This window comes from Nocardioides islandensis (assembly GCF_015352455.1).
In the GTDB taxonomy this organism is placed as follows: domain Bacteria; phylum Actinomycetota; class Actinomycetes; order Propionibacteriales; family Nocardioidaceae; genus Nocardioides; species Nocardioides islandensis.
In genome coordinates this window covers 903,571-1,013,860 of the sequence record NZ_JADKPN010000001.1, presented here as the reverse complement: position 1 = coordinate 1,013,860, position 110,290 = coordinate 903,571, and the positions used below count along the sequence as shown (strand labels likewise).

At 72.4% G+C, this 110,290-nt stretch carries 116 protein-coding genes and 1 tRNA gene (2 of these 117 running past the window's edge); 46 read left to right on the top strand and 71 right to left on the bottom strand.

Features of this window, described 5'->3' with window-relative positions:
* The 6 genes from nadC to ISU07_RS04950 form a co-directional block, all read right to left on the bottom strand.
* Window positions 1-439 carry the start of a carboxylating nicotinate-nucleotide diphosphorylase gene (nadC, locus tag ISU07_RS04975; protein ID WP_194705578.1) on the bottom strand. It extends 470 nt beyond the left edge of the window, so the window shows 439 of its 909 coding nt (coding positions 1-439); its start codon is at window positions 437-439; its stop codon lies off the left edge, out of view.
* Window positions 436-2,154: an L-aspartate oxidase gene (locus ISU07_RS04970; RefSeq protein ID WP_194705577.1), complete on the bottom strand. Its 1,719-nt coding sequence runs from the start codon at window positions 2,152-2,154 to the stop codon at window positions 436-438. The genes nadC and ISU07_RS04970 overlap by 4 nt, the downstream gene beginning before the upstream one ends.
* Window positions 2,155-2,163: 9 nt before the next feature.
* Window positions 2,164-3,036, bottom strand: coding sequence for a pantoate--beta-alanine ligase (panC, locus tag ISU07_RS04965; protein WP_194705576.1), 873 nt, complete (start codon window positions 3,034-3,036; stop codon window positions 2,164-2,166).
* Window positions 3,037-3,040: 4 nt separating this feature from the next.
* Entirely contained in the window at window positions 3,041-3,988 is a 948-nt protein-coding gene (locus ISU07_RS04960; RefSeq protein ID WP_407671367.1) for a Rossmann-like and DUF2520 domain-containing protein, read from the bottom strand.
* Window positions 3,989-4,239: 251 nt separating this feature from the next.
* On the bottom strand, window positions 4,240-5,154 hold the full coding sequence (locus ISU07_RS04955) for a glycosyltransferase family 2 protein (protein ID WP_194705574.1): 915 nt from the start codon (window positions 5,152-5,154) through the stop codon (window positions 4,240-4,242).
* Window positions 5,151-6,260 carry a sulfotransferase family protein gene (locus ISU07_RS04950; protein ID WP_323742435.1) on the bottom strand — a complete coding sequence of 370 codons (1,110 nt, stop codon included), beginning with the start codon at window positions 6,258-6,260 and terminating at the stop codon, window positions 5,151-5,153. Before ISU07_RS04950 ends, ISU07_RS04955 begins: the two co-directional genes overlap by 4 nt.
* A 41-nt stretch (window positions 6,261-6,301) precedes the next feature.
* On the opposite strand from ISU07_RS04950, the gene ISU07_RS04945 reads away from it, so the two are divergent.
* From ISU07_RS04945 to ISU07_RS04925, 5 genes are all read left to right on the top strand, one after another.
* Window positions 6,302-7,426, top strand: a complete 1,125-nt coding sequence (locus tag ISU07_RS04945; RefSeq protein WP_323742434.1) for a glycosyltransferase family 2 protein — start codon at window positions 6,302-6,304, stop codon at window positions 7,424-7,426.
* A 130-nt stretch (window positions 7,427-7,556) separates the two neighbouring features.
* The gene (locus tag ISU07_RS04940; RefSeq protein ID WP_323742433.1) at window positions 7,557-8,243 is read left to right on the top strand and encodes an ABC transporter permease; all 687 of its coding nucleotides are present in this window, start codon (window positions 7,557-7,559) and stop codon (window positions 8,241-8,243) included.
* On the top strand, window positions 8,233-8,979 hold the full coding sequence (locus tag ISU07_RS04935) for an ABC transporter permease (RefSeq protein WP_194705573.1): 747 nt from the start codon (window positions 8,233-8,235) through the stop codon (window positions 8,977-8,979). Before ISU07_RS04940 ends, ISU07_RS04935 begins: the two co-directional genes overlap by 11 nt.
* A gap of 129 nt (window positions 8,980-9,108) precedes the next feature.
* Window positions 9,109-10,071, top strand: coding sequence for an ABC transporter substrate-binding protein (locus tag ISU07_RS04930; RefSeq protein WP_194705572.1), 963 nt, complete (start codon window positions 9,109-9,111; stop codon window positions 10,069-10,071).
* Between the two features lie 53 nt (window positions 10,072-10,124).
* Window positions 10,125-11,084, top strand: coding sequence for an ABC transporter ATP-binding protein (locus tag ISU07_RS04925; RefSeq protein ID WP_194705571.1), 960 nt, complete (start codon window positions 10,125-10,127; stop codon window positions 11,082-11,084).
* 6 nt (window positions 11,085-11,090) lie between these two features.
* On the opposite strand, the gene ISU07_RS04920 is transcribed toward ISU07_RS04925, so the two are convergent.
* Window positions 11,091-11,687, bottom strand: coding sequence for a TetR/AcrR family transcriptional regulator (locus ISU07_RS04920; protein WP_194705570.1), 597 nt, complete (start codon window positions 11,685-11,687; stop codon window positions 11,091-11,093).
* A 56-nt stretch (window positions 11,688-11,743) separates the two neighbouring features.
* Here ISU07_RS04920 and ISU07_RS04915 point away from each other — a divergent pair, with 56 nt between their 5' ends.
* Genes ISU07_RS04915 through ISU07_RS04905 form a run of 3 tightly spaced genes read left to right on the top strand, consistent with a single transcriptional unit; the run spans window position 11,744 to window position 12,935 of the window.
* On the top strand, window positions 11,744-12,295 hold the full coding sequence (locus ISU07_RS04915; protein ID WP_194705569.1) for a DUF2867 domain-containing protein: 552 nt from the start codon (window positions 11,744-11,746) through the stop codon (window positions 12,293-12,295).
* The gene (locus ISU07_RS04910) at window positions 12,292-12,429 is read left to right on the top strand and encodes a hypothetical protein (RefSeq protein WP_194705568.1); all 138 of its coding nucleotides are present in this window, start codon (window positions 12,292-12,294) and stop codon (window positions 12,427-12,429) included. Before ISU07_RS04915 ends, ISU07_RS04910 begins: the two co-directional genes overlap by 4 nt.
* Window positions 12,426-12,935 carry a PaaI family thioesterase gene (locus ISU07_RS04905; protein ID WP_194705567.1) on the top strand — a complete coding sequence of 170 codons (510 nt, stop codon included), beginning with the start codon at window positions 12,426-12,428 and terminating at the stop codon, window positions 12,933-12,935. The genes ISU07_RS04910 and ISU07_RS04905 overlap by 4 nt, the downstream gene beginning before the upstream one ends.
* A 131-nt stretch (window positions 12,936-13,066) precedes the next feature.
* Here the strand turns inward: ISU07_RS04905 and ISU07_RS04900 are convergent, their stop codons facing one another.
* The 11 genes from ISU07_RS04900 to dacB all read right to left on the bottom strand — a co-directional run bounded on the left by ISU07_RS04900 (window position 13,067) and on the right by dacB (window position 23,037).
* Window positions 13,067-13,660: a hypothetical protein gene (locus ISU07_RS04900; protein ID WP_194705566.1), complete on the bottom strand. Its 594-nt coding sequence runs from the start codon at window positions 13,658-13,660 to the stop codon at window positions 13,067-13,069.
* 10 nt (window positions 13,661-13,670) lie between these two features.
* Complete coding sequence (locus tag ISU07_RS04895) at window positions 13,671-14,180, bottom strand: DUF3180 domain-containing protein (protein ID WP_194705565.1); 510 nt, start codon at window positions 14,178-14,180, stop codon at window positions 13,671-13,673.
* A gap of 16 nt (window positions 14,181-14,196) precedes the next feature.
* The gene (folK, locus tag ISU07_RS04890; RefSeq protein ID WP_194705564.1) at window positions 14,197-14,775 is read right to left on the bottom strand and encodes a 2-amino-4-hydroxy-6-hydroxymethyldihydropteridine diphosphokinase; all 579 of its coding nucleotides are present in this window, start codon (window positions 14,773-14,775) and stop codon (window positions 14,197-14,199) included.
* Window positions 14,772-15,170 carry a dihydroneopterin aldolase gene (gene folB, locus ISU07_RS04885; RefSeq protein ID WP_194705563.1) on the bottom strand — a complete coding sequence of 133 codons (399 nt, stop codon included), beginning with the start codon at window positions 15,168-15,170 and terminating at the stop codon, window positions 14,772-14,774. The genes folK and folB overlap by 4 nt, the downstream gene beginning before the upstream one ends.
* The gene (folP, locus tag ISU07_RS04880; RefSeq protein ID WP_228521109.1) at window positions 15,167-16,039 is read right to left on the bottom strand and encodes a dihydropteroate synthase; all 873 of its coding nucleotides are present in this window, start codon (window positions 16,037-16,039) and stop codon (window positions 15,167-15,169) included. Before folP ends, folB begins: the two co-directional genes overlap by 4 nt.
* Before the next feature lie 7 nt (window positions 16,040-16,046).
* Window positions 16,047-16,661 (bottom strand): GTP cyclohydrolase I FolE, encoded by a 615-nt coding sequence (gene folE / locus ISU07_RS04875; RefSeq protein WP_194705562.1) that lies wholly within the window; start codon window positions 16,659-16,661, stop codon window positions 16,047-16,049.
* Window positions 16,661-18,715 carry an ATP-dependent zinc metalloprotease FtsH gene (gene ftsH / locus ISU07_RS04870; protein ID WP_194705561.1) on the bottom strand — a complete coding sequence of 685 codons (2,055 nt, stop codon included), beginning with the start codon at window positions 18,713-18,715 and terminating at the stop codon, window positions 16,661-16,663. The genes folE and ftsH overlap by 1 nt, the downstream gene beginning before the upstream one ends.
* A gap of 227 nt (window positions 18,716-18,942) precedes the next feature.
* A complete protein-coding gene (hpt, locus tag ISU07_RS04865; protein WP_194705560.1) occupies window positions 18,943-19,494 on the bottom strand; it encodes a hypoxanthine phosphoribosyltransferase in 552 nt (183 codons plus the stop codon).
* A 10-nt stretch (window positions 19,495-19,504) separates the two neighbouring features.
* Entirely contained in the window at window positions 19,505-20,476 is a 972-nt protein-coding gene (gene tilS / locus ISU07_RS04860; RefSeq protein ID WP_194705559.1) for a tRNA lysidine(34) synthetase TilS, read from the bottom strand.
* Entirely contained in the window at window positions 20,473-21,513 is a 1,041-nt protein-coding gene (locus tag ISU07_RS04855) for a zinc-dependent metalloprotease (protein WP_228521108.1), read from the bottom strand. The genes tilS and ISU07_RS04855 overlap by 4 nt, the downstream gene beginning before the upstream one ends.
* Before the next feature lie 9 nt (window positions 21,514-21,522).
* Window positions 21,523-23,037: a D-alanyl-D-alanine carboxypeptidase/D-alanyl-D-alanine endopeptidase gene (gene dacB, locus ISU07_RS04850; protein WP_194705558.1), complete on the bottom strand. Its 1,515-nt coding sequence runs from the start codon at window positions 23,035-23,037 to the stop codon at window positions 21,523-21,525.
* Between the two features lie 36 nt (window positions 23,038-23,073).
* On the opposite strand from dacB, the gene ISU07_RS04845 reads away from it, so the two are divergent.
* The 3 genes from ISU07_RS04845 to ISU07_RS04835 are packed head-to-tail and all read left to right on the top strand — an operon-like array spanning window position 23,074 to window position 25,438.
* Window positions 23,074-23,988, top strand: coding sequence for a hypothetical protein (locus tag ISU07_RS04845; protein WP_194705557.1), 915 nt, complete (start codon window positions 23,074-23,076; stop codon window positions 23,986-23,988).
* Complete coding sequence (locus ISU07_RS04840; RefSeq protein WP_194705556.1) at window positions 23,981-24,871, top strand: hypothetical protein; 891 nt, start codon at window positions 23,981-23,983, stop codon at window positions 24,869-24,871. The genes ISU07_RS04845 and ISU07_RS04840 overlap by 8 nt, the downstream gene beginning before the upstream one ends.
* Before the next feature lie 27 nt (window positions 24,872-24,898).
* Window positions 24,899-25,438, top strand: a complete 540-nt coding sequence (locus ISU07_RS04835; RefSeq protein ID WP_194705757.1) for an inorganic diphosphatase — start codon at window positions 24,899-24,901, stop codon at window positions 25,436-25,438.
* A gap of 108 nt (window positions 25,439-25,546) precedes the next feature.
* Here ISU07_RS04835 and ISU07_RS04830 read toward each other — a convergent pair whose 3' ends face one another.
* Together ISU07_RS04830 and ISU07_RS04825 are read right to left on the bottom strand one after the other, a co-directional pair.
* Complete coding sequence (locus ISU07_RS04830; RefSeq protein ID WP_194705555.1) at window positions 25,547-26,143, bottom strand: alpha/beta fold hydrolase; 597 nt, start codon at window positions 26,141-26,143, stop codon at window positions 25,547-25,549.
* Window positions 26,140-28,173: an acyl-CoA dehydrogenase family protein gene (locus tag ISU07_RS04825; protein ID WP_194705554.1), complete on the bottom strand. Its 2,034-nt coding sequence runs from the start codon at window positions 28,171-28,173 to the stop codon at window positions 26,140-26,142. Before ISU07_RS04825 ends, ISU07_RS04830 begins: the two co-directional genes overlap by 4 nt.
* A 71-nt stretch (window positions 28,174-28,244) precedes the next feature.
* Between ISU07_RS04825 and ISU07_RS04820 the strand changes: the two genes are divergently transcribed.
* Window positions 28,245-29,162: a sulfotransferase domain-containing protein gene (locus tag ISU07_RS04820; protein WP_194705553.1), complete on the top strand. Its 918-nt coding sequence runs from the start codon at window positions 28,245-28,247 to the stop codon at window positions 29,160-29,162.
* A gap of 174 nt (window positions 29,163-29,336) precedes the next feature.
* Here the strand turns inward: ISU07_RS04820 and ISU07_RS04815 are convergent, their stop codons facing one another.
* The 6 genes from ISU07_RS04815 to ISU07_RS04790 form a co-directional block, all read right to left on the bottom strand.
* A complete protein-coding gene (locus ISU07_RS04815; protein WP_194705552.1) occupies window positions 29,337-30,728 on the bottom strand; it encodes a C40 family peptidase in 1,392 nt (463 codons plus the stop codon).
* Between the two features lie 349 nt (window positions 30,729-31,077).
* Window positions 31,078-32,124, bottom strand: coding sequence for a phosphatase PAP2 family protein (locus tag ISU07_RS04810; RefSeq protein ID WP_194705551.1), 1,047 nt, complete (start codon window positions 32,122-32,124; stop codon window positions 31,078-31,080).
* 10 nt (window positions 32,125-32,134) lie between these two features.
* Window positions 32,135-33,133, bottom strand: a complete 999-nt coding sequence (locus ISU07_RS04805) for an ABC transporter ATP-binding protein (protein ID WP_194705550.1) — start codon at window positions 33,131-33,133, stop codon at window positions 32,135-32,137.
* Window positions 33,133-34,773 carry an ABC transporter permease gene (locus ISU07_RS04800; RefSeq protein ID WP_194705549.1) on the bottom strand — a complete coding sequence of 547 codons (1,641 nt, stop codon included), beginning with the start codon at window positions 34,771-34,773 and terminating at the stop codon, window positions 33,133-33,135. The genes ISU07_RS04805 and ISU07_RS04800 overlap by 1 nt, the downstream gene beginning before the upstream one ends.
* Window positions 34,770-35,828, bottom strand: coding sequence for a thiamine ABC transporter substrate-binding protein (locus tag ISU07_RS04795; protein WP_194705548.1), 1,059 nt, complete (start codon window positions 35,826-35,828; stop codon window positions 34,770-34,772). The genes ISU07_RS04800 and ISU07_RS04795 overlap by 4 nt, the downstream gene beginning before the upstream one ends.
* Window positions 35,829-36,068: 240 nt before the next feature.
* Window positions 36,069-37,265: a nuclear transport factor 2 family protein gene (locus tag ISU07_RS04790; protein WP_194705547.1), complete on the bottom strand. Its 1,197-nt coding sequence runs from the start codon at window positions 37,263-37,265 to the stop codon at window positions 36,069-36,071.
* 82 nt (window positions 37,266-37,347) lie between these two features.
* On the opposite strand from ISU07_RS04790, the gene ISU07_RS04785 reads away from it, so the two are divergent.
* Entirely contained in the window at window positions 37,348-38,208 is an 861-nt protein-coding gene (locus ISU07_RS04785) for a LysR family transcriptional regulator (RefSeq protein WP_194705546.1), read from the top strand.
* 30 nt (window positions 38,209-38,238) lie between these two features.
* Window positions 38,239-38,958, top strand: coding sequence for a VOC family protein (locus ISU07_RS04780; protein ID WP_194705545.1), 720 nt, complete (start codon window positions 38,239-38,241; stop codon window positions 38,956-38,958).
* A 45-nt stretch (window positions 38,959-39,003) separates the two neighbouring features.
* On the opposite strand, the gene ISU07_RS24665 is transcribed toward ISU07_RS04780, so the two are convergent.
* The 5 genes from ISU07_RS24665 to ISU07_RS04755 form a co-directional block, all read right to left on the bottom strand.
* Entirely contained in the window at window positions 39,004-40,098 is a 1,095-nt protein-coding gene (locus ISU07_RS24665) for a glycosyltransferase (RefSeq protein ID WP_194705544.1), read from the bottom strand.
* A gap of 68 nt (window positions 40,099-40,166) precedes the next feature.
* The gene (locus tag ISU07_RS04770; RefSeq protein WP_194705543.1) at window positions 40,167-40,349 is read right to left on the bottom strand and encodes a hypothetical protein; all 183 of its coding nucleotides are present in this window, start codon (window positions 40,347-40,349) and stop codon (window positions 40,167-40,169) included.
* 115 nt (window positions 40,350-40,464) lie between these two features.
* A complete protein-coding gene (locus ISU07_RS04765; RefSeq protein ID WP_194705542.1) occupies window positions 40,465-40,914 on the bottom strand; it encodes an iron chaperone in 450 nt (149 codons plus the stop codon).
* Window positions 40,915-40,952: 38 nt separating this feature from the next.
* Window positions 40,953-41,831 (bottom strand): RNA polymerase sigma-70 factor, encoded by an 879-nt coding sequence (locus ISU07_RS04760; RefSeq protein ID WP_194705541.1) that lies wholly within the window; start codon window positions 41,829-41,831, stop codon window positions 40,953-40,955.
* Window positions 41,828-42,043 (bottom strand): hypothetical protein, encoded by a 216-nt coding sequence (locus tag ISU07_RS04755; RefSeq protein WP_194705540.1) that lies wholly within the window; start codon window positions 42,041-42,043, stop codon window positions 41,828-41,830. Before ISU07_RS04755 ends, ISU07_RS04760 begins: the two co-directional genes overlap by 4 nt.
* Window positions 42,044-42,149: 106 nt before the next feature.
* Between ISU07_RS04755 and ISU07_RS04750 the strand changes: the two genes are divergently transcribed.
* The 3 genes from ISU07_RS04750 (at window position 42,150) to ISU07_RS04740 (ending at window position 44,858) form a co-directional block, all read left to right on the top strand.
* Complete coding sequence (locus ISU07_RS04750; RefSeq protein WP_194705539.1) at window positions 42,150-43,055, top strand: alpha/beta hydrolase; 906 nt, start codon at window positions 42,150-42,152, stop codon at window positions 43,053-43,055.
* Complete coding sequence (locus ISU07_RS04745; RefSeq protein WP_194705538.1) at window positions 43,052-43,501, top strand: GNAT family N-acetyltransferase; 450 nt, start codon at window positions 43,052-43,054, stop codon at window positions 43,499-43,501. The genes ISU07_RS04750 and ISU07_RS04745 overlap by 4 nt, the downstream gene beginning before the upstream one ends.
* Window positions 43,502-43,613: 112 nt before the next feature.
* Window positions 43,614-44,858, top strand: a complete 1,245-nt coding sequence (locus ISU07_RS04740; protein WP_194705537.1) for a vanadium-dependent haloperoxidase — start codon at window positions 43,614-43,616, stop codon at window positions 44,856-44,858.
* 116 nt (window positions 44,859-44,974) lie between these two features.
* Here ISU07_RS04740 and ISU07_RS04735 read toward each other — a convergent pair whose 3' ends face one another.
* Together ISU07_RS04735 and ISU07_RS04730 are read right to left on the bottom strand one after the other, a co-directional pair.
* Complete coding sequence (locus ISU07_RS04735) at window positions 44,975-45,625, bottom strand: HAD family hydrolase (RefSeq protein ID WP_194705536.1); 651 nt, start codon at window positions 45,623-45,625, stop codon at window positions 44,975-44,977.
* 41 nt (window positions 45,626-45,666) lie between these two features.
* Window positions 45,667-46,512 (bottom strand): phosphotransferase family protein, encoded by an 846-nt coding sequence (locus ISU07_RS04730; protein WP_194705535.1) that lies wholly within the window; start codon window positions 46,510-46,512, stop codon window positions 45,667-45,669.
* Window positions 46,513-46,592: 80 nt separating this feature from the next.
* On the opposite strand from ISU07_RS04730, the gene ISU07_RS04725 reads away from it, so the two are divergent.
* Window positions 46,593-46,964, top strand: a complete 372-nt coding sequence (locus tag ISU07_RS04725; protein ID WP_194705534.1) for a YciI family protein — start codon at window positions 46,593-46,595, stop codon at window positions 46,962-46,964.
* On the top strand, window positions 46,961-48,199 hold the full coding sequence (locus tag ISU07_RS04720) for an RNA polymerase sigma factor (protein WP_323742432.1): 1,239 nt from the start codon (window positions 46,961-46,963) through the stop codon (window positions 48,197-48,199). Before ISU07_RS04725 ends, ISU07_RS04720 begins: the two co-directional genes overlap by 4 nt.
* On the opposite strand, the gene ISU07_RS04715 is transcribed toward ISU07_RS04720, so the two are convergent.
* Window positions 48,162-48,752 carry an NIPSNAP family protein gene (locus ISU07_RS04715; protein ID WP_194705533.1) on the bottom strand — a complete coding sequence of 197 codons (591 nt, stop codon included), beginning with the start codon at window positions 48,750-48,752 and terminating at the stop codon, window positions 48,162-48,164. The two genes, ISU07_RS04720 and ISU07_RS04715, sit on opposite strands and share 38 nt — an antisense overlap.
* 15 nt (window positions 48,753-48,767) lie before the next feature.
* Here ISU07_RS04715 and ISU07_RS04710 point away from each other — a divergent pair, with 15 nt between their 5' ends.
* The 3 genes from ISU07_RS04710 (at window position 48,768) to ISU07_RS04700 (ending at window position 50,501) form a co-directional block, all read left to right on the top strand.
* Window positions 48,768-49,226: an Rrf2 family transcriptional regulator gene (locus ISU07_RS04710; RefSeq protein WP_194705532.1), complete on the top strand. Its 459-nt coding sequence runs from the start codon at window positions 48,768-48,770 to the stop codon at window positions 49,224-49,226.
* Between the two features lie 146 nt (window positions 49,227-49,372).
* Window positions 49,373-50,050, top strand: a complete 678-nt coding sequence (locus tag ISU07_RS04705) for a VOC family protein (RefSeq protein ID WP_194705531.1) — start codon at window positions 49,373-49,375, stop codon at window positions 50,048-50,050.
* A 19-nt stretch (window positions 50,051-50,069) separates the two neighbouring features.
* Window positions 50,070-50,501: a hypothetical protein gene (locus tag ISU07_RS04700; RefSeq protein ID WP_194705530.1), complete on the top strand. Its 432-nt coding sequence runs from the start codon at window positions 50,070-50,072 to the stop codon at window positions 50,499-50,501.
* 6 nt (window positions 50,502-50,507) lie between these two features.
* Here the strand turns inward: ISU07_RS04700 and ISU07_RS04695 are convergent, their stop codons facing one another.
* On the bottom strand, window positions 50,508-51,317 hold the full coding sequence (locus ISU07_RS04695; protein WP_194705529.1) for an alpha/beta fold hydrolase: 810 nt from the start codon (window positions 51,315-51,317) through the stop codon (window positions 50,508-50,510).
* Window positions 51,318-51,402: 85 nt separating this feature from the next.
* Here ISU07_RS04695 and ISU07_RS04690 point away from each other — a divergent pair, with 85 nt between their 5' ends.
* Window positions 51,403-52,185 (top strand): PaaI family thioesterase, encoded by a 783-nt coding sequence (locus tag ISU07_RS04690; protein ID WP_194705528.1) that lies wholly within the window; start codon window positions 51,403-51,405, stop codon window positions 52,183-52,185.
* Here the strand turns inward: ISU07_RS04690 and ISU07_RS04685 are convergent.
* A complete protein-coding gene (locus tag ISU07_RS04685) occupies window positions 52,182-52,799 on the bottom strand; it encodes a TetR/AcrR family transcriptional regulator (RefSeq protein WP_194705527.1) in 618 nt (205 codons plus the stop codon). The genes ISU07_RS04690 and ISU07_RS04685 overlap by 4 nt on opposite strands.
* 112 nt (window positions 52,800-52,911) lie before the next feature.
* On the opposite strand from ISU07_RS04685, the gene ISU07_RS04680 reads away from it, so the two are divergent.
* From ISU07_RS04680 to ISU07_RS04670, 3 genes are read left to right on the top strand one after another with little or no spacing between them, the layout of a single operon-like run.
* Complete coding sequence (locus tag ISU07_RS04680; RefSeq protein WP_194705526.1) at window positions 52,912-54,348, top strand: MFS transporter; 1,437 nt, start codon at window positions 52,912-52,914, stop codon at window positions 54,346-54,348.
* Entirely contained in the window at window positions 54,345-54,731 is a 387-nt protein-coding gene (locus ISU07_RS04675; protein WP_194705525.1) for a VOC family protein, read from the top strand. The genes ISU07_RS04680 and ISU07_RS04675 overlap by 4 nt, the downstream gene beginning before the upstream one ends.
* Entirely contained in the window at window positions 54,728-55,474 is a 747-nt protein-coding gene (locus tag ISU07_RS04670; RefSeq protein ID WP_228521104.1) for a DUF5995 family protein, read from the top strand. Before ISU07_RS04675 ends, ISU07_RS04670 begins: the two co-directional genes overlap by 4 nt.
* Before the next feature lie 7 nt (window positions 55,475-55,481).
* Here the strand turns inward: ISU07_RS04670 and ISU07_RS04665 are convergent, their stop codons facing one another.
* From ISU07_RS04665 to ISU07_RS04655, 3 genes are all read right to left on the bottom strand, one after another.
* Window positions 55,482-56,573, bottom strand: a complete 1,092-nt coding sequence (locus ISU07_RS04665) for a S1C family serine protease (protein WP_194705524.1) — start codon at window positions 56,571-56,573, stop codon at window positions 55,482-55,484.
* A gap of 57 nt (window positions 56,574-56,630) precedes the next feature.
* Window positions 56,631-57,260, bottom strand: a complete 630-nt coding sequence (locus tag ISU07_RS04660) for a DJ-1/PfpI family protein (RefSeq protein ID WP_228521103.1) — start codon at window positions 57,258-57,260, stop codon at window positions 56,631-56,633.
* Window positions 57,261-57,378: 118 nt separating this feature from the next.
* Window positions 57,379-57,780: a PaaI family thioesterase gene (locus ISU07_RS04655; protein ID WP_323742431.1), complete on the bottom strand. Its 402-nt coding sequence runs from the start codon at window positions 57,778-57,780 to the stop codon at window positions 57,379-57,381.
* Window positions 57,781-58,095: 315 nt separating this feature from the next.
* Between ISU07_RS04655 and ISU07_RS04650 the strand changes: the two genes are divergently transcribed.
* Window positions 58,096-58,926, top strand: a complete 831-nt coding sequence (locus tag ISU07_RS04650) for a TylF/MycF/NovP-related O-methyltransferase (RefSeq protein WP_194705523.1) — start codon at window positions 58,096-58,098, stop codon at window positions 58,924-58,926.
* A gap of 28 nt (window positions 58,927-58,954) precedes the next feature.
* Here ISU07_RS04650 and ISU07_RS04645 read toward each other — a convergent pair.
* A tRNA-Thr gene (locus tag ISU07_RS04645) sits at window positions 58,955-59,030 on the bottom strand.
* Window positions 59,031-59,124: 94 nt separating this feature from the next.
* Window positions 59,125-59,307: a hypothetical protein gene (locus ISU07_RS04640; protein ID WP_194705522.1), complete on the bottom strand. Its 183-nt coding sequence runs from the start codon at window positions 59,305-59,307 to the stop codon at window positions 59,125-59,127.
* Window positions 59,308-59,413: 106 nt separating this feature from the next.
* On the opposite strand from ISU07_RS04640, the gene ISU07_RS04635 reads away from it, so the two are divergent.
* A complete protein-coding gene (locus ISU07_RS04635) occupies window positions 59,414-60,331 on the top strand; it encodes a LysR family transcriptional regulator (protein ID WP_194705521.1) in 918 nt (305 codons plus the stop codon).
* Window positions 60,332-60,423: 92 nt separating this feature from the next.
* Here ISU07_RS04635 and ISU07_RS04630 read toward each other — a convergent pair whose 3' ends face one another.
* From ISU07_RS04630 to ISU07_RS04615, 4 genes are all read right to left on the bottom strand, one after another.
* Window positions 60,424-61,980: an alpha/beta hydrolase gene (locus tag ISU07_RS04630; protein WP_194705520.1), complete on the bottom strand. Its 1,557-nt coding sequence runs from the start codon at window positions 61,978-61,980 to the stop codon at window positions 60,424-60,426.
* Window positions 61,977-63,122, bottom strand: coding sequence for a DNA polymerase III subunit delta' (locus ISU07_RS04625; RefSeq protein ID WP_194705519.1), 1,146 nt, complete (start codon window positions 63,120-63,122; stop codon window positions 61,977-61,979). The genes ISU07_RS04630 and ISU07_RS04625 overlap by 4 nt, the downstream gene beginning before the upstream one ends.
* Window positions 63,119-63,760, bottom strand: a complete 642-nt coding sequence (tmk, locus tag ISU07_RS04620; protein ID WP_194705518.1) for a dTMP kinase — start codon at window positions 63,758-63,760, stop codon at window positions 63,119-63,121. Before tmk ends, ISU07_RS04625 begins: the two co-directional genes overlap by 4 nt.
* 191 nt (window positions 63,761-63,951) lie before the next feature.
* A complete protein-coding gene (locus tag ISU07_RS04615; protein WP_194705517.1) occupies window positions 63,952-65,790 on the bottom strand; it encodes a bifunctional metallophosphatase/5'-nucleotidase in 1,839 nt (612 codons plus the stop codon).
* Between the two features lie 93 nt (window positions 65,791-65,883).
* On the opposite strand from ISU07_RS04615, the gene cax reads away from it, so the two are divergent.
* Window positions 65,884-66,966: a calcium/proton exchanger gene (cax, locus tag ISU07_RS04610; protein WP_323742430.1), complete on the top strand. Its 1,083-nt coding sequence runs from the start codon at window positions 65,884-65,886 to the stop codon at window positions 66,964-66,966.
* A gap of 52 nt (window positions 66,967-67,018) precedes the next feature.
* On the opposite strand, the gene topA is transcribed toward cax, so the two are convergent.
* The 5 genes from topA to ISU07_RS04585 all read right to left on the bottom strand — a co-directional run bounded on the left by topA (window position 67,019) and on the right by ISU07_RS04585 (window position 75,682).
* Entirely contained in the window at window positions 67,019-69,694 is a 2,676-nt protein-coding gene (topA, locus tag ISU07_RS04605; protein ID WP_323742429.1) for a type I DNA topoisomerase, read from the bottom strand.
* A 71-nt stretch (window positions 69,695-69,765) separates the two neighbouring features.
* Complete coding sequence (locus ISU07_RS04600; RefSeq protein ID WP_194705516.1) at window positions 69,766-71,232, bottom strand: MFS transporter; 1,467 nt, start codon at window positions 71,230-71,232, stop codon at window positions 69,766-69,768.
* A 61-nt stretch (window positions 71,233-71,293) separates the two neighbouring features.
* Entirely contained in the window at window positions 71,294-72,712 is a 1,419-nt protein-coding gene (locus ISU07_RS04595; protein ID WP_456093959.1) for a DUF7059 domain-containing protein, read from the bottom strand.
* A gap of 58 nt (window positions 72,713-72,770) precedes the next feature.
* Window positions 72,771-75,134, bottom strand: coding sequence for a sodium-translocating pyrophosphatase (locus ISU07_RS04590; RefSeq protein WP_194705515.1), 2,364 nt, complete (start codon window positions 75,132-75,134; stop codon window positions 72,771-72,773).
* A gap of 209 nt (window positions 75,135-75,343) precedes the next feature.
* Window positions 75,344-75,682 (bottom strand): STAS domain-containing protein, encoded by a 339-nt coding sequence (locus tag ISU07_RS04585; protein WP_194705514.1) that lies wholly within the window; start codon window positions 75,680-75,682, stop codon window positions 75,344-75,346.
* A 239-nt stretch (window positions 75,683-75,921) separates the two neighbouring features.
* On the opposite strand from ISU07_RS04585, the gene ISU07_RS04580 reads away from it, so the two are divergent.
* Both ISU07_RS04580 and ISU07_RS04575 read left to right on the top strand, forming a co-directional pair.
* On the top strand, window positions 75,922-78,213 hold the full coding sequence (locus ISU07_RS04580) for a DEAD/DEAH box helicase (RefSeq protein ID WP_194705749.1): 2,292 nt from the start codon (window positions 75,922-75,924) through the stop codon (window positions 78,211-78,213).
* A gap of 25 nt (window positions 78,214-78,238) precedes the next feature.
* Window positions 78,239-78,535 (top strand): hypothetical protein, encoded by a 297-nt coding sequence (locus ISU07_RS04575; protein WP_194705513.1) that lies wholly within the window; start codon window positions 78,239-78,241, stop codon window positions 78,533-78,535.
* Between the two features lie 87 nt (window positions 78,536-78,622).
* On the opposite strand, the gene ISU07_RS04570 is transcribed toward ISU07_RS04575, so the two are convergent.
* From ISU07_RS04570 to ssd, 7 genes are all read right to left on the bottom strand, one after another.
* Window positions 78,623-78,982 (bottom strand): Rv3654c family TadE-like protein, encoded by a 360-nt coding sequence (locus ISU07_RS04570; protein ID WP_323742427.1) that lies wholly within the window; start codon window positions 78,980-78,982, stop codon window positions 78,623-78,625.
* Entirely contained in the window at window positions 78,979-79,347 is a 369-nt protein-coding gene (locus ISU07_RS04565) for a TadE family protein (protein WP_323742426.1), read from the bottom strand. The genes ISU07_RS04570 and ISU07_RS04565 overlap by 4 nt, the downstream gene beginning before the upstream one ends.
* Window positions 79,344-79,526 carry a DUF4244 domain-containing protein gene (locus ISU07_RS04560; protein WP_194705512.1) on the bottom strand — a complete coding sequence of 61 codons (183 nt, stop codon included), beginning with the start codon at window positions 79,524-79,526 and terminating at the stop codon, window positions 79,344-79,346. Before ISU07_RS04560 ends, ISU07_RS04565 begins: the two co-directional genes overlap by 4 nt.
* A gap of 161 nt (window positions 79,527-79,687) precedes the next feature.
* A complete protein-coding gene (locus ISU07_RS04555) occupies window positions 79,688-80,398 on the bottom strand; it encodes a type II secretion system F family protein (protein ID WP_194705511.1) in 711 nt (236 codons plus the stop codon).
* Complete coding sequence (locus tag ISU07_RS24660; protein WP_194705510.1) at window positions 80,395-81,168, bottom strand: type II secretion system F family protein; 774 nt, start codon at window positions 81,166-81,168, stop codon at window positions 80,395-80,397. The genes ISU07_RS04555 and ISU07_RS24660 overlap by 4 nt, the downstream gene beginning before the upstream one ends.
* Window positions 81,165-82,331, bottom strand: a complete 1,167-nt coding sequence (locus ISU07_RS04545; RefSeq protein ID WP_194705509.1) for a TadA family conjugal transfer-associated ATPase — start codon at window positions 82,329-82,331, stop codon at window positions 81,165-81,167. Before ISU07_RS04545 ends, ISU07_RS24660 begins: the two co-directional genes overlap by 4 nt.
* Window positions 82,328-83,377: a septum site-determining protein Ssd gene (gene ssd, locus ISU07_RS04540; protein WP_194705508.1), complete on the bottom strand. Its 1,050-nt coding sequence runs from the start codon at window positions 83,375-83,377 to the stop codon at window positions 82,328-82,330. Before ssd ends, ISU07_RS04545 begins: the two co-directional genes overlap by 4 nt.
* Window positions 83,378-83,511: 134 nt before the next feature.
* Between ssd and ISU07_RS04535 the strand changes: the two genes are divergently transcribed.
* The gene (locus tag ISU07_RS04535) at window positions 83,512-84,318 is read left to right on the top strand and encodes an HAD family hydrolase (protein ID WP_194705507.1); all 807 of its coding nucleotides are present in this window, start codon (window positions 83,512-83,514) and stop codon (window positions 84,316-84,318) included.
* Window positions 84,319-84,577: 259 nt separating this feature from the next.
* Here ISU07_RS04535 and ISU07_RS04530 read toward each other — a convergent pair whose 3' ends face one another.
* A complete protein-coding gene (locus ISU07_RS04530) occupies window positions 84,578-85,297 on the bottom strand; it encodes a Fic family protein (protein WP_323742425.1) in 720 nt (239 codons plus the stop codon).
* Window positions 85,298-85,435: 138 nt separating this feature from the next.
* On the opposite strand from ISU07_RS04530, the gene ISU07_RS04525 reads away from it, so the two are divergent.
* The 11 genes from ISU07_RS04525 to acs all read left to right on the top strand — a co-directional run bounded on the left by ISU07_RS04525 (window position 85,436) and on the right by acs (window position 97,509).
* Window positions 85,436-85,648 carry an RNA polymerase subunit sigma-70 gene (locus tag ISU07_RS04525; protein ID WP_194705506.1) on the top strand — a complete coding sequence of 71 codons (213 nt, stop codon included), beginning with the start codon at window positions 85,436-85,438 and terminating at the stop codon, window positions 85,646-85,648.
* Between the two features lie 2 nt (window positions 85,649-85,650).
* Window positions 85,651-86,214, top strand: coding sequence for a Clp protease N-terminal domain-containing protein (locus tag ISU07_RS04520; RefSeq protein WP_194705505.1), 564 nt, complete (start codon window positions 85,651-85,653; stop codon window positions 86,212-86,214).
* Window positions 86,215-86,245: 31 nt separating this feature from the next.
* Window positions 86,246-87,082: a class I SAM-dependent methyltransferase gene (locus tag ISU07_RS04515; protein ID WP_194705504.1), complete on the top strand. Its 837-nt coding sequence runs from the start codon at window positions 86,246-86,248 to the stop codon at window positions 87,080-87,082.
* 22 nt (window positions 87,083-87,104) lie between these two features.
* The gene (locus ISU07_RS04510) at window positions 87,105-88,229 is read left to right on the top strand and encodes a sensor histidine kinase (RefSeq protein WP_194705503.1); all 1,125 of its coding nucleotides are present in this window, start codon (window positions 87,105-87,107) and stop codon (window positions 88,227-88,229) included.
* Complete coding sequence (locus ISU07_RS04505) at window positions 88,226-88,978, top strand: LytR/AlgR family response regulator transcription factor (RefSeq protein WP_194705502.1); 753 nt, start codon at window positions 88,226-88,228, stop codon at window positions 88,976-88,978. Before ISU07_RS04510 ends, ISU07_RS04505 begins: the two co-directional genes overlap by 4 nt.
* The gene (locus tag ISU07_RS04500) at window positions 88,971-89,348 is read left to right on the top strand and encodes a hypothetical protein (protein WP_228521102.1); all 378 of its coding nucleotides are present in this window, start codon (window positions 88,971-88,973) and stop codon (window positions 89,346-89,348) included. Before ISU07_RS04505 ends, ISU07_RS04500 begins: the two co-directional genes overlap by 8 nt.
* Window positions 89,345-90,856, top strand: coding sequence for a sodium/solute symporter (locus ISU07_RS04495; protein WP_194705500.1), 1,512 nt, complete (start codon window positions 89,345-89,347; stop codon window positions 90,854-90,856). The genes ISU07_RS04500 and ISU07_RS04495 overlap by 4 nt, the downstream gene beginning before the upstream one ends.
* A 556-nt stretch (window positions 90,857-91,412) precedes the next feature.
* Entirely contained in the window at window positions 91,413-91,784 is a 372-nt protein-coding gene (locus ISU07_RS04490; protein WP_194705499.1) for a DUF485 domain-containing protein, read from the top strand.
* Window positions 91,784-93,415 carry a solute symporter family protein gene (locus ISU07_RS04485; RefSeq protein WP_194705498.1) on the top strand — a complete coding sequence of 544 codons (1,632 nt, stop codon included), beginning with the start codon at window positions 91,784-91,786 and terminating at the stop codon, window positions 93,413-93,415. The genes ISU07_RS04490 and ISU07_RS04485 overlap by 1 nt, the downstream gene beginning before the upstream one ends.
* Window positions 93,416-93,524: 109 nt before the next feature.
* Window positions 93,525-95,423, top strand: coding sequence for a PKD domain-containing protein (locus ISU07_RS24655; protein ID WP_194705497.1), 1,899 nt, complete (start codon window positions 93,525-93,527; stop codon window positions 95,421-95,423).
* Between the two features lie 94 nt (window positions 95,424-95,517).
* Window positions 95,518-97,509, top strand: coding sequence for an acetate--CoA ligase (gene acs / locus ISU07_RS04475; protein WP_194705496.1), 1,992 nt, complete (start codon window positions 95,518-95,520; stop codon window positions 97,507-97,509).
* 17 nt (window positions 97,510-97,526) lie between these two features.
* On the opposite strand, the gene ISU07_RS04470 is transcribed toward acs, so the two are convergent.
* The 3 genes from ISU07_RS04470 to nhaA all read right to left on the bottom strand — a co-directional run bounded on the left by ISU07_RS04470 (window position 97,527) and on the right by nhaA (window position 100,673).
* On the bottom strand, window positions 97,527-98,828 hold the full coding sequence (locus tag ISU07_RS04470; protein WP_194705495.1) for an ArsB/NhaD family transporter: 1,302 nt from the start codon (window positions 98,826-98,828) through the stop codon (window positions 97,527-97,529).
* Between the two features lie 104 nt (window positions 98,829-98,932).
* The gene (locus tag ISU07_RS04465; protein WP_194705494.1) at window positions 98,933-99,457 is read right to left on the bottom strand and encodes a CBS domain-containing protein; all 525 of its coding nucleotides are present in this window, start codon (window positions 99,455-99,457) and stop codon (window positions 98,933-98,935) included.
* A 31-nt stretch (window positions 99,458-99,488) separates the two neighbouring features.
* Window positions 99,489-100,673: a Na+/H+ antiporter NhaA gene (gene nhaA / locus ISU07_RS04460; protein WP_194705493.1), complete on the bottom strand. Its 1,185-nt coding sequence runs from the start codon at window positions 100,671-100,673 to the stop codon at window positions 99,489-99,491.
* Window positions 100,674-100,833: 160 nt separating this feature from the next.
* Here nhaA and ISU07_RS04455 point away from each other — a divergent pair, with 160 nt between their 5' ends.
* A complete protein-coding gene (locus ISU07_RS04455) occupies window positions 100,834-101,235 on the top strand; it encodes a phage holin family protein (RefSeq protein ID WP_194705492.1) in 402 nt (133 codons plus the stop codon).
* A 6-nt stretch (window positions 101,236-101,241) separates the two neighbouring features.
* Here the strand turns inward: ISU07_RS04455 and ISU07_RS04450 are convergent, their stop codons facing one another.
* From ISU07_RS04450 to nth, 4 genes are read right to left on the bottom strand one after another with little or no spacing between them, the layout of a single operon-like run.
* Window positions 101,242-102,417, bottom strand: a complete 1,176-nt coding sequence (locus tag ISU07_RS04450) for a MarP family serine protease (RefSeq protein ID WP_194705491.1) — start codon at window positions 102,415-102,417, stop codon at window positions 101,242-101,244.
* On the bottom strand, window positions 102,418-103,125 hold the full coding sequence (locus ISU07_RS04445; RefSeq protein WP_194705490.1) for an NUDIX hydrolase: 708 nt from the start codon (window positions 103,123-103,125) through the stop codon (window positions 102,418-102,420).
* On the bottom strand, window positions 103,122-103,736 hold the full coding sequence (locus tag ISU07_RS04440; protein ID WP_194705489.1) for a TlpA family protein disulfide reductase: 615 nt from the start codon (window positions 103,734-103,736) through the stop codon (window positions 103,122-103,124). Before ISU07_RS04440 ends, ISU07_RS04445 begins: the two co-directional genes overlap by 4 nt.
* The gene (gene nth / locus ISU07_RS04435) at window positions 103,733-104,437 is read right to left on the bottom strand and encodes an endonuclease III (RefSeq protein WP_194705488.1); all 705 of its coding nucleotides are present in this window, start codon (window positions 104,435-104,437) and stop codon (window positions 103,733-103,735) included. The genes ISU07_RS04440 and nth overlap by 4 nt, the downstream gene beginning before the upstream one ends.
* Window positions 104,438-104,532: 95 nt before the next feature.
* On the opposite strand from nth, the gene ISU07_RS04430 reads away from it, so the two are divergent.
* The gene (locus tag ISU07_RS04430; RefSeq protein ID WP_194705487.1) at window positions 104,533-105,210 is read left to right on the top strand and encodes a Crp/Fnr family transcriptional regulator; all 678 of its coding nucleotides are present in this window, start codon (window positions 104,533-104,535) and stop codon (window positions 105,208-105,210) included.
* 144 nt (window positions 105,211-105,354) lie between these two features.
* On the opposite strand, the gene ISU07_RS04425 is transcribed toward ISU07_RS04430, so the two are convergent.
* The 5 genes from ISU07_RS04425 to ISU07_RS04405 all read right to left on the bottom strand — a co-directional run bounded on the left by ISU07_RS04425 (window position 105,355) and on the right by ISU07_RS04405 (window position 108,765).
* Complete coding sequence (locus tag ISU07_RS04425; protein ID WP_194705486.1) at window positions 105,355-106,275, bottom strand: PDDEXK family nuclease; 921 nt, start codon at window positions 106,273-106,275, stop codon at window positions 105,355-105,357.
* Between the two features lie 209 nt (window positions 106,276-106,484).
* Window positions 106,485-107,291, bottom strand: coding sequence for an MBL fold metallo-hydrolase (locus tag ISU07_RS04420; protein ID WP_323742424.1), 807 nt, complete (start codon window positions 107,289-107,291; stop codon window positions 106,485-106,487).
* A complete protein-coding gene (locus ISU07_RS04415; RefSeq protein WP_194705485.1) occupies window positions 107,288-108,145 on the bottom strand; it encodes an NUDIX hydrolase in 858 nt (285 codons plus the stop codon). The genes ISU07_RS04420 and ISU07_RS04415 overlap by 4 nt, the downstream gene beginning before the upstream one ends.
* The gene (locus ISU07_RS04410; RefSeq protein WP_194705484.1) at window positions 108,145-108,603 is read right to left on the bottom strand and encodes a RidA family protein; all 459 of its coding nucleotides are present in this window, start codon (window positions 108,601-108,603) and stop codon (window positions 108,145-108,147) included. The genes ISU07_RS04415 and ISU07_RS04410 overlap by 1 nt, the downstream gene beginning before the upstream one ends.
* A 3-nt stretch (window positions 108,604-108,606) precedes the next feature.
* Window positions 108,607-108,765 (bottom strand): DUF4177 domain-containing protein, encoded by a 159-nt coding sequence (locus ISU07_RS04405; protein ID WP_180935256.1) that lies wholly within the window; start codon window positions 108,763-108,765, stop codon window positions 108,607-108,609.
* Between the two features lie 72 nt (window positions 108,766-108,837).
* Here ISU07_RS04405 and ISU07_RS04400 point away from each other — a divergent pair, with 72 nt between their 5' ends.
* Window positions 108,838-110,202 (top strand): MFS transporter, encoded by a 1,365-nt coding sequence (locus ISU07_RS04400; protein WP_194705483.1) that lies wholly within the window; start codon window positions 108,838-108,840, stop codon window positions 110,200-110,202.
* Here the strand turns inward: ISU07_RS04400 and ISU07_RS04395 are convergent.
* Window positions 110,175-110,290, bottom strand: partial view of a dihydrofolate reductase family protein gene (locus ISU07_RS04395; protein WP_194705482.1) — the end only. Its footprint extends 493 nt past the window's final position; 116 of the gene's 609 nt are visible here — the last part of the coding sequence; the start codon falls outside the window, past its right edge; it ends in the stop codon at window positions 110,175-110,177. The genes ISU07_RS04400 and ISU07_RS04395 overlap by 28 nt on opposite strands.

Sequence of the window (110,290 nt, the reverse complement as noted above, 5' to 3'; positions counted from 1 at the left end):
TGCCTGCCAGCGCGTCGACCCAGTGGGAGGTCGCGGTCGCGACGCCGGACAGGTGGCAGGCGAGGTTCAGCGCGGTGCGCTCGCCGGTGAGCAGACCGCGCGTCGGGCCGTGGACGCGCATCACGACGTCGCCCGCCGCGACGCGGCTGCCGTCCGGTGCACGGTGCTCGATCGTCAGGTCGTCGCCGGCCACGGTGTGCAGCACCAGCGCCGCGATGCCGAGCCCGGCGACCACGCCGGCGTCGCGGGCACCGAAGTCGGCGACGGCGCGCGCGTCGGCGGGGATGGTGGCCTGGCTGGTCACGTCGACACCGCCGGGCAGGTCCTCGCCCAGGGCGGCCACGACGTGCGCGTAGACGTCGAGCGGGTCGAGGCCTGCGTCGGCGAGCTCGTCGACCAGCCCGGCCGGCAGGTCGTCGAAGGATCTGAGGGTGGTCATGCGACCGACGGGTCGGTCTGGTGGGACGGCGAGAAGGCGAGCACCAGCCGGCCGTCGAGCAGGTGGGCGTCGAAGTGGCCCGCGAAGCGCGCGTCGTCACGGTCAGGGAAGTCGTCGCGCCAGTGCGACCCGCGGGTCTCCTCGCGGCGCGCGGCGGCTTCTGTCATGGCCGCGCTGATCGTGAGGAGGTTGGAGGCCTCCCACGCGGCCTGGTCGACCACGTCGGTGGTGCGCTCGGCCAGCTTGGCCAGCCGTTCGCCCGCCTCGGCCAGGCCCTCCGCCGAGCGGAGCACCCCGACCCGGTCGGTCATCAGCTCCTCCAGCTCGTTGCGGAGGTCGCCGGTCACCAGGGACGGGGTACGCCGGTCGGCGGCGGGGGGCGTGAACCCGCCCAGCTCACCCGGGAGCACGTCGGAGATACGCCGCGAGAACACCAGCCCCTCGAGCAGGGAGTTCGACGCCAGCCGGTTGGCGCCGTGCACGCCGGAGCAGGCGACCTCGCCGGTCGCGTAGAGGCCCGGGACCGAGGTACGTCCCCACAGGTCGGTGGCCACGCCGCCCGACGCGTAGTGGCACGCCGGGGCGACCGGGATCAGCTCGGTGACCGGGTCCACGCCGTACGAGCGGCAGGTGGCCAGGATCGTCGGGAACCGCTTCCCCCAGAATCTCGACGTGCTCGCTTCGCTCGCCGCTCGATCACCGGAACCGTCGCTCGCTTCGCTCGCCGTCCTGCCCTCTTGGGGGTCACCCAGGTGCCGCGCGTCCAGCCACATGTGTGGCCGGCCGGTCTCGTGCATCCGGCGGGTGATGGCCTTGGCGACCACGTCGCGCGGGGCCAGGTCGGCGAGCTCGTGGACGCCCTGCATGAAGCGGTTGCCCTCGAAGTCGACGAGGAACGCGCCCTCGCCGCGGACCGCCTCGGAGATCAGTGGCTGCTGACCGCGGGAGTCGGGTCCGAGGTACATCACGGTCGGGTGGAACTGGACGAACTCCAGGTCGCGGACGGTCGCACCGGCGCGCAGGGCGAGAGCCGTGCCGTCGCCGGTCGCGACCGACGGGTTGGTGGTCTGCGAGAACACCTGGCCCAGCCCGCCGCTGGCCAGCACGACCGCGCGGCAGTGGGCTGCCCCGACGCCGTCGATCTGGCCCTCGCCCATCACGTGCAGGGTGAGCCCGGCGACGGCGCCGTGCTCGTCGAGGAGCAGGTCGACGGCCAGGGCGTGCTCGATGACCTCGATCTCGGGGGCGGCCTGGACCGCGGCCTCCAGCGCGCGCTGGATCTCGGCTCCCGTCGCGTCGCCCCCGGCGTGGGCGATCCGGTCCCGGTGGTGGCCGCCCTCGCGCGTCAGGCTCAGGTCGCCGGCCGACGTGTGGTCGAAGTTGGTGCCCAGCCCGATCAGCTCGCGGACGGCGGCCGGGCCGTCGGTGACCAGGACGCGCACGGCGGCCTCGTCGCACGCCCCGGCACCCGCGACGAGGGTGTCGTGCTCGTGCTGCTCGGGGGTGTCGCCCGGCCCGAGCGCTGCGGCGATGCCGCCCTGGGCCCACTGCGTCGAGCCCGCGTTGAGCACGCTCTTGGTGACCACGAGGATGCGGCCGACCTTGTCCTTGAGCCGCAGGGCTGCGGTGAGGCCGGCGATCCCGGAGCCGACGATCACGACGTCGTAGGTGACCGTCCAGCCGGGGGCTGGGGCGCGCAAGCGGCCGGGAAGCATGTCGAGAGGCTAGTGGCGAAGTGGTGCGCCGAGGACGACGGGCATGTTGTCGATCAGGCGGGTGGTGCCGACCTTGGCGGCGACGAGGGCACGAGCCTCCCCCCGAGCGTCCTCGTCCAGCTCGGCCAGGTCGACGGCCCGGACGACGACGTAGTCGAGGTCGACCCCGGGTGCGTCGGCCAGCACCTTCTCGGCGGCGGCCAGCGCGGCGGCGTACCCCTCGGGCCCGGCCTCCTGCGCGGCGCGGAGGGCTCGGCTGAGGGCGACGGCCTGCTGCCGCTGCTCGGGGTCGAGGTACCGGTTGCGGCTGGACAACGCCAGGCCGTCGGGCTCGCGGACGGTCTCGCCGCCGAGCACCTCGACGCCCAGGCAGAGGTCGCCGGACATCCGCCGGACCAGGGCGAGCTGCTGGTAGTCCTTCTCGCCGAAGACCGTCACCTCCGGCCGGACCAGCCCGAACAGCTTGGCCACCACGGTGAGCACGCCGACGTAGTGGCCGGGTCGCGTCTTCCCCTCGAGCACGCCGGCGAGCGGGCCGGGGTCGACGGTGACCTGCGGGTCGCCTCCCGGGTACACCTCGTCGACGGTCGGCGCGAACACGATGTCGACGCCCTCGCGCGCGCAGAGGGCGACGTCCTCGTCGAAGGTGCGGGGATAGCGGGCCAGGTCCTCGTTCGGCCCGAACTGGAGCGGGTTCACGAACAGCGAGACCACCAGCGGGGCGTCGGGACCGATCTCGAGGCGGGTACGCCGCATCAGGCTGGCGTGGCCCTCGTGCATCGCGCCCATCGTGCAGACGAGCCCGACGCGTCGGCCGGCCGCGCGGTGGGGCACGAGGAGCTCGGCCAGCTCCGCACGGGTGCCGGCGATCACCGGGGGCACGGGATCAGAGACGCTCGTGGTCCGACGCGCTCACGTCCAGCCCGGCCGGCACATCAGCCAGGGCGTCGTCGAGCACCTGGCGGATGCGGTTCGCGCGGATCGGCAGCACCCGGCCGTCGGTGACGACGCGGTCGAGGGTCGCCCGGGCCATCGCGACGTACGACGGCAGCGTGTGGGGCGCCGTCGCCGCGATCTCGGCGAGGTGGCCGCGGATCGTGCCGACGTCGCCGCGGACGATCGGCCCGGTCAGCGCGGAGTCGCCGTGGGCGAGCGCGTTGTCGAGGGCGGCGCTGAGCAGCGGGCGCAGCGTGGCCGCGGGGTCGTCGGCGCCGGCCGCACCGAGCAGCTCCATCGCCTGGGTCACCAGGGTCACCAGGTGGTTGGCTCCGTGCGCGAGCCCGGCGTGGTACAGCGTGCGCTTGTCCTCGGGCACGAACATCGGCAGCCCGCCGAGGTCGGCCACCAGGGTCTCGGCCAGCGCGCGCTCGCCGGGCCCGGCGGTGACGCCGAAGACACAGCCGCGCAGGCGGGGCAGGTCGAGGTCGGTGCCGGTGAAGGTCATCGCCGGGTGCATCGCGATCGCCCGTGCGCCGACGGCGATCGCCGGGGTGAGCACCGCGAGGCCGTGCCGGCCGCTGGTGTGCACGACCACCTGGCCGGGGCGGATGGCGCCGGCGGCGCTCAGCGTCGTCGCGACGTTGTCGAGCATGTCGTCGGGAACGGTCAGCAGCAGCACGTCGCTGGCCTTGGCGACGGCGGTCGGCTTGTCGAGCGGCACGCCGGGCAGCAGGTCCGCGGCGCGGTGGCGCGAGGCGTCGGACTCACCGGCGACGGCGACGATCTCGTGGCCGGCGGCGCGCAGCGCGGCGGCCAGGACGGCACCGACCCGGCCGGCGCCGATCACACCCACCCGAAGGGGCTGCGTCATGTCTCCTCGAACCTCTCGTTTCAGTCCCGCCGCCCACTCCTCGCCATGTCAGCGAGGGCCGGTCAGGTACCAGACGATGTGCTCGTTCTCCAGAACAGGAGCCTACGGGCGGGGCTTCCGCACGCCTACTCAAACGAGAGGTGACGTACATCTCGGCCTCGGTGGTTGAGGTGCGAGGAGCGCCAGCGACGAGCCTCGAAACCACCATCACCCGGGGGGGTGGTTTCGAGGCTCAGGCCTGGCGGCCTTCACACCTCAACCACCGAGGGAGGGTGTCAGCCGACCTGCAGCGGCCGCGGGGCGCGGGGCAGCCACTCGTGGGTGACGTAGTCCACGATGTGCGTGCCCTCCGGCGCGAGGATGTCGTGGACCCCGGGAGGTACGACGCCCTCCTGGAGCGCGTTGAAGACCTCCCACTCACGGCGCTTGCGCTTGTTGCGGTACGACGTCGCGAACGACTCGGGGTCGGTCCAGTGCGCGAACTCGTCGCCGTCGAGGTACTTGAGCTCCACGCACAGCCCGTGCGGCAGGCCGATGGAGCGAACGCCGACCGGCGTCGTGCGGATCTCCCACTCGAAGGCCTTGGTGAACACGAAGTCCGGGCCGATCGGGAAGCCCCACTCCTCGGCGTTGCGCAGCCCGAGGTCGAGGTACCCGTGGTGCTCGTCGGCGAGGTACAGCCCGTGTCGCGGGACCCGGAGGATCGAGGGCACGTCGCCGACCTGCCAGCCCCAGTCGCCGATCGACACCTCCCCCTCGGTGGTCAGCACCATGTCGCCATCCCACTTGATCGAGTAGCGGGTCGAGACCTGGGCGAAGCACCAGTTGTAGAAGTACGCGAGCGAGTGCACCGACAGCTCGTGCACGGCGAGGTGCTCGGCACCGGCCCGGGCCACGTCGAAGGGGTACGTCGTCTGGCGGAACTTCCCCGCCCGCCCCGAGCGCTCGGCGGTCTCGGCCGCCACCTCGGGCGTGCCGTCCGTCGAGCCGTTGTCGACGAGCAGCACCTCGTCGCACGCGCGCAGCAGCGGCGGCAGCACGAAGGGCAAGGACGGCGCCTCGTTCTTCACCCGCAGCACGGCGGTGCTCCCCGGTCGCAGACCCCCGGGCTTCGTCCAGGGCCAGACGATGTCGTACTCGGTGTGGCCCTCGAGGTTCTTCAGCCCGTCGCCCGTCGCGGGCACCGTCATCGGGTGCGCCCGAGCGCCTTGCGGATGCCGCGGCGTACGCCGGGCGGGATGGCCGCCCGAAGACCGTGCGGGATCCGGTCGGCCAGGTCCGGCGCCGGCTCGACGTCCGCGGGGACGCCGCCACGGCGCTCCCGTCTGATCCGCTGCTCGGCGGCGACGACCGAGGACCGGGAGATGGCCTCGGCCTCGGCGTACAGGTCGACGTACGCCTCACGGAGCTGGTCGAGCGTCGCGTGCACGTCGGCGGTGTCGCCACCGGGCTCGGCCAGCTTGTTCAGCTCCTCCCAGGTCTGGGCGGTGAGCTCGTGCAGCTTCGGCGGGAGCTGGAGGTCGGCCAGGCTCTGGGTGACCCGGCGCAGGCCGGGGTCGACGAACCGGTGGCCGTCGCGGATCTGCTCGCTCTTGGCGTGCAGGACGTTCTGCAGCTCCAGCTGCTCGCCGAGATGCATCACGACCTTCACCCAGTCGTCCAGCAGGTCGCCGTACCTCACGAAGGCCCGGCCGCCGTCGGCGACGGACTCGCGGGTGGCGCGCTCGGTGTGCAGCAGCATGTTGAGCCAGCTGGCTGCGAGGTGCGCGGAGCCGAGCCGGTTGGCGTAGTACTTCTGCTTGCTGCCGACCACCTCCGACGGCGGCCGCAGCATCGTCGCGAAGACGGGGATCGCGCCGTCGCGGATCGCGGCCACCCGCCACAGCCCCAGGAACCACGAGAGCCGCGGGTCCTTCACGACGAGCTCGTGCCCCTCGGCGAAGTGGCCCTCCAGCCACTCGGCGGTCTTGATCCGCTCGGTCTCGCGGGTGGCGATCCGGCCGGTCTCGAACCACGCCTCGGGCCGCGCGTCGCTGACCTGGACGCCGGCGTCCTTGAGCAGCCGGTCGTGGTGCTCGACGACCCACGCGGGCTCGCCGAAGCCCTTGGGGTTGGTGTCGTCGGCGACGACCTCGGGCTGCGGGACGTGCAGGCCCATCAGCTGCATCAGGCCCGACAGGGTGCTCGTGCCGCTCCGGCCGGCACCGGCGACGAAGAGCACCTTGCGCGGGTAGTCGGCGGGGTCCAGGTCTCCCGGTGCGCTACCGCCGCGCGTGTCCGTCGTAGGGCTCGTCACGGCACGGAAGCCTATCCGTTGGGGCTCGATAGCCTCCTTTCGTGAGGTGGAGCCTGCGACGTCGCCGGGAGCTCCCCCGGGTGTCGGTCGTGGTGCCGGCCCACGACGTGGAGCGGTTCCTCCCCGAGGCGCTCGACAGCCTGCTCGCCCAGCGCGGCGTCGACCTCGAGGTGGTGGTCGTCGACGACGGGTCGCCGGACTCGTCCGGGGAGATCGCGGACGGGTACGCCGCGCGCGACGACCGCCTCTCGGTGCTGCACGTGCCCAACGGCGGGCTCGGGTCGGCTCGCAACGTCGGCACCGAGCTGGTGCTGGACCGTGCCTGGGGCGAGTACCTGGCGTTCCTCGACTCCGACGACGTGCTGCCGCCGGGGGCCTTGGCCACGTTGGCCGAGTCGCTGCAGGGCTCGGAGTCGGACTTCGTCACCGGCTCGGTCGTGCGCTGGGAGGCCGACGGTCTCCACGAGCCCCCGTGGATGCGCCGCCTGCACCGCGAGCGGCTGACCGGGATCGCGGCGCGCGAGCACCCGGAGATCCTGGGCGACGTGTTCGCCTGGAACAAGCTGTACCGCCTGTCGTTCTGGCGGTCGCAGGGGCTCGAGTGGCCGGAGGGCGTGAGGTACGAGGACCAGCCGACCACGACGCGCGCTTACCTCGCCGGTGCGTTTGACGTGATCCCGGACGTCGTCTACCACTGGCGGATCCGCGCGGACGGCACGTCGATCACGCAGCAGCGCGCGTCGGTCACGGACCTCGGCGACCGGCTGCTCACCAAGCGGATGGCCCTGGACGCGGTGGAGGAGTACGACGACGCCGGGACGTCGGCGTACTTCGTGGACCGCGTGATGGCCGGCGACCTGCACCGCTACTTCACCGAGATCCCCGACGCCTCCGACGAGTGGTGGGACCTGCTGGTGACCGGGATCCACGACCTGTGGGGCGAGCGGTCCCTGGTGGAGAGCGGACTGCCCCCGGTGCACCGGCTGGTCGGCTGGCTCGTCGAGCGGAACCGGCGCGCCGACGCGGAGTCGGTCGTGCGGTGGGTCCGGACGCTCGACGGTCCGGCGCCTCGGGACGGCCGGCGCCTCGTCGTACCTCCCGAGGTGCTGGACCTCTCGGACGTCGCTCCCGAGGCGTTGGCCCTGCGCGACCACGAGATCGCCTGATCGGTGGTCGAGCCGCGAGGCCGGCCACGGCCGAGCGTGTCGAGAACCGGTGAGTGTTGCGGGGTCTCGACATGGGCTCGCTGACGCTCGCCCGGCTCGACCACCGAGTGGATCGGCTAGCGTCTGCCGGGTGAGCGCGCAGGCGGCCGAGGTGGCGAAGTGCTACCTCGACAACTCCTGGATCTGCGGGCGGTACTGGTCCGACTACCGCCCCGAGCTGACCGACGCGACGGTCCAGCACCTCTGGATCACGGTCGTCTCGGTGCTCGTCGGGCTGGTGGCGGCCGTGCCGCTGGCGCTGCTCGCCCGGCGCAACCCGACCGTCGAGTCCCTCGTGGTCGGTGGCACCACGATCATCTACACGATCCCGTCGCTCGCGCTCTTCTCGCTGTTGCTGCCGTTCACGGGGCTCTCGCCGACGACGGTGATCATCGGCCTCGCGCTGTACTCGTTGACGATCCTGGTCCGCAACGTGCTCGCCGGCCTGCGCGCCGTGCCGGACGAGGTCGTCGAGGCGGCGCGCGGCATGGGCTACTCGCGGGTGCGGCTGCTGACGCGGGTCGAGCTGCCGCTGGCCCTGCCGATCATCATGGCCGGCCTCAGGGTCGCGGCCGTGTCGACGGTGGCGCTGGCGACGATCGGGGCGATCGTGTCGTACGGCGGCCTCGGCAACCTGCTGCTCCAGGCGGTCGGCAACCAGTTCAAGGCCCAGATCTTCGCCGCCAGCCTGCTGTGCATCCTGCTCGCGATCGCGCTCGACCTGGTGCTGGTCGGCGCGCAGCGGCTGCTCACTCCCTGGACGCGCCATGCTCGCTGACGTCTGGGGCTACCTCACCGACGGGTCGCACTGGTCCGGGTCGACGGGCATCGCGGCGTTCCTGGTGCAGCAGCTGCTGCTGACGGTCACCGCGATGGTGATCGCCATGGTGGTCGGCCTGCCGCTGGCGATGTACGCCGGGCACCGGCACCGCTTCGGCTTCCTGGCCGTCAACGTCTCCAACGTCGGCCGTGCCGTGCCCGTCTTCGCCGTGCTGCTGGTGCTGTCGCTGGGTCCCGTGGGGTCGGAGGAGTTCGGCCCCTACGGCCGCGCCGGCCTGGCCACGCTGATCTCGCTGGTGCTCTTCGCCCTGCCGCCGCTGATCACCAACACCTACGTGGGCATCACCGAGGTCGACAACGACATCGTCGAGGCGTCGCGAGGGATGGGGATGGGCGAGCGCAAGGTCTTCACCTCGGTCGAGCTGCCACTGGCGATGTCGGTGATCATGACCGGCGTACGTCTGGCTCTCGTGCAGGTCTGGGCGACGGCGACCATCGCGGCCCTGGTGGCGGGACCGGGACTCGGCCGCATCATCACCCGCGGGTTCGCCAACCACCGGACCTACGAGGTGGTCGCGGGGGCCGTGCTGGTGGCCGTCGTGGCGCTGCTGCTGGAGGGGCTCGCGGTGCTCGCCGAGCGGTACGCCGACCCGATGCGTCGCGCCCAACGCAGCGACCGGCGGGGGCGGCGCACCACCCTCAGGGAGGAACCGTTACCGGAGGCCGTTGTCTGAAGGTGGTCGTAACCATTTCGTCACCGAGGAATGTCGGCGGACGGGTCTACTGTTCTTCACGCGGGTGCCGCTGGGTGCCCATCGGACACGCGCGGGACCTCCCGCGGGACACAGAAGGTGGTGCACCAGATGCGCATCCATCGATTGATCGCCACAGCCGCGGTGACGGCCCTCATGCTCGCGACGGCCGCGTGTGGGGGCGACTCGCTCGAGAGCTCCGGCGCGGACACCGGCTCCGGGGACACCGGTGGCGGTGACAAGGGCACGGTCGTCGTCGGCGGCCAGGACTTCACCGAGAGCCAGGTGCTCGCGGCGATCTATCAGAAGGTCCTGGAGAACGAGGGCTTCACGGTGCAGACCAAGCTGGTGACGACCCGTGACGTCTACCTGCCCGAGCTCAGCAGCGGCGGCGTCGACATCGTTCCTGACTACCTCGCCGGCATCACCGACTACCTCAACACCGAGAAGAACGGCCCGGACGCACCGCTGGTCTCCAGCAACGACGTCGACAAGACGCTGGAGGCGCTGAAGCCGCTGGCCGAGGCGAAGGGCATCTCGATCCTGCCGCCCTCGGACGCCACCGACCAGAACGCCTTCTTCGTGACCCAGGACTTCGCCGACCAGAACTCCCTGACCACGCTGTCGGACCTCGCGGCGCTCGGTGACCCGATCAAGCTCGGCGCCCCGCCGGACTGCGAGGGCCGCGCCGACTGCGAGGGCGGCCTGACGAAGGTCTACGGCCTGAAGATCACCGAGATCGTCCCGCTGGACTTCGCCAGCGCGCAGGTCAAGGACGCCGTCAAGAAGGGCGACGTCACCATGGGCGAGACGGGCACCACCGACGGCACGCTCGCGGCCGACGGGCTGGTGCTGCTCGAGGACGACAAGGGCATCCAGCCCGCGCAGAACCTCACGCCCGCGGTGAACGCCGACTTCCTCAAGGCGAACCCCGACCTCGAGGACATCTTCAACCAGCTGTCCGCGGCGCTCACCACCGACGACCTCGCGCAGATGAACCTCAAGGTCGACGCCGAGCGGCAGAAGCCCGAGGACGTCGCCCAGCAGTTCCTCCAGGACAAGGGTCTGCTCTGACCACCACATCGCACGGCGCGCCGGCGCCGGCCGCCCCGGAGAAGTCCTCGGACATGATCCGGCTGGTCGGCGTCGGCAAGACCTACGAGGACGGCACCGTAGCCGTCCAGGAGCTCGACCTGGACGTGCAGCGGGGCGAGCTGGTCGTCCTCGTCGGCCCGTCGGGGTGCGGCAAGTCCACGACGCTGAAGATGATCAACCGGCTGATCGAGCCGACGTCCGGCCAGATCTTCATCGACGGCCAGGACGTCACCCAGGCCGACCCGGTCCAGCTGCGGCGCGGGATCGGCTACGTCATCCAGCAGATCGGGCTGTTCCCGCACCAGAAGGTCATCCGCAACGTGATGACCGTGCCACTGCTGTACGGCGAGTCCACCGCGACCGCCCGTGAGCGGGCGCGCGAGCTGCTCGACCTGGTGGGCCTCGACGCCGCGACGTACGGCGACCGGTATCCCCACCAGCTCTCCGGCGGACAGCGTCAGCGCGTGGGCGTCGCCCGCGCCCTGGCGGCCAACCCGCCCGTGCTGCTGATGGACGAGCCGTTCGGCGCCGTCGACCCCGTGGTGCGGATCCGGCTCCAGGACGAGTTCCTGAAGATCCAGCGGGAGCTGGGCAAGTCGGTCGTCCTGGTGACCCACGACATCGACGAGGCCGTGCGCATGGGCGACCGGGTCGCGGTCTTCGAGACCGGCGGACGGCTCGCGCAGTTCGGCACGCCCGCACAGCTGCTCGCCCACCCTGCGGACGAGTACGTCGAGGACTTCGTCGGCGCCACCCGCGGCCTGCGCCGGCTCACGGTGACCCCGATCGACCCGGAGCACCTCGAGCCGCTCGACGGGGTGAGCACGGGCGACCTCGGTTCCGCCATCGATGTCGACGCCACTCTCGAGGAGGCGCTGGCCGCCATGCTCCGCGACGACAAGCCCCTCGTCGGGGTCAGGTCCGGCGCCCAGTTCGTCGGCGTCCTCACCCCGGCCGGCATCCACCGCCAGCTACGGGCGTCGCTGAAGTAGGACGTCTCAGTCGCCCAAGCGCATCAGCGTCTCGGTCATCTGGTCGACGTGCGTGGTGAAGGCGCGTCCGCCGGGAAGCAGGCCGGGGGTGGCGTGCGCGAGCTGCGCATGACCCAGGAACGCCGTGTAGGCCAACAGTCCCCGGTCGCGCGCGCGGGCGGGTGAGAGCCCGAGCTCGGTGTAGAGGCGGGTCAGGAAGCCCAGGCGCCGCTCGGTCACCCGGCGCAGCGCCGGTGCGACCAACGGGTGCGCGGCACTGGCCTGGAGCGCCAGCTCGACCGTGCCGACGGCGCCGGCGGTGCCGTCGTCCGGCACGGACGTGAAGGCGAGGCGGAGGAGCCGGCGGAGCCGGGCCGTGGCGTCCCCGGACTCCCCGATGGCGCCGATGACGCGGTCGGTGTCGCGACGTTCCCACAGCGCGAGCGTCGCCACCAGCAGCTCGTTCCGGTCCGCGAAGTGCCAGTAGAAGCTGCCCTTGGTGGCACCCAGGTCCTTCGCGAGCGGCTCGACCGCGACGGCCGCCAGGCCCCCTCGCGCCAGCGCCGTGAGAGCGGCCTCGGTCCAGTCGGCAGCCGTCAACGATTCACGCTTCCCCGTGGCCATGTCCATACGCTACCGTACGGTCAATCCTCCATACGGAGGCGTATGGAAGGAACGGTATGACCACCACGCTGATCCACCACCACCCCACGTCCACCCGGACGGCTCGGGCCCGCCGAACCACGGCGACCGTGCGTGTCCGGCCCGGCAACGTCGCGACGGTTCCGCTGCCGAGCACCCCGCTGCTCGCCTGCGCGCTGCTGCGCGTCGACTGGTCCGATGCGTACGCCGCCGCGTTGCCCCGCGGCGTACGGGACCATCCACCGGAAGCATGGGCCGAAGCCGTGTTCCACGGACCGCCGTTCTTCGTCCGAGCCCTGTTCGTGGCCCGCGAGGCACTGGTCCGGCTGTCGGGCATCGAAGCCGGCGACCGGCACGCGTTCGACCTGGTGGCGCGAAGCCCGCACGAGGTGCTGCTGGGCATCACCCAACGCCATCTGGGCTTCCGGGCCTCCGTGCTCGTCCAGCCCGACCGGGTGGTCGTGAGCACGATCGTCGAGATCAGGAACCGCCGTGGCCGCGCGTACTTCGCACTCGTCCGGCGCATCCACCCCTGGGTGGTCCGGTCCATGCTGGCCCGAGCCGTCCAGAAGCTGGCGGTGCCGGCATGAGCGTCCGCGACCGCGTGCTGCCCTGGTGCGTCCTGGCCGTGGGCATGGCCGCCGCCGTCACGGAGCCGGCCGGAGTGGCGGGCCGGGTGGCGAGCCTCGTCGGTCTCCTCGCGGGCCGGGTGGTGACCCAGTGACGGCGCCCACGTCCGCCACGGACCGCCGGCGCAGCTACGAGTGGGAGGACCAGGAGGCCACCCGCTCGGCGGCCGGCGTGCTGGACGGGCTCGCCGTCCTCCGTTCCATCGGGAGCGGCACGCTCCCGGTGCCCCCTGCCCTCAGGACGCTGGGCATCGAGCCGGTCGAGGCCGCGCCCGGCCGCGTCACCTTCAGCCTCGACCCCGAGGAGTTCCACCTCAACCCCTTCGGCCTCGTGCACGGTGGCGTGCTCGCCGCCGTGCTGGACACGGCGATGGGCTGCGCCGTCCACTCGCTGCTGCCGCCCGCCACGGCGTACGTCACCAGCGAGCTGAACGTCCGGTTCCTGCGTCCCGGCCTGCTCTCGACGGGCCGGCTCATGTGCACCGGCGAGGTGGTCCACCCCGGCACGAGTAACATGGTGGCCCAGGCGCGCATCGTCGACGGGTCGGGCAGGGTCATCGCCCTCGCCGGCTGCACATGCCAGGTGAGGACCCCGCGCTGACGTCCCGGCCTGCGGGGTGCCAGTAATCGCGCGATCGCGGCCGTACAGCGGGTTTCTGGAGCGCAAACCTGCCATACGGCCGCGATCGCGCCGAAACCGGCAACCACGACCGAGCCAGCGACTGCGTCCGGTCAGCCGGCGTTGCGGTGGGACTCCCAGGCGGAGAGCTCGGAACGGACGGCGTCGAGCTCGGCCCGGACGACGTCCAGCTCGGACTCGAGCTCGGCGACGCGGAGGATCGCCTCGGCGGCGCGGGTCTCGGCGTCGTCGAGCCGGCGGGCGAGCGCCTCGCCGTCGGCCTCGGCGCGGTCGGCGCGCTTGGCCTGGGCGTTGAGCTTGCGGGTCGCCTCGGCTGCGCGGCGCTGGGCTGAGGTCAGGGCCACCTCGAGCTCCTCGATCGTGGTCTGGTGGGAGCTCACCTGCCGCTCCATCGAGGCGGCGTACGCCGTGTGCTCGGTGGTGCGCCGGGCGGTGACCTCGGCGTACTCGCGGGCCTGCTCGGCGCGGTCGCGGTTGGCCTCGCGACGGCTCTCCATGAGCTCGGAATGAGTGATGCGCACGGCGGCCGCGCCGAGCGCGACACCGATGAGCGCGGCGGTCGCGAGGAGACCCCACGACCCGGCGACGACCGCGCCGACGACGAGAGCCGCGGCGAGGATGACAAGGGCGACAGCGGTGGTGATGCGGGCAGAGCGCTGCCGACGACGAGCCTTGGGGGAAGACATGTCGTTCAGGCTAGGGTGCGTCGTCCTCTTTCCGGACGCGACACGCGCGCTCCAGCAGGAGGGCGGTGACCACCACACAGGCGCCGCCGAGCCCCGCCACGAGGGAGCGTACGGCGCGTTGCTCGGCCAGCTCGGCGGAGACGCCGACCCAGCTCAGGGCGTACCCTAGGTACCCGCCGGCGACCAGCACGCCGACGTACGCGCACGCCCGCGCGAGCACCAGGCGGTTCACGGCCTGGTGCGACTGGAGCCGTTCGTTGCGCACGTGGACGCTGCGCCACGTCGCCCGCGCGGTCGCGGCGAGGATGGCCGCGACGAGGAAGAGCGCCAGTGGCTGGGCCCAGGTGACGATCGGCGCCGCGTCCATCGCGCGGTCGGCGTACGCGTGCAGCAACCAGCCACCGACCAGGCCGACGAGCCCCCACGCGGTGAGCACGGCCGGCGAGGTCGGCTGGAGGCGACCTTCGAGCGGCGTCTGCGGGTCGCGCTCGTCGTCCTCCGGGGGCGGCGCGTCCCTCATCCCCGACCTGGAGGTGTCACTGGTCCTGCAGGGTCAGGTCGTCGCGCAGCTTGAGGCCGTCGCGGTCCGGTGCCTTCTCGAGGAGCTCGGCGATCGGCCCGTGGTCGGGGAGCACGGCGTCCGGCTCGATGTCGTACCAGGGCTGGAGGACGAACGCGCGCTCGAAGGCCCGCGGGTGCGGGAGGACCAGGTGCTCGTCGTCGGCGCGGCGGTCGCCCACCACGATCACGTCGACGTCGAGGGTGCGCGGGGCGTTGACCGGGACGCCGTCGCCACGCTCGCGACCCATCGCGTCCTCGATGGCGTGGGCGCGGTCCAGCAGCCGGCTCGCGGCCAGGGTGGTGTCGATCAGGACGACCGCGTTGAGGAAGTTCTCCGAGCCGGGCGGGCAGTCGACGGGCTCGGTCTCGTACACCGGCGAGACACCGGTGACCCACACGTCCGGGGTGTCCGCGATGGCGTTCACGGCGCCCTGCAGGCTGGTCAGCCGCTCACCGAGGTTGGAGCCCAGGGACAGCACCGCACGCCGGATCGGTCGCATCTCGCCCGTGAGGGTGTCGGAGTCGGGAATGTGCGGGTTGGGGGTCTCCGTCATGTGGTGGCCTCACCTTCGGGGGGCTGGTCATCGGGGTGTCGGGAGCGGGTGACCGTGAGGGTGACGTCTCCGAACGTCGCGTCGATGGGAGCCTCCGGCTTGTGCACCGTGATCCTCGCCCATTCAACACGAACATCCCTGAGGCAGACGTCCGCGAGCCGCTGGGCCAGGGTCTCGATGAGGTCGACCGGGTCGGCCTCGACGGCCTGCTTGACCGACGCGACGAGGCTCCCGTAGTCCACCGTGTCGCGCAAGTCGTCAGTGGCCGCCGCCGGGGCGGTGTCCACGCCCAGCGTGAGATCCACCACGAAGGTCTGTCCCTCGCGTTTCTCGTGCTCGAAGACGCCGTGGTGGCCGTAGCACTCGATGCCCCACACGCTCAGCTCGTCGGTCACGGGGTGGGCTCCGTCGTCGGCTGGGTCCGGTTCCAGCGGGCCAGCGCCCGCAGCGCGTCGTGCGCGGCCCTAACGTCATGGGTGCGCAGGCCCCACACGCCCTGCTGTGCGAGCAGCACGTGCAGCGCGGACGACGCGTGCTCCCGGTCCTCGACGCCTCGCGCGACACCGTCGGGTCCGGCGAGCAGGCTGCCCAGGAAGGACTTGCGGGACGCGCCGACCAGGACCGGGTAGCCGAGGCGGGCGATCGGCTCGAGCCCCCGCAGCAGCGTCCAGTTGTGCTCGGCGGTCTTGGCGAACCCCAGCCCCGGGTCCAGCACGATCCGGTCGCGCTCGATCCCGGCGGCCAGCATCGCGTCCACCCGCTCCGCCAGCTCGTCGCGCACCGCGGCCACGACGCCGCCCGGGCCGTCGTACGTCGCGTGCTGCTGCATGGTGTCGCTGTGCGCGCGCCAGTGCATGGCGACGTACGCCGCCCCGGTCGCCGCCACCACCGGCAGCATGTCCGCGTCGGCCAGACCTCCGGAGACGTCGTTGACGATCGCCGCCCCCGCCTCGATGGCGGCTCGCGCCACCTCGCTGCGCATGGTGTCCACCGAGACGGTCGCGCCGTCCGCGGCCAGGGCCATGATCACCGGCACCACCCGGGCGAGCTCCTCCTCGACCAGCGGCCGGGTGGCCCCCGGACGGGTCGACTCCCCTCCCACGTCCAGGATGTCGGCTCCGGCCACGAGCAGCTCGCGCCCGTGGCTGATCGCCGCGTCCGGCGTGGCCCACCGGCCGCCGTCGGAGAAGGAGTCGGGCGTCACGTTCACCACGCCCATCAGCACGGGGCGGTCGGTGCGCGTGAGGTCGGCCGGCCGGATCATGGCCGCATCAGCCGTTGCGGTGGATCAGCGCCATCGCCTCGGACCGGGTGGCCGCGTTGTGCATCTGGCCGCGCACGGCCGAGGTGATCGTGCGGGCCCCGGCCTTGCGCACACCACGCATGGTCATGCAGAGGTGCTCGGCCTCGATCACCACGATCACGCCGCGGGCCTCGAGCAACCGCACCAGCGCGTCGGCGACCTGCGTCGTCAGCCGTTCCTGGACCTGCGGGCGCTTGGCGAAGACGTCCACGAGCCGGGCCAGCTTGGACAGGCCGGTGATCTTGCCGCTCTCGGCCGGGATGTACCCGACGTGGGCGACACCGGTGAACGGCACCAGGTGGTGCTCGCACATCGACCACAGCTCGATGTCGCGCACCAGGATCATCTCGTCGTGGCCGATGTCGAAGGTCGTGGTCAGCACGTCCTCGGGCGTCATCCGCAGGCCGGCCGTCATCTCGGCGTACGCCCGGGCCACCCGCGCCGGCGTCTCCCTGAGCCCCTCACGCTCGGGGTCCTCGCCGATGGCGATCAGCAGCTCGCGGACGGCAGCGGCCGCTCGGTCGTGGTCGAAGGGAGGGACGTCGGCCGGTGACCGCTCCGGCGTGGTGACGGGGTCGACCATCAGGTGGGGAGGTCTGCGCCCGAGCTGGGCGGCGTCACCTCGGGGTCGCCGTGCACGTCGCCGCCGCTCCCGGGAGGAGTCAGCACCGGCGCGGAGCGATCCTGCTGGTTGGTGCCGTTGATCTTGGCGCGGTCCCGGATCTCCTGCGGGATCTCGATCGGGGGGATCGTCGAGGGCACGCGGTCCGGCGAGCCCGTCCAGGCCGGTCGGTTGGGACGGCGGCGCAGCGGCTCGAAGATCTCGGCCACCTGCTCCTTGTCCAGCGTCTCCTTGTCGAGCAGCGCCAGCACGAGGGCGTCGAGCACGTCGCGGTTCTCGACGAGGATGTCGAACGCCTCCTGGTGGGCGTTGGCCAGCAGCTTCTTGGTCTCCTCGTCGACGACCGCGGCGACGTCCTCGGAGTAGTTGCGGCTGTGGCCCATGTCGCGGCCCAGGAACGGCTCGCTGTTGTCGTTGCCGAGCTGGATGGCGCCGAGGCGCTCGGTCATGCCGTACTGGGTGACCATGGCCCGCGCGAGCGCGGTCGCCTTCTCGATGTCGTTGCTGGCGCCGGTGGTCGGGTCGTGGAAGACCATCTCCTCCGCGGCGCGGCCGCCCATCATGTAGGCCAGCTTGTCGAGGATCTCCGAACGCGTCGTGGAGTACTTGTCCTGGTCGGGCAGCACCATCGTGTAGCCCAGGGCCCGGCCGCGCGGCAGGATCGTCACCTTGTGCACGGGGTCGGTGCCCGGCAGCGCCGCGGCGACGAGCGCGTGGCCGCCCTCGTGGTAGGCGGTGATCAGGATCTCGTGCTCGCTCATCAGGCGCGTGCGGCGCTGCGGGCCGGCGATCACGCGGTCGATGGCCTCGTCGAGCTCCAGGTTGCCGATCAGCTTCTCGTTGGCGCGCGCCGTCAGCAGGGCCGCCTCGTTGAGCACGTTGGCCAGGTCGGCGCCGGTGAACCCGGGCGTGCGCCGGGCCACCGACTTGAGGTCGATGTCGGGCGCCATCGGCTTGCCGCGCGAGTGCACGAGCAGGATCTGGTGGCGGCCGTTCAGGTCCGGGGCGTCGACCTGGATCTGGCGGTCGAAGCGGCCGGGACGGAGCAGGGCCGGGTCGAGCACGTCGGGCCGGTTGGTGGCGGCGATGAGGATGACGCCCCCGCGCACGTCGAAGCCGTCCATCTCGACCAGCAGCTGGTTGAGGGTCTGCTCGCGCTCGTCGTGGCCGCCGCCCATGCCGGCGCCGCGGTGACGGCCGACGGCGTCGATCTCGTCGATGAACACGATGGCCGGGGCGTTCTCCTTGGCTTGCTCGAACAGGTCGCGGACGCGGCTCGCGCCCACGCCGACGAACATCTCGACGAAGTCGGAGCCGGAGATGGAGTAGAAGGGGACGCCGGCCTCACCCGCGACCGCGCGGGCCAGCAGCGTCTTGCCGGTGCCGGGCGGGCCGTACAGCAGCACGCCCTTGGGGATCTTGGCCCCGACGGCCTGGAACTTGGCGGGCTCCTGGAGGAACTCCTTGATCTCGCCGAGCTCCTCGATGGCCTCCTCGCAGCCGGCGACGTCGTTGAACGTCGTCTTCGGCATGTCCTTGGTGATCAGCTTGGCCTTGGAGCGGGCGAACTGCATGATGCCGCGGCCGCCGCCGCCCTGGACCTGGTTCATCAGGAAGATGAAGAGGAAGACGATCAGCGCGAACGGCAGCAGCGTCGCCAGGATCGAGCCGAGCAGGCTGGGCTGGGGGTTCTCGGAGTTGGCCTTCTCGATGGTGCCGTCGGCGACCTGCTGGTCCACCAGGTCGACCAGGCCCTCCTGCTGGCCGTCGATCCAGTGCGCCTGCACCTTGTCGCCGCCGTTGCGGTCGACGCCCTGGTCGAGGGTCGCCTTCATCACCTGGTCGCCGTCGACGAAGGTGATCTCCTTGACCTGCCCGCTGGAGATGTACTGACGCATCTCGGAGGTCTGGATCTCGTCGTACCCACCGCTCGGCGTGAGGTACTGCAGGGCCAGGAGCACGCCGACGACGGCGATGACGATCCACAGCCAGGGACCCTTGAGCAAACGCTTCACGAGACTCTTTTCGCACACCCCGGTCGGGGCACTGATCTGAAGGGACGACGGTACCGCCCGCCGACAACGACCATTCTCTCAGGCGCAACGAGCGAGCGGGACCGGAACGTTCCCGAGAACCGGAGGCGGTGTCCGGGTGTGTCCGGTGTCTCGTCGAGGTAGTCCCTGACGTCTGGGCCCTTACCTGGGGCGCCAGAGGGCCCACACGTCAGGGACTACGCCGGGCGTCAGCTGTAGACGTGCGGGCTCAGGGTGCCGATGTCGCGCAGGTTGCGGTAGCGCTCGCGGTAGTCGAGTCCGTAGCCGACGACGAACTCGTTCGGGATGTCCCATCCCACGTACTTGACCTCGACGGGCATCTGGAGGGCCTCGGGCTTGCGGAGCAGGGTGCAGATCTCGACGCTGGCGGGCTCGCGGGAGGTGAGGTTCGAGGTCAGCCAGGAGAGCGTGAGGCCGGTGTCGATGATCTCGTCGACGATGAGGACGTGCCGGCCGGTGATGTCGGTGTCGAGGTCCTTGAGGATGCGGACGACGCCGCTGGACTTGGTGCCGGAGCCGTACGACGAGATCGCCATCCAGTCCATCTCCACGTGCCGGCTCAGGCTGCGGGCCAGGTCGGCCATCACCATCACCGCGCCGCGCAGGATCCCGACGATCAGCAGGTCGTGGCCGGCGTAGTCGCGCTCGATCTCGGACGCGAGCTCGCCGAGGCGGTCCTGGATCTGCTTCTCGGTGAACAGCACGTTCACGAGGTCCTGCTCGACGTGGCTGGCGTCCATGTGAGCGACCCTAGCCGGGCACGAACACCAGCGCGCCGTCCACCCTCGTCCCGCGAACGTGGCCGGGCAGGTCGACCGCACCTTGGCCGTGCCAGTCGGTGACGAGGGCGTCCAGGGCGAGCACGTGCTCGTGGAACAGCTCGGCGTCACGCGCCCCGGCAGCCAGCGCGGCCAGGCGCAGCACGCGGGTCCGTACGGCGGCCGGCAGCGCAGCCAGGTCCGTGACCGGCAGCGGTCGGTCGAGGGAGTCGTGGGCGGCCGCCGCGAGGGCGTCGAGGTGCTCGACGTCCTGGCGGAGCTGGTCGGCGGTCCGCGCGAGAGCGGCTCCGACGCCGGGGCCGAGCTCCGCCTCCAGGGTCGGCAGCACCACATCGCGCACCCGGGTGCGCGTGAACCGCGGGTCCGCGTTGGCGGGGTCGGTCCACCACTCGATGCCCTGCTCGCGGCACGCCGCCTCGGTCTGCTCGCGGGTCACGCCGAGGAACGGCCGCAGGAACACGCCGTACTCCCGTCGCATCCCGGCCAGCGCCCGGGCGCCGCTCCCGCGGGCCAGGCCGAGCAGCACCGTCTCGGCCTGGTCGTCGCGGGTGTGCCCGAGGAGCACAGTCGTCGACCCGAAGCGTTCGGCGATCTCCTCGAGCACGGCGTACCTGGCCTGGCGCGCGGCCGCCTCGAGCCCCTGGCCCTCGGCGGTCACGCTCACCCGGATGGCCGCTGTCTCGTCGGCCCCCAGCGCGGCCATCTGGCCCACAACGCGGGTGGCCACCTCCGAGGAGTCGTCGCGCAGGGCGTGGTCGACGGTCACGCCGACGACCGGCCACGGCCGCTGGCGCGCCTCGAACACGGCGGCGGCCAGCAGGGCCAAGGAGTCCGCCCCGCCGGAGCAGGCGACGAGCACCGGGGCGCTGCCGAGATCGGCGGCCGCGAGCGCACGGCGTACGGCGACCCTCGTCGCCGCAACCGTGGGAGCCGGACCGCTCACAGCACGCGGGACACCCAGGCGGCCGGGTCGGCGATCTCGGCCTTGGAGGGCAGGTGGGCGGGGTCCTGCCAGACGACGTTGAAGTCGGCCATGCCGACCTTGTCGACGACACCCCGGACGAACTTCGCGCCGTCGCGGTACTGGGCCATCTTGGCGTCGAGCCCGAGCACACGGCGCAGGAACCGGTCGAGCGGGCCGGCGCCCTTGCGGCGGGTGTTGAACCTCTTGCGGATCTCCGCGACCGACGGGATGACCGACGGGCCGACGCCGTCCATCACGACATCGGCGTGGCCCTCGAGCAACGACATGACACCGGTGAGGTGGTCCATGATCTCGCGCTGCTCGGGCGTGCCCAGCACGTCGAGCAGCGACCCGCGCTGCCCGTCGGGACCGCCGCGGGTCGCCTCGACCAGGCGCCGGAGCCCGTCGTCGAGGAGCTTGGTCGGCTCCAGCTGGTCGGCGAGCCGCTCGATCTGGCCGAACAGGTGGTCGCGCATCCAGGGCACCGCGGTGAACTGCACACGGTGGGTCTCCTCGTGCAGGCAGACCCAGAGCCGGAAGTCCGTGGGGTTCGCGCCCAGCTCGCGCTCGACGTGCACGATGTTCGGTGCCACGAGCAGCAGGCGGCCGGCCGGGTCGCGGAACGGGTCGAACTGACCCAGCACCTTGCCGCCGAGGAAGCCGAGCACGGCGCCCACCTCGGCGCCGGTGACCCGCGAGCCGACGGCCTTGCTGACGCCGGTGGGCGGGCCCTTCTTCTCCGTCATCTTCGCCACCATCGGCGAGAGCAGGACGTCGAAGCTCTCGGTGTTGGCGCGGATCCAGCCGGGGCGGTCCACGACGTACAGCGGCGCGGTCTTCTCGGCGGCGACGAGCCCGGTGTACTCGCGCACCAGCGACGTCGACCGGCCGGCGTCCTCGCGGAGCTCGGCGACGACGGCGCGGGCCTCGTCCCGGCTGATGTCGGGACCCGGCCCGGCCAGGCGGGTGCCGACCGAGATCGCGAGCTCCCAGTCGATCATCTCCGACGCCGTCATGGGGCGAACCTACCCAGCGCCACCTACTGAGCAATGGCAACCGCCGAGGGCGGCGGCCGCCGCGTCGAGGGCGTTCTCGGCCGCCGTGCCCTTCAGGAGGGCCACGCGGTCGGCCATCAGCACGAACGCCGCCGAGCTGCCGTCCTGGTCGGTGACGACGCCCGCGAGGGCGGCGGTGTTGCGCAACGTGCCCGTCTTCGCACGCACGTGACCGCGGGCGAGGGGGGCGACGTCGGCGAAGCGGTACTCGAGCGAGCCGGTGAACCCGGCCACCGGCAGCCCGCTCAGGACGGCGCGCAGCTCGGGGTGCTCGGTGGAGGCGGCGGCCCGGAGCACGTCGGTGAGGGTCCCGGGGTCGAGCTCGTTGTCCCGGGACAGCCCGCTGCCGTCGTACCACTCGTCCCCGTCGAGCCGGACGCCCAGCTCGGTCAGTGCCTGCGCGACACCCTTCACCCCGCCGGCGAACGACGCCCGGCCGACCGTGGCCAGCCCCACCTGGTGGGCGAGCACCTCCGCGGCCTCGTTGTCGCTGACGGTCAGCACCCGCTCGACGATCTCCGCCAGCGGCGGGCTGCTCAGCTCGGCGACCGGCGTGGCGTCCTGGCCGACGACGCGGTGCTCGGGCGCACCGGCGACGACGAGGCCGGCCGCGCGCAGCTCGACGGCGAAGTACGTCGCCGCGGTCAGCGACGGGTCCGCCACCCGGCCGGAGCCGTCGGCCGGGTGGCCCTCGTCGGCCCACAGCGCGGTGATGGGCGCGACGACGCCGTCCGGCAGGTACGTCTTTTCCCACCGGGGGCTGGCCTGCGGCCCGGTGAACAGCGAGTCGTCGTAGGCGAGCCGGACGCGGCGTACTCCCTGGCCGGCCAGCGCCCTCGCGGTCGTCCGGGCGAGCGTGCGCAGGTCGGCACGGTGCGGGTAGACAGGCTCGCCCTTCGGGGCCGGCTTGCTGGCCAGGTACGGGTCGCCGCCGCCGACGAGCACCAGCCGCCGCTTCTTGCCATGGCCCTCGAGCACCACCTTCGTGGTGAAGCGGTGGTCGGGGCCCAGGACGTGCAGCGCCGCGGCCGCGGTGAGGAGCTTGGTGGTGGACGCGGGCCGCGCGGCGTCGCCGGCGCGGAAGACCTCGTCCCCCGTCGACAGGTCGGTGACCAGGGCGACCACGTGCGGCCCGAGGTCGCGGTCCGCCAGCAGCGGTGCCAGCACGCGGGCCACCTTGCGCGGGGCCAGCCCACCGTCCTGGTCCTCCGCCCTGGCCACCGCGACGGCCGACGGCGTGCTCGGAGCCGGGATGCTCACGCCGGGCGGGGGAGGTACGGCGGCCGGCTGCGTCGTCGGGTCCGGCCCCTTCGGCGTCCCCGTGCCGAACCAGCGGTTGCCGAGGTCCCACTGGTACGACGCGACGCCGCCGGCCAGGACGAGGAGCACCAGAGCGATCGGGACGACGGTCGTCGGCCGGCGTCGTCGCTGGCGCGCCGCCATCCTGGTCTCCTCCCGGACGAACCGTTCCGCCCGTACGGGCATCAGTAGGGTAGGCGGACCTTGGGGGAGGTACGGATGGTGCGGTCCTGGCGGTGGTGCTCCGTGGCCGCGGCGATGACGATGCTCGCCGTCGCGCCGCCGGCCGACGCCGTACCCACCGGCACCTACGTCGACAGGGGGACGCTCCGGATCGTGGCAGCGCCGGGCGACCGGACGGTCCAGGTCGCCGTCGAACAGTTCGACGGCGGCGAGGCGCCGGGACCCGGCTCCTACACCGACGTCGTCGGCCACGTGCGACTGACCGCCGACGTGCCGTGCGGGAGCCTCGAGGGTCGTTTCCACCAGTGCGACGGCACGCCTCACCGGGTGGTGCTCGACGGTGGGCAGGCCCACGCGGACTTCTCCGTCAAGGCGTGGGACTCGGCGTACGTCGAGGCCCGGTTGACCGCCGGAGCGCGAGGCGGCCACCTCGTGACGCGCGCCAGCCACGCGACGTTCATCGGCCGGCGTGGCCCCGACCGGGTCACCTACCGGCTCGACGACAGCTCGGGCAGCGCGCTGGAGCGCGGTGAGCTCGTGGTCGCGACGGGCCGTGGCGACGACGTCGTCGTGCTGCAGGGGACGGGCGCGATACTCCACGGACCGCACGGCTCGCCGGCGGTGATCCGGCTCGGCGCCGGGGACGACAAGTTCCGCGCGCGCATCGTCCACGGACCGGCACCGGTGCGGGTGCTCGGACGCGCCGGGGCCGACGACCTGCAGGCGGGCTCGGACGACGCGTCGTACGGCGGCCCCGGCGACGACATCCTCGGCAACGGGCGGCTCATCGTCGGTGGGTCCGGTCGCGACGTCATCACGGCCGGATGGCAGACCCTGCGCATCCGTGCTGCCGACGGGGAGGCCGACTCCGTCACCTGCCTGTCGCGGCGGACCGTCGTGCATGCGGACCCGGTCGACCGCGTCTCCGGGTGTCGGGTGGTGCTCCATGCGTAGGTCGGCCGTGGTGGTGATCGCCGCCGTCGTCGGCTCGGTCCTCCTGGGCGCTGCCCCTGCCGACGCCGTGCCGACGGGCGAGTACGAGACCCAGGGCGTCCTGCGGATCACGGCCCAGCCGGGCGACCGGCGGATGCGCGTCGAGGTCTCGCCCGACCTGCCCCTCTCCGACAGCGGGCCCACGACGTACGTGCGCGGGAGGGTCGACCTCGGCGACGACTGCTTCCTCCTGCCGGACGGTCCGCGGCAGTACGCCTGCCGGGGCAAGCCGTCGTTGGTGGTCCTGGACGGTGGCCCTGCCCGCGTCCACTTCCTCGTGTCGGGCGACGTGACGCCGCCGGCCCGGCTGGTCTCGGGTCGGCGGGGCGGCTGGATGATGTCCGACGGCCCGCAGGCGCGGTTCATCGGCCGCGGCGGGCGCGACGTGGCGGTGTGGGAGCCCTACGACTACGGGCGGCTCTCCCTGGTCGTCCGCCTCCACGGTGGTGACGACCGGTTCGAGCTCAGCTCCGTCCACCAAGCGGTGCACGGCCCCCACGGGCCCGGCCCGGCGAGGGTCCTCCTCGGTGCCGGTGACGACGGCTTCGCCCTGGACGTCGAGCCCGGGACCGAGCTCGTGGTGGTGGGCGGCACGGGCAACGACCAGATCAGCCTCGCGCGTCGGCAGACCGGACGAGGCGGCCCCGGGGCGGACACCCTGCGCCGCGGCGTACACCTCGTCGGCGGACGGGGTGAGGACGTGCTGACGGGTGGGTCGTTCACCCGGCTGGTCGACGCCGTCGACGGCGACCGTGACGTCGTGACCTGCGCGTCGGACAAGACCGTCGTCCGGGCTGACCGCATCGACGACGTGTCCGCATCCTGCGTCCATGTGCTGCGCTGACGCAGGTCTGGCAGAGTGGCGTCCGTGCTGGAGTTCGACGTCCTGGTGGAGATCCCGAAGGGGAGCCGCAACAAGTACGAGGTCGACCACGAGTCGGGCCGGATCCGGCTCGACCGGACGCTGTTCACCTCGACGCAGTACCCCGCCGACTACGGGTTCATCGAGAACACCCTCGGCCTCGACGGCGACCCCCTCGACGCGCTGGTGCTGCTCATCGGCGAGCCGACGTTCCCCGGGTGCCTGATCAAGTCGCGGGCGATCGGGATGTACCGGATGACCGACGAGGCCGGCGGCGACGACAAGGTCCTCTGCGTGCCGGTGTCCGACCCGCGCCTGGAGCACCTGCGCGACATCAACCACCTGCCGAAGTTCGACCGGCTGGAGATCGAGCACTTCTTCCAGGTCTACAAGGAGCTCGAGCCCGGCAAGTCCGTCGAGGGCGCCAACTGGGTCGGCCGCGACGAGGCCGAGGCCGAGGTACGGGCCTCCTTCAAGCGCGAGGAGGAGCGGGGCCACGGCTCCGACCTCGCCAACCTGGCCGACGACTCGCTGGGCGAGAACCGGTAGGTCACTGCCGGTCGCAGCGGGGCGGGATACCCGCTCGAGCGGGTATCCCTGAGCTTTGGCGTCGTTGCAACGACGCCGAAGCGGCGGGAACGACGCCGAAGCTCGCGCTCAGCGGGCCACGAACCTCGCCATCGCGCGGGTGATCTCGGCCAGGGCGTCGACGGAGCGGAACGCGTCCGAGGGGTCGATGAGGCCGTGGTCGATGCCGTCGAGCTGGAGCACGTCGCAGCCGTCGGCGGCCAGCGAGGCGGCGACGTCCGCGTCCCAGAGCCGGTCGGTGGTCCCGCCGACGAGCAGCTGCCGGGCCGGGTTGGCGCGGATGGCCTCGACGAGCTCGGGCACCACCAGCAGCGGGGTGAGCCAGATGGCGGGGTACTCGCGCTCGGCCGCCAGCGCCGCGGCGTACGTGCCGAGCGACTTGCCGACCACGAGCACCGGGCCCTGGTGCTCGCCCACGGCCGTCGCGAGCTGGTCGCGCACCCACGAGACCTCCTCGGCGAGCGAGAGCGAGTCGTTGTCCGGCGGCTCCCACCAGACGTCGCGGACGCGCCAGCCGGCGGCGCGCAGCACGTACCCGGCGTACGCGCAGCCCGGCGCGGCCGGCGGGTAGCCGCGACCCGGCAGCACGACGGCGAGGCCGACCGGGTCTCCCGCGGGCTCCCACACGTCGGTCGGCACACCCGGCGGGAACCTGCGGGCGGTCACGAGCCGACCAGGTCCGGCGAGCGCAGCATGCTGGGAGGTACGCCGAACGCGTCGACGAGCTCCACGGCGATCGGCCGCACGCGCCGGCAGAGCCGGTTCACCTCGCGGGAGATCGCCTTGGACCGTACGACGGTGAGCCGGCCGTGCTCCATGAACCAGGCCCGGTCCGCCTCGATGACCGACAGCGCGTGCAGGTCGCAGAGGAGTGACAGCGCGCGGCGGTTCTCCGACTCGGGGAGCGCGGCGAGCTTGTCGACGAACGCCTCGAGCACCAGCCGCTCCACGTGCGAGCGGGCGGCCGCGATCACGTGGTCCTGCACCCGCGAGAACACCTCTCCGGGATGGCGGCCCGCGTCGATGCCCCGCTTGAGCCGGCGCGCGACCCCGGCGAGCTGGTGCTCCTCGCGGAACCGGAGCATCGCCAGGTGGTAGTTGGTGTCGAGGATCCCCGCCTCGTCGTCCCACTTCTCGCCACCGGGCAGCACGTCCTTGATGCGCTCCAGCAGCTTGTGCACGCTGGTCCGCTCGACGACCGTGTCGACGGCCATCCCGGCCACGAACCGCACCATCCCGAGCTGGTCCATCTCCTCGAACTCGCCCGCGTAGTCGGTCAGCAGCCCCTTCGCGACCAGCTGCAGCAGCACGTGGTTGTCGCCCTCGAACGTCGTGAACACGTCGGTGTCCGCCTTGAGGGCGGCGAACCGGTTCACCGCGAGGTACCCGGCCCCGCCGCACGCCTCCCGGCACTCCTGGATCGTCCGCGTCGCGTGCCAGGTGCCCAGCGCCTTGGTGCCTGCCGCCCGCGACTCCAGCTCGCGGCGCCCCTTCTCGTCGACGTCGCCGGTCGGTCCACGGGAGAACACCTCGTGCAGCCGCGCGGCGACGACCTCCTGGGCGAAGTGCAGCGCGTACGTCCGCGCCAGCAGTGGGAACAGCCGCCGCTGGTGCATCCCGTAGTCGAGGAGGAGCTGTTCCTCGTCCTCGCTCACGGCCTCGAACTGCCGCCGGCGCACGCCGTACCTCACCGCGATCGCCAGCGCGACCTTGGCCGCGTTGATCCCGGCGCCGCCCACGCACACCCGGCCCTGGACCAGCGTGCCGAGCATGGTGAAGAAGCGGCGGTTCGGGTTCTCGATGTCGCTGGAGTACGTGCCGTCCTCGGCCACGTCGGCGAACTGGTTGAGCAGCGCCTCCCGCGGCACCCGCACGCCGTCGAACCACAGCCGCCCGTTGTCCACGCCGTTGAGGCCGAGCTTGAGGCCGTCGTCCTCGACGCGCACGCCGGGCAGCACCGCTCCCGACTCGTCGCGGATGGGCACGACGAACGCGTGCACGCCGTGCCGCTCGCCCTGGGTGTCCAGCTGCGCGAAGACCACGGCCAGCCGCGCGTGCCGGGCCGCGTTGCCGATGTAGTCCTTGCGTGACTCCTCGCCCAGCTCGTCGACCGGCGTCGTGATGACGAACTCCCCGGCGCCGGCGTCGTACGTCGCCACCGTGCCGAGCGCCTGCACGTTGCTGCCGTGCCCGGTCTCGGTCATCGCGAAGCAGCCGAGCAGCTTCCCGGTCACCAGGTCGCGCAGGTAGGCGTCGTGGTGGCGTCGAGTGCCCAGCTGGAGGATCGCGCCGCCGAACAGCCCGAACTGGACGCCCGTCTTCACCAGCACCGACAGGTCGCCGTACGCCAGCGTCTCGAACGCCGCGACCGACGCGCCGATGTCGCCCCCGCCGCCGTGCTCGGTCGGGAAGCCCATCCCCGTCTGCCCGGTGGCGGCCATCTCGAGCACCAGGTCGCGGACCTTGTCGCGGTACTCGTCGCGCGGCAGGGTCTCGGCCTCCTCGAGGATCGAGGCGTACGTCGTGAGGTTGCGGCGGACCAGGTCGCGCACCTCGGCGTACCGTCCGTCGAGCAGGGCGGTGAGCTCCGCGACGTCCACGTCCGGTGGCGGCGGCGGGGCCTCGGCGATGGGGGTTTCGTCGGCGTCAGGTGGCACCGTGTGGGTCTCGATGTCGCTGGCGGCGTCGGTGGCCATGGATTTCACGCTACCGGGGAGGAGAGGCTCGACACTTGGTAGATTCGCGCCCGACCGAACAGGTGAGGAACGTGTCGAGGGACTCCAGGCAGGGCGGCCGCGTCGACGCAGGCGTGCACGAGTGGCTGCCGTACAGCTTCTCGATCGTGGGAGCCCAGAAGAGCGGCACGTCGACCCTCTCCACGGCGCTCGACCGGCACCCGCAGGTGGCCCGCGCGCCGCGCAAGGAGCTCCAGTACTTCACCCGCGAGGACGTCGACTGGGAGCACCCGGACTACGCCGGCTACCGCGCCCCACGGCGCAAGCCGCAGCACCTGATCGCCGGCGACGCCACGCCGGCGTACCTCTTCTGGCCGCACGCCCTGGAGCGGATGCACCGCTACAACCCCGACATGCGGCTGATCGCGGTCTTCCGCGACCCGCTGGAGCGGTTGTTCTCGCACTGGACGATGCTGCGCGGGCGCTGGACGACGTCGCCGGACTGGCCGGAGTTCATCACCGAGTTCCGCCCGTCGACCACGCCGAGCGAGCTCCCCGACGTGCCGTCGCTGGCGTTCAAGCAGCGCTCCGGCGTCGCGCGCGGCTACTACGGCGAGCAGCTGACCCGCGGGCTGCAGGTCTTCCCGCGTGAGCAGTGGCTGTGGCTGGAGTTCCGGGCGATGCTCGCGGACTTCCCGACCGCCCTGGACCGGCTGACCGACTTCCTCGGCGTGGACCGGTACCACCGCCCGCCGGAGCCCGCCCGCGTGATGAGCGGCCCCGAGCGGGTCATCGGCACCGCCCCGACGGCGGCCGACGTGGCGTCACTGGCCCAGCTGTACGCCGCCGACCTGGCGTCCTTCCGCGCCACCTCCAAGCTCGACATCGACGCCTGGCCGACCGTGCGCATCCTCTCCGGCCGCATGTCGCCCACCGAGCTGGCCGAGCGGTTCGCCGCCCGGGTCGACGTGCGCCCCGGACCCGCGCCCGCTCATGCGAAAGCTGGTTGAATTTGCCCCTCCGCTCCGCTTCGGGGCGTGTCCGGCGCGCTGCAGCGTCACGCCTTTCCCTCGTCGGCGCGTCCGCCGGTCCTCGTTCGTCTGACGGTCGCCCGAGGGCGGCCACGCCTCCTCAGTCCAAGGCGTGACGGCGCGCCGGACGCTTCAAACCGGTCCCATCCGGAGTCACGGCCGGGCGAAGAAGTTGGGGCTGATCCACTCGTCGATGGGGGCTGTGCGGACGGTCTCGCCCGTCCTCGGGGCGTGGATCATCATCCCGCCGCCGAGGTACAGGGCGACGTGGTAGATCGAGTCCGGGTCGCTCGAGGAACCCCAGAAAAGCAGGTCGCCCGGCTGGAGCTGGTCCTCGGTGATGGGCGTGCTGGCGGTGTACTGACCCGCTGAGTAGTGCGGCAGCGCGATGCCGCCGGCCTGCCAGGCCTTCATGGTCAGGCCCGAGCAGTCCCACTTGTCCGGGCCGGAGGCGCCCCACTGGTACGGGTCGCCGATCTGGGCCTGCGCGAACGCGATCGCCGCGCCGGCCCCGCCCGCCGGCGCGGGGGGTGTCGTCGTGGGCGGGGCCGTCGGCGTTGGGGGGGCGCTCGCGGTAGGCGTGGGGGTGGGGGTCGGTGTGGCGCTCGTGGTCGCGGCGGGCGTTGGCGTGGCCTGGGTCGTCGGCGCCGACGTGGGAGCCGACGTCGGGACGCTCGTCGGCTGCTTGGTGGGCTGCTGGGTGGGCTGCACCGTCGGGGTCGGCGCGACCGTCGGCGTCGGGTCCGGCGTCGGGGTCGGGGTCGGCGTGGGCGTCGGCGTCGGCTCGGCCTGCTTCTCCAGCCACTCCTGACGCTGCTCGGCCAGGGCAACGCTGATGTCCTGGAGGCGGGCGAGCTCGGCGATGAGCGCGGTGCGCTCGGCCCCGACGGCGTGCGCCTCGGCGCCGGCCTGCCGCTGGGCGATCCGTGCAGCCGCCCGGGCCCTCCGGGTCTGGTCGGCCAGCGCGTCGGCGGCGGCTCGCGCGTCGGCCGCCTGCCGGCTGGCGACGCCGGCGAGCAGCGAGGCGACCGTGAAGTCGTCGTACACGAAACCGAGCGCGGCCTGGGCGTTGCGGTAGGACGCCGTCCGGTCCAGGACGGTCTCGATGCCGTCGGACTTCATGATCGAGGAGAGGGCGGTGAGCGAGGGGGCGCTCTCGTACGCCGAGGTGATGGTGTCGACGTACTGGTTGCGCATGTCCTCGAGCTGGGCCGCGGCGATCTGGTCGCTCGCGTCGGCGTCCCTGGCCTTGCTCCGGGCCTCGCGCAGGTGCCAGCGGGCGGCGTTGAACGCCTCCTCGGCCTGGGCGACGCGGATCTCGGTCTGGCGCAGGTGGTGCTGTGCGTCGATCAGCCGCCCCTGGACCGAGGCCACCTGGCCCGCCTTGTCGGTGGCCGCGTCGCGCGCGGCGCGGACGTCGGCGCGGGTGGGATGGCCGTCCGGCTCGCCGGCGACCGCGACCCACCCGGGCGTCCCGACCAGCCCGGCCGTCAGGGTCAGCGCGCACGCCACACCGGCTGCGTGCCGGCCGAACAACTGGCGCACGTCGGCGTACTCCTCAGCTCCTCGCCGGCGACTTCCCCGTCGTCGGCTCGCAAGCCCCGGTGGACTCACTGCACGTGTTGCGTTGGAAGTGCCTCGGGCGACTTCCCCATCGCCCGAGGCACTTCGGGAACGCTAGTGCGATTTCGTCACAGAGGGAACATTTTCCCCAAATTTCCCACCAGTTACCGGCGTGTCGCCTTGACGAACTACATGCTTGTCATTCACGGCGGGTGGCGCATGTAACGCGGTGTTATGCCCTCTTCCCACGCGTTACAACGCGTGGGAAGTGCCCCTAACACCGCGTTACAAGCGGCGGGGCCTGGGGAAAAACCCACCCCGGACGGAGAGCTCAGTCCTCGAGGACCGGTACGGCGGCGGAGTCGGCCGTGGGGTGGGAGGCCAGGCCGTGGCGCTCGAACTTCTGGCCGGAGGCGACGCCGCCGACGTAAAAGGCGACGAGGGCGATCATGATGCCGGCGACGTCGTCGGCGATGTAGTGCCAGCCGAAGTAGATGGTGGCGATGACCGTCAGGCAGAAGTTCACCCAGAAGACCAGGCGCAGGTACCGGTTGCGGACCGTGTACTGGACCATCATCGCGACGAGCAGGGTGATCGCGCAGTGCAGGCTGGCGAACCCGGCGACCGACTGGACCGCGCTCTCGACGCCGCTCCACACCACCCGCTGCCGGATGCCCACCAGCGACTCCATGAGCTGCGAGGTCGGGGTGTCGGGGAGGTCGGTGTAGATGAAGCTGTACTGAAGCCCGGGGCCGAGCGTCGGCAGCGCGTAGTACGACAGCGTGCCCAGACCCCAGGCGATGCTCTGGGAGGTCGCGAACCAGTAGCCGTAGGTGATGTTGCGCGACCAGATCAGCCACGCGGTCAGGGCCAGCGGGACCAGCGGCAGGAACCACAGGTACACGTAGCTGAGCACGTGCGCCGCGATCCCGGTGCCGAGCACGTGGTGCAGCACCAGCGCCGGCTCGTGGCCGAACATCAGCATCCGGTCGACGAGGTGCAGCGTGCGGTCGTACTTGGTCTCGCCCATCACGAAGGGCAGGTAGGACTTGAGGTTCCGGTACGACACGTAGGTGATGTAGAAGCAGACCAGCCCCATCACCACGAGCGTCCAGCGCTCGCGGGTCCAGTGCGTGCGCACGCGTCGCATGAAGGCCGCCGGCATGTCGACGGGCTTGAAGCGCGACTGCCACAGGGTCCGCGGGATCAGGTCGAGCCCGAACGCCGCGCCGACGAGCAGCGGCAGCCGCAGCCACGACGGGCCGAGGAAGCCCTCGGGGTCCACGAGACGCTTGTCGAGCGAGATCGCCGCGACGACGGCGAGCACGCCCATCACGACGGCGATGCCTACGAGCAAGGCGTAGGCACGGCGATACACGGCCGTCAGTCTAGGAGGCGGCCGGAGCCGACTCCCAGACGGCGAGGCGCCCGGGGTCGACGGCCAACCGCACCCGCTGTCCGACCCCCGGATGGCTGTCCAGCGGCGCGACGGCGTCCGCCTCGCCGACGCCGTCGGCGTCGACCACGAGGCGTACCTGCTCGGGCGTCGCCCGTGACGACACGACGGTCGCCGCGAGCGGACCGGAGGGGTCGAGGGACAGCGCGGAGCGGCGTACGGCGACCGCGGCGGCGGGCGGCCGGCCCGCGGCCGCCAGGACTGCTGCGGCGGCCGCAGCGCGGAACACCCGGGCGTACCCGAGGAACAGCGCGGTCTCCGGGTCCGCCGGCTCACGCCAGACGTCGGCGATCGGGCCCTCCTGCACGACCCGCCCGGCCCGCATGACCGCCATCCGGTCCGAGACGGTGAACGCCTCCTCGTGGTCGTGGGTCACCATCAGCGCGGTCGTGCCCGCCGTCCGCAGGATCGCGCGCAGGTCCACGGCCAGGCGCTCGCGCAGTCCGGTGTCGAGGGCCGACAGCGGCTCGTCGAGCAGCAGCAGCCGCGGCTCGGCGGCCAGGGCTCGAGCCAGCGCCACCCGCTGCCGCTCCCCGCCGGAGAGCGTGCCGGGCAGCCGGTCGCCGTACCCCGCCAGCCCGACGAGCTCGAGCAGCTCGCCGACGCGCTTCGCCGTGTCCGGCGCGCGCCGAAGCCGCGGCGCGTACCCCACGTTGCGGGCCACGGTCAGCTGCGGGAACAGCTGCCCGTCCTGGAAGAGCAGCGCGAAGCCGCGCCTGTGGGTCGGTACGCCGGCCAGGTCGGCGCCGTCCCAGCTCACCGATCCCCCGGACAGCGGCTCGAGCCCGGCGACGGCCCGCAGGATCGTGGACTTGCCGCACCCGGACGGACCCAGCACGGCGAGCACCTGGCCGTCCGGCAGCTCGAGGTCGACGTCGGTGACGGCCGGGACGCCGTCGTAGGCGACGGACACGTCTCGCAGCGACAGCATCAGGTGCTCCCGACCGGCACGTGCAGCCGCTCCACCGCCAGCATGACGGTGGCCGTGGTCGCGGCGAGCACGACCGAGGCGGCCAGCGCCATGCCGTAGTTCATCGGGCCAGGGTGGCCGATCAGACCGAAGATGACGACGGGCAGGGTCGGGTGCTCGTCACGGGCGAGGAACGACGTCGCGCCGAACTCCCCGAGCGACACGGCGAACGCGAAGCCGGCCGACGCCAGGAGGGGCCGACCGACCACCGGCAGGTCGACGGTCAGGGCCGCGCGGAACGGGGACGCGCCCAGCGTGGCGGCGGCCTGGCGCAGCCGGTCGTCGACGCTGCCGAGCACGGGGACCAGGGTGCGCACGACGAGCGGAAGGGCCACCAGGGCCTGGGCGATCGGCACGAGCAGCGGCGAGTCGCGCAGGTCGAGCGGCGGCCGGTCGAGGGTGATGAGGAACCCGAAGCCCAGCGTCACCGCCGACACCCCGAGCGGCAGCATGAAGAGGCCGTCGAGCACCGTCCGCACCCGCCGCTCGGACCGGGAGCGCGACCGCCGGGTGGCCACGACCGCGACCGTGAGGCCGAGCAGCAGGGACATCCAGGTCGCGTCGACGGCGGTCCGCAGCGAGGTCATCAGCGCGTCCGTGACGGGGACGAGCAGGGCATGCTGCTGGCCGGAAGATTGGCCGGTCGTCTCGAGAGCGCGGTAGTTGGCCAGGCTCCACGCACCGTCGGTGCGCAGCGATCCGGCGACCAGGGCGGCGATCGGGCCGAGCACGAGCAGCGCGAGGACCGAGGTCGCGACCAGGGCGGGTACGTCGCCGCGGGCCAGCCGGCGCGGCCGCGCGACCACGCGGGCCAGCGACGGGTCCGCCGTACGCCGGGCACGTGCGGCCGCGAGCAGCAGGCCGACCACGACGACCAGCTGCAGCACCGAGAGCGCTGCCGCTGCCTGGAGGTCGAGGAGGTTGGTGGTGAGCAGGTAGATCTCGGTCTCGACCGAGCTGTAGCGCAACCCGCCGAGGGTGAGCACGACGCCGAAGGCCGTGGCGCAGAAGAGGAACACGACGCTGGCAGCACTCACGACGGCCGGCCGCAGGGCGGGCAGCGTGACCGTGCGGAGCACCTGGAACGGCGTCGCGCCCAGGGCGGCGGCCGCCTCGGCCGGTCGCGGGTCCAGCGACTCCCACGCGCCGCCGACCACCCGGATCACGACGGAGGCGTTGAAGAACACCAGGCCGGCGATGATCGCGGCCGGCGTGCCGTCCAGGCCCAGGAAGCCGAGCGGCCCGCTGGCCGTCAGCAGCTGCCGGAAGGAGACGCCGACCACGACCGTCGGCAGCACGAACGGCGCCAGCAGGGCGGCCCTGAGGACGCTGCCGCCCCGGATCCGCCGCCGGTAGAGCACGTGCGCGGCCGGCAGCCCGAGCGCCAGGGAGAACAGGGTGCCGAGGGCCGCGCTCCAGAGCGTGAACCACAGGACGCGGTGCACGCGCGGCCGGGTGAGCACGTCCAGCACGCCGCCGGGGTCGAACGACCCGTCGGTCCAGAAGCCCCGCGACACCATGCCCGTCACCGGCAGGACGAAGAAGACGCCGAGGATCGCCAGCGGTACGAGAGCGACCAGCAGCAGTCTGATGACTCTCATCGGGAGGTGACGTCGCTCCAGGTCGTCAGCCACTCGTCGCGGTGGGCGGCGATGTCCGCGGGGTCCAGCGCGTACGGGTCTTCGGGCTGCACGGCGTACGACGCCCACTCCGCCGGCAGCGTCGTCTCGGTGTCGACGGGGAAGACGTACATGCTCTCCGGCAGCGCCGCCTGGACCTGCGGCGACAGCAGCCAGTCGACGACGGCCTCGGCGCCCTTCGGGTTGTCGGCGCCGGTGAGCACCCCGGCGTACTCCACCTGCCGGAAGCAGGTGTCCAGCAGCGCCTTGGTCGTGCTGTGGTCGCCGTCGATGGTGAACGCCGGCGACGAGTCGTAGGACAGCACGATCGGCCGGTCTCCCCCGCCGCCGCCCTGGGTGAAGTCGACCTCGTAGGCGTCCGACCAGCCGGCGGTGAGCTTGGCACCGTTGTCCATCAGCTTCGTCCAGTAGTCGGGCCAGCCGTCGCCGTACTTCGCGATCGTCGCGAGCAGGAACGCCAGACCGGTGGAGCTCGAGGCCGCGCCGGGAAGGACGAAGAGGTCCCGGTACGCCGGGTCGACGAGGTCGTCGAGCGTCTGCGGTGCCCGCTTCCCCTTGAAGTACTGCGTGTCGATGTTCACGCACACGTTGCCGTTGTCGATCGGCGTCAGCCGGTGGTCGTCGTCGCCGGGCAGGACATAGGTGTCCGCGCCGGGCGGGAGGTCGGCGGCGTACGGCGCGAACACGTCGGCGTCCAGGGCGCGCGACGCGAACGTGTTGTCGACGCCGAAGGCCACGTCGCCCTGCGGGTTGCCCTGGCTCAGCACGAGCTTGTTGGTGAGCGTGCCGGCGTCGCCGCTCGCCCGGACGACCAGGTGGTACCCGGTGTCCTGGTCGAACTGCTTCATCAGCTTCTTCGGCAGCACGAACGACTCGTGGGTGACCAGGACGACGTCGCCGCCTCCCGCCGTGCCCGAACCGCTGCCGCTGTCGTCCTCACCCGTCAACGAGCAGGCGCTGAGCGGGAGCAGGGCGGCCAGCGCGGCGGCGTACAGACGGGCATTCGTGTGCCTCATGGGTGACTCCCTTCGCCGGTGCTAACCGGAGCAGGTTCGAGGGTCTGCGGCTGTCCGCACTCTCAGCCCGCGGCCGCCACGGCTTCGTGGCGACGACGTGCTCCCCTGTCTGGGTGGTGTTCTCCTCGCAGTCTAGGACCCCGGCCCGGATGCCCTGCGCCGAGGACCGACCCGCCTGCCGGGGTAGTCCGGTGCGTTTGGGTCGTGAAACGCCCACAGGCACGACCCATTCACACCGGACTATCCCGACGTACGCCGCTCGTAGGCCTTGTTGGCGATCCGCCAGTGACCGGATGAGGGGTCGCGGAGGAGGACGAAGACGTCGGTGAAGTCGACCTCGCCGTGGTGGAGGGTCATGACGGCGGTGGCGACGGACCCGCGGACGTCGAGGCGCTCGACGCGGCGGGTGCGGGTCGGTTCGTCGGGGGCGGGTCCGGTGAACAGGGCGGCGAAGGTGTCGAGGTCCATGGAGGCGAAGGCACCGTCGCGGTACCCCTCGACGTGGGCGGTGGGGAGGAAGGCGTCGGGGAGGTACGCCGGGTCGCCGGTCGCGTGCGTCAGGGCGTAGGCGTGCAGGGGCTCCAGCACGTCGGGGTCGGCGACCACCTCGGGTGAGACGTCGAGGTGCGCGTCGGCCAGCCAGGACAGGTCCGGTGCCGCAGCGCCGACCACGGAGAGGTCGTCGTCCGGTCCGACCGACCCGTCGGCCAGCAGCACCGACAGCGCGGCCGAGGCCTCCGGCACCGTGTCGCTCGCCGCTGCCAGCAGGGCCAGGTCCTTGGCCAGGGCGCCCGCGGCGAAGGTCGCCTCCGGCCTGGACCCCGAGCCGTCGAGCACGGCGCGACGACCGTCGACGAAACGGCCCAGCAGGCTGCGGCCGACCACGTCGAGGACCGCCGGCCGGGGCAGGCCGAGGGCCTCGCCCCGGGCCAGGGACCGGCGCAGCGAGGCCACCGAGTCGCCGAGCACGCCGTTGGCGACCAGCTTGAGCGCGGCCGCCTCCGCCGACGAGCCGAAGACCAGCGTCTCCCCCAGCACCGACAGCACGGACTCGACCTCGGCCGTCGGCTCGGATCCCGCGAGGACCGTCAGGCGACCGCCGTCGACAGCGGGGGTCGAGCCCATGACCGGCGCCTGCACGTACCTCGCCCCGGTCGCGGTGACCAGCTCCTCCAACGACGCGGCCTCGTCGGGCGAGCACGTCGTGGTGTTCACGACGCTGACACCGGGTGTCAGTGCGGGCAGGCACGCCGTCAGTACGTCGTGGCAGGCTGGCCCGTCGTACAGCGCGAGCACCACCACCTCGGCGCCGTCCACCGCGTCGGCCGGTGACCCGCCGGCACGGCGCGTCCAGCTGCGGACGTCGTGGGCGGAGGAGAGGCGCGAGGCGATGGCGGTGCCCATGCGGCCGAGGCCGAGGACGGTCACGGAGGTCATGACCTCAAGCCTGCGGTCGGCCGACACATGCGACAAGCGCAAGTCGCGCATGTCTGCGACAACGATCCGTCATGATGTCCGCGTGCCGCTCACCCCGTGGAACGCCTTCGTGGAGGTCTGCCGGACCGGTTCGCTGAGGGCGGCCGCGGAGGCGACCGGCTTCACCCAGCCCGGCCTCTCGCGGCAGGTGGCGGCGCTCGAGCGCGAGGTCGGCGTCCGCCTGCTCGACCGCGGACCGCGCGGCGTCACGCCGACCGCGGCCGGCGCCGCCCTGCTCCCCCACGCCCGTCTGGTCGTGAACGAGGCCCGGCGCGGGCGCGAGTCGGCGCGCACGGCGACCGACCGGCCCGCGACGCTCGTGCTGGGCGCCGTACCCTCCGCCACCGCCTCTGTCGTCCCTCGAGCCATCGGTCGTCTCCGCGAGGCGGGCGGTCCCGAGGTCACCGTCGTCTCCCGCCTCACGCCCGAGCTCAGCCCGATGGTGCTCAGCCGCGAGCTCGACGCGGCGGTCGTGACCGACGCGCCGCCCGGCCTGCCGCGCGACGAGGGGCTGAGGGCGACGCACCTGTACGACGACGAGGTGGTCGTGATCGCCGAGCCCGGTCACCGGCTGGCGCGCGGACGCCGGATCGACCTGAAGCGGCTGGCCGGCGAGACCTGGATCGAGGACAACGTGGGGTCGGAGGTGATGCTGCGCCAGCTGGCCGCGCGCGCCGGCTTCGAGCCGCAGGTCTCCTCGACGGCCGACGACCTGCTCGCCAAGACCGGGATGGTGGCGGCGGGCCTCGGCGTCGCGATCGTTCCCGCCATGCTGCTGCCTGCGCTGCGCAGCGACCTGGCCGTGCTGCGCGTCCGGCAGCCCGTGCTCCGCGGGATCTACCTGCTCGCCCGGACCGATCGGTCCGACCTGGCCCCGGTCGTGGACGCGCTGTCGGCGGCCTGAGACAGGATGTCCGGGACGAAAGGGGCAGGCATGGTGGGCAAGCTGAAGACGATCGTGTGGGACGCGCCGGACCTCCGGGCGCTGTCCGATTTCTACGTCGGCGTGGCGGGGATGACCCAGCGCTACGCCGACGACGAGTGGGTGACGCTGACCTCGGCCGACGGCTGGCGGTTCGGCATCCAGCACGCGCCCGACCTCGTGCCGCCGCAGTGGCCGGACCCGGCTCACCCGCAGCAGATGCACGTCGACTTCCAGGTGGCCGACATCGAGGCCGCCGCCGCGCACGCCGAGAGCCTCGGCGCCCGCCGGCTGGCCGGCAACGACCACTGGATCACGTTGGCCGACCCGGCCGGCCACCCGTTCGACCTGTGCAAGGCCGACGGCGACACCGAGGGCACCAAGGTCTTCGCCGTGACCATCGACACCGACGACGCGCCCGCGCTCGGCACCTTCTACTCCGGGCTCCTCGGCCTCGACGTGACCTACGACGGCCCCGAGGGCGTCCTCATCGGCCAGGAGGGCGAGCAGGTGATGTTCCAGCAGGTCGCCGAGCTCCGCCGGCCACGCTGGCCCGACCCGGCGTACCCCCAGCAGCTCCACCTCGACGTCACCGTCAGCACCGACGCCGACGAGGCCGAGCGCGCCGCGATCGACCTCGGGGCCACCCGACTGCCGGGTGAGGGCGAGAACTGGCGGGTGTACGCCGACCCCCACGGCCACCCGTTCTGCCTGCTGACCGACGTCACGTGATCGGCCCTCGCCGGTCTCGCGTCACAGTGGAACCTGAGGGAGTGGTCAGCCCCCCACACGACCGAGGACGTCGTCGACGACCTGCGCCGGCGATGGCATCGCGGTGATCTCATCGCGCATGGCGCGCACCCTCGCACGCAGTGACTCCTCCTCCAGCAGGCTGCCGACGGCCAGCTCCACGTCCCCGACGTGCGCATCGTTGGCCACGGCGTGCCCGAGACCCAGCTCGACCAACCGTGCAGCGTTGAGGAACTGGTCGGCACCCTGGGGCGTGAGGACCTGGGGAACTCCGGCGGCCAGGCACCCGAGGGTCGTACCGGTGCCGCCGTGGTGGACCGCCACGTCGACGTGCTGCAGGACCCTTGCCTGGTCGACGTAGCGCTCGAGGTGCACGTTCGCCGGCAGGTCGCCGAGCGCGTCGAGGTTCGCCTCAGGTCCTGCGGCCACGACGACCCCGGCACACCGGGCGGCGGTCTCCAAGACGGAGCGACGGAGGACCTGAACCGCACCGAACGCCACGGTCCCCAGCGTGACGTACGCCTTCGGGCCGACGCTCGGGTCGGTCAGCCACGCCGGGAGGTCGGCGGACGGCTCGGACCAGGCCACCGAGCGGATGGGCACCAGGTCGATGCCGGTCGCGTCACCCGCGCTCCACGTCGAAGGGCGCGGGTCGATCATCGTTGCGAAGCGAACGCCCGTGTCGCGCTGGAGCATTCCGACGAAACCCTTGGGGGAGGACAAGGAGATGTGGAATACCACCGCCCGCACGCCTGCCTCGGCCGCGGCGAGGGCTGCACCGATGTTGGACCCTTCGTGGATGACGATGTCGGGAAGGCCGTGACGTTGCCACTCCGCGAGCAGGCGCGGAGCGATGTAACGGGGCATGACCACACCGAACATCGCGCGAGGGAACGCGAACGGGTCATCAGGGTCCCGGATCTCGGCGCGCGCCTCGGCCTCTGCATCGCTGAGCGTCAACCCCTGCGGCACTCCCGAGAGGACCGGAACGGGAAGCCGTCCGACGAACTCGCTGCCGGCCACGAACAGGACCTCGTGACCCGCGCTGGCCGCGGCGACGGCCAGCGGCACCATCGGCAGGACGTGGCCGTGTCCAGGAATGGCCGACAAGCAGACCTTCACGACACGAGTGTGCTCCATCCTGCGGTGGACGGCGCGGGCACGGACCTGCGTCCAGCTTGAGGTCACCGTCAAGCGGCGAGGGCGACGACTCCCCGGCCCTCGCCCACGCCGACCGCCGTGCCCGGCATGTCGGTCCGGGCGCAGTCGCAGGTCTCGCTGCACGCGAGGAAGGTGTGCGCCGCGTGGCCGCAGCGGAGGCACGGGAGGTCGTGCGAGAGATGTGTCGAGCTGGTCTGGATGGTGTCCCACATGGCGCTGCCTCCTGACTGGTGTTCGGTGCTGCGGTGACACCCAGATTGACCGAGAAGACATGCAGAACTCATCGGGGACGGACCCTGGGCCGACCCGGAACCTTCCCCCTGAAGGTCAGCCGACGGCCTTCCGCACCAGCGCGCTGATGGCGTCCGCCTCGGTGACGTCGGTGATCGCGTAGACGGTCGGCCAGAGGGTGCCGTCGTCGAGCTGCGCGACGTCCTCGAAGCCGAGCTGGGCGTAGCGCGTCTTGAACTTCGAGGCCGCCTTGAAGTAGCACAGGACCTTGCCGTCCTTGAAGTACGCCGGCATCCCGTACCACGTCTTGAGGGCGAGCTCCGGCGCCGCCTCGGTGACGAGGACGTGCACCTTCTCCGCCAGGGCGCGGTCGGCGGGCTCCAGCGCGGCGATGGCGTCGAGCATCGCCTGTGCTTCAGCGGCGGCCTTGTCCGCGCCCCGTCCGCGGCCGGCGCGCACCTCGTCGGCCCGCGCCTGCATGGCGGCGCGCTCCTCGGCGGTGAAGGCGGTGGTGGACTTCTTCTGGGACTGCTTCGTGGTGGTCATGTCTGGTTGACGAAGCGCGCGGACGAGTTGTGACAGACCTAGCGTGTCAGTGTCACCGCCTCGTCGAGCCGGGTGAGCTTGGCCGGGTTGCGGACGGCGTACATGCCGGCAACCAGCCCGTCCTCGATGAGCACCGTCAGCAGCGTGTCGACGGCCCCGTCGATGACGAACGCCAGGCCCGGGCGGCCGTTGACCATCGTGCGGTGGACGGCGTCAATCGGGCCGCCCTTGGTCGCGGCACCCTCCAGGAAGCGCAGCGCCTTGTCGCGGCCGAGGATCGGGCGCAGGGCCGCCTGCTTCACCCCGCCACCGTCGGTCATCAGCACGACGTCCGGGGCCAGGACGTCCATCAGGGCCTGGATGTCACCGTGCTCGACGGCCCAGGCGAACCGGTCGAGGATCGCCTCCCGCTGGCGGCTGCTCACCTGCTCGCGCGGCTGGCGGGCCTCGACGTGGTTGCGGGCGCGGTGGGCGATCTGACGTACCGCGGCCGGGGACTTGTCCACGGCGTCCGCGATCTCGTCGTACCCGACGTCGAAGACCTCCCGCAGCACGAACACGGCGCGCTCGGTCGGCGTCAGCGTCTCCAGCACGACCAGCATCGCGGTCGAGACGCTGTCGGCCAGCTCGACGTCGTCGGCGACGTCGGGCGTGGTCAGCAGCGGCTCGGGCAGCCACGGCCCGACGTACGTCTCCCGCTGCCGGGCCAGCGTGCGCAGCCGGTTGAGCGAGAGCCGGGTCGTGATGCGCACGAGGTAGGCGCGCTCGTCACGCACCTCGTCGTGGTCGACCCCGGCCCAACGCAGCCACGTCTCCTGGAGCACGTCCTCGGCGTCGGCGGCCGAGCCGAGCATCTCGTAGGCGACCGTGAACAGCAGGTTGCGATGCGTCACGAACGCGTCGGTTCCCGAGCTCATGAGCCCGACCGTACGGTGCCGGCAGAGCGGAGACCCGCCGCGGAGTTGAACCGGGCGCGCTCGTTCTCCTTCATGACCTTCTGGTTGCGCCAGAGGACGCAGGCGTTGTCGGGTACCTCGCCCCAGGTGCGGCGGGCGTACGCCGAGAGGATGCGGCCGTAGAGACCCGTGATGGTGGCCTTCGGGATCCGGAACGTGCTGGTGGTCGTCATGGCATCAAGACACCGGGCACCGCTCAGTTGTGACACGTGGTCTCGAGGCTCGGCCGTGAACGGCCTCACACCTCGACCACCGAGGAGCAGCCCTAGGCTGCGCACCATGCCCTCCCGCCTGCACGCGGTGTACGCACGCGTCGTGCCCCGGATGCGGAAGGCCGGCGAGATGCAGGGCGACGAGCCGGCCGAGCGGGCACGGGTCGAGGCCTGGCACGCCACGCTCGACCGGACCCTGCCTACGGGCGCGGTGCGGCGTTTCGACAAGCGGTTCGCGGTGGTGACCGAGGACGTGGCCGGCTTCCCGGCCTACGTCATCACGCCACGTCGCGCGGCCCCGACGCGCACGCTCTTCTACCTGCACGGCGGCGGGTTCATGGCGCCGATCAGTGCGTGGCAGGTGCGGTACGCCGCCCTGCTGGCCGACGCGGTCGACGCACGCGTCGTGCTGCCCGACTACCCGTTGGCCCCCGAGCACTCGTGGCGCGACAGCTTCGAGCCGGTCGCGGCGCTGGCCGCCCGCTGGGCGGGCGAGCCCGGCGGCACCGTGCTCGCCGGCGACTCCAGCGGTGGTGGTTACGCACTCGCGCTCGCGCTGGCGCTGCGGGACCGCGGCGGGGCGCAGCCGACGCACCTGGTGCTGCACGCGCCGTGGGTGGACCTGACGACGAGCACCCCGGAGACCGACGCCTACGACGAGGTCGACCCCTGGTTGTTCAAGGGCAAGATGCGCACCTACGCCCAGTGGTGGGCCGGCACGCCCGAGGACCTCGGCCGCCCCGAGGTCAGCCCCGGCCTGGGCGACCTCTCGGGCCTGCCGCCCGCCCTCATGTTCTACGGCACCCGAGATCTGCTGGCGCCAGGCTGCCGGCTGCTGCGGCGCCGAGCGGCGGAGGCGGGCTGGGACCTGACCGCGGTCGAGGAGCGCGGCCTGATCCACGTCTACCCGCTCCTCCCGTACCTGCCCGAGGCCAGGAAGGCGTTCGCCCGGACCGTGGAGTTCGTGCGATGACCGTGCGGGTGCTGGCGTTCGACGACCTCGACCCACGGACGGCGTACGACGTGTGGCGACTGCGTCAGCAGGTGTTCGTCGTCGAGCAGCACTCGCCGTACCCCGACCTCGACGGCCGCGACCGCGAGCCGGCCACCCGGCACCTGCTGCTGGAGCGGGACGGCGAGCTGGTCGGGTACGCGCGGGTGCTCGACGACGGCGACTGGGCGCGGATCGGCCGCGTGCTCGTGGCCCGGCACGCACGCGGGCAGGGTCTCGCCGACGAGCTGGTGCGCACGGCGCTGGAGCTGACCGGCGACCGCGAGGTACGGCTCGACGCGCAGACCGGGCTGGGCGACTGGTACGCGTCGTACGGGTTCGTCCCCACCGGCCCGGCGTTCGACGACGCAGGGGTCATGCACATCCCGATGGCGAGGAGCGCGTCGAGAGATTCGCCTGAAGGCTAATACCGAACCGACACCTCACGCCTCTATCCAGGGAAAGACGGAACCCTCGCCCCGTCTGGCGGGTCGTCCTGTCGAGACATCCACTCACTCTTCACACCCTGGGGGACCCACCATGATGCTCACCCGTCGTTCGGTCACGGTCGGCTCTGCGGCCCTGGCCACCTCCGCCGTCGTCCTCGGACCCGAGGCCCTCGCTGCTCCGCGGCGCCTGCGCAGGACGTCGGCCGAGAGCGGCCAGACCGTGCTCGACTGGGAGCGGATCGCCTTCCGCACCCTCTACACCGACACCCCGGTCACGCCCATCCCGGTGGGTGTGCCGATCCTCGGCTTCGTCTCGAACGCGATGCACCACGCGGCCCAGCGCTCGGCCCACCTGGGCAGCAGCTCGGAGTCGGCTGCCGTGGCGCAGGCCGCGCATGACGTGCTCGTCCACTACTACCCGGCGTTCGCGAGCAAGCTCGACGCGGATCTGGTGACGACGTTCGGCGTGATCGGCGCCGGCCACGAGCGCACCAAGGGTGCCCGGATCGGCGCCGACGCCGGGCGGGACATGGTCGAGAGCCGTCGCGGGGACGGCTACCTGGACACGACGATCCACTACGGGAAGACCGCTGGTGCTGGCGTCTGGACCCCGAACCCGCCCAACACCGACATGCTCGCCGCCTGGCTCGGCTCCGTGCGGCCTCTCTACGTCGAGCCGGTCCCGGTCAGCGGACCGTTCAGCCTCGGGTCGTCGGCGTGGGCGGCCGACTACGAGGAGGCACTGCTGTACGGCGGCGGCGGCGCGACCCCGACCCAGCGGTCGCAGACCCAGACCGACACGGCCGTGTTCTTCGACTCGAACTCCGCGACCATGGTCGGCGACGCCCTCGTGCGCTATCTGGAGTCGCACCCGATCGGGATCCTCGGGACCGCCCGGCTGTTCGCGATGATCCACGGTGCCATGACCGACGCGCTGATCAACTGCTGGATGCTCAAGCGCGACGTCGGCTTCTGGCGTCCGTTCCAGGCGATCTCCGGCGCGTACGACGACACCAACGGCGCGACCACGCCCCAGCCGGGGTGGACGCCCCTGCGCACCATGCCGAACTACTCCGACTACGTCAGCGGACACGGCTGCCTGACCGGGCCGGCCGTCCAGGTGATCCGGCGGACCCTCGGGGAGACGGCGCAGCTCGAGCTGCGCTCGGTCAACTTCCCGAACAACCCGCGCACCTATGCCCGGCTGACGGACCTGGAGTTCGACGCCTTCCACGCGCGCATCTGGGGTGGGTTCCACTTCCGCAAGGCGATGACCGATGCCTACGACATCGCTCACCGAACGGCTGACGCGGTGATGGCGGCCTTCGGCGAGTAGGCGCGCACGTCGTCGTCGGCAGCGCGGCCCCGCGCGACCAGCCCCTGGTCCAGGGCGGCCAGGCGCCGGCGTCCGCCCAGTACCACGCGAGTCGGGCGAGACGTTCCGGTCCAGGCTCACCCGGAGAGTTCGGGTGCCTTCAGCAGCTCGCGCGGGTCCTCGTACACCGCCGTCGCGCCGTTGGCGAGCAGCTCGGCGTCGTCGAAGCCGCCGGTGCGGACCGCCAGGCAGGGCAGGCCGGCGGCGCGGGCGGCCTGCGTGTCCCAGACCGAGTCGCCGATGACCACCGCCTCGGTGCCGCCGACCTGCTCCACCGCCGCCTGGAACAGGTCCGGGGCGGGCTTGCTGCGCACGGTCGGTGATCCCCAGACGATCCGGTGCACGAGTCCCGGGCCGCCGTCGACCAGCTCCAGCAGCCGCGAGGTCAGCCCGGGCTCGCCCGAGCTCGCCACCACCACGTGGAGCTCGCGCTCGCGCAGCAGCACCAGCAGCTCGGCCGAGCCGTCCGTCGCGGTGATGTCGGGGAGCAACCGCTCGAAGTGCTCGGTCTGCCGGCGACGTATCTCGTCACCGACACCGTGCTCGACCGCGTCGCCGGCGAGGTGGGCGACCACCCGGTCGCCGCCCATCCCGATCGCGCGGTGGATGCGGTGGCTGGGCACCTCGACGCCGACCTCGCGGAAAGCGGCCTTCCACGCCAGGGTGCGGGCGTACACGCTGTCGACGAGCGTGCCGTCCACGTCGAGCACCACGGTGTCCAGAGCCACGCCCCCCACTCTCCCCCCGCACGCAACCGGTCTCATCACCCTCAGGGGCGTGTTCGCAGGCCCTCCAGGGCCCAGGCCAGGCGCGTACGGGCCAGCTCGGTCGCCCGGGGCTGCAGCGCGGCCAGCTGGAAGGTCCACGCCGTCAGCGGCACCAGGCCCAGCGTGGACACCTCGGCGAGCAGCGCCTCGTCGACCGGCCCGTAGGCCGTGCGGAACGCGTCGTCCTCGGGCCGCCGGCCGCGGTGCCGTGCGGCGTTCTCGTTGCAGGCGACGTCCAGCTCGCGAGGCGCGCGGCAGAGCAGCTCGAAGTCCGACCACAGCGGACCCTCGGGCGTGCGGAGCACGTTGCCGAGCCAGGAGTCTCCGTGCACGGGCTGGAGAGGTACGTCGAGGACCTCTACCCGCTCCTCGGCCCTGGCCAGCATCTCCGCGAGGTCAGCGGCCTCGGCGCCGGTCACGTCCAGGGTCGGCACGATCCGGCGTACCTCGTCGAGGCGGACGAAGTGCGGCAGGTCGGGCAGGTCGCGGTCGGTGAGCACGTCGTGCACGTCGCGCAGGGCGTGCCCGGCCGCGGCGCCGTCGACCGGTCGGTCGGGGTCGTGGTCGACGTACCGCCACAGCGTCAGCTCGTGGCCGTCCGACTCGAAGGGGCCGGGGTCGTCGTACGGCGCGGCGACCGCGGCCCCGGCCTCGGCGAGGTACGCGGTGACCTCGACCTCGCGCCGTACCGTCGACGCCTCCCGCTGGCCCGCAGGCCAGATCCGGGCCACCACCGGCGAGGGGGCGAGGTGCACGACCAGCGATCGGGTCTCGCGCAGCACCACCGTCCCGCTCGCATCGAGGCCCAGCCGGTCGGCGACGTCGAGGGCGGCGGCGAGCGGGTCCACGCAGCCATCCTGAGTTCTGCGCGGCAGGATGTCGAAGCACCCACGGTCGGTTCGACGCATCGGCGAGAGAAGGAGATGAGATGCGCTACATGGTGATGCTGTCGATGCGGTCCGACGTGGGCCCGCCACCGCCGGACCTGGTGGCGGCGATGGATGTGGCGATGGGCGAGGCGTTCGCGAGCGGGCTGATGATCGACGCCGGCGGGCTGATGGACGACCAGCAGACGACGTTCACGCTGCGGGCCGGTGCGCTGGCGCGGACCGACGGACCGTACGCCGAGGCCAAGGAGGTCGTCGGCGGGTACGCCGTGCTCGACGTCCGCTCGCACGAGGAGGCCGTGGAGGGCGCGCGCCGGATGATGCAGGTGCACCTCGACCACTGGCCCGGCTGGGAGGGCTCGGCCGACGTCCGCCGGATCGCCGGTCCGGAGGAGGGCCCGCCCACCCGGTGACTTCTCCCGAGGACGCCGTCGTCGCGGTCTGGCAGCTGGAGTCGCCCCGGATCGTCTCCGGGCTGCTCCGGATCACCCGCGACCTCCAGCTGGCCGAGGACCTCGCCCAGGACGCGCTCGTCGCGGCCCTGGAGGCGTGGCCGCGCGACGGCGTACCCGCCAACCCCGGCGCCTGGCTGATGACGGTCGCCAAGCGCCGGGCCATCGACACGTTCCGCCGCGCCGAGCGGCACCGCGCCGAGGTGAACCGCCTCGGGCACGAGATGACGGAGGAGTCCGTGGGCGAGCTCGTCGACCAGGTCGACCACGTCGAGGACGACGTGCTGCGGCTGATGTTCCTGACGTGCCACCCCGCGCTGACGGCGGAGTCGCGCGCCGCCCTGACGCTGCGCCTGGTCGGCGGGTTGACGGTCGAGGAGATCGCGCGCGGCTTCCAGGTGAAGGACACCGCGGTCGGGCAGCGGATCTCGCGGGCGAAGAAGACGCTGGCGGAGTCGGGAGCCTCGCTCGAGATGCCGATCGGTGCCGAGCGCGCCTCTCGCCTCGACGACGTGATGGCCGTGGTCTACCTGGTCTTCAACGAGGGGTACGCCGCCACGTCGGGCGACTCCTGGATGCGCACCGACCTCTGTCTCGAGGCCCTCCGGCTGGCCCGCATGCTGGCGGCGCTCGCGCCGTCCGACGCCGAGGTGCACGGGCTCCAGGCCCTGCTGGAGCTCCAGGCGTCGCGGTTCCACGCGCGCACGTCTTCCTCCGGTGAGCCGGTCCTGCTGGAGGACCAGGACCGTGCGCGCTGGGACCACCTGCTGATCCGTCGCGGGCTGGCGGCGCTCGCGCGAGCCGAGTCGTCGGGGCAGCCGGTCGGCGTCTACACCGTGCAGGCGGCGATCGCCGCCTGCCATGCCCGGGCTCGCCGCGCGGCGGACACGGACTGGGTGCGGATCGCGTCGTTGTACGACCTGCTGTCCTCGGTGGGCGACAACCCGGCCGTCGAGGTGAACCGGGCGGTGGCGCACGGCCGGGCGTTCGGGCCGTCGGCGGGGCTCGCGGTGCTGGACGCCGTCGAGTCGTCGTCGTACGCCTGGCACGCCGTACGCGGTGACCTGCTGGCTCGCGCCGGCCGGGGTTCGGAGGCCGCGGACTCGTTCCGCCTCGCGGCCTCGCTCACCCGCAACGAGGCCGAGCGGGTCCTGCTGCTCAGGCGTGCTGCGACCTCGGAGTCGGGCGGAGCCTGAGGGTCTGGGTCGCCTGGCCGGGGACCGGTTCGCCCGCCGCCGTCAGGGCGACGAACGCGTGGTCCGGCCGGACGGGCAGGGCGGGGAAGGTGTTCTCGGCGGGCAAGGTCCGCCAGGCCGCCGCGCCCGGCGGCAGGGCCTGGGTCAGCAGGTCGCAGGTGCCGCGTCCCGGCTCGTGGATCCAGACCGTCACGTGGACGTCCCCGTCGCCGGCGGGGGTGCCCCGGCGCGGTGGGTCCGTCGGGCGGAGGAGGAGCACGTCGTCGCTGTCGACCATGGTCGCGTTGGCGGCCGGGCCGTGCGTCCTCCAGGCCTCGCTGGCGAAGTAGAACGCCTGGAGCGCGTCCCTCCGCTCCTCCATCGACGCGAAGCCGCGCATCCAGACGAACCGGTCCGGGTCGTCGAGGTCGCGGAAGAGGCCGCCGATGCTCGTCCCGAGCGCTTCCTGGCTCTCGATGAAGTGCGCCTCGAAGATCTCGACCAGCGTGTCACGCGCGCCGGGCTTCAACGTGTACTGGCGCAGCTCCACCACCGGCAAATCCGTAATCGACATTGTTACACTCTAGCCGTGTCCGCGAACTCCCGCCTGACGACCGCGATCCACGCCCTCTGCTGGCTGGAGCTGGCGGCGCGACGGGGGTACCCGTCGCTCACCTCGGAGCACGTCGCCGCCAGCCTGGCCAGCAACCCGGCCCTGGTACGGAAGGCCCTCGGGCCGTTGCGCGACGCCGGTCTCGTCGTCTCCGGCCGCGGTCCGGGGGCCGGCTGGTCGCTGGCCCGGCCGGCCTCCGCGATCCGGCTGGACGAGGTGTACGCCGCCCTCGGCGACGCCGAGGCGCCGTTCGCCCTCCACCCCCACGAGCCCAACCTGGAGTGCCCCGTCGGCTTCGGCATCCGCCCCGTCCTCGCCGACCTCTACGCCGACGCCGACGCCGCCCTGCGCCGCACCCTCGCCCGCCGTACCGTCGCCGACGTCCTCGACGAGCTCCTCACCACCCACCCGCTTCCCGACGCTGTTTCGGGATAGTCCGGTGTGAATGGGTCGTGATCTGGGCAGTTTCGGAACCCATTCACACCGGACTACCCCAACGACGCCGCGGGCGTGCTCCTGCTTGGACGTCATGCCCGATCCGACCACGCGGGGTGTCCGGACTCATCGGTACCGTCGCGCCCATGGCCCGATTCCGCTGCGTCTGCATCGACACCGCCAACCCCGCGAGCGACCTCGCGACGTTCTGGGCGGCGGTGAGCGGCGGGACCGTGAGAGCGGCCGAGAGCGGCGGGCCGGCGGACGTGATCGGCCGGGCCGAGCACGAGAACCTCCTGGTCGTCCCGGTGCCCGAGCCCAAGACCGTGAAGAACCGCGTGCACCTGGACGTCTACACGCAGTCGGTCGACGACCTGACCGCGCTCGGCGCCCTCGTGGACCTGCCCGCGGAGGAGAGCGGGTTCAGCTGGACCACGATGCGCGACCCGGAGGGCAACGAGTTCTGCGCGTTCGTGCGCGACACGCTTCCGCAGTGGCGGGTGCACGGCATCGTCGTGGACAGCGCCGACCCGGAGCGGGTCGCCACGTGGTGGGCCGAGGCGCTCCGCGCGGAGCTCTCCGACAACGCCGAGCACGGCGGCGGCTGGTGGACGCTCCTCCACGCCACCCCCGACGACGTCCTCACCATGGACTTCGTGCCGGTCCCCGAGCCGAAGACCGTCAAGAACCGCGTCCACTGTGACCTGTACGGCGACCCCGCCGAGCTCCTGGGCCGCGGCGCCACCCACCTCTGGGACCGGCCGGGCTGGACCACGCTGGCCGACCCCGAGGGCAACGAGTTCTGCGTGCTGCCCGAGGCGTGACCCGACGTACCTTGACCCCATGAGCCCTGACGTACCCGCCCCGGAACACACCCGCCCCGACGGCGTCGACGACCTGACGGTCGAGGCGCTCGGCAAGCTGTCGGAGGCGCTCGAGGTCGTCGAGAACGCCCGCGGCTACCTCTACGCCTTCCACCGGCTCACCGGCATGGCCGACCTCGCGCTCGGCGAGGCGGTCGACCAGCTCCGCGAGGCCGGTCACGACTCACTCGCCGGCGAGATCCAGTCGAGGCTGATCGGCCGCAACGTGATCGAGGGACGCTGGACGTTCCAGGTCGTCGAGGAGTACGACGACGGGTACTACCGGCTCTTCAAGGAGCTGGAGGCCAAGGCCCGCGACCAGCTGGTGCTCGGGCGGCGGCACATCTTCGAGGCGGAGATGAAGGAGGACCGGCGCACCAAGGGCAACCCGGACCACACGGCGCGGCCGTGAAGGGGGCTACTTCTCCAGGAAGCCGAGCAACGCCTGGTTGAACTCGCGCGGGTGCGAGCCGTTGATGGCGTGCGGGCCGTCCTCGATGACCACCAGCTCGCTGCCCTCGATGGCCGCGTGGGTGCGCCTGCCCGAACCGTCCAGCGGCACGATGGCGTCGGCGTCGCCGTGGATCACCAGCGTCGGCACGGTGACCGCCGCGACGTCGTTGCGGAAGTCGGTGCCCCAGGCGTCCATGCACGCGAGGGCGGCCTCCCGGTCCGACTGCTGGGCGATCGCGAGTGCCTCCTGACGCTTCTCCTCGGCGACCTTCAGCTCGCCGTTGGCCGAGAAGAGGTTGGTCGTGAACTCCTCGAAGAACCCGTCGCGGTCCCTCTCCAGACCCTCGCGCAGCTCCGCGGCCGACTCCTCGTCGAGCGCACCGTCGGGGTTGCCGTCCGACTGCACCAGGGCCGGCAGGATGGCCGCCGCGAAGACCACGCTGCGCAGCTTGTCCTCGCCGTGCCGCGTGACGTACCTGGCCACCTCGCCGCCGCCCATCGAGAACCCGACCAGCGTGACGTCGTCGAGCTCGAGGTCGTCGATGACGTTCGCGAGGTCGTCGGTCAGCGCGTCGTAGTCGTAGGAGTCGCCAGGGTCGGACTTGCCGAAGCCGCGCCGGTCGTAGGCCACGACGCGGTACCCGGCGTCGGCCAGGGCCTCGGTCTGTGGCGACCACGATACGTGGCTCAGCGGCCAGCCGTGGATGAGCACGACGGGGCGTCCGTCGCCGCCGCTGTCGAAGACGGACAGGGTGTTGGTGTGCTCATCGGCCATGGCGCGGACGCTAGCCAGGCGCAGCGGCGGACCAGTACGCCCGAGCGGGTGGGTGGGCCGAGCGGCTGAGCACTACCCTGCGGCCGTGAGCACCACGCCCGAGAGACGGGTCGTCCTCCCGGTCGTGCACACCGGCCCCGAGGCACTGCTGCGGATGGGCGAGCTCAGCGTCGAGGGAGAGGTCTTCCGCGGCTCGATGCCGGTGGGACCGTGGCTCGCGGTCGAGCGACGTACGCCGGCGGGAGCCCTGGCCGTGCTGGTCGACGACCTGCTGGGGTACGCGATCACCGCGGACCTGCCCAGCGGCCGCTGGTCGGTGAGCACGGAGATCACCCTCGACGTGCTGCGGACGCTGCCCACGACCGGCCGGCTGCTCGCCGACGGCAAGCTGGTGGCCAGCGACGCCCAGGGCGGGTTCGCGAGCGGCACGGTGCGCGACGAGTCCGGGAAGCGGCTCGCCGTGTGCACCCAGCGTGGCCGGTTCGTCCGCGCTCCCAAGGGGCTCGTCGAGGAGGGCGCCTGGGGAGGTCCTCCGCGTCCCGGCGACCTGGAGCGGCTGCTGTCGCTGCGCGACGGCGTCACCATGCCGACCACCGACGTGCTCGCCAACGAGGGGGACAACCTGCACGGCGGCATCTCGATGTTCGCCGCCGACATCGTCGCCGGCGCGCTGGCGCCGGGGCTGGTCACGTCCTCGATCCACATCGTCTACACGAGGGCCATCCCGATCGGCGTCCCGGTGACGTGGCGGGCCGCCGTACGGCACCCGGGCCGCTCGCTCGCCGTCGTCGACGTGGACGGCGTGGTCGACGACCAGGTGTGCACGACGGCCCGGGTCGTGCTGCACCCACCAGCCCCTGCCGGCTAGCCGGACCTGCCCCGTCGCAGGTCCCCACGGGACGGACCCTCGCCCTCGAGGGCAGGTACGCCGGCGCGCAGGCCGGCCAGCAGGATCTCGAGCTGCCGGTGCGCGAGCTCGCTGTCGAGCGCCGGGTCCACGCCGCCGGGGAGGGGCCGGGACAGCCGGACGAGCAGGGTGCCGACGTCGCCGAAGCTGACCTCCTTGCCCAACGTGCCGTCGTCGTGCGCCGCGGTCACCAGCGCCTGGACCGCCCGCGCCGACGTCTCGCGCGGCTCGTCCAGCGCCGGGTCGGCACCGCGAGCCACGGCCATCGGCATGATCGCGGCGACCCGGGCGTCGAGCATCCGCCGCAGGTACGTCGCGAGCCGGTCGAGGCCGTCGTACGCCTCGTCCTCGTCGGCCAGCGCCTCCTCGGCGGCGTCCCGCGACTGAGCCAGGGCCTCGAGCAGCACCGCGCGCACGAGTCCGTCGCGGTCGCCGAAACGCCGGTACAGCGTGCCGATCCCGACGCCTGCGCGGCGGGCCACGTCCTCCAGGGGCGCGTCGAGCCCGCGCTCGAGGAAGACGTCGCGCGCGGCGCGGAGCACCTGCTCGTGGTTGCGACGAGCGTCGGCGCGCATGGGACGAGTCTAGCCAGACATTCGGAGGAAGATCCTCCGCTTCCCTTGACGACGTTCATACGGCGACGTACGGTCAAACGGAGTGTAAACCTCCGTTTAGTTGGGAGCCGCCATGACCACCACCCCCATCGACGGCCGCACGACCGGCACGCGGGACACCCGCTGGCTCGCCCTCGTCGTCATCGCCGTCGCTCAGCTGATGGTCGCCCTGGACGCGACCATCGTGAACATCTCGCTGCCCACCGCCCAGGCCGCGCTCGGGTTCGGAGACGCCGACCGCACCTGGGTCGTCACCGCCTACACCTGCACGTTCGCCGGGCTGCTGCTGCTCGGCGGCCGGGTCGCCGACCGGTTCGGTCGGCGCCGGGCCTTCCTCGGCGGTCTGCTGGGCTTCGCCACCGCTTCCGCCCTCGCCGGTCTCGCGCCGACGTACGGCGTGCTCATCACCGGCCGTGCACTGCAAGGCGCGTTCGCCGCCGTGCTCGCGCCGACCGCGCTCTCGCTCGTCGCCACGACGTTCCAGGGCCGCGAGCGCGCCAAGGCGTTCGGCGTGTACGGCGCCGTCGCCTCGAGCGGCGCGGCCGTCGGGCTGCTGCTGGGCGGCGTGCTGACGGAGTACGCCGGGTGGCGCTGGTGCCTGTTCGTGAACGTTGCGATCGCCGGCGCCGCCGCGCTGGCCGGTCGCGCCTTCCTGCCCGCCGACGACGGCCACCCAGATGCACGGACCGACGTCGTGTCCGGCCTGCTGGTGACGTCCGGCCTCGCGGCAGTCGTGCTCGGCTGCTCGCAGGCGGCCGCCCACGGCTGGTCGTCCGCGAACGTCCTGGCGCCGCTGGCCGTCGGCGTCCTCCTGGTGACGGCGTTCCTGGTCCGCCAGCGCCGGTCCGCCGCGCCGATGCTCCCGCTGCGGGTGCTCGCCGACCGCTCACGCGCCGGCGCGTACCTCGCCGTCGCGATCTCCGTGGTCGGCTCGTTCGGGATGTTCCTGATGCTGACCTACCACTTCCAGGTGGTGCTGGGCTGGTCGCCGGTGCACTCCGGGCTGGCGTTCCTGCCGCTGTCGCTGACCGTCTCGGCCAGCGCCTTCGGGCTGGGCAGCCGGCTGCTGCCGCTGGTCGCGCCGAGGTACCTCATCGCCGGCGGCATCGTCCCGGCCGCGGCCGGGCTGGCCCTGCTGACCACGCTGACGCCGGGCTCGTCGTACCTCGCGGTCATCCTGCCCGCGGAGCTCCTGCTGGGCCTCGGCAGCGGGCTGATCTTCACCCCCGCCATCAGCGTGGCGACCAGCGAGGTCGAACCGCGGTACGCCGGCATCGCCGCCGCCACCGCCAACACCGCCATGCAGGTCGGCTCGTCGGTGGGCACGGCGGTCCTCAACAGCGTCGCTGTCGCCGCGACGGCCGCATACGCCGGGACCGATCCCCGCGCGGCCCTCGTCCACGGGTACGCGACCGCCACCGGCTGGTCGGCCGCCGCGCTCGGCGTCACCGCGGTCCTCGTGCTGGTGCTGGTGCGGACGCCACGACCGGAGCAGGCTGGTATGTCATGACCGTCCTGCTCAACCACACGATCGTGCACGCCACGGACCGGGCCGCGACGGCCGAGCACCTCACCGGGGTGCTCGGCCTGCCCGCCGCGGCAGAGTACGGGCCGTTCCTGGTGGTCGAGCTCGGCAACGAGGTGTCCCTCGACGTGCTGGAGGTGGACCGGGTCCACGCGCAGCACTACGCGTTCCTGGTGGGGGACGAGGAGTTCGACGCCATCCACGGCCGGATCGTCGAACGGGGACTGGACTTCTGGGCCGACCCCTTCGAGCAGCGGCCCGGCGAGACCAACACCAACGACGGCGGCCGCGGCCTCTACTGGAACGCCCCCGACGGGCACAAGCTCGAGATCCTCACCGTCCCGTACGGCGGGTGGCCGGCCGGATGACCCACGTGCCCGAGGGCGTCGCGGCCGTCGTGACCGAGATGCAGACCCGGCTGGACGCGCTGCCGGCCGGGTCCGGGCTGCGGGAGTTCCTCGGGACCTACCAGCGCACGACCACGGCCGTCGGCAAGGCGATCCTCGACGGGCGCTTCGAGGACGGCGACTGGGTCGAGGAGTGGGACGTGGTGTTCGCGCGGCTCTACCTCGACGCGTACGACGCGCACGTCGGCTCCGGTCTCGTCCCCCGCCCCTGGCGGATCGCCTTCGAGGCGCCCGCCGACCTGCCGGCGCTGCGCCAGGTGCTGCTCGGCATCAACGCGCACGTGAACTACGACCTGCCGCAGGCACTCCTGCGCGTGATCTCCGACGCGGACTTCGCCGACCCGGCCGTGCTGGCGAAGCGGCAGCGCGACCACGAGGCGATCGACGGCGTGCTCGCCTCCCGCGTGGCCGCCGAGGACGACCAGCTCACGGTCTCCGGCGGCAAGTCGCTCCTCGACCGGGCGCTCCAGCCGCTGAACCGGGTCTCCTCCAAGCGCTTCCTCCGCGAGGCCCGGCAGAAGGTCTGGCACAACACCCGCGAGCTCCAGGCCGCCCGCCTCACCGGCCAGGCGGCGTACGACGTCCGCCTCGGCGAGCTCGAGGTCCTCAGCGCCGCCCGCGTCGCGGACCTCCTCGCCCCGGGCCAGGTGCTGCTGCGCCTCGCGGTCGCCGGGTTCGGGGTCGTCCTCCCTCCCCCGGCGTGACCGCGGGTCAGGCGACCGGCGCCTGGCCCAGGGTGACCGAGGCGGCGTGCGAGGTGCCGGAGGAGTCGGTCCAGGTGACGCGCACCCGGTCGCCGGCGGCGTACCGAGCGACGGCCTTCCTCAGCTGGGTGTAGGTCGTCACGGGGGTACCGCCGACCGAGGTGATCGTGTCGCCGGCGGCGAGGCCCGCGTCGCCGGCCGCGCCGCCGTCCAGGACGGCGGCCAGCGTGGTGCCGGTGCCGGAGAGGGAGACGCCGAGGAACGCGCCGTACCCCAGCCGGATCGCGCCGACCGTCGAGTCGCCGGCGACGATCGCGTCGGCGATGCGCACGACGCGCTTGACCGGGATGACGTACCCGGTGATGTTCGCCGTGCCGGACGACGCCGCGACGTTCATCCCCACGACGGCGCCCTCCGAGTCGAGCAGGGCGCCGCCGGAGTCGCCCGGGATGATGTCCGCGTCGATCTCGACGAGGTTGCGCAGCCGGTGCGGCCGGCCGGTCTGCTCGTCGGAGACGGTGATCGCCTTCCTCAGGTCGGTGACCGTGCCGGAGGCCGCGGTCAGCGAGCCGCCGTCGCCGCCGGCATCGCCGACCGCCGTGACGTCCTCCCCCAGCGAGACGCCGCTGCTGTCGGTGTCGACGGCCGCCAGGCCCGACGCCCCGGACAGCTTCAGCACGGCGATGTCGCGGGTGGCGTCGTACCCGAGCACCTCGGCCGGGTACGTGCGGCCGGTGTTCACCACGGTCACCCGGATCGCCGTCGCCCCCTCGACCACGTGGTGGTTGGTGACGACGATGCCGTCACTGCGGATCACCATGCCGGTGCCGGCGGCCTCACCCTGGCCGTACTGGATCTCGGTGGTGATGGTGACCAGGCCGGTCGACTCCTCGGACGTCGCCTCGCTGGTGTCGAGCGAGGAGGTGGGCGAGTACGGCGAGGAGTAGCCGTAGCCGTACGGCGACCCGTAGGAGTACGGCGGCCACCCGCGGTCGACGAGCACGGTCGCGGCCGCGGCGGGGGCGACGGCGGCGACGGACAGGGGCAGCGCGAGGGCTGTCACGGCGAGGGAGGCGGTGGCACGGCGCGGGAGCTTCATGCCTCCCACGGTGGGTTCGTCGCATGTGCGCCCGCTGTGAGAAGGCTCAGGACGCGATCAGAGGCTGGCCATCTCGTGGGCCCGTGCGACGTCCTCTGGCGCCCAGCGGTACATCATGTACTCGGCCACGGCTCGCGCCTCGTCCATGCCGTACATCCGGCCGATCATGTGCAGCGCCAGGTCGATGCCGGCCGAGACCCCGGCGCCGGTGACGATGTGCCCGTTGTCGCAGACCCGCACGTCGCGGCGTACGACGGCGGTCGGCGCCGCCTGCTGGAGCCGGTCGTACCCGCTGTAGTGGGTGGTGGCCTCCAGCCCGTCGAGCAGGCCGAGCTCGGCGAGGACGTACGCGCCGGTGCACACCGAGACGAGGTGCTCGACCTGCTGGTCCTGCTCCTTGATCCAGGCCATCAGCCGCTCGTTCTCGAGGACCACGCCGGTGCGTCCGCCGGGGATGAGCAGCATGGAGAGCGGCGGGCAGTCGTCGATGGAGTGGTTGGGCTGGATGAGCATGCCGGTGTTGGCGCGGACGACGTCCGGCTTCTCGGCCACGGTGAAGACGTTGAAGTACGCCTGCCCGTCCTCGCCGGTGACGCCGAACGCCTCGAACGGTCCGCAGAAGTCCAGGACCTCGACGTCGTCGTGAACCAGGATCGCCAGGTTCTTGGGCGTGATCTCAGGGGACATCTTGCGGACGGTACTCGCGGGCCTCGCCGAGCTGCGCGGTCATTCCCTGCCGTGATGAAGTCGTTGCCCCACGGCGCCCTGGGCAACGGTTCGGTCACGCGGTCTCGAGGGCCAGCGGCTACGGATACAGGTTCTGCAACCGCAGCTGACCGCGGGCGACGATGCGGTCGTCGCCGTCGGCGTACGTCTCGATCAGCCAGACCTGCTGGGAGCGGCCCTGGTGGATCGGGGTGGCGGTCGAGGTCATCGGGCCGCCGGTGACGGCGCGGTAGAAGTCGGTGTTGTTGTTGACGCCGACGACCTTGCCCTCGGGGTCGCGGCCGGAGAGCCACGTCATGCCCCCGAGGCTGCCGAGCGTCTCCACCACGCTGCAGTGCACACCGCCGTGGACGATGCCGTAGGGCTGGTGCATGGTCGGGCCGGCGGTCCACCGCGCGACGACCCGGTCGCCCGAGAGCTCGGTGAACTCGATGCCGAGGTAGTCGACGAAGTTGCCCATGGCCGGCTGTTCTGGCTCCACGGTGCCAGTGTGCCGGGAGCCGGCCGGCACACCGGACGCGGGTGCGGGTGAAACGTCCGCCAGGGGATACGAGGTTGTCCCGGAGCCCGGAGAGCGCTTGAGTGTGTGGTGCCACCAGATCTAGGGCTGATCGATGGCAAGGCACCAAGGGCCGGCGGCCACGGGGAGCACTTCAGTCGCACTCCCGGTGACCGCCGGCTCCTCGTGGGCCGACGAGCTGGCACCCGCAGGCCCGCGTCGCCTGTCGGCCCCCTGTCGGCCCTGCCTGAGCCGATGCCCGGGCGTCGCCGGACCGGTCACGTAGGGTCGCGCCCCATGACGGAGAGCGCCGCCGACCTGTACCTCGACCTGCTCAAGAAGGCACTCACCCGTGCCTTGTTCGAGGACAGCGACCGGGTGCTCGGCTTCGAGGACTGGCACGCGAAGACGTGGAAGCTGCGGGCGGCCACCGCGGTCGCTCGTCGCCTCGCGCCGTTCGGCATCGAGGTCAGCCAGCGCCGGCCGTACGACGCCCACAGCCGCGAGAACGGCCTGGACTGGCCGGCACGTGCGGAGACGATGGTCGGGCTCAAGCGCCTGGACAACATCCAGCTCGCGGTGGAGTCGGTCCTGCGCGACGACGTCCCGGGCGACCTCATCGAGACCGGTGTCTGGCGTGGCGGTTCCGCCATCTTCATGCGCGGCGTCCTCAAGGTGCACGGCGACACGACGCGGAAGGTGTGGGCGTGCGACTCCTTCGAGGGCCTCCCCGTCCCCAACGCGGCCCAGTACCCGAAGGACGAAGGGCTCGACTTCTACAAGTCGACCGGGCTGGCCGTCGGCGTCGAGCAGGTCCGCCACAACTTCCGCCGCTACGGGCTGCTCGACGACCAGGTGGAGTTCGTCGTCGGCTGGTTCAAGGACACCCTGCCGACGGTGCCGGTCGAGCGGCTCGCCGTCCTGCGCCTGGACGGCGACCTGTACGAGTCCACGATCGAGGCGCTCGAACCCCTCTACCCCAAGCTGTCGCCGGGCGGGTTCTGCATCATCGACGACTACCACATCCCGGCCTGCCGGGCCGCGGTCGACGACTATCGCGCGGCTCATGACATCACCGACGAGGTGCTGCCGATCGACGAGATGTCGGCCTACTGGCGAGCCGCGTGACCGGGCACCCTGGGTCCGCATGGAGATGTGGAGCCGCCTGTCGGAATCGAACCGACGACCTATTCATTACGAGTGAATCGCTCTACCGACTGAGCTAAGGCGGCGCACTGCCCGAACGTCCGGCGCCCTGATCGAGCACCCTGGATCCGGGCAACCCGCCGAGGATAACGGACCTGCCGATCCGTCTGGAAATCCGGCTCAGGCGGCGACGAGGGCGGCCTCGTCGGCGTGGCCCCGGGCGCCCGTCAGCCACGTCTGCTCCGCGCCGCACCAGCAGGTGTAGGAGACGAGGATGCCGTGGTCGGTGTTGGTGACCGAGGAGATCTGGCTCGGGAAGATGAGCTGGGTCCGGTCGCAGGCGGAGCAGTGACGGTCGAACATGGTGGTGACCTCCTTCGGGTCTCCGATGTGGTTGACGGCTCAATTCTCGTGGGCAACCAGACATAGGGGTAGCCTCTCTTTCCAAGAGTTCCTCTAGGGAGTGCCTATGCTTTCGCTGCACCAGCTGCGGTGCTTCCTCACCGTGTACGAGCAGGGGTCGCTGACGGCGGCGGCCGAGGAGCTCGGGTACGCCCAGCCGTCGATCTCCGAGCAGATCCGGACGCTGGAGAAGTCCATCGGGCTCCAGCTGTTCCGGCGGGTCGGGCGCGGCGTCGTACCGACGACGGTCGCCGACACCCTGCGCCCGCACGCCGAGGCGACGATCGCGGCGGCCGAGGAGGCGCTGCGGGCGGTGCAGCAGGTCAAGGCGTTCGAGACCGGGACGATCCGGTTCGGGATGTTCGGCAGCGCACGGCTCTACGTCAGCGCGACGCTGGTGACCGATGTCCTGGAGCGCTATCCCGGCGTACGCGTGGAGATCATCGGCCAGAACTCCACCGAGGTGCTCGACGACCTCCGGCGCGGGCGGCTCGAGGCCGCGCTGATCGCGGCGCCGCCGACCAACGAGGGGATCGACGTGCTGCCGGTGGCGCGCGACGAGATGGTCTACGTGAGCCTGGACCCGGAGCGTACGGCGACCCCGGTCACCGCCCGCCGGCTGGCCGAGGCCCGGCTGGTGCTCGCCGACACGACGTACCGCGCCACCGACTCCATGCGGCTGGCGCTGCGCAGGATGCTGCACGAGGCGGGCCTCAACCCGCAGACCCGCATCGAGGTCGAGGACGTCGAGACGGCCATCGAGGTGGTCGGCCGTGGGCTCGCCGACACCGTCGTCCACGCCGGCGCCGCCAAGCAGCTGGTGCCCCGACTCGCGCCCGGGGCGACCTGGACGTCGCTGCGGCCGCGGCAGTACGAGACGTTCGCGATCGTGCACCGCATCGGCGCCACGCTCTCCCCCGCCGCCCAGCTGATGATCGAGCTGGCCGTCGCCCGGATCCGCCAGGTGGCCGAGCCGATCCGCTGAGGGGTCGCGGGGGTGCCAGGAATCGCGCGATCGCGCCCGTACAGCAGATCCGTAGGGCGAAAACCTGCAGTATCGGCGCGATCGCGCGATTATCAGCAGGCCAGACCGCTCTCCGGCACCCGTCCCTCGACGAGGTAGGACTCGACCGCGGCGTCGATGCAGTCGTTGCCGGAGTGGTAGGCCGTGTGACCGTCGCCGTCGCGGGTGACCAGGACGCCGGTGACCAGCTGGGAGGCCAGCGCCTCGGCCTCCTCGATCGGCGTCGCCGGGTCGCGGGTGGTGCCGATGACCACGATCGGCGGCGCACCCTCGGCGTCGATGACCAGCCGCTCGCGGGGGACGTCACGCGCCGGCGGCCAGCCCCGGCACCCGATCAGGCCCCAGGCGAACGACTCCCCGAACGTCGGGGCGGCCTTCTCGAACGCCGGCACCAGGGACGGTACCTTCGCCGGCCGCACGCCCTCGGGATCGTCCAGGCAGCTGATCGCGGGGAACGCCTCGAGCAGGTTGCTGGCGAAGGTGCCGTCGGACTGGCGCCTGGAGTAGGCGTCGGCCAGCAGCAGCAGCGTCGAGCCGTCACCGTCGAACGCCGACCGCAGCGCCTGGCTGAGCACGATCCACGTGCCCCGGTCGTACAGCGGCGTGATGATGCCGGTGATCGCCAGTCCCAGGGTCAGCGGCCGCCCGCTCGAGGTCGTGAGCGGCTTCGCGTCGACCTGGTCGAGCAGGTCCCGGATCCGCTGCAGCCCGGCGTCGAGCGAGTCGCCGAGGAAGCAGGAGTCGGTGACGTCCAGACAGTTCTGCACGTAGGCCCTCAGCGCCGTCTCGAACCCGTGCGCCTGCGTCAGCGCGGCCTGCTCGACGTCGAGCGTCGGGTCGACGGCGCCGTCGAGGACGACCCGTGCCACACGGTCCGGGAAGAGCGTGGCGTACGTCGCGCCGAGCTCGGTGCCGTAGGAGTAGCCGAGGTACGACGTCACCGCGTCGCCCAGCGCCGCGCGCAGCACGTCCATGTCGCGAGCCGCCTCCTCGGTTGAGATGTGCGCCGCCAGTGCGCCGCTCAGCGCGGCACAGCCCCGGCCCATCGACCGGGCCTCGCGAACGTAGGCCTTCTCCTCGGTGGGGGTGTCCGGCTCGGGGTCGGCGGCGAGGTACGCGTCGAGGTCGGAGTCGCTGAGGCAGTCGACCGGGTCGCTCTGGCCGGTGCCGCGGGGGTCGAAGCCGACGACGTCGTAGTAGCGCAGCAGGGAGGGGCCGAGGTACGACGAGGCGCTGATCGCCATGGCCGAGCCCGCCGATCCGGGACCGCCGGGGTTCACCAGCAGCGAGCCCACCCGGTGGCCCTCGTCGTCGGCCGGGCGGCGCACGACGTGGATGCCGATGGTCTCGCCACCCGGGTCGGCGTAGTCGAGCGGCACGGTCAGCGTGGTGCAGTCGTCCTCGCCGCAGGCCTGCCAGTCGAGCTTCTGGGAGTAGTACGTCGCGAGCGCCGGGTCGGGAGGCTGGCCGGCGGGCGGCGTACCGGGCCTCGGTGCGATCGCGACGGGGTCGTAGTCGGGGGTCGACGACCGGGTGAGGTAGAACGCGGCGGCGCCGGCACCCGCCAGCACCAGCACGAGGACGACCAGCAGGACGACCGGGCGCCTCACCGGCTCCCCTCGGGGACCTTCAGGGCGAGCATCATCGACTCGAGGGCCAAGGCCGGCTGGACGTTGAACTCGAGCATCTGCTCGCGCGCGTCGAAGATCCACTGGATGCGGCGCAGGTTCAGCTCCGGGGTCGACGAACGAACGATCTCCGCGATGTCGCCGCGGATCTCCTCGTTCACCAGGGCACCGGACGCGCCGGTCGCCAAGGTGATCGCGTCGCGGTAGACCGACACCAGGTCCATCAGCCCGCGGTCGACCACGTCGAGCTGGCGGCGCTTGGCGCGCGTCTTCTGGCCGCGCTCCAAGGCGGCGAGAGCGGGGGCGTAGTCGCGCGGGCGACGGCCGCGCTCGACCACGCCGTACGCCGTGTCGAGGTCGGCCTTCTCCCGCTCGTCGAGGCGGCTGGTGACGACGTCGGCCTCTTCCTTGGTGACCTCGGCCAGGTTGGCCGCCGCGGTCATGCATGCGCCGAGCGAGGTGAGCTTGGCCGGGATCGAGACGACCTCGCGGCGGCGGTTGCGGGTGGCCTCGTCGCGGGCCAGTGCGCGGGCCCGGCCGATGTGGCCCTGGCTGGCGCGGGCGGCGTACGCCGCGAGGCCGGGATCGATGTCGTCGGCGCGCACCAGGAACGCAGCGACGTCCTCGGCCGACGGCGTGGCGAGGGTGACCAGCCGGCAGCGCGACCGGATGGTCGGCAGCACGTCCTCGACGGTCGGCGCGCAGAGCATCCAGACGGTGCGCTCGGTCGGCTCCTCGATGGCCTTGAGCAGGGCGTTGCAGGCCTGCTCGGTGAGCCGGTCGGCGTCCTCGACGATCATCACCTGCCAGCGCCGGCCGACCGGTGCCAGTGCCGAGCGGCGGACGAGGTCCCGGACCTCGTCGACGCCGATGGACAGCTTCTCGGTGCGCACGACGGTGACGTCGGCGTGCGTGCCGGCCTGCACGGTGTGGCAGGTGTGGCAGGCGTCGCAGCCACCCTCCTCGCACTGGAGCGCGGCCGCCAGCGCGACCGCGGCGTTGGAGCGGCCGGAGCCGGGTGGGCCGGTGAACAGCCAGGCGTGGCTCATCCCGTGCCCCGCGGCCGCCGCCTTCATCGCCTCGATCGCCCGCACCTGGCCGACGAGGCTGTCCCAAACGGTCATGGCTTCCTGGCCTGGGAGAGCAGCGGCAGCAGACGCTCGCGGACGGCGGCGGCGATCGCCTCGACGGGCCGGCGGGCGTCGACGACCAGGTAGTGGTCGGGGTCGGCGGCGGCGAACCCGAGGAACGCCTGCCGCACCCGCTCGTGGAACTCCACCGACTCGCCCTCGATCCGGTCCCGCTCCTCGAACCGTCCCAGGCCGTGGCTGGGCTCGAGGTCGAGGACGACGGTCAGGTGCGGCCGCAGGTCGTGGGTGGCCCAGCGTGCGACGTGCTCGACCTCGGCCAGCTCCAGGGGCCGGCCGACGCCCTGGTAGGCGAGCATCGAGTCGACGTACCGGTCGGTGATCACGACCTCGCCGCGGTCGAGCGCCGGCCGCACGACCAGGCGCACGTGCTCGGCCTTGTCGGCGGCGTACAGCAACGACTCCGTGCGGTCGGACAGCTCGCCGGTCTCCGGGCTCAGCACGATCTCGCGCAGCGTGCGGCCCACCTCGGTGTCGCCCGGCTCGAACGTCAGCCGGACGCCGTAGCCCTCCGCCTCCAGCCAGGCGGCCAGCGCCTTCGACTGGGTCGACTTGCCGGAGCCGTCGCCGCCCTCGAAGCAGACGAAGACGCCGATGTCGGAGTAGTGGGCCATGGTGCGCCCGACGCTACCGGGGGCCGCCCCCACGTCGGCCCCCACCGGGTCGAGTTGCGCTCCCGGCACCGGCGAGTTGCGCCTCCGGTACCGGCGAGTTGCGGCACCGGTACGGCAGCAACCGCACCGCAGGCGCAACTCAACCGCACCGCAGGCGCAACTCAACCGCGCCGCAGGCGCAACTCAACCGGTCAGGTGATCGTGATCGGGGTGCCGCCCGAGACGAGCTTCCAGTCGGCCGAGGCGAAGTCGGTGGGGTCGATCTCGCCGTGGGCGACCACCCAGTCGATGAGCAGCTGACGGATCTCGTTCTGGCGGTTGTAGACGACCGGCGCGGTGGACACGTGCGGGAAGCCGCCGCCGCCGGACTGGCGGTAGTTGTTGATCGCCAGCACGAACTCCTGCGCCGGGTCGATGGCGGCGCCGTCGTACTGGAGGTTCGTGACGCGGGAGCCGATCGGCTGGGCGATGTCGACGTCGTAGGTCAGCGGCGCGTCGAGCCCGGCCACCGAGTCGAAGTTGTAGTCGGGCGTGGTGGCACCGTTGTAGACGGCGTTGGTCACCGCGGCCGTCGTGAACGGACCCGGGCCGGAGACCTGCTTGAAGTACCGCATGGAGTACTCCAGGTAGTCCTTCACCTGGGCGCCGGTGAGCTTCACGCCGAGCAGCGTGTTGTCGTAGATGTACAGCCCGGCCACGTCGCGGATCGTCACGTTGCCGGCGGGGAAGGACGCGGCCCGGTTGAACGGCGCCGCCTCCGACAGCACCGGCAGCGACGCGTCTGCGCCGGTGAGGCCGGCCTTCACCGCGTCCGCCTGCACGAAGTTGACGAAGTCGATGATCGGTACGTCCTCGACGACCGAACGAGCCGCCGACATCGCGACGGCCGACGTGCCGACGACCGAGTTGACGTACTTCACGACCGTGGCGTGCTGCTCCTGGACGGCGGCAGCCACCTTCGGGTCCGCCTCGGCGGTGTTCGTGGGCAGGGTGTCGGACGTGATCGAGGTGATCGACCACCGGTTGCCCTTGCGCTCGAGCTCGAGGTCGAAGACGGCCACCCGCTTGCCCCAGAAGAACGGCTCGCAGAGCACGACCTTCTTGTCGGGCGTGACCTTGCTGGACACCTCTCGGTTCGGGATGTCGAGGTGGGCGTGGCCGACCAGGATGGCGTCGACGTCGGCCACCTCCTGGGCGACCAGCGTGGACGCGTTCTCGACGTAGGGCAGCGCGTCGCCGTACGACGACCCGGTGATGTCACCGGAGTGGGCGCTGACGATGACCACGTCGCAACCCTTGGCCTTGAGCTCGGGCACGAACTTCTTCGCCTGCTCGACCAGGCCGGGGAACTCCATCTTCCCCTCGACGTTGGCCTTGTCCCAGATGGCGATGCCGGGGTTGGTGAGGCCGAGGATGCCGACCGTGAGGTCGGGGCCGCGGTCGACCTTGACGCGCTTGATGACGTACGGCGGGAAGACGGGCCGCTTGGTCACCGGGTCGACGGCGTTGGCACCGAGGAGCGGGAAGTTCAGCTGCGACTCGAAGGTGCGCAGCAGCGGGATGCCGTAGTTGAACTCGTGGTTGCCGAGCGCGGCGGCGTCGTACCCGATGAGGTTCATCGCACGCGCCATCGGATGGATGGTGCTGCCGCCGATCGGCTGGACCTTCGCGTAGTAGTAGGCCAGCGGGGTGCCCTGGATGGTGTCGCCGGCGTCGAGCACCAGGACGGGGTTGCTGCGGGCCGCACGCTCGCGGTCGATGACCGTCTTGACCTTGGCCACGCCGATGTCGTTGTGCTGGGCGTCGTCGAACTCGGCGTTCTTGAAGTAGTCCCAGTTGTAGACGTTGCCGTGCAGGTCGGTCGTGCCGAGGATCGACAGCTTCGTCGTGCGCGCCGTGCTGCCTCCGGTACCGGCGGTCGCCGGCGAGGCGGTGGCCACGGTCGCGGCCGTGGCGGCGACTCCGGCGGCGGCGCCGGCGACGACGGTACGACGCGACGGCTGGACAGGCTGCTGGGCGTGCTCAGTCATGGGGTTCCCTCCCGAGTTGGGTCAACCCCGTGTTCCTATCACGCGCCCGGCGGCCGGCGGGCGACGGGCGGGCGACGTACTAGCGTGCGTCCGGTGACCACCACGACGGCCCAGCCGGTGCTCAACCGCTCGGACAGGCTGATGCTGGGCGGCGGTGGCGCGCTGATCGTGCTGGCCGGGCTCGCGCACTACACCGACTGGCCGAGCGGGCTCGCGTTCGTCCTGTCGGCCGCCGCCATGAGCGTGCTGGCCGCTTTGGTCGGGCTCAGCGTGGAGCAGCTGGGCGACCGGTTCGGGCCCGGGGCGACCGGCGTGCTGCAGTCGGCGTTGGGCAACCTCCCGGAGCTGTTCATCTGCATCTTCGCCCTGCGCGCCGGCCTGGTGGACGTCGTGCGTGCCGCGCTGATCGGGTCGATCCTCGCGAACCTGCTGCTGGTGCTCGGGCTGGCCTTCCTCGTCGGCGGCCTCAAGCACGGCCCGCAGCCACTCGGCTCCGACCGTGCGCGGACCATCGTGGTGCTGATGGGCCTGTCGGTGATCGCGATGGCGATCCCGTCCCTCACCCACCACCTGCACACGCCCGCGGCCGAGCACGAGAAGACGTTCTCCCTCATCGTCTCGATCATCCTGCTGTTCCTCTTCGTGCTGTCGCTGCCCTTCGCGCTGAAGCGGAGCCCCTCCGGCGAGTCGGGCCCCGAGCAGCACGAGGCACCCCGCTGGCCGATCGCGCTGGCGATCGGCATGCTCGCCGTCGCGGGTGCGGCGGCGGCGTTCGTGTCCGACTGGTTCGTGGCCGCCCTCGAGCCGGCGATGGACTCCGCCGGCATCTCCCAGGCCTTCGCCGGCCTGGTGATCGTGGCCATCGCCGGCAACGCGATCGAGAACGTCGTCGGCATCCAGCTCGCGGCCAAGGGTCAGTCGGAGTACGCCTTCTCGGTCGTCCTCAACAGCCCGATCCAGATCGCGCTCGTGCTCGCGCCGCTGCTGGTCATCATCAGCCAGGTCTTCGGCCTCGCCTCGCTGACCCTGGTGTTCTCGCCGCTGCTGGTCGTCGTGCTCGTGCTGTCCATCGTGCTGACCGCCATGATCGCCCTCGACGGGGAGTCCACCTGGCTGGAGGGCGCGACGCTGATCGCGTTGTACGCGATCATCGCCACGGCGTTCTGGTGGGGGTGAGACGAGCAGCCGCGCGCGAGGCACAAGCACGCGGCGTGGGCTCGACCAGCAATCAGCGCCTCGTCGTCTTCTTCGTCGTCTTCTTGGCCGGAGCGCGTTTGGCCGTCTTCTTCGCCGTCTTCTTGACGGGGCCCTTCTCGCGTCGCTCGGCGAGCAGCTCGGCGGCGCGCTCGAGGGTGATCGCCTCGACCGTGTCGTCCTTGCGGAGGGTGGCGTTGTACTCGCCGTCCGTGACGTACTCCCCGAAGCGACCGGCCTTCACCACGATCGGCTGCTTGGAGACCGGGTCCTCGCCGAGCTCCTTGAGTGGAGCGGTCGCCGCGCCGCGGCCGCGCTGCTTGGGCTGGGCGTAGATCTTCAGCGCCTCCTCCTCGGTGATGGTGAGCAGCTGCTCCTCCGAGGCGATGGTGCGTGAGTCGGTGCCCTTCTTGAGGTACGGGCCGTAGCGGCCGTTCTGCGCGGTGATCTCGACACCCTCGGCGTCGTGACCGACCACCCGCGGCAGCGACAGCAGCTGCACGGCCTGGTCGAGTGTGATGGTGTCGATGGTCATCGACTTGAAGAGCGAGCCGGTGCGCGGCTTGTCGGACTTCTTGGCGTCCTCGGGGAGGACCTCGGTGACGTAGGGGCCGTACCGACCGTTCTTGGCGACCACGGTCAGCCCGGTCTCCGGGTGCTGGCCGAGCACGGTCTCCTCGCCGGCCGGCGTCGCGAACAGCTCCTTGGCCTTCTCGAGCGTCAGCTCGTCGGGCGGGAGGTCGTCGGGGACGTTGGCCCGCTTGCCCGTCGGGTTGCCCTCGTCGTCGGGGCCTTCCAGGTAGGGGCCGTAGCGACCGACGCGCAGCACGATCCCGCTGTCGGGCCCGCCGACCGGGAACGTCGCCAGCTCCTTGGCGTCGATCTCGCCGAGCTCGGTCACCAGCGTGTGCAGGCCGACGACGTCGTCGGAGCCGTAGTAGAACTCCGCGAGCTCGCTGACCCGGTCGGAGTCGCCGGCCGCGATCTCGTCGAGGACGTCCTCCATGCGCGCGGTGAACTCGTAGGAGATCTGGCGCGCGAAGTGCTCCTCGAGCAGCCGCACGACGGAGAACGCGATCCAGGCCGGCACCAGGGCCGAGCCCTTCTTGTAGACGTACCCGCGGTTGATGATCGTGCCGATGATCGAGGCGTACGTCGACGGGCGGCCGATCTCGCGCTCCTCGAGCTCCTTGATGAGCGTCGCCTCGGTGTACCTCGCCGGCGGCTTGGTCTCGTGGCCCTGCGCGGTCAGCGACGCGGCGTTGACCGCCTCGCCCTCGACCAGCTCCGGCAGGGGCACCTGGTCGTCGTCGCTGCGCTTGCCGCCGTCCGTGCCCTCGACGTACGCCTTGAGGAAGCCGTGGAACGTGATCACCCGGCCGGACGCCGAGAACACCACGTCACGCCCGTCGGAGGCCTGCCCGCCGATGCGGACCGACACCGACTGCCCGGTCGCGTCCTTCATCTGCGAGGCGACGGTGCGCTGCCAGACCAGCTCGTAGAGCCGGAACTGGTCGCCGGTCAGGCCGGTCTGGCCCGGCGTGCGGAAGGAGTCGCCCGACGGACGGATGGCCTCGTGCGCCTCCTGGGCGTTCTTGACCTTGGAGGTGTAGGTGCGCGGCGCGTCGGGGAGGTACTCCGGGCCGTAGAGCTGGCTGACCTGGTTGCGGGCCGCGGTGATCGCGGTCTCCGACAGCGTGGTCGAGTCGGTGCGCATGTAGGTGATGTAGCCGCCCTCGTAGAGCCGCTGCGCCACCGACATCGTCGCCGACGCGCTCATCCCGAGCTTGCGGCTGGCCTCCTGCTGGAGGGTGGTGGTGCGGAAGGGCGGGTACGGCGAGCGGCGGTAGGGCTTCGCCTCCACCGACCGGACGGCGTACGACGTGTCGTGCAGCGCCTCGACCAGCGCCTCGGCCTCCCCGCGGTGCAGGTGGACACGAGGCTTGTGCCTGTTGGTCGAGCTTGTCGAGACCAGCTCACCGTCGGAGCCGAAGTCCGAGCCGCTGGCCACGCGCACCTCGTCGATCGAGTGCAGCCGCGCCGGGAACATCCGCGGCTCCTTGCCGGAGCCGGCGTCGAAGGTCCCCTCGAGGTCCCAGTAGGAGGCGACGCGGAACTTCATCCGCTCGCGCTCGCGGTCCACGACCAGACGCGTGGCGACCGACTGGACGCGGCCGGCCGAGAGGCCGGACATGACCTTCTTCCAGAGGACCGGCGAGACCTCGTAGCCGTAGAGGCGGTCGAGGATGCGCCGCGCCTCCTGGGCCTCGACGAGGTCGTCGTTGATCGAGCGCGGGTTCGCGACGGCCTCGAGGATCGCCTTGCGGGTGATCTCGTGGAACACCATCCGGTGCACGGGGATGTTCTTGGGCTTGAGCTCGTCGAGCAGGTGCCAGGCGATCGCCTCGCCCTCGCGGTCCTCGTCGGTGGCGAGGTAGAGCTCGTCGGCGTCCTTGAGCAGCGACTTGAGCTTGGCGATGTGGGCCTTCTTGTCGCGCGGGACCACGTAGTACGGCACGAAGCCGTTCTCGACGTCGACCGCGAGGCGTCCCCACGGCTTGTCCTTGATCTTGGCCGGGGTGTCGGCGGCGCTCTGCGGGAGGTCGCGGATGTGGCCGATCGAGGACTCGACGACGTAGTCGTCGCCGAGGAAGTCACCCAGCATCTGGGCCTTCTTCGGTGACTCGACGATCACGAGCTTGTGTGCCACGAGGTGCGTCCTGCCGCTTTCTTCCTGCTCAGACCCCGGCTGTCGGGGGCATACGGCCGATCACGGTAGCGCTAGTTGCCAGAAGCGCCAGCCACAAGGGCCGACTCGGCGTCGGCCTGCGGACCCGGCACGAGGTGGGTACGCGCCTTCACGACGGGTACGGCGAGGGCGACGAGCGCCGCCAGGGCGGAGGTGACGACCAGCAGCGTGAACCCGTGGGTGTAGCCGGACTCCACGGGGAACCCGTCGGGCCGGTGACCGGCGGTCACCACGCTGGCGAGCACGGCGCCGCCGAGCGCGCCGCCGACCGTGCGGATGTTGGCGTTCATCCCGCTGGCCACCCCGGTCTGCGTCTGCGGGACGGCGTCGACGACGAGGTTCGACATCGCCGCGAAGGCCAGGCCGAAGGCCAGGCCCAGGACGGTCGACTCGACCAGCAGCTGCCACACGTGGTCGTGCGCCAGCACGATCCCGAGGGTGCCCAGGGAGGTCAGCGTGGCGCCCGCCACGAGCATCGCCTTCGACCCGTACCGCGCGGCGAGGCGCCCCGAGGCGAGGCCGGCCACGAAGGTGGCCACCGTCTGCGGGAGGAGCAGCAGGCCGGACACGGTCACCGACGCCCCGAACCCGTAGCCGGTCACCTCGTCGGGCGTCTGGAGGAACTGGGGCAGGAAGGCGAACATCGAGTACATCCCCATGCCGAACAGCAGGGACACCAGGTTCACCGTCCACACGGTCGGGATGCGCATCATCGTCATGTCGATCAGCGGGCTGTCGCTGCGGGCCTCGGCCCAGACCCAGACGGGCAGCACGACGGCGGCGACGACGAACAGGCCGACCGTCGTCGGCGACCCCCAGCCCCAGCTGTGTCCCTGGCTCACGGCCAGCAAGAGGGCGACCAGCCAGGCCGACATCAGGAGCGCGGTCCCGACGTTGATCCGTCCCGGCGCCCGCTCGGGGGACTCCGGGACGAAGAAGTGCGCGGTGACGGCCGCGGTGGCGGTCAGGATCATCGGCAGCCAGAACAGCCAGTGGTAGCTGAGCGCGTCGACGATCGGGCCGGCGACGACGAGGCCGATCCCTCCGCCCACCGCGAGCAGGGCGGCCGACGTCCCCAGTGCGCCGGCCACCTTGTCGCGCGGGAACTCGTCGCGGATGATCCCGAAGGTCAGCGGCAGCACGCCGCCACCGACGCCCTGGATCGCGCGGGCCGCGATGAGCACCCCGATGCTCGGGGCGACGGCGGCGAGCAGGGAGCCGACCGCGAGGGCGCCCAACGCGACCACCAGCATCCGCTCCTTGCCGACCTTGTCACCGACCCGGCCGACGATCGGCGTGAACACCGACGCGGACAACAGGTACGCCGTCAGCACCCAGGTGACCGTGGCCTGGTCGGTGTCGAGGCCGCGCTCGATGGTCGCCAGCACGGGCGTCACCATCGACTGCAGCAGGGAGAACGAGCCGACACCGACGCAGAGCACCGCGAAGGTGACCCGATGATCGGTCCGGTGGTCGGTGCGCTGCTGCGTGGTTGCCATGACACCGGACCCAGCAGTCCGGGAGCCCGGCGCATTCCCGATCCGGGCAGCCGTCCACGGGTCAGACGGTCAGGAAACCCTCGACGAGCAGGTCGCGGACGACCGGCAGGTACGTCGCGCGCAGCTCGGCAGGCTCGCGCTCGGTCAGCGCGGCCACGGCGTCGATGATCTGCCCGACGGTGAGGTCGCCGTCGCAGGCGCCGGCCACCGCCGCCTCGACGGTGTCGACCCGGCGGGCGCGGCGCAGGCCGCGCTGCTGGCGCAGCACGATCGTCTCCGGGTCCTCGGCACCGGGCTCGCCGGTCGTCTCCTGGAGCACGTCGACGCGCAGGGTCAGCCGGTCGTGCTCGGAGAACGGGTGCGTGACCGCCGCGGCCCAGTCCCGGATCGCCGGGGCGACGGGCTGCTCGACGGCGTACGGCCAGTCCAGGTACGCCGAGTCGTGCTCGCTCTTGTGCACGTTGACCCAGCCGAAGCCGATGCCCTCGACGGACTGCTCGTCGAACCAGCCCAGCCACGCGTCGTACCGGGCGACGTACTCGGCTCCGCCGTGCAGGCCCTCGTCGCGGAGCCAGAGCTCGACGTACGCCGCCGGGTCCAGCACCTCGCGCTGCACGACGAACGCCGAGCAGCCGTCGGGCACCCAGCCCGCCACCCGCTCGTCCCAGGGCCGGCCCTCGACGACCAGCCAGTTGGCGACCACCTGGGCCCAGCCACCGTCGGTGAGGTGGTCGGGCGCGTGGCGCACGACGTGGGAGACGACGTCGTCGGCGGGGAGCCCGGCCTCGCGGTAGACCAGCCGACCGGACCGGTCCGGCGAGATCACGAACGGCGGGTTGGTCACGACGAGGTCGAAGCTCTCGTCCGCGACCGGTGCGAAGAACCAGCCGGTGCGGGTGTCGATGGTGGCGATGTCGTTGAGCGCGGCGTTGAAGCCCGCCATCCAGACGGCGCGCTGGTTGATGTCGGTGGCGACCACGGAGCCGGCGTGGGCGGCGAGGTGGAGCGCCTGGACCCCGCAGCCGGTGCCGAGGTCCAACGCGCGGCCGACCGGCTCGCGCATCGTCAGCTGCGCCAGGGAGGTGGCCGAGGGGCTGACCCCGAGGACGTGGTAGTCCGGCACGCGACCCGTCGGGCCGTCCAGGCCGGGCGTCAGGTCGCTGACGACCCAGAGGTCGTCGGTCTCGGTGGCGTAGGGGCGGACGTCGAGGAGGGCACGCGCCTCGCCGCCGGAGGTACGCAGGAAGCCGGCGTGCTCCAGCTCCTCCACCAGGCCCGGCAGGGCGCGCCCGGCCGCGTCGGCCGGCACCGCGGCCTGGAGCAGGAAGAGCCGGGTGAGCGTGGCGAGCGGTGAGGGCTCCGCCGTACGACGGAGGGCCGGGGTGGTCTCGTTGCGGCCGAGCGCCTCGTGGGCGCGCGGGCCGAGCAGGCCCGCGACGGCGTCGTAGGTGAAGCCGGCCGCCTCGAGCGCCGCACGCAGACGAAGGGGCAGGTCCGACGTCTCGTCGGACCTGCCCCTGTCGCTGGTGCTGATGGCGTCAGACGGTCGGCTGGACCGGCTGGGTCGGGGTCGGGTCGCTCACCGGTGCGGGCGGCGCCGGGGTGCCCGGACCGTCGCTGCTGATGCTGACCTCGCGCTGCTTGGAGACGTAGACCGCCGCGGTGATGATCGCGACCGCCACCAGGGCGATGATGATCCGCAGCGCGTCGTTCTGGTCCTTGCCGATCCCCATGGAGACGACGGCGCTGGCGATCAGCAGCGAAACCAGGTTCATCACCTTGATCAGCGGGTTGATCGCCGGGCCGGCGGTGTCCTTGAACGGGTCGCCGACGGTGTCGCCGATCACGGTCGCGGCGTGGGCGTCGGAGCCCTTGCCGCCGTGGTTGCCGTCCTCGACGAGCTTCTTGGCGTTGTCCCAGGCGCCGCCGGAGTTGGCCAGGAAGACGGCCATCAGGGTGCCGGTGCCGATCGCACCGGCCAGGAAGCCGGCCAGCGACGTGACGCCGAGGCCGAAGCCGACGGCGACCGGGGCGAGGACCGCCAGGATGCCCGGCGTGATCAGCTCACGCAGGGAGTCCTTGGTGACGATGTCGACGACCTTGCCGTACTCGGGACGGCCGGTGCCCTCCATGATCCCGGGGATCTCGCGGAACTGGCGGCGTACCTCGAAGACCACGGCGCCCGCGGCCCGGCCGACGGCGTTGATCGCCAGACCGGAGAAGAGGAACACCACGGCCGCACCGAGGAGCACGCCGACCAGGACGGCCGGGTTGAACACGAAGAAGTCGGCCAGCGAGAACTCGTCCTGCGCCGGCTTGGCGTCTACCAGGGCGTCGAGCACCGAGGTGGCGTAGGAGCCGAACAGCGCCGTGGCGGCCAGCACGGCCGTCGCGATCGCGATGCCCTTGGTGATGGCCTTGGTGGTGTTGCCGACCGCGTCGAGCTCGGTGAGGATCTGCGCGCCCTCGGGGCTGACGTCGCCGGACATCTCCGCGACGCCCTGGGCGTTGTCGGAGACCGGGCCGAAGGTGTCCATCGCGACGATCACGCCGACGGTGGTCAGCAGGCCGCAGCCCGCCAGCGCCACCGCGAACAGCGAGACCGTCAGGGACGAGCCGCCCAGGAGGAAGGCGCCGAACACGGCCGCGCCGATCACCAGCGTGGTGTACACGGCCGACTCGAAGCCGACCGCGAGGCCGGACAGGATGACGGTGGCCGCGCCGGTGAGCGAGGTCTTGCCGACGTCCTTGACGGGGCGGTACTCGGTGCCGGTGAAGTACCCCGTCAGCGCGAGGATGCCGGCGGCCATCACGATGCCGATGACGACGGCGGCCGAGGCGATCAGGGCCGGGTTGCCCTCGGCACCGGTCAGCGAGATCTGGTCGAGTGCGGTCGGCGTGATGTTGTTGAAGTCCGCGAAGCTCGACGGCAGGTAGATGAACGACAGCGCGACGCTCCCCACCGCGGCGATGCCCGCCGAGATGTAGAAGGCGCGGTTGATGGTGACCAGGCCGTTCTCACCGGCGCGCGGCTTGCAGAGGTAGACGCCGGCCACGGCGGTCAGAGCGCCGACGGCGGGGATCAGCAGCGGGTACACGAGGCCCTTGTCGCCGAAGGCCTGCGAGCCGAGGATCAGCGCGGCGACCAGTGTGACGGCGTACGACTCGAAGAGGTCGGCGGCCATGCCGGCGCAGTCACCGACGTTGTCGCCGACGTTGTCGGCGATGGTGGCGGCGTTGCGCGGGTCGTCCTCGGGGATGTTCTGCTCGACCTTGCCGACCAGGTCCGCGCCGACGTCGGCGGCCTTGGTGAAGATGCCGCCGCCGACTCGCATGAACATGGCGAGCAGCGCGGCGCCGAAGCCGAAGCCCTCGAGCACGTGCGGCGCCTCGTCCTTGAAGATGAGGACGACGACGCTGGCGCCGAGGAGGCCCAGGCCGACGGTGAGCATGCCGACCATGGCGCCGGTGCGGAAGCCGATGTTCATGGCCGGGTCGCGGCCCTCGGTGTTCGCCGCGGCGGCGACGCGCAGGTTGGCCTTCACCGCCAGGGACATGCCCAGGTAGCCGACGGTGGCCGAGAAGCCCGCGCCGACCAGGAAGAAGATGGAGCGACCGATGCGCACGCCCCAGTCGTCGGCCGGCAGCGCCAGCAGGACGAAGAAGGCGATCGCGGCGAAGACCGCCAGCGTGCGGAACTGGCGCTGCAGGTAGGCGTTGGCGCCCTCCTGGATCGCGTGGGCGATGTTCTTCATGTTGTCGGTGCCCTCGCCGGCGGACAGCACCTCTTGCCTGAACATCGCAGCCATCGCGAGCGCGCCCAGCGCGATCACGGCGACGATGATGACCAGGACGAGGTTTCCGCCAGCGAGGTCCACAACGGCCGGAGCAATGCCGGTCATGCGTGTCCTCCTGGGAGTTTCAAGACTTGAACTCGCGGGAGTCTACGCAGGAAGGGCCGGGAACTGGCACTCAGGTGTGGCGAGTGCCACGCGTCTCACCGCAAAGGGTGAGGGTTGCTCGTCAGCGAGAAGCGAGCGCGGCTTCGGCATCCTCGACGGGCAGAGCATGGATCACGAACAGGCTTGAAGCTCGGGCGAATTCGGCCCGACTATCGAGAAGCGAGCGCGGCTTCGGCGGAGTCATGGATCACGAAGACCTTCGCCAGGCCGGTGATCCGGAAGATCTTGAGCAGGCGGTCCTGGGTGCAGACCAGGTCCAGCGAGCCGTCGTGGGCACGGACCTTCTTGAGGCCGCCGACCAGGACGCCGAGGCCGGTGGAGTCGAGGAACTCGACGTCCTGCATGTCGACGATGATGTCGTAGGACCCGGCGGCGACCAGCTCGGTGAACTTGTCGCGCAGCCGCGGTGCGGTGTAGACGTCGATCTCTCCGCCGACGGCGACGACGGTCGTGCCGTCCGCCTCACGCGTCGAAAGAGTCAGGTCCACGTCGTCTCCACTGCCCTCGTGTGTGCCCCATCGGGTGTTGCCGCAAGCGGGGGCGCGCTCCGGCGCACCCCGCCGTCCAATCAAACCACGCCTGCCCGTCGTTCGTGGAAATAGTAGGCAGGAGCGTCATGCCAGCGCGGCGGCGGACGTCGCGGCTGGGTCGACCGGGCTGTGTCCCCTCTGTTTGGGAGACTGGACGCGTGGGTGTTCCGGTGCTCGAGGGTGCGGTGCCGCGATCCATGGGCGACGTCCTGGACCGCCTGGCCGCGGTGCCCGGGCGCGAGGACCGGCTGACCCACGTCGAGGTGCTGCCGGCGCGGGCTGCGGTCCCGGTCGCGTGGCCGGCCTGGGTGCCCGACGACGTGCGGGCGGCGTACGTCGCCCAGGGGCTGCTGACGCCCTGGCGCCACCAGGCGGAGGCCGCCGAGCTGGCGCACGCGGGACGGCACGTCGTGGTCGCGACCGGGACGGCGTCGGGCAAGTCGCTGGGGTACCAGCTGCCGGCGCTCGCCGCGATCCGGGCCGCGCGCGGGCCTCGTGACCAGCGGGGCGCGGGTGTCCTCTACCTCTCGCCGACCAAGGCGCTCGCCCAGGACCAGCTGGCCGGGCTGGAGGCGCTCGGGCTCGACGTGCGGTTCGCGACCCACGACGGCGACAGCCCGCGCGAGCAGCGGGAGTGGACGCGTGACCACGCCGAGTACGTCCTGACCAACCCCGACATGCTGCACCGCTCGCTGCTGCCGGCCCACCACCGCTGGGCACAGCTGCTCGGGTCGCTGAGGTACGTCGTGGTGGACGAGTGCCACCACTACCGCGGGGTGTTCGGCGCCCACGTCGCGCAGGTGCTGCGCCGGCTGCGGCGGGTGTGCGCGGCGTACGGCTCCTTCCCGACGTTCGTGCTCGCCTCGGCCACGGTCGCCGAGCCCGAGGTACATGCGCGCCGGCTGACCGGGCTCGACGTCGTGCCGGTCACCGACGACGGGTCGCCGCGGGGACAGGTGGCGGTGGCGCTGTGGGAGCCGCCGTTCACCTCGCGTGCCGGCGAGCACGGCGCCCCGGTCCGACGGGCCGCCTCCTCCGAGGCCGCCGACCTGCTGGCCGACCTGGTCGTCGAGGGCATCCGCACCCTGGCGTTCATCCGGTCGCGGCGCGGAGCCGAGCAGGTCGCGCTGACGGCGTCCGACCTGCTCGCCGACGTGGACCCCGTGCTGGCGCACCAGGTGGCGGCGTACCGGGGTGGCTACCTCCCCGAGGAGCGCCGCGCCATCGAGCGGGCGCTGCGGTCGGGCGAGCTGACCGGGCTGGCGGCCACCAACGCCCTCGAGCTCGGCATCGACATCAGCGGGCTGGACGCCATCGTGATGGCGGGCTTCCCCGGCACGCGGGCGGCGTTGTGGCAGCAGGTGGGCCGTGCGGGCCGCGGGCACGGCGACGCGCTGGGCATCCTCGTCGCCCGCGACGACCCGCTGGACACCTACCTGGTGACCCACCCGGAGGCGCTGTTCGGGAAGCCGGTCGAGGCCACCGTGTTCGACCCCGGCAACGAGCACGTGCTGGCTCCGCATCTGTGTGCCGCGGCGCAGGAGCTGCCGCTGACCGAGGACGACCTCGAGCTGTTCGGACCGTCCACCCGCGACCTGCTCGACCGGCTGGTCGAGCAGGGCCGGCTGCGCAAGCGGCCCCGGGGGTGGTTCTGGACCGACCGGCTGCGGGCCTGCGACCAGGCCGACATCCGCTCCGCGGGCGGCAGCCCGGTCGCCCTCGTGGAGACCGAGACCGGCCGCGTCGTCGGGCACGTCGACTCGTCGAGCTCGCACGCGACCGCACACCCCGGGGCGGTGTACGTGCACCGCGGCGACACCTGGCTGGTCGAGTCCCTGGACCTCGAGGACAACGTCGCGGTGATCACCCGCGCCGACCCCGACTGGTCGACGACGGCCCGGGAGATCACCGACATCACGGTCGTCGCCGAGCGGGAAGGACGCGACTGGGGCGCCTGCCGGCTCAGCCTCGGCACGGTCGAGGTGTCGCACCAGGTCGTGTCGTACCTCAAGCGCCGCCAGCCCGGCGGCGAGGTCATCGGCGAGGAGCTGCTCGACCTGCCGGTGCGCACGCTCCAGACGGCCGCGGTCTGGTGGACCGTGCCCGACCACGTGCTGGTCGAGAGCGGGCTGGCCGAGGTCGACCTGGCCGGTGCCGCGCACGCCGCCGAGCACTGCTCCATCGGGCTGCTGCCGTTGTTCGCGACCTGCGACCGTTGGGACATCGGCGGGGTGTCCACGATCCTGCATGCCGACACCGGCCGGCTCACGGTGTTCGTGTACGACGGGCACCCCGGCGGAGCCGGGTTCGCCGAGCGCGGCTTCCGGGCCGCCCGGGAGTGGCTGACCGCGACGCGCGAGGGCATCGCCTCCTGCGCCTGCGACGACGGCTGCCCGTCCTGCATCCAGTCGCCCAAGTGCGGCAACCAGAACAACCCGCTCGACAAGGCCGGCGCCGTACGCCTGCTCGACGTCCTCCTCGCCGGGTGAGCGCGAGCGGCGGTAGCCTCGCAGCATGTTCGTCATCGGGTTGCTGCTCATGCTCTTCGGCGCGCTGGCGATCGTGGGTGCGCTGTTCGCGAGCAGCGGCACCGCGGAGTTCCTCGGGATCGACGTCTCCGCGTTCGGCATCTTCCTGATCGGCCTCGGCGCCGGCGTGGCCATCCTCTGGGGCTGGACCATCAGCAAGTTCGGCGTGAAGCGCTCGCTGCAGCACCGCCGCGAGAGCAAGCAGCTGCAGCAGCTCTCCGAGAAGCTCGACCGGGTCGACGAGGAGAAGAGCAAGGACGTCGACGACAACAACGCGATCTGAGCTCCTCCCCCTCCCCCGCGCCCACCCGCCGCCTCCACCTCCGGATCGCTCTCGCTCGTTGCCCTTCGCGGGCCTGTCTGTTGCCGGTCAGGCCGGACCGGCGCGTGCCTCGGCCGTGAGGTCGGCCTGCTGGCCGAGCCAGTGCGGGCCGGCCACGCGGACGGACACGGTGACCGTCCGGTCGGTCACGGCGCAGCCGGTGAGCTCGGCGCCGTTCAGGAGGGCCACGGTGCGGGCGCTGTCGCAGGCCGGCCGGCCGTTGGCCGCCGCGGACGCGCCCGCGAGCGCGGCCAGGTCGGCGGCCGACTGGGCCCGGCGGTGGGCGACCACCATCGCCTGCACGACGCCGAGCGCGGCGCCGACGAGCAGCAGCACCCCGGCGAGCGCGAGGACGAGCACCGCGGCCGCCCCGGACTGGCCGCGCGACCGGGTCACCGTGCTGCTCACGGGGGCACCTCCTCGGCCGCCGCGACCGCCTCGGCAGTGAGGTGGACCGAGGGCAGGGCGTCGAACAGCCCGCCCACGCCGTCGACCGAGACCGACCCGTGCACCACGACCTGGTCGCCGGTCGGGGACACCGACAGCTCGGTCCCCGCGGGCGCCACCTGACGAGCCCGGGCCACCGCCTCGGCCGCCGTGTCGCCCCGAGCCACGGCGCGGGCCGCCTCGCGGGTCGCGTCGACGAGACGTACCTGCGCCACGCCGAGGGTCAACAGCCAGACGAGCCCGATCGTGAGGGCGAGCAGGAGCGGCACGGCCATGGCCAGCTCGGCCGTGACCGCTCCTCGCTCGGCGGGTCGGTGCAGCTTCACCCGAGGCCCAGCAGGGACAGGACGTGGTCGAACAGGGTCTTGAGGAGGTGCTCGCCGAACCCGCCGGTGAGCAGCTTGTAGAGCAGGCCGGCGAGACCCGCCCCCGCGGCGGTGCCGACGGCGTACTCGGCCGTGGTGATGCCTCGCTCGCCGAGCCCGGGCCTGGACGTGCGGATCATCGGTCCTCCGATCAGTCGGTGGGGCGCCTGGTGCGTCCCGCGCGTCCCATGGTCGGGCGGTTCGCCGACGGGACGGGGCGAGGAGCGGGTGGCGTGGGGAGAAGGGGTGCGGGAGGGGCGGGTGTGGACGGGAAGCGGGTCCCGGAAGCTGCGGGTCGGCCTCATCGCAGCGCCTCCAGCAGCCCCCCGACCACGGGGACGATGCCGATGAGGAGGAACGCGGGCAGCAGGCACAGGCCCAACGGCACCGCGGCTCGGACGCCGACGCGGCGGGCGGAGTCCTCCACCTCGGCCCGGGCACGGGCGGCCAGCTCGCGGCCGAGCCGCTCGAGGGCGTCGGCGACCGGTTCGCCGGTGCGGGCGGAGCGGGCCAGGGTGCGGCCGAGCGGGGCAAGCGCGGGCTCGACGGCAAGAGAACCCCAGACGTCGGCCGGTGGCACACCGAGCGCGATCCGCGGCGGCAGTCCGGCCAGGGCGTCGGCCAGCGGCCCGGGCAGAGCCCGGCACACCAGCGCCAGCCCGTCGGCCGGCGGCAGCCCGCCGCGCACCGCCGCGGCCAGCAGCCCCACCACGTGCGGCAGGTCGGCCCGCAGTCGCTCGCGGCGCCGGCGCTGGCCCGGCGTCTCGGCGCGGCCCAGCACGACCCACACCGAGACGGCCGCCACCACACCCGCCACCAGGCCGGGCCGGCCCGAGACGAAGGCCCACGCCCCCACGCCCGCCAGGCCGCTCCAGAGCCAGCGCCGCGGTCGCTCCTCGGAAGCAGCGACCGCCGCCGGGGCCAACGGCGAGGCCGGGTGACGCCGTACCGGGGGCGGTACGGCGAGCCACACGCTCGCCGCCGCCAGCCCCGCGACCACGACCGGGCTCACGACCCGACCCCGGCGGCGATCCGCTCGATCCAGGCCAGCCCCGCGAACCCCAGCAGCAGCCCGCCCGCGAGGCAGGCGAGGCCGACCGGCGTACGGAGCAGGAACCCGACCGGATCCCCGCCGGACCCGGCGCCCATCGCCAGCGCCACCACGGGCAGCCCACCCACCAGCCGGGCGGTCGCCCGCGCCGAGGCGAGCTCGCCCTGCACGACCCGGTCGGTGGCGGCGGCCCGGCGCAGCGACTCCGCCAGCCGGGACAGCGCATCGGCGAGTCCGTGGCCCGTGCGGTGCGCGACCACCCACGCGGCCGCCACGAGCGCGAGCCCCTCGGCGCCGGGGCGCGCGGACAGGAGCCGCAGGGCGGACGGTACGTCGCCACCCAGCGCCGTCGTCCGCGCGACCGGCGCCAGCAGCGGCCACGCCTCCGCCGCGCGGACCAGCGCGGACTCCGGCGGCTGGCCCGCGCCCAGCTCGGCGGCCAGCAAGTCACAGGCCTCCAGGACCCGTTCGCGCGTCGCGGTCCGATCACGCGCGTCGGCCCGGGCCCGCCACAGCCGGTGCCCGGCCCACCCAGCTCCCACCACCACGAGCACGAGGACCGCCGGCCGCAGCGCGCCCGCGACCACGCCGAGGGAGGCGACCGCGGCGGCTGCCACCACGACGTACCTCCCGCCACCGACGAACCGGGCCCCGGCGAGCCGCGGCGGCGGATGCACCAGCAAGGCCGCCGCCGTCCCGGCCAGCGCAGCGGCGAGCAGCCCGGCGTTCACGAGGTCGACAGCAGCGCGGCGAGCCGGTCGGCACCCGGACCTTGTCGCGGCGTGCCGTCGTGGGCGAACACGACCGCCGCGCTCATCGTCACCAGCCCGTCCGTGCCCCGCGACGGCACGCCCACCTCCCGCAGCCGGCGTCGTCCGGACGCGTCGAGCCCCAGGTGCAGCACCACGTCGACCGCCGCCGCGAACTGGCTGTGCGCCGCCTCCCGGCCGAGCCCGGCGGCGAGGGCGAGGGCCTCGACACGAGCAGGTACGTCGGCGGCCGAGTTGGCGTGCAGGGTGCCGCAGCCGCCCTCGTGGCCGGTGTTCAGCGCCGCGAGGAGATCCACGACCTCTCCTCCCCGCACCTCCCCCACGACCAGCCGGTCGGGTCGCATCCGCAGGGCCTGACGGACCAGCGAGCGCACCGTGACCTCGCCCGCGCCCTCGATGTTCGGCGGCCTTGCCTCCAGCCAGACGCAGTGCGGATGGTCCGGCCGCAGCTCGTGGGAGTCCTCGACCAGCACCAGCCGCTCGGCGGGGTCGGCGAGCGACAGCAACGCGGCCAGCAGGGTGGTCTTGCCCGAACCCGTGCCGCCGCTGACCACGAACGCGACGCGACGCCGAACGACGGCGCGCAGCAGGCGCTCGCCGGCCGGAGTCACCATCCCGGCGGCGACCAGCTCCTCGAGCGGGAACGCCCGCGCTCGCGGCACGCGCAGGGAGATCAGCGTCCCCGGGCGGGCGATCGGCGACAGCAGGGCGTGGCAGCGGGTGCCGTCTGCGAGGCGGACGTCGACGTACGGGCTGGCGTCGTCCAGCCGCCGGCCACCGAGCGCGGCGAGCCGCTGGGCCAGCCGACGCACGGCGTCCTCGTCGGCGAACCGCACGTCCACCGGCTGCATTCCCGCACCCTCGTCGACGTACACCCCCTCGGTCCCGTTGACGACCACGTCGGTGACGCCGGGCCGACGCAGCAGCGGCTCGAGCGGGCCGGCGCCGAGCACGTCGCGGCGCAGCTCCTCGTGGACCGCCAGCACCGTCGCATCGCCGACGGGCTGCCCCGTCGCCCGCAGCGCCTCGGCCACACGGTGGGCGGTGAGGTCCCCGGGTCGGCGGGCCAGCCGCTCGCGCACCTCGTCGACGACCGTCCCCAGGTCGGCGGGGAGGGCCGTCACGCCGCCACCGGCCGAAGGGCGGCGAGCTCGTCGAGCAGCGCCAGGCAGGTCCGTCCCAGTGGCCCGCGCCGTGACCGGATCGGCCCCAGCCCCAGGTCGATGGCCTCCTCGAGCCCGCGCTGGTCGGCCATCCGCGCCGCCACCGGCACCGAGGTCAGGCGCGCGACCGCGTCGGGGCGGACGTCGTCGCCCCGCAGCACCAGCCTCAGCGGAGCGGTGTCGTGGAACCGCGAGCAGAGGCGCACGGCCGACGCCAGGCCGGCGACGGTGGGCACCGTCAGCACGTACACGCGGTCGCACCGCGCTACGAGCTCCTCCACGAGCGGGTCGACCACGCGCGGCAGGTCCACGACCACGGTGTCGTGGCCACGCTGGGCGGCCGAGACGGCGTTGCGGACGGCGAAGGCCTGGAGGCTGCCCTGCGGCCCGGAGTACCAGGTGAGCACGCCGAGCCCGTCGCGGCGGGGCAACGACTCGCGCAGCGAGCGGCCGCTGAACCGCCCGGTCGTCTGGCACAGCGCGTCCCACCGGATCCCGTCGTGACCGTCGAGGCCGAGCACGCGGTCCGCCCCGGGCCCGAGCGGGTCGGCGTCGATGACGACGGCCGGGCCGCGACGGGCGGCCGTCTGGCCGAGGGCACAGGCGAACGTCGTCGCGCCGGCGCCGCCGGAGCCGCCGATCACCCCGATCGTCACCGAGCCGAGCGGCCGGGTGTCGCCGAGGTCGGCGAGCAGCTCGGTCAGCCAGCCGGCCGAGCGGGGCAGCTCGGCGACGTTCTCGGCGCCGAGCGCGAGCGCCGTCCGGAAGACGTCGTCGGGGACGCCGACGTTGCCGACGACGTGCACGCCGGCGCGGCGGGGTGGCCCGAGACGAGCCAGGGAGCGGGCGATGTCGACGCCGACGCACACGAGCGGCGCCGCGGACCAGGCCCGGAGGGCACCGGCCTCGTCGTGGGCCAGCACGGGCGTGACGCCGGCTGCGGCCGCCAGTCGCTGGAGCTCGTCGAGGAGGGCAGGGTCGTCGGTGACGAAGAGAGGAGTGTCCATGCCGGTCTCGTCCCCGGGCCGCCACCGCGTCTCACACGAGGGGCGACGGCGCTGTGGAGAACGCCCCGCCGAGGCCGCCTGTGGACGGCAACCGGGTCCCGGGATCCGTCCACAGGCGCACCTACCATGTGGCCATGCCCGTGTCCGGAGAGCACCGCCCGACCGCGGCGTTCTTCGACCTGGACAAGACGGTCATCGCCCGGTCGAGCTCGTTCGCGTTCTCGAAGCCCTTCCAGGCCGGCGGCCTGATCTCGCGGCGGGCGATGCTGCGGTCGGCGTACGCCCAGTTCGTCTACCTCGTCGGCGGCGCCGACCACGACCAGATGGAGAAGATGCGGCAGTTCATGTCACAGCTGACCGCCGGCTGGGACGTCGCGACCGTGCGCGAGATCGTCGCCGACACGCTGCACCACGTCGTCGACCCGATCGTGTACGACGAGGCGGTCTCGCTGATGGAGGAGCACCGCGCTCTCGGACGGGACGTGGTCGTGGTGTCCGCCAGCGGCGCCGAGGTCGTGGAGCCGATCGGGGCGATGCTCGGCGCCGACGACGTGATCGCCACCCAGCTGGAGATCGTGGACGGGAAGTACACCGGCACCATCCAGTACTACGCGTACGCCGCCGAGAAGGCGCGCGCGATCACCGCGATGGCCGAGGAGCGGGGCTACGACCTCGAGGGCTGCTTCGCCTACAGCGACTCGATCACCGACCTGCCGATGCTCGAGGCCGTCGGGCACCCGCACGCGGTCAACCCCGACAAGGAGCTGCGCCGCGCCGCCGCCGAGCGCGGCTGGCCGATCCTGGTGTTCACCCGGCCCGTGACCCTCCGCAACCGGCTGCCCGCGGGCCGCTCGGCCCTCGCGGCGCTCGCCCTCGGAGGGGTCGGGGCGGTCGGCTGGATGCTCTGGTCGAGTGTCCGGCGGCGGCGCGCGAGCGCCTGACCTGCAGGTACGTCGCGCCCCACCAGACGGCGTGAAAGTCAACCCTTGTAGGCCATTGCGGACCGGCGTAGAACAGGGTCAGAAGCAACTGAAAACCAGCACGCGGACCGGGTACCCACGCGGCGACCTACCCTTCCTACAGGGCGCTGACCACCGGGAACCTCCCGAGGCAGCAGTTGAGTGTGCACGCCTGGTAGCCAACGGTCCTGCGTGTCAGTGGCGGCACCTGACTCATCGAGCCGGGTGCCGCCGCATCTGGTCAGGAGCGCGCCAGGGGGCTCGCCTCGGCCCCCCGCGCCGCCGCCTCCGCGGCGTACCTCAGCCACGCGTGCACGCCGGTCGGCCCGCCGTCGCGGTACGCGCGGAGGTTCGACTCGTACTCCGCCCGCAGCGCCAGGTGCCCGGCCTCCGGCACCAGCACGGACCGCTCGTCGACCCCGCGGGCGACCCACACCAGGCGCTCGGCCGCACGAGCCACGATCCCGTTGTGGGACGGGAACGGTCCAGCCGTCGCGAGGTCGGCGTGGACAACCGCGGCGACGAGCAGGGCCGGTGCCGTGGTCGTCGCCGAGAGCAGCCGACCGAGCGCCTGCAGCCGCGCCGAGGACTCGGCGTCGCGGGGCCGGCCGCCGACGGGCTGCCCGGACGCCAGGGCGTGCAGCCGGGCGAACGCCTGGAGAGGCGCGGTACGCAGCACGGGCACCAGCGCCAGCAGGTGCACCGAGACGCGGACGGCGTCGGCCGCGACCTCGTCGCCACCCCCGTCCCGTACCTCGTCCAGCGAGGACGCCGACCCCTCCAGGACCGCCGACGCGTGGGCGCCGACCAGCAGCGCCTCGGCGGTCTGCTCGGGGGAGGTACGGCGCAACCCGCGGTCGCGCAGCAGGGCGTCGATCCCGTCCCGCGCCGCCGCGAACCCCGACGGCACGCCCTCCAGCTTCAGCAACCCCGCGAGCGGGTCCTCGGTCTCGTCCGGCACGGCGTGAAGTCTGCCGGGTCGGGATAGTCCCCGACGTTTGGGCCCTCAAGTGCCGCGGAGAAGGCCCAAACGTCAGGGACTACCGCGAAACGTCAACTGAGGTTGACAACATACCGTCGTCAACGTAGGTTGACATGCATGACGGATCTGGCGGCGCTGACGGCGGCGGCGACCGAGTCCGACCCGCGGGCGGGGCTGCGGGCGGTGCGGGCCCTGGGACGGCTGCTCGAGCACCTCGAGCGGACCCAGGTCGACCGGGCCCGGGCGGCGGGCTGGTCGTGGCAGGAGATCGCCGAGGTCCTCGAGGTCAGCAAGCAGGCCGTCCACAAGAAGCACGCCCGCAGGAGGTAGCGATGCTCGAACGCTTCACCCGCAACGCCCGCGACGTGGTGCTCCGCGCGCACGAGGCGGCCCGGGCCGCCGGTGCCGCGGAGGTGCTGCCGGCCCACCTCTTCGTCACCCTCGTCGACACCGACGGCACGCTGGCGGTCAACGTCCTCGAGGACCTCGGGGCGACGCGCGAGGAGGTACGCCGCGTGGTGCGCGGCCTCACCGGTCACCGGCCGATGGGGCTCAGCACCGACGACGCCGAGGCCCTCAGGCTGCTCGGCATCGACCTCGACGACGTCATGCGCCGGATCGACCGCGACCTCGGGGGAGCCGCCGAGAACGAGACCACCGGCCCGAGGAAGGTGCGCCACGCACGACCCCGCTTCGCCAAGGCCTCGAAGAAGGTCCTCGAGCTCTCCCTGCGCGAGGCGATCCGGCTCGGCGACGGCTTCATCGGCAGCGAGCACATCCTGCTGGGCCTGCTGCGAGCCGCCGACCCGGTCGTCATCGGCACGCTGGAGGCCTTCGACCTGAAGCCCGAGGACGTCCGACGCGCGGTCGAGGAGGCCGAGCGGCGCACCGGCTGACCCGTACCTCCCGCGGGTAGGGTCACCGGTGATGGACGAGGAGCGGGCGACACCCGATTGGGCGCACTCCTTCGGAGGCGTGGTGGATGCCTATGACCGTGCCCGCCCGACGTACCCGCGCGAGGCCGCCCAGTGGCTGGTCGGCCAGGAGGCGGCGACCGTCCTCGAGCTCGGCGCCGGCACCGGCAAGCTCACTGAGCAGCTCCTGGCCCTCGGTCACGGCGTCGTCGCCACCGACCCCGACACCGCGATGCTCGAGCGCCTCAAGCGCAACCTGCCGGAGGCGAGCACCCTCCTCGCGCACGCCGAGGACCTGCCTGTGGGCGACCACGGCTTCGACGCGGTCGTGGCGGCCCAGGCCTTCCACTGGTTCGACCTGGACCTCGCATTGCCGGAGATCGCTCGCGCCCTCAAGCGCGGCGGTCGCGTCGGCCTGATCTGGAACCAGCGCGACGAGACGATCCCGTGGGTGCGCCGCCTCGGCGAGCTCATCGGCACCCAGGAGCAGCTCGACGAGCCGGCCGCGGCCCTCGCCGAGAGCGGGCTGTTCGGCGAGGTCGAGGAGGCGTCGTTCAAGCACTGGCAGCAGATCGACCGCACCAGCATCCAGCAGCTCGTCCTCTCGCGTTCCAACGTCGCCGTCCTCGACGAGGAGGCCCGCGCCGCGAAGATGGCCGAGGTCGTGGCCTTCTACGACGGCTTCGGCCGCGGCATGGACGGCATGCAGCTCCCCTACGTCGCGCGCTGCTTCCGCGCCACCGTGCTCGACCATCCGGGGCAGGAGCCCGACGAGGCCGAGAACGCCTCGGAGGACGGCGGCCCGTCCGACGGCACCGACACCGACATGCTGCTCATCGACTTCCGCTGACCGTCCCGGCTACCGTCCGCGCATGGCCACCACGCTCGGGGCTTCGCTGGGACGGGTGTTCCGGCGCTCACACCTGGGCACCGAGGCCGACCGGGCGACGTTCCGGACCCTGCACGAGGCGTCGCTGGCCGGCCCGGCGCTGCGGGAGGGCCTGACCGAGGCCAGCGCCGAGCGCAGCATCCGCCACCTGCGGTCGCTGCTGGGCGCGCCGGTGGTCGCGCTCACCGACACCCAGCGCGTGCTGGCGTGGGACGGCCCGGGCGCGCACCACTCCGACCAGGTGGCGGCGCTGGCGAGGAGCACCGAGGCGACCCAGGTCGCCGGGCCCTCCCAGCTCGGCTGCCACCTCGTCAGCTGCCCGGTGCAGCACGTGGTCGTCAGCCCGCTCGTCGTCGACGAGCTGGTGGTGGGGCACATGGTCGTCGGCACGCCGTACCCCACCGCCGGTCTCGTCCGCGCGACCGACGAGGTCGCCGCCTGGGTCTCGGGACAGCTCGACCTCGCCGAGCTGGACGCGTCGCGGCGGCGGCTGGTCGAGGCCGAGGTGCGGGCCCTGCGCGCGCAGATCTCGCCGCACTTCGTCTACAACTCCCTGGGCGCGATCGCGTCGTTCGTGCGTACCGACCCCGAGCGGGCTCGCGACCTGCTGCTGGAGTTCGCGGACTTCACCCGCTACACCTTCCGCCGCCAGGGCGACTTCACCACGCTGGCCGAGGAGCTGCGCTCGATCGAGCAGTACCTGCTGCTCGAGCAGGCCCGGTACGGCGAACGGCTGCGCGTCGTGCTCCGGATCGCGCCGGAGGTGCTGCCCGTGCAGGTCCCGTTCCTGTCGCTCCAGCCGCTGGTCGAGAACGCCGTCAAGCACGGCCTGGAGGGGCGCGAGGAGGGCGGGACGATCACGGTGGTGGCCAGCGACCTCGACCGCGAGTGCGAGATCTGCATCGAGGACGACGGCGTGGGCGAGGACCCGGACGTCGTGCGCCGGGCGCTCGCCGGGACCGGCGACTCGGTCGGGCTGGCCAACGTGGACGAGCGGCTGCGGCACGCGTTCGGGGACGAGTACGGGCTGGTCGTCGAGACCAACGTCGGTGCCGGCACCCGGGTGGTCGTGCGGGTGCCCAAGTACGCCGAGGGCCTCCACCCGTGAGCGCGGCCCCGACCAGGAAGGGCCTCCGTGTCCTCGTCATCGACGACGAGCGTCCCGCCCTCGACGAGCTGGCCTTCCTGCTCGAGCGCGACCCGCGCGTGGGCGGCGTCCTGACCTCCGACTCCGCCACCGACGCCCTGCGCGTCCTGCAGGAGCTGTCGGTGGACGCGGTGTTCCTCGACATCTCGATGCCGGGCCTGTCGGGGCTGGAGCTCGCGCAGGTGCTGGCCAGGTTCAAGAGCCCGCCACCGGTGGTGTTCGTGACGGCACACGAGCAGCACGCGGTGGACGCCTTCGACCTCAACGCGGTCGACTACGTGCTCAAGCCGGTGCGCGAGGAGCGGCTGGCCGAGGCGGTACGCCGCGTGGTCGAGGGCACCGCGTCCGGCCGGGTCTCGGAGGACGAGCAGGTGGCCGTGGAGCTCGGTGGCGTCACCCGGTTCATCAGCCGTGCCGACATCAGGTACGTCGAGGCCCAGGGCGACTACGCCCGCCTGCACACCGCGGACGGCAGCCACCTGCTGCGCACGCCCCTGGCCGCGCTGGAGGAGCAGTGGGCGCCGGCCGGCTTCGTGCGCATCCACCGGTCACTGCTGGTCTCGCTGCCGCACGTCGAGGAGGTGCGCACGGAGTCCGGCCGCTGCACCGTCGTCGTCGGGGGCACCGAGCTCGCCGTGTCCCGCCGCCACACCCGCGAGCTGCGCGACCTCCTCGTCCGGCGCACCAGGCCCGGTGGAGCCCGTGGTTGAGCGGGTCCGGGTCACGTCGCCGCGGACGACGTCGGCCCGCCGGCGTACCCCTCCCAGCGCGGCGGGCGAGATCGACGCGCAGAGCCAGGTGGGCGAGGTGTACCTGCGGTCGCTGCTGCGCACGCAGCTGCGGCTCGGGCTGACCGTGCTGCTGACCCTCGCCGTCCTGGTGGGCGGGCTGCCGCTGGCGTTCCGGCTCCTCCCCGGCGTGACGGGCACGCGGGTGCTCGGGATGCCCCTGGCGTGGGGACTGCTCGGCTTCGTGGTGTACCCGACGCTGCTGCTGCTCGGCTGGTGGTACGTGCGTGCGGCCGAGCGCAACGAGGCCGCGTTCACCGACGTGGTCGACCCCGGGAGACGCGACCCGTGAACCATGCGTTCGGCGCGACCGCGGTCGCCGTCGTCTCGGTCCTGACCATCGGCATCGGCATCTGGGGACTGCGGTTCAGCCGGACGACGTCCGACTTCTTCGTCGCCTCCCGGACCGTGCGGCCGGCGCTGAACGCCACGGCGATCGGCGGCGAGTACCTCTCCGCCGCGTCGTTCCTCGGCGTCGCCGGCCTGGTGCTGACGTACGGCGCGGGCATGCTCTGGTACCCCGTCGGCTGGACCGCCGGGTACCTGGTCCTGCTCACCCTCGTCGCCGCTCCCCTGCGCCGCTCCGGTGCGTACACGCTGCCCGACTTCGCCCAGGCGCGGCTGCGGTCCAAGCAGGTGCGCGTCGCCACGTCGGCGCTCGTGGTGGCGATCGGCTGGCTGTACCTCATCCCCCAGCTCAAGGGCGCCGGCTTCACGCTGAACCTGGCGACCGGCCTCGACAACCGGCTGGGCGGCCTGGTCGTCGCGGTCGTCGTGCTGGTCAACGTGGTCACCGGCGGCATGCGCAGCGTGACCTTCGTCCAGGCGTTCCAGTACTGGCTGAAGCTCACCGCGCTGCTCGTCCCGGCCGTCTTCCTGCTGATGGTCTGGTTCGGCGACGGCGCGACCTCGCCGGCGGACGCGGTGTTCGACCTGCCGGGCCGGTCCGGGTGGGCGGACCCGCTCTCCGGGCTGGGCGCGCACCCGATGTACACGACGTACTCGATCATCGTCGCGACGTTCCTCGGCACCATGGGCCTGCCCCACGTGGTCGTGCGCTTCTACACCAACCCCGACGGCCGGGCCGCGCGCCGGACGACGCTGGTGGTGCTCGGCCTGCTCGGCCTCTTCTACGTGCTGCCGCCGGTGTACGGCGCCCTGGGTCGGATGTACGCCGGGGACCTGGTCGGCGCCGGCACGGCCGACACCGTGGTCGTCGAGCTGCCCACGCGAATGGTCGGCGGCACGGGCGGCGAGCTGCTGGCCGCTCTCCTCGTGGCGGGCGCCTTCGCGGCGTTCCTCTCCACGTCGTCGGGCCTGACGATCGCGGTGGCAGGCGTGCTGTCGCAGGACGTGCTGGGGCGCCGGTTCGGCGGCATCGCGTCGTTCCGGCTCGGCGCGTGCATCGGGGTGGGCGTCGCGTACGTGTTCGCCGTGCTCGCCGAGGACGTGGGCGTCGCCACGGCCGTCGGGCTGGCCTTCGCCGTCGCCGCCTCGACGTTCTGCCCCCTGCTGGTGCTGGGCATCTGGTGGCGCCGCCTCACCGACGTCGGCGCGATCGCGGGGTTGGTGGTCGGCGGCCTGACCTCCGGATCGGCCGTCGTCCGCACGTTCGTGGCGACCGAGGACTCCGGCTGGTTCTCCACGCTGATGGCGCAGCCCGCGCTGTGGACCGTCCCCCTCGCCTTCACCGCCATGGTCGTCGGCTCGCTGCTCACCCCCGACCGCCGCCCTCCCCACGTCACCCGCTTCATGGTCCGCCTGCACACCCCCGAGGCCGTGGGGGTCGACCGCGGCTGACCCCATGCCGGTGAGCCCGCGGCTGCCGATGGTGGTCGAGCCGGGCGAGACCCACCCCTCTCACCGGGTCTCGACACGCTCGGCCGTGGCCGGCCTCCCGGCTCGACCACCATGCCGGTGAGCCCGCGGCTGCCCATGCTGGTCGAGCCGGGCGAGCCCCTGGGCGAGCCCGTGTCGAGACCACGCGAGGCCCACTGGGTCTCGACACGCTCGGCCGAGGCCGGCCTCCCGGCTCGACCACCATGCCGGTGAGCCCGCGGCTACCGATGGTGGTCGAGCCGGGCGAGCCCCTGGGCGAGCCTGTGTCGAGACCCCACCCCGCTCACCGGGTCTCGACACGCTCGGCCGGGGCCGGCCTCACGGCTCGACCAGCATGTGGTGACCGCGCCGAACGGCGCGGCTCGACCAGCGGGGCCGAGACCGTTCGTCGCACGGGACCGACCGCTGGCCGAACGCCGTACCCCGCCGGGCGACGTACCCGACCCCACCCCTGCCCGACCCCACCCCGGAGCCACCAGCGTGAGGTGACCGCCCTCACACCCGGGAAGGGGAGACCATGGCCGACACCCGGCACGTCGCAGCACACGAGCAGGCGCACGAGAAGGCACAGCGTCACGATCCGGTCTACGACCGGCTGCACGCCACGCAGGAGTTCCAGGAGCTGAAGCGGCGGTACGTCGGGTTCGTCGTGCCCGCCACCATCGCCTTCCTGGCCTGGTACCTGCTGTACGTCGTGATGTCGAACTGGGCGCACGACTTCATGAGCCAGCAGGTCGTCGGCCACATCAACGTGGCCCTCGTCTTCGGCGTCCTCCAGTTCGTGACGACGTTCCTCATCGCCTGGCTCTACGGCCGGCACATGGCCGACAAGGTCGACCCGCTGGCGCGCCAGCTCGAGGCGGAGTACGCCAAGGAGGTCGGCCGCTGATGGACAGCCAGACCCTGACCGCGATCCTGTTCGTCGCCGTCGTCCTCGTCACCGTCGGCATCACGTTCTGGGCCAGCCGCCAGAACGCCGGCACCGCGGACTTCTACGCCGGCGGCCGCTCCTTCAGCGGCTTCCAGAACGGCATGGCGATCTCCGGCGACTACATGTCGGCCGCCTCGTTCCTCGGCATCTCCGGCGCGATCGCGCTGAGCGGGTACGACGGGTTCCTCTACTCGATCGGCTTCCTCGTGGCCTGGCTGATCGCCCTGCTGCTCGTCGCCGAGCTGCTGCGGAACTCCGGTCGCTACACGATGGCCGACCAGCTGGCGTACCGGATGCGTCAGCGTCCCGTGCGTACGGCGGCCGCGACCTCGACCGTCGTCGTCTCGATCTTCTACCTGCTCGCGCAGATGGTCGGCGCGGGCGCGCTGGTCGCCCTGCTGCTCGGCGTGACCGACCCGGCGATCAAGGCGTGGACCATCGTCGGGGTCGGCCTGCTGATGGTCTTCTACGTCACCGTCGGCGGCATGAAGGGCACCACCTGGGTGCAGATCGTCAAGGCCGTGCTGCTGATGGCCGGCACGATCCTCATCACGATCCTGGTGCTGGCGAAGTTCCACTTCAACATCTCCGAGCTGCTCGGGGCCGCGGCGGACAAGACCGGCAAGGGCGAGGCGTTCCTGCAGCCCGGCCTGAAGTACGGCCTCACCACCACCTCGAAGATCGACTTCCTCAGCCTGGGCCTGGCCCTGGTGCTCGGCACCGCGGGCCTGCCGCACATCCTGATCCGCTTCTACACCGTGCCGACCGCCAAGGCCGCGCGCACGTCGGTGATGTGGGCCATCGGCCTGATCGGTGCCTTCTACCTGATGACGCTGGCGCTGGGCTTCGGCGCCGCCGCGCTGCTCGACACCGGCCCGGAGAGCAAGGTCGTCGCGTCCGGCGGCAACCTGGCCTCGCCTCTCCTCGCCGAGGCCGTCGGCGGCGGAGACGGCTCGACCGGAGGCGCCGTCCTGCTGGCACTGATCTCGGCGGTCGCCTTCGCGACGATCCTCGCCGTGGTCGCCGGGCTGACGTTGACGTCGGCGAGCTCGGTCGCGCACGACCTCTACGCCACGGTCGTCAAGAGCGGCCAGGCGACGGAGAAGGACGAGGTCAAGGTGGCCCGCGTGGCGGCGTTCGTGATCGGCGGGATCGCCATCGCGCTCGCCATCCCCGCGCAGAAGCTGAACATCGCGTTCCTCGTCGCCCTGGCCTTCGCGGTCGCGGCGTCGGCGAACCTGCCCTCGATCGTCTACAACATGTTCTGGCGGCGCTTCAACACCCGCGGCGCCACGTGGGCGATCTACGGTGGCCTCGTCTCCTGCGTCGTGCTGGTGTTCTTCTCCCCGGTCGTCTCCGGCCTGGGCGTGAACCCGACGACCGGCGCGAGCCTGTCGCTGTTCCCGGCCGACGTGGACTTCCACTGGTTCCCGCTCCAGAACCCGGGCATCGTCTCCATCCCGCTCGGCTTCTTCTTCGGCTGGCTCGGCACGGTGACGTCCCAGGAGCCCGCCGCCGAGGAGCGCTACACCGAGCTCGAGGTCCGCGCCTTCACCGGCGCCGGCGCCGAGCAGGCCACCCACCACTAGAGATCTCGGGGGCACATCGATTCGTCAGCGATCCTCCGGGTCCTCTCCGCGGAGAGGTCGCTGACGAATCGGTGTCCGGGGTCCCCTCTCGGCGGCTAGGGTCCCGTCCGTGCTTGCCCGTGGCCGCGTCCGTGTCGGACTGCTGGCGACCACTGGGGCGCTCGTCATCGCCCTGGCGCCGGTCCCCGACGTCGCGGCCGCGCCGACCTGGCTCCCCGGCGGCGTCGTGGCCCCGGCCGTGACCAGCGGCGAGGTGGGGGCGGTCGACCAGGACGCGGCGGGCAACGCCGTCGCGGTGTCGACCCAGTCCGCCAGCGGGGACGCCCAGGTGGTGGCCGCGACCCGGCCCTCGGGCGGGCCGTGGGGCGCTCCGGTCCCGTTGTCCGTCGCGGGCGCGGCGGCCGTGCACCCGCAGGTGGTCCTCGAGGGCGACGGGCGGGCGACCGCTGTCTGGTTCCGCGCCACCGGTCCGGCGAGCTACGGGCTCCAGGTGTCGAGGCTCTCGGTCGGCGGCGCGTGGTCGGCCCCGGTCGAGCTGCCCGGTGCCACGACGTCGGCGGCGGAGGCGGCGCTGGTGCTCCGGCCCGGCGGGACGGCGGTCGTCGCCTGGCCGCGCGTGGTGGCCGGCCTGTGGGTGATGTCCGCTGCGATCCGTACGACGAGTGGGGCCTGGGGCGCGCCCGTCGACCTGTCGCCGGGGTCGACCGTCATGCCCGGTCGTCCGCGGCTCGGCGTGGACGGCGCCGGGGTGACGACGGCGGTGTGGGCCGGCAGCGACGGCGTCCGGTGGTCGGTCCAGACCGCATCCACGCCGCTGACCGGCACCTGGAGCCCACCCGTGACGCTCTCCGGGACCGACCAGGACGCCGTCGACCCGGACCTCGCCGTCGCCGGCAACGGGACCACCGTCGCGGTCTGGTCCCGGTGGAACGGCGCCGACCGCTGGGTCGCCCAGAGCAGCACGCGCCCGGCCCAGCAGACCGGGTGGATCGGTCCCGTCGACCTGTCCGCCCCGGACGTGTCGGCCGGCGAGGTCGGGCTCGCGACCAACGGGTACGGCAGCCGGTTCGTGGCGACCTGGACGGCGACGCCCGCGTCCGCCCCCTCGGTCGTGCAGGCCGCGCTGCTCGACGGCGGGACGTGGCGCGCAGCGACGACGTTGTCCGACGGCGCCGCGACGTCGAGCCACCCGGCCGTCGTGGTCGCCAACGGCTCTCCCGCGACCGTGACGTGGCTGGCCTCCGGTGGAGCCGGGCACGTCGTGCAGGGCGCCACGCTCGCGCTGGCCGCGACCACGTTCGGCCCCGCCCTCGACCTCTCGACCCCCGACCGGGACGCCGGTCCGCCGCGCCTCGCGATGGACCGGGGCGGCGACGTCCTCGTCCTGTGGGGCGAGTCGGGGCCTTCGACGTTCCAGCCGCGCTACGCGGCGTACGACGTCGCCGGGCCGGCCCTGCGCACGTTCCGGCGTGCCGGCCACGCCGTGGCGGGTCACCCCGCGACGTACCAGGCGACGGCGGTCGACGCCTGGTCGACCGTGTCGACGTACTCCTGGACCTTCGGCGACGGATCCTCGGCGACCGGCCCGTCGACCACGCACGCCTACGCCGAGCCGGGCAGGTACACGGTCCGGTTCCGGGTCACCGACGCCGTCGGCAACACGACCGTGCGGGTGTCCAGGACGAAGGTCGTCGAGGCCCCGGCCATCACCGCCTTCGCGCTGGCCAAGCGGCGGGTCACCCTGTCCGAGAAGGTGCGGATCCGCCTCACGCTGAGCGTCGCCGCGAAGGTCAAGCTGGTGCTGAGGAGCAAGAACCGGCACCGGGTCCACGGCGTCCTCCACCGCCAGAAGCTGGTCGTGAAGCGCGACCTCGACGCGGGTCCGTCGACCGTCGTCCTGAAGGCGTCGCGACTGCTCGCCGACACGTGGGTCGTGACCGCCACCGCCCGGACCCTCGGCGTCGACAGCGAGCCGGTGAAGAAGCAGCTCGTCGTCGTCCCGGGGTGACGGCCGACCGCTCGACCCGCCCGATCGACCGGGCACCGCTCCCCTCCCGAGCGGGGGTCGTCCGCGCCCGCGCCGGGCGGGTAGGTTCCGAAGCATGAGCGACGAGACCCTCTCGAACCTGTTGCACGAGGACCGCCGTTTCGAGCCGCCGGCCGACCTCGCCGCGCACGCGAACGTCACGGCAGAGGCCTACGCCCGCGCGGACGCCGACCGCGAGGCGTTCTGGGCCGAGCAGGCCGAGCGGCTGGACTGGGACCAGAAGTGGGACCGCGTCTTGGACTGGGACGACCCGCCGTTCGCCAAGTGGTTCGTCGGCGGCCGCATCAACGCCTCCTACAACTGCGTCGACCGCCACGTCGCCGCCGGCAAGGGCGACAAGGTCGCGCTGCACTGGGTGGGCGAGCCCGAGGACGACGCCCGCGACATCACCTACGCCGAGCTGAAGGACCAGGTCTCCCAGGCGGCCAACGCGCTCACCGACCTCGGCGTGCAGACCGGCGACCGGGTCGCGATCTACCTCCCGATGATCCCCGAGGTCGTCGTCGCGATGCTGGCCTGCGCCCGCATCGGCGCTCCGCACACCGTGGTCTTCGGCGGCTTCTCCTCCGAGGCGCTGGCCTCACGTGTCGCCGACTGCGAGGCGAAGGTGATCATCACCTCCGACGGCGGGTACCGCCGCGGCGCGGCGTCCGCCCTCAAGCCGGCCGTCGACGAGGCCGTCGAGAAGGCCGCCGCCCAGGGCCAGCGGGTCGAGAAGGTGCTCGTGGTGCGGCGTACCGGACAGGACGTCGACTGGGACGACAGCCGTGACGTCTGGTGGCACGACGCCGTCGAGAAGGCGTCGACCGAGCACGAGTGCGAGTTCTTCGACTCCGAGCACCCGCTGTACGTCATGTACACCTCGGGCACGACCGGCAAGCCCAAGGGCATCCTGCACACGACGGGCGGCTACCTGGTCGGCACGTCGTACACGCACTGGGCCGTCTTCGACCTCAAGGCCGACACCGACGTCTACTGGTGCACCGCCGACGTCGGCTGGGTGACCGGCCACAGCTACATGGTCTACGGGCCGCTGTCCAACAACGTCACGCAGGTGATGTACGAAGGCACGCCCGACAGCCCGCACAAGGGCCGCTGGTGGGAGATCGTCGAGAAGTACGGCGTCACGATCTTCTACACCGCGCCCACGGCAATCCGCACCTTCATGAAGTGGGGCTCGGACATCCCCGCGAAGTTCGACCTGTCCACGATCCGCGTGCTCGGGTCGGTGGGCGAGCCGATCAACCCCGAGGCCTACATCTGGTACCGCGAGACCATCGGCGCGTCCCGGGTCCCGGTCGTCGACACCTGGTGGCAGACCGAGACCGGGCAGATCATGATCAGCCCGCTCCCCGGCGTGACGGCCGGCAAGCCCGGCTCGGCGATGACGGCGCTGCCCGGTGTCAGCGCGGACGTCGTCAACGACGACGGCGAGTCCGTGCCCAACGGGTCGGGCGGCTTCCTCGTGCTCACCAAGCCGTGGCCGGCGATGCTCCGCACGCTGTGGGGCGACGACGAGCGGTTCAAGGACACGTACTGGTCCCGGTTCGCCGAGGAGGGCTTCTACTTCGCCGGGGACGGCGCCAAGAAGGACGAGGACGGCGACCTCTGGCTGCTGGGCCGCGTCGACGACGTGATGAACGTGTCCGGCCACCGGCTCTCGACCACGGAGATCGAGTCGGCACTGGTGTCGCACCCGAAGGTCGCCGAGGCGGCGGTCGTGGGTGCCGCGGACGAGACCACCGGCCAGGCCGTGTGCGCCTTCGTCATCCTGCGCGAGTCGGCCCTCGAGGGTGGCGAGGCAGCGCCGGACGAGCTGATCCAGGAGCTGCGCCAGCACGTGCAGAAGGAGATCGGCGCGATCGCCAAGCCACGCCAGATCATGATCGTCCCCGAGCTGCCGAAGACCCGGTCCGGCAAGATCATGCGCCGCCTCCTCAAGGACGTCGCCGAGAACCGCGACGTCGGCGACGTCACCACGCTGGCCGACTCCACGGTCATGGACCTGATCAAGGACAAGCAGACCGCGGGAGCGTCCGAGGACTGACGCGCCTTCGACCCGCGTCACGCCCAGACGAAGTAGCGCAGCGCGACGTACGGCATGCACAGGGCGACGGTCACCGCCGTGACGACCAGACCGTCTCGGGTGAACCGCCAGAACGAGATCGGGTAGCCGTTGCGCTTGGCGATGCCGGTGATGACGACGTTGGCGCTGGCGCCGATGGCCGTGGCGTTGCCGCCGAGATCGGCGCCCAGGGCCAGGGCCCACCAGAGGGACTGCTGGTGCGGTGGCAGCCCGGCCGCCGGACCCACCAGGTCGTGGACCAACGGGGCCATCGTGGCGACGTACGGGATGTTGTCGACGACTCCGGAGAGCACGGCCGACCCCAGGAGCAATCCCTGCGCAGCGGGCCCGTAGTGGTCGTCGATCGTCCCGGTCAACGTCCGTGCGAGGTCGCCGATGACACCTTGGTGCACCAGCGAGCCCACCATCACGAAGAGCCCGGCGAAGAAGAGCAGGGTCTCCCACTCGATCTCGTCGAGGTAGACCGGGTGCGGCACGTCCGCGACGAGCACCGCTGCTCCCGCGCCGAGTAGGGCCACCAACGACGGCTCCAGGTGGGTCACGGAGTGGGTCACGAAGCCGATCATCACGAGCACCAGCACCACTCCCACTCGCAGCAGCAGGCGTGAGTCTCGGATGGTCTCGCGGGCCTCCAGCCGCATCACGGCCTCGGCACGCTCCGGGTCGAAGCGCAGCCGGCGTCCCCAGAGCAGCCAGCACAGCCCGACGAACACCGCCAGGAGCACGACGACGATGGGAGTCAGGTGCACGAGGAAGTCGTTGAAGCCCAGGCCCGCGCGGCTGCCGATGATGATGTTGGGCGGGTCGCCGATCAGCGTGGCCGTGCCGCCGATGTTGCTGGCCATCGCCTCGGCGAGCAGGAAGGGAACCGGGTCCAGACCGAGCCGCTCGCACAGCAGGAGGGTCACGGGGGCGACGAGCAGGACCGTAGTCACGTTGTCGAGCAGGGCCGAGGCGACCGCCGTGATGACGACAAGCAGAACCATCATCCGGAACGGCCGCGCCCGCGCGCGCTGGGCCGACCAGATGGCCAGGAACTCGAAGACCCCGGTCTGCCGCAGGATGCCGACGATCACCATCATCCCGAAGAGCAGGAAGATGACGTTCCAGTCGATCCCCGTGTCCTCCGAGAAGAAGACCTCGTGGCCGCGCACGGCGCCGATGCCGACCATGGCGGCGGCACCGATCAGGGCCACCGCGGTGCGGTTGAAGCGCTCCGAGACGATGACGACGTACGCCGAGGCGAACACGAGCAGCGCGAGGACCGCGGTCAGGGACATCGGGTGGCTTCCGGGTCGACGGGGTGAGTCGCCGACCAGACTTCCCGGCACACCAGGTGCTCACCGTACACGGGCCGGGACGTCGGCTGGCCGGCCGGACGGTCTCAGCCGGGCTCGTGGCGGTGCAGCACATCCTGCTCGAGACGTCGACGCACCAGGGGGCTGTCCTGGCCGGCGGCCGCCGCGATGGCCGCCAGCACGCGGCTCAGCGTGATCACGCCGTGGAAGACGCCGTCGTCGTCGATGACCAGGGCGACGGGCGTGCGCCCGCCATCCATCACGCTGGCGATCTCGATGAGAGTGTCGTCCGGCAGCACCGACGGCGGCTTCACGGCGGCAAGCCTCTTGGCCTCGAGCAGCTGGCCGATCGTGGCGTGGTTCAGGGCGGCGCACATCTCGTCGGCGCCGGCCTCGTCGTAGGCGTGCGCCAGGTTCGGGTCGTCACGCACGTACTGCGGCAACACGAGGCTGAGCAGCTGGCTCCCCGGCACCACGGCCATCGGCACGCCGTCGTCGTCGGCGACCACCAGGCCGCTGAGGCGGTACTCCGCGATGACCCGGGCCGCCTCGGCACCGGTGGTGGCCTCGCGCACCATCGGCACTTGCTCCGCGAGCTGGGCGGCCTTCATGGCACCAATCTGTCACAGCCGCCACGGGGCCTCACGGCGTGATCCGCAGTCGGTCCCGGTGGCCCAGCACGAGTGCTCCGAGGAGACCCGAGGTCAGTGAGCCGACGAGCACGGCGGTCTTGGCCGCCTCGCGGTCGGCCCCGCCGAAGGAGAGGTCGGAGACCAGCAGCGAGACGGTGAAGCCGATACCGGCGAGGACGGCCATGCCGACCACGTCCCGCCACGACAGCGACTCGTCGAGCTCGGCGTGGGTGAACCGGGCGACCACCCACGCCCCGGTGAACACGCCCAGGGGCTTCCCCACCACCAGTCCGACGACCACGCCGATCACGATCGGGCTGCGCACCAGCCCTGCTCCTCCCGAGAGCGCCACGCCAGTCGACATCAGGGCGAAGAAGGGGACCGCGACACTGGAGGAGATCGGCGCCAGCAAGTGCTCGGCGTGCTCGGCGGGGCTGTGCTCCTCACCAGGGTCGTGACGCACCCGCGTCAGCAGGCCCAGTGCCACCCCCGCGATCGTGGCGTGGATGCCGGACTCGTGCACGGCCCACCAGCACACCACGCCGAGCGGCACGTAGACCCAGGGCGTCGCTACCCGTCGTGTTTGCAGCCAGGCCCAGACGACCATCGCGGCCACCGCGACGAGCAACGCCAGCAGGTGCAGCTGATCGGTGAAGAACACCGCGATGATGACGATCACGATCAGGTCGTCGACGACGGCGAGGGTGAGCAGGAACGCCCGTAGCGCCGTCGGCAGGTTGGAGCCGACCACCGCCAGCACGGCGAGTGCGAAGGCGATGTCGGTCGCGGCCGGGATCGCCCACCCGCCGGGCTCGCCCGATCCGCCGGAGTTCACGGCCAGGTAGAGCAGCGCGGGCACGGCGACGCCGCAGACCGCAGCGGCTACCGGGACGGCCGCGTCGGCCGGCCGGCGCAGCGAGCCGATGACGAGCTCGCGCTTGAGCTCGAGCCCGGCGACGAAGAAGAAGAGCGCGAGCGCCCCATCGGCCGCCCAGTGCTCCACGTCGAGCGGTCCGACCGCCAGGTGCCGCAGGTCGGTGTACCCGTCGGACCAGGGCGAGTTCGCCCACACGACCCCCAGCAGCGCGGCCGCGAGCGCCAGGACCCCGCCCACTGTCTCCTTGCGGAACAGGTCGCCGAGGAACGACGCCTCGCGCTGGTCCGGCTCCGGGAAGAGGCGGCTGACCAGGGACACGGCGTGCTCCGATCGGTCCGTGAACGGGTGGACGCGGTCACCGACAGCGTGCCGACCAGACTTCCCGGCTCACCGAGGACCACCCTACCGGGCGGTCTGGGCGCGGCTCCTGGCGAGTAGGGTCTGCACCGACCCGCGTCAGACCAGGGGGAAGGTGTCAATGGCGATCCAGCCGGTGCAGGACGAGCCCACCATCGGGCGACTCGTCTCCGACGCCAGTCGGGACATCTCCTCGCTCGTCCAGAAGGAGATCCAGCTCGCGAAGAGCGAGCTGAAGGTCAGCGTCCGCAACGGTGGGCTCGGCGCCGGTCTCTTCCTCGGCGCGGCGTTCTTCGCGGTGATGGCTCTCATCATGTTCTCGGTGGCCCTGGCCTACTTCATCCACTGGAACGGGAGCGGCCTGGACCTCCACTGGGCCTTCCTCATCGTGTTCGGCCTCTACCTCCTGGTCGCCGCCCTGCTCGGGTACATCGGCTTCCGCAAGGTCCGCAAGGTGCGTCCGCCCGACAAGGCCATCGCCGAGGCGCAGGACATCAAGAAGGCCCTGACCAACCGCGGCTGAGGTCGCTCAGCCGGCACAGGCCCGGGTGTCGGCCGGCGCGCCGCTGTCCGCACCGAGCCGTGCCGCCTCGGAGACCTGCTCGGCGGTGAGGGCGTACCCCGTGTCGGAGTCGGTCAGCGACGCCGCGAACACCACGCCCACCACGTCGCCGCCGGACGACAGCACCGGGCCGCCGGAGTTGCCGGGCCGGACCTTGCCGCGCAGCGACAGCACCTCGCGGATCACCGCGCCGTCGCCGTAGATGTTGGGTGACCGCAGGCGCTGCTCGGAGCGGACCCGGGCGGTCTGCACGTCGTACGGGCCGTCCTGGGGGTACCCGAGGATGGCCACGCCCTGCTGCGGCTGGACCGAGACGTCGAACGGCAGCGGCGTGACGTCGCCGGAGTCGACCGCGATGACCGCCACGTCGACGTCGGGGTCGTAGTAGACGACCGTGCCGTTGACCGCGCTGCCGCCGATCTCGACCGACGGCTTGTCGACGCCGGCGACCACGTGCGCGTTGGTCATCACCCGGTTGCGGGCGAAGAGGAAGCCGGAGCCCTCGATGCCGCGCCCGCACGAGTTGACGCTCTCGATCTTCACCACGGCGGGCTGTGCGCGCACGACGTCGGGGTCGGTGAGCAGCCGCGTCGGTCCAGGGCCGACGGGGACGATGCGCTCGGGCGCGAAGGGTTCGAGGTACCGCGGGAAGAAGGACGTGCCGACGACGTTGTTGAACGCCTTCAGCACGTTGTCGGCGGAGTCCGGCAGCGCCAGGTCGACCTGCTTGAGGATGTACGACTCGCGCACCAGCGGCGTGATCCCGGAGATGCCCGACCCCGCGACGGCCACGCCGAGGGCCCACGAGACGAGCAGCACGGCCGCGCCGCTCAGGGCCGCGCCACCGACGGCGTCCACCGCGCGGAACGGCTGCCAGCGGATGGTGTCGCGCAGCCGCGCACCGCCGAACTGGAAGACGGCCTGCCCCAGGCTGGCGGTCAGGATCACGATGAACAGCGCGCCCAGCGAGACCAGCACCGAGGGGTTGGCGTCGCCCAGGGCGAGGGGGGCCAGCCAGACGCCGGTGAGGCCGCCGAGCAGCAGCCCCGCGGTCGCGCAGGCACCGGTGATGAAGCCCTGCCAGTAGCCCGAGAGGGCGTAGGTCAGCACGAGGCCGACCAGCACCCAGTCGAGCAGGTTCACTCAGGTCTCCGAGCTGTCGGGCGGTGCCGCGGGCGGCGTACGTCTGGTGACACCTTGCAGCATGTACGACGGGAGGTCACGGACCTCGTAGTCGTCCCACGGCGTGGCCCACCCGAGGTAGTCGAACAGCCGCGTGATCACTCCCGCCGTGAAGCCCCAGAGGATGACGTCGCGGTCGGGGCCGATGAGGAAGGCCGGGCCGACCCAGCCCGACGGGTGCCTGGCCTGGATCCGGTGGTCGTCGCGCAGCAGCTCGGAGAGAGGGACGAGGTGGATCGCGTGCACCTCGTCGGGGTCGACGACCCGGACCTCCGTCGGCGTGCGCCACCAGCCGAGGACCGGCGTGACCGAGAAGTTGCTGGGCGGCAGCCACAGCTCGGGCAGCTCCCCGAGCAGCTCGACGCCGCCCGCGTCCAGCCCGGTCTCCTCCTCGGCCTCGCGCAGGGCCGCCTGCACGGGCGTCTCGCCGGGGTCGATCGAGCCGCCCGGGAACGAGACCTGGCCGGGGTGCGAGCGCATGTGGTGGGCGCGCTCGGTCAGCAGCAGCCGCCCGGACTCGAGGTCGTGGCCGGGACCGTCGGCGAAGAGGATGAGCACGGCGCCGCGCCGCGGGTCGGCGTCGTCGGGCGGCAGGAAGGGCGTCAGGTCGGTGGTGGTGATGGTCTCGACGCCGGCGCGGACGGGCTCCAGCCAGCGCGGGATCGTCACAGCCGGATCCCGAGGTGCTCGTCGACCAGGTCGAGCAGCTCCTGGTAGGACGTCACGGCGCCGGGCTTGACGTAGGTGACCGTGCCGTCGGCGGCGAGGAACACGAGGTAGGGCAGTCCGCGCAGCACCGGGAACGGCTTCTGGGCGCTGAGGTCGCCGTAGGGGTCGGCCACGGAGGGGTACGTCGCGCGCTTCTCGGCCAACAGCGCCATGGCGCCGTCGGTCTGCGGGTCCATGTAGTCGACGCCGAGCACGGGGACCTGGTCACCGTGCTGCGCGTAGAAGCGCTGGAGGATCGGGATCTCGTCGCGGCACTGCTGGCACCAGTAGGCCCACAGGCTGACCAGCATCGGCCCGCGCAGGGTGGACAGCTCGACGTCCGGCCCGCCGCCGAAGCACGGCAGCGACTGCCGCGGGAGGCCGCCGGAGACCGGACCGGCCCGGCCGGGCACGCAGTCGTCGATCCCGGCGGCCTGCTTCTCCTGGACGAGCGCGGGGGTGTCGACGTCGATGCCCTGGGCCTTCGGCACCTGGACGTCCTCGGGGTCGCAGCCGGTGGTCAGCCCGAGGAGAACGACCAGCGTGGCGAGGAGCGCGACCAGGCGCGTCATGCCCTGCCCTCGGTGCGGACGAGCTTCGCCGCGGTGACGGGGTCGGTCGGGCCGGCGCCGTACGCCGGGCACCACCGCGCGACCGTGCACGCGCCGCAGGCCGGCTTGGTGGCGTGGCAGACGCGGCGGCCGTGCCAGATGAGGTGGTGGCTGAGCAGGGTCCAGTCGCGCTTGGGGAACAGCGCTCCCACCTCGTGCTCGGCCTTGACCGGGTCGGTCTGCGCCGTCCAGCCGAAGCGGCGGGCCAGCCGGCCGAAGTGGGTGTCGACGGTGATCCCCGGGAGGCCGAAGGCGTTGCCGAGGACGACGTTGGCGGTCTTGCGGCCCACACCGGGCAGCTCGACGAGGTCCTTGAGGCGGGGAGGTACGTCGCCGCCGTGGCGCTCGACCAGCGCCGCGCTGAGCTTGAGCAGCGCGTCGGTCTTGGCGCGGAAGAACCCGAGGGGCCCGACGATCTTCTCGAGGTGGTCGCGGTCGGCGGCGGCCATCGCGGTGGCGTCGGGGTACGCCGCGAACAGGGTCGGCCGGACGGCGTTGACGCGCTTGTCGGTGGTCTGGGCGGACAGGACCGTCACCACGAGGAGCTCGAAGGGGTTGTCGAAGTCGAGCTCGCACTTCGCGTCCGGGTAGGTCTCACCGAGGACTCGATCGATCTTCCTGGCCCGCCTGACGAGGGCGGTCCGGGTCTCCTCCCGCGGCACCCGCTCAGCCTACGGTGGGGCACCGACGACCAGGCCGTCCGTCCTGTCCGGATGAGTGGTGTCTGTGACCCAGGCCACTGGTTAGGATCTGCTGCGTGGACAACGACGTGGTGCGGCAGGCCCCGCTCTTCAGCGCGCTCGACGACGAGGCGGCCACCGCACTGCGCGCCTCGATGTCGGAGATCAAGCTGCGCCGTGGCGAGGTGCTGTTCCACGAAGGTGACTCCGGCGACCGTGCCTACATCGTGCTCGACGGCAAGGTGAAGCTCGGCCGCACCTCCAGCGACGGCCGCGAGAACCTGCTGGCGATCCTCGGTCCCGGCCAGATGTTCGGCGAGCTGTCGCTCTTCGACCCCGGCCCCCGCTCGGCCACGGTCACGGCCGTCACGGACTCGTCGTTCACCTCGCTCTCCCACGAGGACCTGCTCCGCTGGCTGGACGGCCGGCCCCAGGTCGCCCGCGGCCTCCTCGCCCAGATCGCCGGCCGCCTGCGCAAGGCCAACGACGTCAACGCCGACCTGGTCTTCTCCGACGTCCCCGGCCGCGTCGCCAAGGCCCTCCTGGACCTCGCCGACCGCTTCGGCCGCACCGCCGACGACGGCGTCCACGTCCACCACGACCTGACCCAGGAGGAGCTCGCCCAGCTCGTCGGCGCCTCCCGCGAGACCGTCAACAAGGCTCTCGCCGACTTCGCGAGCCGCGGCTGGCTCCGCCTCGAACCCCGCTCCGTCGTGATCATGGACGTCGAACGCCTCCAACGCCGCGCCCGCTGACCCGCCTGCGCTGCCGGGGGTGCGGGTGGGTGCCGGTTCTGGCGCGATCGCGCCGGAATTGCAGATCTCGCGGCCCGAAACCTGCTGTACGGCTGCGATCGCGCGATTTCTGGCACCACAAGCATCCGGAAATGGGCACGTGGGTCAGGCGGCGAAGTACTGCTCCCAGGCGTCCGAGATCGGCGGCACCGAGCCGAAGCCACGCAGGACGAGCTGGCGACGTACGCGCTCGAGGGTTCGTCGCGGCTGGCGGAAGATTCCCGAGGCCGTGACGACCAGGACTCGGATGCCCTCGTCGTCGAACTCCTCGCGACGGTCCAGGTCCGTCTCCCACTGTGCTGTGTCCTCGGCGTGCTGCCGACCGTCGTACTCGACGACGAGCTGGGCCTCCGGGTACCAGAGGCCGTACCGGCGCCGCCACGAACCATCGAGGTTGCGGACGATGTGGTTGACATCCGGTTCAGGTAGTCCGCCGAGGACGATGAGCATGCGCAGCCTGGACTCCATCGGGGAGTCGACACCGGCTCGGACGAAGCCGGCCGCGTACGCGGCGGCTCCAGCGTGGTGCTCCTCGCTGGAGAGGCATGCCTGCACGAGCTGCTCGGGTGTGATGGGGCGGTGCCGGACCATCCAGTCGCCGATGCAGACAAGGTCGACGAGCCCCAGGTAGCCCGCGAGGTCCACGAACGTCGACACGAGGTCGCTCGTGACGACGCCACGGATCTTGACCGTCGGCCTCCTTCGGGTCGCCACGTGCGACTTGATCTCGGGTCGGTAGCGGCGATCCTCGTGGGCGAACACCATCACGTGCTCGAAGCAGTGTTCGGGAAGTGGGAAGTCGTGGAGGCGTCCGGCCGAGAAGTGGCTCGCGATCGCTGAGGCCGGGTGTAGCGCGAGTGCTGCCTTGATGCGGGTGTCCGCGTCGATCGCGTTCCTGAGGATCCAGACGCTGTGGAACACACGCTGAAAGTCCTTGCGGCGCAGCTCGTCGAACGTCTTCCCCGACTCCAACCACGTCGCAGTCGTGAACGGCTCCGTCGGGTCCGGGGGCTTCATCAGTCCCATGACCGGAAGGTTGCCCTGGCTCCGCGGCCGGGTTGGTCGCTCTCCACAGGCGTCGCGTCCGCGCAGGTCAGGGGCGGTGTCGTGGTGCCGATAGCGGCGCGATCGCGCTCGTTCAGCAGGTTCTGGCTCCCGATACCTGCAATACCAGCGCGATCGCGCGATTCCCGGCACCCGCAGCACGACCCAAGCCCAACCCCGGCGTACCCCCGTCAGCCGCGCAGGTACTCGAGCTGGGCACGGACCGAGAGCTCGGCGGCGGGCCAGAGGACCTGGTCGACGTCGGCGTACACCAGCTCGACGATGCGGCGGGGGATGGTGTCGGGGTCGAGGGGCTCGCCGTCGCGCGCGGAGGCGTGGAGGGTGGCGAGGGCGTCGCGTACCTGCTCGAGGCGCTCCCGCCGATGGGCGATGTAGTGGTCGAGGGCCGGGAGGGCGTCGGGGATGACGGGGCCGTGGCCGGGCCAGATCGAGGCGATCTCGTGGGCGGACGCGAGGGCGTGGAGGCGGTCCAGCGACGAGAGGTAGGCACCCAGGGCGCCGTCGGGGTGGGCGACGACCGTCGTACCCCGCCCCAGCACCGTGTCGCCCGTCAGCACGGAACGCTCGGCCGGCAGCACGAACGACAGCGAGTCGGCCGTGTGCCCGGGCGTCGCGACGACGTGGATCTCCAGCCCGTCGACGGCGACCACGTCGCCGGCGCCCAGGCCCTCCGACCCGAGCCGATAGGCGGGGTCCAGCGCCCGTACGCCGCACCCCACGGACTCCGCGAAGGAACGAGCGGCCTCCGAGTGGTCCAGGTGGTGGTGGGTGAGCAGCACGACGGCGACGTCACCAGCCACCGAGCGGATCGCAGTGAGATGGGCAGGGAGCGCAGGCCCGGGATCGACCACGACCGAGCGCCGCCCGCCCGGCTCGCGCAGCACCCACGTGTTCGTGCCGTCCAGCGTCATCGGCGAGGCGTTGTCGGCCAGCACGCAGAGGGCGCGCGCGCCGAAGGCACCCCCGGCCCAGCTCACGACAGCCGCTCCTCCACCAGCGCCCGCAGGGACGGCGGGATCGACAACGTCGCCGAGGACCCCGTCCCCTCCACCTCCGGCATGAACATCTCCACGGGCTCGCGCGCGGCAGCGGCGTCGAGGACGGCAGCAGGCGAGTCGTACAGCCCGACCTCCAGGCACGTCAGGTACGTCGGCGGCAGCATCAGCAGCTCGCCGGCGTCGACCCGGGCGGCGGCGTCCTGAGCACCCAGCCACGTCACCGCCGACGACTCCGACGACACGTCCCGCGTGACCTGTCCGTCCGGCAGCGCGGCCACGAAGAACCACGTCCGGTAGCGCCGCGGCTCGAACACCGGCGTCAGCCAGCCGGACCACGCACCCAGGAGGTCGGTGCGCACCACGAGCCCGCGCGAGGCCAGGAACGCCGTGAACGACACCGACCGCGACTCGAGCGCGACGCGGTCGGCCTCCCAGTCCTCCCCGGTCGTGTCGGACACCACCGACGAGGGCGACGTACCCGCCAGCAGGACGCCCGACTCCTCGAACGTCTCCCGTACCGCGGCGCACACCAGCGCCCGCGCGGTCGCCTCGTCGGTGCCCAGCGACGACGCCCACGCCGACGGCGGCGGACCCGCCCACGCCACGTCCGCGTCGAAGTCGCGCGGGTCGACGCCGCCGCCCGGGAACACGCACATCCCGGCCGCGAACGCCATCGACGCCTGCCGCCGCAGCAGGTAGACCTCCGGACCGGACGACGAGGGCCGCAGCAGGACCACCGTCGCCGCGTTGCGCGGCTCGGCCGGCTCGAGCGCACCCGAGGCGTACGCCGCCGCCTGCTCCACGAGGGCCGCCGGCAACGGGATCCGCAGCATCAGACCTCGACGATCAGCTCGACCTCGACCGCGGCATCCAGCGGCAGGACCGAGACACCGACAGCCGACCGCGCGTGCTTGCCGGCCTCGCCGAAGACCTCGCCCAGCAGCTCGGACGCGCCGTTGGCGACCTTCGGCTGCGCGGTGAAGTCCGGCTCGGACGCCACGAACACCACGACCTTCACCACCCGCCGGACCAGGGAGAGCTCACCGATCTCGGCCTTGATGGCCGCGAGCGCGTTCAGCGCACACTGCCGCGCCGCCTCGTAGCCCTGCTCCTCGCTGACGCCGCCGCCCAGCTTGCCGGCCGCCACCAGCGCCCCGTCGCGCATCGGCAGCTGACCGGCCGTGTAGACCAGCGTGCCGGTCCGCGCCGTCGGCTGGTACGCCGCCACCGGCGGCACCACCTCCGGCACGCTGAGCCCCAGCTCGGCCAGTCTCTCCTCCGGTGTGCTCATCGATCAGCCCTCCAGGGGGCGCTTGAAGTAGCCGACGAGGTTCTCCGGGTTCATGCCCGGCGCGATCTGCACCAGCTCCCACCCGTCCGCGCCGAAGTTGTCCAGGATCTGCTTCGCCGCATGCGTCAGGATCGGCGCCGTCAGGTACTCCCACTTGGTCATGTCCGCACCCTACTCATCGGCCTCGGACGAACGATTGACCTCAACTCGGCTTGAACTCCTACCGTGTGTCCCATGGCGACGACGGTGAACGAGCGGCCCCGACTGCTCTCGCCCACGTACGCCGCCACGACGGTGGGCATGTTCGCGCTCTGCGCCTTCGTGGCGTTCGAGGCGACCGCGGTCACCACCGTGATGCCGACCGTGGCCCGCGAGCTGGACGGCGTCGGGCTCTTCGCCCTCTCCTTCGCCGCCCCGCTGGCCAGCGGGGTCGTCGGCATGGTGGCGGCGGGCGGCTGGAGCGACCGGAAGGGCCCGGTCACCCCGCTCGCGGTCGCGCTGCTCCTCTTCGCGGCGGGCCTGGTGGTCTGCGGCACCGCGCCGACCATGGAGGTGCTCGTCGCCGGGCGCGTGCTCCAGGGCCTCGGCGGTGGTGCGCTGACGGTCTGCCTCTACGTCCTGGTCGGCCTGGTCTTCCCCCCACTCCTCCAGCCCGCGATCTTCACCAGCTTCGCGGCGGCCTGGGTGCTGCCCACCCTCTTCGGACCCGCGCTGGCGGCGTACGTCGCCCACGTGGCGGGGTGGCGCTGGGTCTTCCTCGGCGTGGTCGCCCTGGTGGCCGCGGCGGCCCTCCTGATCGCACCGTCCCTGCGCACGCTGGACGCCCGGGCCACCGGCGAGAGCTCGCCGCGGTCGCGGCTGGTCTGGGCCGTCGTCGGCGCCGCCGCCGTGCTCGCCCTCGAGCTGCTGGGGTCACGGCGCGGCGCCGTCGCCGTGCTCACCGTCGTGGCCGCCGTGGTCGTCGTGGTCGCGCTCCGTCGGCTGCTCCCGACGGGCACGCTGCTCCTCCGGCACGGCCTGCCCGCGGTCATCGCGACCCGCGGCCTGCTCAGCGGCACGTTCTTCTGCGGCGAGACCTACATCATCTTCGTGCTCCAGGAGCGCTGGGGACTCAGCGCCGGTGTCGCCGGGCTGGCGCTCACCGGCGTCGGCCTGGTCTGGCCGCTGGCCAGCTGGGTCCAGTCCCGCCTCGGGCCGCGGCTGAGCGACGTCGCCGCCATGCGGGGCGGCAGCGTCCTGGTCCTCGCCGGCATCGTCGGGCTCACCGCGGCCGTGGCCGTGCACACGTCCGCGCCGGTGGCCGTCGCGGCGTACGTCCTCGCCGGCGCCGGCATGGGCTTCGCCTACCCGCGCACCAGCGTCGCGATGCTGGCCGAGTCCGGGGACTCCGACCGGGGCTTCAACTCCTCAGCCCTCTCGATCGCGGACTCCCTCGGCGGCGCGCTGGCCATCTCGGCCTCGGGCGCCGTGTTCGCGATCGCAGCGCGAGCCGACGGGGACGCGTTCGTCGCCGCGCTCTCGCTCGGCTGCGGGGTCGGCGTGCTGGCCGTGCTCGCCGCGGCACGCACGCGTCAGGCGGCTCCGCGCAGCACGTCGTAGTGCGTGTGCACCGCCCACTCGGACGGGTGCACGCTCCGGATCCGCAGGTCCACGTCCTTCTCGAACCCCGCGAACAGCCGCTTGCCGG

What these genes read in the sequence shown, in the direction of transcription:
- ISU07_RS04970 (WP_194705577.1), bottom strand. Translation starts at nt 2,154, where the DNA reads ATGCTTCCCGGCCGCTTGCGCGCCCCAGCCCCCGGCTGGACGGTCACC.
- ssd (WP_194705508.1), bottom strand. Translation starts at nt 83,377, where the DNA reads ATGGACACTCCTCTCTTCGTCACCGACGACCCTGCCCTCCTCGACGAG.
- ISU07_RS04535 (WP_194705507.1), top strand. Translation starts at nt 83,512, where the DNA reads ATGCCCGTGTCCGGAGAGCACCGCCCGACCGCGGCGTTCTTCGACCTG.
- ISU07_RS04855 (WP_228521108.1), bottom strand. Translation starts at nt 21,513, where the DNA reads ATGACGGCGTCGGAGATGATCGACTGGGAGCTCGCGATCTCGGTCGGC.
- ISU07_RS04770 (WP_194705543.1), bottom strand. Translation starts at nt 40,349, where the DNA reads ATGTGGGACACCATCCAGACCAGCTCGACACATCTCTCGCACGACCTC.
- hpt (WP_194705560.1), bottom strand. Translation starts at nt 19,494, where the DNA reads ATGGACGCCAGCCACGTCGAGCAGGACCTCGTGAACGTGCTGTTCACC.
- ISU07_RS04705 (WP_194705531.1), top strand. Translation starts at nt 49,373, where the DNA reads ATGGCCCGATTCCGCTGCGTCTGCATCGACACCGCCAACCCCGCGAGC.
- ISU07_RS04575 (WP_194705513.1), top strand. Translation starts at nt 78,239, where the DNA reads ATGTTCGTCATCGGGTTGCTGCTCATGCTCTTCGGCGCGCTGGCGATC.
- ISU07_RS04665 (WP_194705524.1), bottom strand. Translation starts at nt 56,573, where the DNA reads ATGAAGCTCCCGCGCCGTGCCACCGCCTCCCTCGCCGTGACAGCCCTC.
- ISU07_RS04680 (WP_194705526.1), top strand. Translation starts at nt 52,912, where the DNA reads ATGACCACCACCCCCATCGACGGCCGCACGACCGGCACGCGGGACACC.
- ISU07_RS04670 (WP_228521104.1), top strand. Translation starts at nt 54,728, where the DNA reads ATGACCCACGTGCCCGAGGGCGTCGCGGCCGTCGTGACCGAGATGCAG.
- ISU07_RS04840 (WP_194705556.1), top strand. Translation starts at nt 23,981, where the DNA reads ATGCGTAGGTCGGCCGTGGTGGTGATCGCCGCCGTCGTCGGCTCGGTC.
- ISU07_RS04615 (WP_194705517.1), bottom strand. Translation starts at nt 65,790, where the DNA reads ATGACTGAGCACGCCCAGCAGCCTGTCCAGCCGTCGCGTCGTACCGTC.
- ISU07_RS04485 (WP_194705498.1), top strand. Translation starts at nt 91,784, where the DNA reads ATGGACAGCCAGACCCTGACCGCGATCCTGTTCGTCGCCGTCGTCCTC.
- ISU07_RS04425 (WP_194705486.1), bottom strand. Translation starts at nt 106,275, where the DNA reads ATGGGACTGATGAAGCCCCCGGACCCGACGGAGCCGTTCACGACTGCG.
- ISU07_RS04640 (WP_194705522.1), bottom strand. Translation starts at nt 59,307, where the DNA reads ATGTTCGACCGTCACTGCTCCGCCTGCGACCGGACCCAGCTCATCTTC.
- ISU07_RS04760 (WP_194705541.1), bottom strand. Translation starts at nt 41,831, where the DNA reads ATGAGCTCGGGAACCGACGCGTTCGTGACGCATCGCAACCTGCTGTTC.
- ISU07_RS04650 (WP_194705523.1), top strand. Translation starts at nt 58,096, where the DNA reads ATGACGGAGAGCGCCGCCGACCTGTACCTCGACCTGCTCAAGAAGGCA.
- acs (WP_194705496.1), top strand. Translation starts at nt 95,518, where the DNA reads ATGAGCGACGAGACCCTCTCGAACCTGTTGCACGAGGACCGCCGTTTC.
- ISU07_RS04580 (WP_194705749.1), top strand. Translation starts at nt 75,922, where the DNA reads ATGGGCGACGTCCTGGACCGCCTGGCCGCGGTGCCCGGGCGCGAGGAC.
- ISU07_RS04765 (WP_194705542.1), bottom strand. Translation starts at nt 40,914, where the DNA reads ATGACCACCACGAAGCAGTCCCAGAAGAAGTCCACCACCGCCTTCACC.
- ISU07_RS04520 (WP_194705505.1), top strand. Translation starts at nt 85,651, where the DNA reads ATGCTCGAACGCTTCACCCGCAACGCCCGCGACGTGGTGCTCCGCGCG.
- ISU07_RS04800 (WP_194705549.1), bottom strand. Translation starts at nt 34,773, where the DNA reads ATGAGAGTCATCAGACTGCTGCTGGTCGCTCTCGTACCGCTGGCGATC.
- ISU07_RS04725 (WP_194705534.1), top strand. Translation starts at nt 46,593, where the DNA reads ATGCGCTACATGGTGATGCTGTCGATGCGGTCCGACGTGGGCCCGCCA.
- ISU07_RS04675 (WP_194705525.1), top strand. Translation starts at nt 54,345, where the DNA reads ATGACCGTCCTGCTCAACCACACGATCGTGCACGCCACGGACCGGGCC.
- ISU07_RS04925 (WP_194705571.1), top strand. Translation starts at nt 10,125, where the DNA reads ATGATCCGGCTGGTCGGCGTCGGCAAGACCTACGAGGACGGCACCGTA.
- ISU07_RS04795 (WP_194705548.1), bottom strand. Translation starts at nt 35,828, where the DNA reads ATGAGGCACACGAATGCCCGTCTGTACGCCGCCGCGCTGGCCGCCCTG.
- ISU07_RS04440 (WP_194705489.1), bottom strand. Translation starts at nt 103,736, where the DNA reads ATGACGCGCCTGGTCGCGCTCCTCGCCACGCTGGTCGTTCTCCTCGGG.
- ISU07_RS04660 (WP_228521103.1), bottom strand. Translation starts at nt 57,260, where the DNA reads ATGTCCCCTGAGATCACGCCCAAGAACCTGGCGATCCTGGTTCACGAC.
- ISU07_RS04470 (WP_194705495.1), bottom strand. Translation starts at nt 98,828, where the DNA reads ATGTCCCTGACCGCGGTCCTCGCGCTGCTCGTGTTCGCCTCGGCGTAC.
- ISU07_RS04790 (WP_194705547.1), bottom strand. Translation starts at nt 37,265, where the DNA reads ATGACCTCCGTGACCGTCCTCGGCCTCGGCCGCATGGGCACCGCCATC.
- folK (WP_194705564.1), bottom strand. Translation starts at nt 14,775, where the DNA reads ATGACGGAGACCCCCAACCCGCACATTCCCGACTCCGACACCCTCACG.
- ISU07_RS04715 (WP_194705533.1), bottom strand. Translation starts at nt 48,752, where the DNA reads ATGTCGATTACGGATTTGCCGGTGGTGGAGCTGCGCCAGTACACGTTG.
- ISU07_RS04740 (WP_194705537.1), top strand. Translation starts at nt 43,614, where the DNA reads ATGATGCTCACCCGTCGTTCGGTCACGGTCGGCTCTGCGGCCCTGGCC.
- ISU07_RS04635 (WP_194705521.1), top strand. Translation starts at nt 59,414, where the DNA reads ATGCTTTCGCTGCACCAGCTGCGGTGCTTCCTCACCGTGTACGAGCAG.
- folE (WP_194705562.1), bottom strand. Translation starts at nt 16,661, where the DNA reads ATGGTCGACCCCGTCACCACGCCGGAGCGGTCACCGGCCGACGTCCCT.
- ISU07_RS04920 (WP_194705570.1), bottom strand. Translation starts at nt 11,687, where the DNA reads ATGGCCACGGGGAAGCGTGAATCGTTGACGGCTGCCGACTGGACCGAG.
- ISU07_RS04695 (WP_194705529.1), bottom strand. Translation starts at nt 51,317, where the DNA reads ATGGCCGATGAGCACACCAACACCCTGTCCGTCTTCGACAGCGGCGGC.
- ISU07_RS04600 (WP_194705516.1), bottom strand. Translation starts at nt 71,232, where the DNA reads ATGGCAACCACGCAGCAGCGCACCGACCACCGGACCGATCATCGGGTC.
- ISU07_RS04700 (WP_194705530.1), top strand. Translation starts at nt 50,070, where the DNA reads ATGAGCCCTGACGTACCCGCCCCGGAACACACCCGCCCCGACGGCGTC.
- ISU07_RS04560 (WP_194705512.1), bottom strand. Translation starts at nt 79,526, where the DNA reads ATGATCCGCACGTCCAGGCCCGGGCTCGGCGAGCGAGGCATCACCACG.
- ISU07_RS04895 (WP_194705565.1), bottom strand. Translation starts at nt 14,180, where the DNA reads ATGAGGGACGCGCCGCCCCCGGAGGACGACGAGCGCGACCCGCAGACG.
- folP (WP_228521109.1), bottom strand. Translation starts at nt 16,039, where the DNA reads ATGATCCGGCCGGCCGACCTCACGCGCACCGACCGCCCCGTGCTGATG.
- ISU07_RS04400 (WP_194705483.1), top strand. Translation starts at nt 108,838, where the DNA reads ATGGCGACGACGGTGAACGAGCGGCCCCGACTGCTCTCGCCCACGTAC.
- ISU07_RS04750 (WP_194705539.1), top strand. Translation starts at nt 42,150, where the DNA reads ATGCCCTCCCGCCTGCACGCGGTGTACGCACGCGTCGTGCCCCGGATG.
- ISU07_RS04745 (WP_194705538.1), top strand. Translation starts at nt 43,052, where the DNA reads ATGACCGTGCGGGTGCTGGCGTTCGACGACCTCGACCCACGGACGGCG.
- dacB (WP_194705558.1), bottom strand. Translation starts at nt 23,037, where the DNA reads ATGCCCGTACGGGCGGAACGGTTCGTCCGGGAGGAGACCAGGATGGCG.
- ISU07_RS04780 (WP_194705545.1), top strand. Translation starts at nt 38,239, where the DNA reads ATGGTGGGCAAGCTGAAGACGATCGTGTGGGACGCGCCGGACCTCCGG.
- ISU07_RS04455 (WP_194705492.1), top strand. Translation starts at nt 100,834, where the DNA reads ATGGCGATCCAGCCGGTGCAGGACGAGCCCACCATCGGGCGACTCGTC.
- ISU07_RS04525 (WP_194705506.1), top strand. Translation starts at nt 85,436, where the DNA reads ATGACGGATCTGGCGGCGCTGACGGCGGCGGCGACCGAGTCCGACCCG.
- ISU07_RS04910 (WP_194705568.1), top strand. Translation starts at nt 12,292, where the DNA reads ATGAGCGTCCGCGACCGCGTGCTGCCCTGGTGCGTCCTGGCCGTGGGC.
- ISU07_RS04755 (WP_194705540.1), bottom strand. Translation starts at nt 42,043, where the DNA reads ATGACGACCACCAGCACGTTCCGGATCCCGAAGGCCACCATCACGGGT.
- ISU07_RS04625 (WP_194705519.1), bottom strand. Translation starts at nt 63,122, where the DNA reads ATGACCGTTTGGGACAGCCTCGTCGGCCAGGTGCGGGCGATCGAGGCG.
- ISU07_RS04465 (WP_194705494.1), bottom strand. Translation starts at nt 99,457, where the DNA reads ATGAAGGCCGCCCAGCTCGCGGAGCAAGTGCCGATGGTGCGCGAGGCC.
- ISU07_RS04955 (WP_194705574.1), bottom strand. Translation starts at nt 5,154, where the DNA reads ATGACGGTGCCCGCGACGGGCGACGGGCTGAAGAACCTCGAGGGCCAC.
- ISU07_RS04510 (WP_194705503.1), top strand. Translation starts at nt 87,105, where the DNA reads ATGGCCACCACGCTCGGGGCTTCGCTGGGACGGGTGTTCCGGCGCTCA.
- ISU07_RS04405 (WP_180935256.1), bottom strand. Translation starts at nt 108,765, where the DNA reads ATGACCAAGTGGGAGTACCTGACGGCGCCGATCCTGACGCATGCGGCG.
- ISU07_RS04590 (WP_194705515.1), bottom strand. Translation starts at nt 75,134, where the DNA reads ATGACCGGCATTGCTCCGGCCGTTGTGGACCTCGCTGGCGGAAACCTC.
- ISU07_RS04825 (WP_194705554.1), bottom strand. Translation starts at nt 28,173, where the DNA reads ATGGCCACCGACGCCGCCAGCGACATCGAGACCCACACGGTGCCACCT.
- ISU07_RS04805 (WP_194705550.1), bottom strand. Translation starts at nt 33,133, where the DNA reads ATGCTGTCGCTGCGAGACGTGTCCGTCGCCTACGACGGCGTCCCGGCC.
- ISU07_RS04930 (WP_194705572.1), top strand. Translation starts at nt 9,109, where the DNA reads ATGCGCATCCATCGATTGATCGCCACAGCCGCGGTGACGGCCCTCATG.
- ISU07_RS04915 (WP_194705569.1), top strand. Translation starts at nt 11,744, where the DNA reads ATGACCACCACGCTGATCCACCACCACCCCACGTCCACCCGGACGGCT.
- ISU07_RS04515 (WP_194705504.1), top strand. Translation starts at nt 86,246, where the DNA reads ATGGACGAGGAGCGGGCGACACCCGATTGGGCGCACTCCTTCGGAGGC.
- ISU07_RS04415 (WP_194705485.1), bottom strand. Translation starts at nt 108,145, where the DNA reads ATGCTGCGGATCCCGTTGCCGGCGGCCCTCGTGGAGCAGGCGGCGGCG.
- ISU07_RS04685 (WP_194705527.1), bottom strand. Translation starts at nt 52,799, where the DNA reads ATGCGCGCCGACGCTCGTCGCAACCACGAGCAGGTGCTCCGCGCCGCG.
- ISU07_RS04900 (WP_194705566.1), bottom strand. Translation starts at nt 13,660, where the DNA reads ATGTCTTCCCCCAAGGCTCGTCGTCGGCAGCGCTCTGCCCGCATCACC.
- tmk (WP_194705518.1), bottom strand. Translation starts at nt 63,760, where the DNA reads ATGGCCCACTACTCCGACATCGGCGTCTTCGTCTGCTTCGAGGGCGGC.
- ISU07_RS04935 (WP_194705573.1), top strand. Translation starts at nt 8,233, where the DNA reads ATGCTCGCTGACGTCTGGGGCTACCTCACCGACGGGTCGCACTGGTCC.
- ISU07_RS04410 (WP_194705484.1), bottom strand. Translation starts at nt 108,603, where the DNA reads ATGAGCACACCGGAGGAGAGACTGGCCGAGCTGGGGCTCAGCGTGCCG.
- ISU07_RS04490 (WP_194705499.1), top strand. Translation starts at nt 91,413, where the DNA reads ATGGCCGACACCCGGCACGTCGCAGCACACGAGCAGGCGCACGAGAAG.